The organism is Pseudomonas sp. G.S.17, assembly GCF_038096165.1.
Classification (GTDB): Bacteria; Pseudomonadota; Gammaproteobacteria; order Pseudomonadales; family Pseudomonadaceae; genus Aquipseudomonas.
Genome location: NZ_CP151076.1, coordinates 113,917 through 229,259, shown reverse-complemented (window position 1 = coordinate 229,259; position 115,343 = coordinate 113,917). Strand labels below are relative to the sequence as shown.

100 protein-coding genes and 1 pseudogene (2 of these 101 only partly in view) are annotated in these 115,343 nt (G+C 58.2%); 41 read left to right on the top strand and 60 right to left on the bottom strand.

The window, feature by feature from the left end; genetic code table 11:
- The 9 genes from AABC73_RS01035 to tssB form a co-directional block, all read right to left on the bottom strand.
- On the bottom strand, nucleotides 1-225 hold the beginning of the coding sequence (locus AABC73_RS01035) for a hypothetical protein (RefSeq protein ID WP_341522087.1). The gene continues 2,025 nt to the left of window position 1, outside the view; 225 of the gene's 2,250 nt are visible here — the first part of the coding sequence; its start codon is at nucleotides 223-225; its stop codon lies off the left edge, out of view.
- A gap of 17 nt (nucleotides 226-242) precedes the next feature.
- A complete protein-coding gene (gene vgrG / locus AABC73_RS01030; RefSeq protein WP_341522086.1) occupies nucleotides 243-2,774 on the bottom strand; it encodes a type VI secretion system tip protein VgrG in 2,532 nt (843 codons plus the stop codon).
- A gap of 2 nt (nucleotides 2,775-2,776) precedes the next feature.
- On the bottom strand, nucleotides 2,777-5,428 hold the full coding sequence (gene tssH / locus AABC73_RS01025; RefSeq protein ID WP_341522085.1) for a type VI secretion system ATPase TssH: 2,652 nt from the start codon (nucleotides 5,426-5,428) through the stop codon (nucleotides 2,777-2,779).
- 140 nt (nucleotides 5,429-5,568) lie between these two features.
- Nucleotides 5,569-6,060 carry an Hcp family type VI secretion system effector gene (locus AABC73_RS01020; RefSeq protein WP_341522084.1) on the bottom strand — a complete coding sequence of 164 codons (492 nt, stop codon included), beginning with the start codon at nucleotides 6,058-6,060 and terminating at the stop codon, nucleotides 5,569-5,571.
- A gap of 14 nt (nucleotides 6,061-6,074) precedes the next feature.
- Nucleotides 6,075-7,814, bottom strand: a complete 1,740-nt coding sequence (locus AABC73_RS01015; protein WP_341522083.1) for an OmpA family protein — start codon at nucleotides 7,812-7,814, stop codon at nucleotides 6,075-6,077.
- Between the two features lie 10 nt (nucleotides 7,815-7,824).
- Nucleotides 7,825-8,508, bottom strand: a complete 684-nt coding sequence (gene tssL / locus AABC73_RS01010) for a type VI secretion system protein TssL, short form (RefSeq protein ID WP_341522082.1) — start codon at nucleotides 8,506-8,508, stop codon at nucleotides 7,825-7,827.
- Nucleotides 8,505-9,860 (bottom strand): type VI secretion system baseplate subunit TssK, encoded by a 1,356-nt coding sequence (gene tssK, locus AABC73_RS01005; RefSeq protein ID WP_341522081.1) that lies wholly within the window; start codon nucleotides 9,858-9,860, stop codon nucleotides 8,505-8,507. Before tssK ends, tssL begins: the two co-directional genes overlap by 4 nt.
- Before the next feature lie 24 nt (nucleotides 9,861-9,884).
- Entirely contained in the window at nucleotides 9,885-11,423 is a 1,539-nt protein-coding gene (tssC, locus tag AABC73_RS01000) for a type VI secretion system contractile sheath large subunit (protein WP_341522080.1), read from the bottom strand.
- Between the two features lie 43 nt (nucleotides 11,424-11,466).
- A complete protein-coding gene (gene tssB, locus AABC73_RS00995) occupies nucleotides 11,467-11,970 on the bottom strand; it encodes a type VI secretion system contractile sheath small subunit (protein ID WP_341522079.1) in 504 nt (167 codons plus the stop codon).
- Between the two features lie 693 nt (nucleotides 11,971-12,663).
- Here tssB and AABC73_RS00990 point away from each other — a divergent pair.
- Complete coding sequence (locus AABC73_RS00990; RefSeq protein ID WP_341522078.1) at nucleotides 12,664-12,954, top strand: hypothetical protein; 291 nt, start codon at nucleotides 12,664-12,666, stop codon at nucleotides 12,952-12,954.
- Nucleotides 12,955-13,125: 171 nt separating this feature from the next.
- Entirely contained in the window at nucleotides 13,126-13,410 is a 285-nt protein-coding gene (locus AABC73_RS00985; protein ID WP_341522077.1) for a hypothetical protein, read from the top strand.
- A gap of 165 nt (nucleotides 13,411-13,575) precedes the next feature.
- On the opposite strand, the gene AABC73_RS00980 is transcribed toward AABC73_RS00985, so the two are convergent.
- From AABC73_RS00980 to AABC73_RS00970, 3 genes are all read right to left on the bottom strand, one after another.
- Nucleotides 13,576-13,851 carry an HU family DNA-binding protein gene (locus AABC73_RS00980; protein ID WP_003213368.1) on the bottom strand — a complete coding sequence of 92 codons (276 nt, stop codon included), beginning with the start codon at nucleotides 13,849-13,851 and terminating at the stop codon, nucleotides 13,576-13,578.
- Between the two features lie 188 nt (nucleotides 13,852-14,039).
- Nucleotides 14,040-15,188: an FAD-dependent oxidoreductase gene (locus AABC73_RS00975; protein WP_341522076.1), complete on the bottom strand. Its 1,149-nt coding sequence runs from the start codon at nucleotides 15,186-15,188 to the stop codon at nucleotides 14,040-14,042.
- A gap of 39 nt (nucleotides 15,189-15,227) precedes the next feature.
- Nucleotides 15,228-15,395, bottom strand: coding sequence for a rubredoxin (locus tag AABC73_RS00970; RefSeq protein WP_341522075.1), 168 nt, complete (start codon nucleotides 15,393-15,395; stop codon nucleotides 15,228-15,230).
- Between the two features lie 202 nt (nucleotides 15,396-15,597).
- Here AABC73_RS00970 and AABC73_RS00965 point away from each other — a divergent pair, with 202 nt between their 5' ends.
- Nucleotides 15,598-16,158: a chorismate lyase gene (locus AABC73_RS00965; protein WP_341522074.1), complete on the top strand. Its 561-nt coding sequence runs from the start codon at nucleotides 15,598-15,600 to the stop codon at nucleotides 16,156-16,158.
- Nucleotides 16,158-17,048: a 4-hydroxybenzoate octaprenyltransferase gene (gene ubiA, locus AABC73_RS00960; RefSeq protein WP_341522073.1), complete on the top strand. Its 891-nt coding sequence runs from the start codon at nucleotides 16,158-16,160 to the stop codon at nucleotides 17,046-17,048. Before AABC73_RS00965 ends, ubiA begins: the two co-directional genes overlap by 1 nt.
- Before the next feature lie 39 nt (nucleotides 17,049-17,087).
- Here ubiA and AABC73_RS00955 read toward each other — a convergent pair whose 3' ends face one another.
- Entirely contained in the window at nucleotides 17,088-17,468 is a 381-nt protein-coding gene (locus tag AABC73_RS00955; protein ID WP_341522072.1) for a hypothetical protein, read from the bottom strand.
- 160 nt (nucleotides 17,469-17,628) lie between these two features.
- On the opposite strand from AABC73_RS00955, the gene phoB reads away from it, so the two are divergent.
- The 3 genes from phoB (at nucleotide 17,629) to AABC73_RS00940 (ending at nucleotide 21,134) form a co-directional block, all read left to right on the top strand.
- Entirely contained in the window at nucleotides 17,629-18,318 is a 690-nt protein-coding gene (gene phoB / locus AABC73_RS00950) for a phosphate regulon transcriptional regulator PhoB (RefSeq protein ID WP_020291598.1), read from the top strand.
- Between the two features lie 51 nt (nucleotides 18,319-18,369).
- On the top strand, nucleotides 18,370-19,683 hold the full coding sequence (gene phoR / locus AABC73_RS00945; RefSeq protein ID WP_341522071.1) for a phosphate regulon sensor histidine kinase PhoR: 1,314 nt from the start codon (nucleotides 18,370-18,372) through the stop codon (nucleotides 19,681-19,683).
- Between the two features lie 110 nt (nucleotides 19,684-19,793).
- Entirely contained in the window at nucleotides 19,794-21,134 is a 1,341-nt protein-coding gene (locus tag AABC73_RS00940) for a hemolysin family protein (RefSeq protein WP_341522070.1), read from the top strand.
- A 125-nt stretch (nucleotides 21,135-21,259) separates the two neighbouring features.
- On the opposite strand, the gene AABC73_RS00935 is transcribed toward AABC73_RS00940, so the two are convergent.
- From AABC73_RS00935 to AABC73_RS00905, 7 genes are all read right to left on the bottom strand, one after another.
- Nucleotides 21,260-22,156 (bottom strand): M23 family metallopeptidase, encoded by an 897-nt coding sequence (locus AABC73_RS00935; RefSeq protein WP_341522069.1) that lies wholly within the window; start codon nucleotides 22,154-22,156, stop codon nucleotides 21,260-21,262.
- Nucleotides 22,157-22,395: 239 nt separating this feature from the next.
- Complete coding sequence (locus AABC73_RS00930; protein WP_341522068.1) at nucleotides 22,396-23,289, bottom strand: response regulator; 894 nt, start codon at nucleotides 23,287-23,289, stop codon at nucleotides 22,396-22,398.
- A gap of 206 nt (nucleotides 23,290-23,495) precedes the next feature.
- Nucleotides 23,496-24,257: a phosphate signaling complex protein PhoU gene (gene phoU, locus AABC73_RS00925; protein WP_065833963.1), complete on the bottom strand. Its 762-nt coding sequence runs from the start codon at nucleotides 24,255-24,257 to the stop codon at nucleotides 23,496-23,498.
- Nucleotides 24,258-24,331: 74 nt separating this feature from the next.
- Nucleotides 24,332-25,165 (bottom strand): phosphate ABC transporter ATP-binding protein PstB, encoded by an 834-nt coding sequence (gene pstB / locus AABC73_RS00920; protein WP_341522067.1) that lies wholly within the window; start codon nucleotides 25,163-25,165, stop codon nucleotides 24,332-24,334.
- A 73-nt stretch (nucleotides 25,166-25,238) separates the two neighbouring features.
- Entirely contained in the window at nucleotides 25,239-26,855 is a 1,617-nt protein-coding gene (gene pstA, locus AABC73_RS00915) for a phosphate ABC transporter permease PstA (protein ID WP_341524364.1), read from the bottom strand.
- A gap of 69 nt (nucleotides 26,856-26,924) precedes the next feature.
- Nucleotides 26,925-29,210, bottom strand: coding sequence for an ABC transporter permease subunit (locus tag AABC73_RS00910; RefSeq protein ID WP_341522066.1), 2,286 nt, complete (start codon nucleotides 29,208-29,210; stop codon nucleotides 26,925-26,927).
- Nucleotides 29,211-29,347: 137 nt separating this feature from the next.
- Nucleotides 29,348-30,343, bottom strand: a complete 996-nt coding sequence (locus tag AABC73_RS00905) for a phosphate ABC transporter substrate-binding protein PstS family protein (RefSeq protein ID WP_341522065.1) — start codon at nucleotides 30,341-30,343, stop codon at nucleotides 29,348-29,350.
- A gap of 279 nt (nucleotides 30,344-30,622) precedes the next feature.
- Here AABC73_RS00905 and AABC73_RS00900 point away from each other — a divergent pair, with 279 nt between their 5' ends.
- Nucleotides 30,623-31,987 carry a hypothetical protein gene (locus tag AABC73_RS00900; protein WP_341522064.1) on the top strand — a complete coding sequence of 455 codons (1,365 nt, stop codon included), beginning with the start codon at nucleotides 30,623-30,625 and terminating at the stop codon, nucleotides 31,985-31,987.
- A gap of 54 nt (nucleotides 31,988-32,041) precedes the next feature.
- On the opposite strand, the gene AABC73_RS00895 is transcribed toward AABC73_RS00900, so the two are convergent.
- On the bottom strand, nucleotides 32,042-33,343 hold the full coding sequence (locus tag AABC73_RS00895; protein ID WP_341522063.1) for an MFS transporter: 1,302 nt from the start codon (nucleotides 33,341-33,343) through the stop codon (nucleotides 32,042-32,044).
- A 419-nt stretch (nucleotides 33,344-33,762) separates the two neighbouring features.
- Here AABC73_RS00895 and AABC73_RS00890 point away from each other — a divergent pair, with 419 nt between their 5' ends.
- Together AABC73_RS00890 and AABC73_RS00885 are read left to right on the top strand one after the other, a co-directional pair.
- The gene (locus AABC73_RS00890; RefSeq protein WP_020291610.1) at nucleotides 33,763-34,164 is read left to right on the top strand and encodes an acyl-CoA thioesterase; all 402 of its coding nucleotides are present in this window, start codon (nucleotides 33,763-33,765) and stop codon (nucleotides 34,162-34,164) included.
- Nucleotides 34,165-34,261: 97 nt separating this feature from the next.
- Entirely contained in the window at nucleotides 34,262-35,161 is a 900-nt protein-coding gene (locus AABC73_RS00885) for a D-hexose-6-phosphate mutarotase (RefSeq protein WP_341522062.1), read from the top strand.
- A 162-nt stretch (nucleotides 35,162-35,323) separates the two neighbouring features.
- On the opposite strand, the gene AABC73_RS00880 is transcribed toward AABC73_RS00885, so the two are convergent.
- The 4 genes from AABC73_RS00880 to purE form a co-directional block, all read right to left on the bottom strand.
- Nucleotides 35,324-35,857, bottom strand: a complete 534-nt coding sequence (locus AABC73_RS00880) for a DUF3299 domain-containing protein (RefSeq protein ID WP_341522061.1) — start codon at nucleotides 35,855-35,857, stop codon at nucleotides 35,324-35,326.
- Nucleotides 35,858-35,943: 86 nt separating this feature from the next.
- A complete protein-coding gene (locus AABC73_RS00875) occupies nucleotides 35,944-36,189 on the bottom strand; it encodes a GlsB/YeaQ/YmgE family stress response membrane protein (RefSeq protein WP_310844204.1) in 246 nt (81 codons plus the stop codon).
- A gap of 205 nt (nucleotides 36,190-36,394) precedes the next feature.
- Nucleotides 36,395-37,477 carry a 5-(carboxyamino)imidazole ribonucleotide synthase gene (locus AABC73_RS00870; RefSeq protein WP_341522060.1) on the bottom strand — a complete coding sequence of 361 codons (1,083 nt, stop codon included), beginning with the start codon at nucleotides 37,475-37,477 and terminating at the stop codon, nucleotides 36,395-36,397.
- Between the two features lie 9 nt (nucleotides 37,478-37,486).
- Nucleotides 37,487-37,978 (bottom strand): 5-(carboxyamino)imidazole ribonucleotide mutase, encoded by a 492-nt coding sequence (purE, locus tag AABC73_RS00865; RefSeq protein WP_020291616.1) that lies wholly within the window; start codon nucleotides 37,976-37,978, stop codon nucleotides 37,487-37,489.
- Between the two features lie 361 nt (nucleotides 37,979-38,339).
- Between purE and AABC73_RS00860 the strand changes: the two genes are divergently transcribed.
- Entirely contained in the window at nucleotides 38,340-38,981 is a 642-nt protein-coding gene (locus tag AABC73_RS00860; protein ID WP_341522059.1) for a hypothetical protein, read from the top strand.
- A 45-nt stretch (nucleotides 38,982-39,026) separates the two neighbouring features.
- Here the strand turns inward: AABC73_RS00860 and AABC73_RS00855 are convergent, their stop codons facing one another.
- Nucleotides 39,027-39,938 carry a LysR substrate-binding domain-containing protein gene (locus AABC73_RS00855; RefSeq protein WP_331151395.1) on the bottom strand — a complete coding sequence of 304 codons (912 nt, stop codon included), beginning with the start codon at nucleotides 39,936-39,938 and terminating at the stop codon, nucleotides 39,027-39,029.
- Between the two features lie 230 nt (nucleotides 39,939-40,168).
- Between AABC73_RS00855 and aspA the strand changes: the two genes are divergently transcribed.
- The 3 genes from aspA to AABC73_RS00840 all read left to right on the top strand — a co-directional run bounded on the left by aspA (nucleotide 40,169) and on the right by AABC73_RS00840 (nucleotide 44,323).
- Nucleotides 40,169-41,593, top strand: a complete 1,425-nt coding sequence (aspA, locus tag AABC73_RS00850; protein ID WP_065833974.1) for an aspartate ammonia-lyase — start codon at nucleotides 40,169-40,171, stop codon at nucleotides 41,591-41,593.
- Nucleotides 41,594-41,822: 229 nt separating this feature from the next.
- A complete protein-coding gene (locus tag AABC73_RS00845) occupies nucleotides 41,823-43,274 on the top strand; it encodes an alanine/glycine:cation symporter family protein (RefSeq protein WP_341522058.1) in 1,452 nt (483 codons plus the stop codon).
- A gap of 56 nt (nucleotides 43,275-43,330) precedes the next feature.
- Nucleotides 43,331-44,323 (top strand): asparaginase, encoded by a 993-nt coding sequence (locus tag AABC73_RS00840; protein ID WP_341522057.1) that lies wholly within the window; start codon nucleotides 43,331-43,333, stop codon nucleotides 44,321-44,323.
- 72 nt (nucleotides 44,324-44,395) lie between these two features.
- On the opposite strand, the gene AABC73_RS00835 is transcribed toward AABC73_RS00840, so the two are convergent.
- The 5 genes from AABC73_RS00835 to AABC73_RS00815 are packed head-to-tail and all read right to left on the bottom strand — an operon-like array spanning nucleotide 44,396 to nucleotide 49,439.
- Nucleotides 44,396-45,355, bottom strand: coding sequence for an isoaspartyl peptidase/L-asparaginase (locus tag AABC73_RS00835; protein ID WP_341522056.1), 960 nt, complete (start codon nucleotides 45,353-45,355; stop codon nucleotides 44,396-44,398).
- Nucleotides 45,352-46,125, bottom strand: coding sequence for an amino acid ABC transporter ATP-binding protein (locus AABC73_RS00830; RefSeq protein WP_341522055.1), 774 nt, complete (start codon nucleotides 46,123-46,125; stop codon nucleotides 45,352-45,354). Before AABC73_RS00830 ends, AABC73_RS00835 begins: the two co-directional genes overlap by 4 nt.
- On the bottom strand, nucleotides 46,122-47,216 hold the full coding sequence (locus AABC73_RS00825) for an amino acid ABC transporter permease (RefSeq protein ID WP_341522054.1): 1,095 nt from the start codon (nucleotides 47,214-47,216) through the stop codon (nucleotides 46,122-46,124). Before AABC73_RS00825 ends, AABC73_RS00830 begins: the two co-directional genes overlap by 4 nt.
- A gap of 2 nt (nucleotides 47,217-47,218) precedes the next feature.
- Nucleotides 47,219-48,373, bottom strand: a complete 1,155-nt coding sequence (locus AABC73_RS00820; RefSeq protein WP_331151399.1) for an ABC transporter permease subunit — start codon at nucleotides 48,371-48,373, stop codon at nucleotides 47,219-47,221.
- Nucleotides 48,374-48,401: 28 nt separating this feature from the next.
- Complete coding sequence (locus AABC73_RS00815) at nucleotides 48,402-49,439, bottom strand: amino acid ABC transporter substrate-binding protein (RefSeq protein ID WP_341522053.1); 1,038 nt, start codon at nucleotides 49,437-49,439, stop codon at nucleotides 48,402-48,404.
- A gap of 156 nt (nucleotides 49,440-49,595) precedes the next feature.
- Between AABC73_RS00815 and AABC73_RS00810 the strand changes: the two genes are divergently transcribed.
- Entirely contained in the window at nucleotides 49,596-50,468 is an 873-nt protein-coding gene (locus AABC73_RS00810) for a LysR family transcriptional regulator (protein WP_341522052.1), read from the top strand.
- A 53-nt stretch (nucleotides 50,469-50,521) separates the two neighbouring features.
- Here the strand turns inward: AABC73_RS00810 and AABC73_RS00805 are convergent, their stop codons facing one another.
- Nucleotides 50,522-51,406, bottom strand: a complete 885-nt coding sequence (locus AABC73_RS00805; RefSeq protein ID WP_341522051.1) for a bestrophin family ion channel — start codon at nucleotides 51,404-51,406, stop codon at nucleotides 50,522-50,524.
- 240 nt (nucleotides 51,407-51,646) lie between these two features.
- On the opposite strand from AABC73_RS00805, the gene tkt reads away from it, so the two are divergent.
- A complete protein-coding gene (gene tkt / locus AABC73_RS00800) occupies nucleotides 51,647-53,731 on the top strand; it encodes a transketolase (RefSeq protein WP_341522050.1) in 2,085 nt (694 codons plus the stop codon).
- Between the two features lie 123 nt (nucleotides 53,732-53,854).
- Here tkt and AABC73_RS00795 read toward each other — a convergent pair whose 3' ends face one another.
- Together AABC73_RS00795 and AABC73_RS00790 are read right to left on the bottom strand one after the other, a co-directional pair.
- Nucleotides 53,855-55,066 carry a YeeE/YedE family protein gene (locus AABC73_RS00795; protein WP_341522049.1) on the bottom strand — a complete coding sequence of 404 codons (1,212 nt, stop codon included), beginning with the start codon at nucleotides 55,064-55,066 and terminating at the stop codon, nucleotides 53,855-53,857.
- A 334-nt stretch (nucleotides 55,067-55,400) separates the two neighbouring features.
- On the bottom strand, nucleotides 55,401-56,948 hold the full coding sequence (locus tag AABC73_RS00790) for a PLP-dependent aminotransferase family protein (RefSeq protein ID WP_341522048.1): 1,548 nt from the start codon (nucleotides 56,946-56,948) through the stop codon (nucleotides 55,401-55,403).
- Nucleotides 56,949-57,036: 88 nt separating this feature from the next.
- On the opposite strand from AABC73_RS00790, the gene AABC73_RS00785 reads away from it, so the two are divergent.
- From AABC73_RS00785 to AABC73_RS00775, 3 genes are read left to right on the top strand one after another with little or no spacing between them, the layout of a single operon-like run.
- The gene (locus AABC73_RS00785) at nucleotides 57,037-57,660 is read left to right on the top strand and encodes an FMN-binding negative transcriptional regulator (protein WP_341522047.1); all 624 of its coding nucleotides are present in this window, start codon (nucleotides 57,037-57,039) and stop codon (nucleotides 57,658-57,660) included.
- Nucleotides 57,661-57,671: 11 nt separating this feature from the next.
- Nucleotides 57,672-58,118 carry a GNAT family N-acetyltransferase gene (locus tag AABC73_RS00780; RefSeq protein WP_341522046.1) on the top strand — a complete coding sequence of 149 codons (447 nt, stop codon included), beginning with the start codon at nucleotides 57,672-57,674 and terminating at the stop codon, nucleotides 58,116-58,118.
- Between the two features lie 11 nt (nucleotides 58,119-58,129).
- Complete coding sequence (locus tag AABC73_RS00775; RefSeq protein WP_341522045.1) at nucleotides 58,130-58,801, top strand: GNAT family protein; 672 nt, start codon at nucleotides 58,130-58,132, stop codon at nucleotides 58,799-58,801.
- Between the two features lie 136 nt (nucleotides 58,802-58,937).
- Here AABC73_RS00775 and AABC73_RS00770 read toward each other — a convergent pair whose 3' ends face one another.
- The 4 genes from AABC73_RS00770 to AABC73_RS00755 all read right to left on the bottom strand — a co-directional run bounded on the left by AABC73_RS00770 (nucleotide 58,938) and on the right by AABC73_RS00755 (nucleotide 64,050).
- Nucleotides 58,938-59,216, bottom strand: coding sequence for a helix-turn-helix transcriptional regulator (locus AABC73_RS00770; RefSeq protein ID WP_341522044.1), 279 nt, complete (start codon nucleotides 59,214-59,216; stop codon nucleotides 58,938-58,940).
- A complete protein-coding gene (locus AABC73_RS00765; protein ID WP_341524363.1) occupies nucleotides 59,213-60,487 on the bottom strand; it encodes a HipA domain-containing protein in 1,275 nt (424 codons plus the stop codon). The genes AABC73_RS00770 and AABC73_RS00765 overlap by 4 nt, the downstream gene beginning before the upstream one ends.
- Before the next feature lie 328 nt (nucleotides 60,488-60,815).
- Entirely contained in the window at nucleotides 60,816-62,624 is a 1,809-nt protein-coding gene (oadA, locus tag AABC73_RS00760; RefSeq protein WP_341522043.1) for a sodium-extruding oxaloacetate decarboxylase subunit alpha, read from the bottom strand.
- Between the two features lie 10 nt (nucleotides 62,625-62,634).
- Nucleotides 62,635-64,050: an acetyl-CoA carboxylase biotin carboxylase subunit gene (locus tag AABC73_RS00755; RefSeq protein WP_065832691.1), complete on the bottom strand. Its 1,416-nt coding sequence runs from the start codon at nucleotides 64,048-64,050 to the stop codon at nucleotides 62,635-62,637.
- 219 nt (nucleotides 64,051-64,269) lie between these two features.
- Between AABC73_RS00755 and AABC73_RS00750 the strand changes: the two genes are divergently transcribed.
- On the top strand, nucleotides 64,270-65,214 hold the full coding sequence (locus AABC73_RS00750; protein ID WP_341522042.1) for a LysR family transcriptional regulator: 945 nt from the start codon (nucleotides 64,270-64,272) through the stop codon (nucleotides 65,212-65,214).
- On the opposite strand, the gene AABC73_RS00745 is transcribed toward AABC73_RS00750, so the two are convergent.
- The 3 genes from AABC73_RS00745 to AABC73_RS00735 all read right to left on the bottom strand — a co-directional run bounded on the left by AABC73_RS00745 (nucleotide 65,174) and on the right by AABC73_RS00735 (nucleotide 69,912).
- Nucleotides 65,174-65,392 (bottom strand): hypothetical protein, encoded by a 219-nt coding sequence (locus AABC73_RS00745; RefSeq protein ID WP_341522041.1) that lies wholly within the window; start codon nucleotides 65,390-65,392, stop codon nucleotides 65,174-65,176. The genes AABC73_RS00750 and AABC73_RS00745 overlap by 41 nt on opposite strands.
- Nucleotides 65,393-66,379: 987 nt before the next feature.
- The gene (hexR, locus tag AABC73_RS00740) at nucleotides 66,380-67,246 is read right to left on the bottom strand and encodes a transcriptional regulator HexR (RefSeq protein ID WP_065832694.1); all 867 of its coding nucleotides are present in this window, start codon (nucleotides 67,244-67,246) and stop codon (nucleotides 66,380-66,382) included.
- Nucleotides 67,247-67,398: 152 nt separating this feature from the next.
- Nucleotides 67,399-69,912, bottom strand: coding sequence for an EAL domain-containing protein (locus AABC73_RS00735; protein WP_341522040.1), 2,514 nt, complete (start codon nucleotides 69,910-69,912; stop codon nucleotides 67,399-67,401).
- 244 nt (nucleotides 69,913-70,156) lie between these two features.
- Here AABC73_RS00735 and uvrD point away from each other — a divergent pair, with 244 nt between their 5' ends.
- From uvrD to AABC73_RS00720, 3 genes are all read left to right on the top strand, one after another.
- On the top strand, nucleotides 70,157-72,340 hold the full coding sequence (gene uvrD, locus AABC73_RS00730) for a DNA helicase II (RefSeq protein WP_341522039.1): 2,184 nt from the start codon (nucleotides 70,157-70,159) through the stop codon (nucleotides 72,338-72,340).
- 308 nt (nucleotides 72,341-72,648) lie between these two features.
- Nucleotides 72,649-73,506: a TIM44-like domain-containing protein gene (locus tag AABC73_RS00725; RefSeq protein ID WP_341522038.1), complete on the top strand. Its 858-nt coding sequence runs from the start codon at nucleotides 72,649-72,651 to the stop codon at nucleotides 73,504-73,506.
- A 134-nt stretch (nucleotides 73,507-73,640) separates the two neighbouring features.
- On the top strand, nucleotides 73,641-74,048 hold the full coding sequence (locus tag AABC73_RS00720; RefSeq protein WP_020291645.1) for an SMI1/KNR4 family protein: 408 nt from the start codon (nucleotides 73,641-73,643) through the stop codon (nucleotides 74,046-74,048).
- A gap of 38 nt (nucleotides 74,049-74,086) precedes the next feature.
- On the opposite strand, the gene AABC73_RS00715 is transcribed toward AABC73_RS00720, so the two are convergent.
- Nucleotides 74,087-75,850 carry a cation:proton antiporter gene (locus tag AABC73_RS00715; protein ID WP_341522037.1) on the bottom strand — a complete coding sequence of 588 codons (1,764 nt, stop codon included), beginning with the start codon at nucleotides 75,848-75,850 and terminating at the stop codon, nucleotides 74,087-74,089.
- A gap of 298 nt (nucleotides 75,851-76,148) precedes the next feature.
- Between AABC73_RS00715 and AABC73_RS00710 the strand changes: the two genes are divergently transcribed.
- Nucleotides 76,149-76,634: an acyl-CoA thioesterase gene (locus tag AABC73_RS00710; protein WP_020291647.1), complete on the top strand. Its 486-nt coding sequence runs from the start codon at nucleotides 76,149-76,151 to the stop codon at nucleotides 76,632-76,634.
- A 149-nt stretch (nucleotides 76,635-76,783) separates the two neighbouring features.
- On the opposite strand, the gene pdxY is transcribed toward AABC73_RS00710, so the two are convergent.
- A complete protein-coding gene (gene pdxY / locus AABC73_RS00705) occupies nucleotides 76,784-77,650 on the bottom strand; it encodes a pyridoxal kinase PdxY (protein WP_341522036.1) in 867 nt (288 codons plus the stop codon).
- Between the two features lie 114 nt (nucleotides 77,651-77,764).
- Between pdxY and AABC73_RS00700 the strand changes: the two genes are divergently transcribed.
- Nucleotides 77,765-78,157 carry a DUF3301 domain-containing protein gene (locus AABC73_RS00700; RefSeq protein WP_341522035.1) on the top strand — a complete coding sequence of 131 codons (393 nt, stop codon included), beginning with the start codon at nucleotides 77,765-77,767 and terminating at the stop codon, nucleotides 78,155-78,157.
- A 28-nt stretch (nucleotides 78,158-78,185) separates the two neighbouring features.
- Here the strand turns inward: AABC73_RS00700 and AABC73_RS00695 are convergent, their stop codons facing one another.
- A complete protein-coding gene (locus AABC73_RS00695; protein ID WP_341522034.1) occupies nucleotides 78,186-79,157 on the bottom strand; it encodes a GTP-binding protein in 972 nt (323 codons plus the stop codon).
- A gap of 48 nt (nucleotides 79,158-79,205) precedes the next feature.
- Between AABC73_RS00695 and AABC73_RS00690 the strand changes: the two genes are divergently transcribed.
- The gene (locus AABC73_RS00690; RefSeq protein ID WP_341522033.1) at nucleotides 79,206-79,577 is read left to right on the top strand and encodes an NADH:ubiquinone oxidoreductase; all 372 of its coding nucleotides are present in this window, start codon (nucleotides 79,206-79,208) and stop codon (nucleotides 79,575-79,577) included.
- 124 nt (nucleotides 79,578-79,701) lie between these two features.
- Here AABC73_RS00690 and zigA read toward each other — a convergent pair whose 3' ends face one another.
- Nucleotides 79,702-80,910 carry a zinc metallochaperone GTPase ZigA gene (zigA, locus tag AABC73_RS00685; RefSeq protein ID WP_341522032.1) on the bottom strand — a complete coding sequence of 403 codons (1,209 nt, stop codon included), beginning with the start codon at nucleotides 80,908-80,910 and terminating at the stop codon, nucleotides 79,702-79,704.
- Between the two features lie 256 nt (nucleotides 80,911-81,166).
- Nucleotides 81,167-82,063, bottom strand: coding sequence for an N-acetylmuramoyl-L-alanine amidase (locus AABC73_RS00680; protein ID WP_341522031.1), 897 nt, complete (start codon nucleotides 82,061-82,063; stop codon nucleotides 81,167-81,169).
- A gap of 104 nt (nucleotides 82,064-82,167) precedes the next feature.
- Here AABC73_RS00680 and folE2 point away from each other — a divergent pair, with 104 nt between their 5' ends.
- Complete coding sequence (gene folE2 / locus AABC73_RS00675) at nucleotides 82,168-83,064, top strand: GTP cyclohydrolase FolE2 (RefSeq protein WP_341522030.1); 897 nt, start codon at nucleotides 82,168-82,170, stop codon at nucleotides 83,062-83,064.
- 2 nt (nucleotides 83,065-83,066) lie between these two features.
- On the opposite strand, the gene AABC73_RS00670 is transcribed toward folE2, so the two are convergent.
- Nucleotides 83,067-83,588: a DUF3617 domain-containing protein gene (locus AABC73_RS00670; RefSeq protein WP_341522029.1), complete on the bottom strand. Its 522-nt coding sequence runs from the start codon at nucleotides 83,586-83,588 to the stop codon at nucleotides 83,067-83,069.
- A gap of 169 nt (nucleotides 83,589-83,757) precedes the next feature.
- On the opposite strand from AABC73_RS00670, the gene cls reads away from it, so the two are divergent.
- Nucleotides 83,758-85,197 carry a cardiolipin synthase gene (gene cls / locus AABC73_RS00665; protein WP_341522028.1) on the top strand — a complete coding sequence of 480 codons (1,440 nt, stop codon included), beginning with the start codon at nucleotides 83,758-83,760 and terminating at the stop codon, nucleotides 85,195-85,197.
- 122 nt (nucleotides 85,198-85,319) lie between these two features.
- Here the strand turns inward: cls and cfaB are convergent, their stop codons facing one another.
- The 5 genes from cfaB to AABC73_RS00640 form a co-directional block, all read right to left on the bottom strand.
- Nucleotides 85,320-86,504 (bottom strand): C17 cyclopropane fatty acid synthase CfaB, encoded by a 1,185-nt coding sequence (cfaB, locus tag AABC73_RS00660; RefSeq protein ID WP_341522027.1) that lies wholly within the window; start codon nucleotides 86,502-86,504, stop codon nucleotides 85,320-85,322.
- Between the two features lie 276 nt (nucleotides 86,505-86,780).
- Nucleotides 86,781-88,724: a heavy metal translocating P-type ATPase gene (locus AABC73_RS00655; RefSeq protein WP_341522026.1), complete on the bottom strand. Its 1,944-nt coding sequence runs from the start codon at nucleotides 88,722-88,724 to the stop codon at nucleotides 86,781-86,783.
- Nucleotides 88,721-89,794 (bottom strand): protease modulator HflK, encoded by a 1,074-nt coding sequence (locus AABC73_RS00650; RefSeq protein WP_341522025.1) that lies wholly within the window; start codon nucleotides 89,792-89,794, stop codon nucleotides 88,721-88,723. Before AABC73_RS00650 ends, AABC73_RS00655 begins: the two co-directional genes overlap by 4 nt.
- Nucleotides 89,791-90,816, bottom strand: coding sequence for a protease modulator HflC (locus AABC73_RS00645; RefSeq protein ID WP_341522024.1), 1,026 nt, complete (start codon nucleotides 90,814-90,816; stop codon nucleotides 89,791-89,793). The genes AABC73_RS00650 and AABC73_RS00645 overlap by 4 nt, the downstream gene beginning before the upstream one ends.
- Nucleotides 90,817-90,827: 11 nt before the next feature.
- Nucleotides 90,828-92,774 (bottom strand): protease modulator HflK, encoded by a 1,947-nt coding sequence (locus tag AABC73_RS00640; RefSeq protein WP_341522023.1) that lies wholly within the window; start codon nucleotides 92,772-92,774, stop codon nucleotides 90,828-90,830.
- A 236-nt stretch (nucleotides 92,775-93,010) separates the two neighbouring features.
- Here AABC73_RS00640 and AABC73_RS00635 point away from each other — a divergent pair, with 236 nt between their 5' ends.
- From AABC73_RS00635 to AABC73_RS00625, 3 genes are read left to right on the top strand one after another with little or no spacing between them, the layout of a single operon-like run.
- Complete coding sequence (locus AABC73_RS00635) at nucleotides 93,011-95,056, top strand: type VI secretion system tip protein VgrG (RefSeq protein WP_341522022.1); 2,046 nt, start codon at nucleotides 93,011-93,013, stop codon at nucleotides 95,054-95,056.
- A complete protein-coding gene (locus AABC73_RS00630; RefSeq protein ID WP_341522021.1) occupies nucleotides 95,053-95,928 on the top strand; it encodes a DUF4123 domain-containing protein in 876 nt (291 codons plus the stop codon). Before AABC73_RS00635 ends, AABC73_RS00630 begins: the two co-directional genes overlap by 4 nt.
- Nucleotides 95,921-98,419: a toxin VasX gene (locus AABC73_RS00625; RefSeq protein WP_341522020.1), complete on the top strand. Its 2,499-nt coding sequence runs from the start codon at nucleotides 95,921-95,923 to the stop codon at nucleotides 98,417-98,419. Before AABC73_RS00630 ends, AABC73_RS00625 begins: the two co-directional genes overlap by 8 nt.
- Nucleotides 98,420-98,540: 121 nt before the next feature.
- Here the strand turns inward: AABC73_RS00625 and AABC73_RS00620 are convergent, their stop codons facing one another.
- Nucleotides 98,541-99,530, bottom strand: coding sequence for an IS5 family transposase (locus AABC73_RS00620; RefSeq protein WP_341521129.1), 990 nt, complete (start codon nucleotides 99,528-99,530; stop codon nucleotides 98,541-98,543).
- Between AABC73_RS00620 and AABC73_RS00615 the strand changes: the two genes are divergently transcribed.
- The 10 genes from AABC73_RS00615 (at nucleotide 99,484) to betT (ending at nucleotide 108,633) form a co-directional block, all read left to right on the top strand.
- Nucleotides 99,484-100,485 (top strand): hypothetical protein, encoded by a 1,002-nt coding sequence (locus AABC73_RS00615; protein WP_341522019.1) that lies wholly within the window; start codon nucleotides 99,484-99,486, stop codon nucleotides 100,483-100,485. The two genes, AABC73_RS00620 and AABC73_RS00615, sit on opposite strands and share 47 nt — an antisense overlap.
- Nucleotides 100,486-100,490: 5 nt before the next feature.
- Nucleotides 100,491-101,213, top strand: a complete 723-nt coding sequence (locus AABC73_RS00610) for a hypothetical protein (protein ID WP_341522018.1) — start codon at nucleotides 100,491-100,493, stop codon at nucleotides 101,211-101,213.
- Between the two features lie 558 nt (nucleotides 101,214-101,771).
- Nucleotides 101,772-102,785: an IS30 family transposase gene (locus tag AABC73_RS00605; RefSeq protein ID WP_341522017.1), complete on the top strand. Its 1,014-nt coding sequence runs from the start codon at nucleotides 101,772-101,774 to the stop codon at nucleotides 102,783-102,785.
- A 153-nt stretch (nucleotides 102,786-102,938) separates the two neighbouring features.
- Entirely contained in the window at nucleotides 102,939-103,229 is a 291-nt protein-coding gene (locus tag AABC73_RS00600; protein ID WP_341522016.1) for a hypothetical protein, read from the top strand.
- A gap of 39 nt (nucleotides 103,230-103,268) precedes the next feature.
- Entirely contained in the window at nucleotides 103,269-103,991 is a 723-nt protein-coding gene (locus tag AABC73_RS00595) for a hypothetical protein (protein ID WP_341522015.1), read from the top strand.
- Nucleotides 103,992-104,188: 197 nt separating this feature from the next.
- Nucleotides 104,189-104,908: a hypothetical protein gene (locus tag AABC73_RS00590; RefSeq protein ID WP_341522014.1), complete on the top strand. Its 720-nt coding sequence runs from the start codon at nucleotides 104,189-104,191 to the stop codon at nucleotides 104,906-104,908.
- 38 nt (nucleotides 104,909-104,946) lie between these two features.
- Nucleotides 104,947-105,210: a hypothetical protein gene (locus AABC73_RS00585; protein ID WP_341522013.1), complete on the top strand. Its 264-nt coding sequence runs from the start codon at nucleotides 104,947-104,949 to the stop codon at nucleotides 105,208-105,210.
- Entirely contained in the window at nucleotides 105,201-105,686 is a 486-nt protein-coding gene (locus AABC73_RS00580; RefSeq protein WP_341522012.1) for a hypothetical protein, read from the top strand. Before AABC73_RS00585 ends, AABC73_RS00580 begins: the two co-directional genes overlap by 10 nt.
- Nucleotides 105,679-106,404, top strand: a complete 726-nt coding sequence (locus tag AABC73_RS00575; protein WP_341522011.1) for a hypothetical protein — start codon at nucleotides 105,679-105,681, stop codon at nucleotides 106,402-106,404. The genes AABC73_RS00580 and AABC73_RS00575 overlap by 8 nt, the downstream gene beginning before the upstream one ends.
- Nucleotides 106,405-106,677: 273 nt before the next feature.
- A complete protein-coding gene (gene betT, locus AABC73_RS00570; protein WP_341524362.1) occupies nucleotides 106,678-108,633 on the top strand; it encodes a choline transporter BetT in 1,956 nt (651 codons plus the stop codon).
- A gap of 138 nt (nucleotides 108,634-108,771) precedes the next feature.
- On the opposite strand, the gene ntrC is transcribed toward betT, so the two are convergent.
- From ntrC to ltrA, 7 genes and pseudogenes are all read right to left on the bottom strand, one after another.
- Nucleotides 108,772-110,208 (bottom strand): nitrogen regulation protein NR(I), encoded by a 1,437-nt coding sequence (gene ntrC, locus AABC73_RS00565; protein WP_020291930.1) that lies wholly within the window; start codon nucleotides 110,206-110,208, stop codon nucleotides 108,772-108,774.
- Entirely contained in the window at nucleotides 110,205-111,290 is a 1,086-nt protein-coding gene (glnL, locus tag AABC73_RS00560) for a nitrogen regulation protein NR(II) (protein ID WP_065832851.1), read from the bottom strand. The genes ntrC and glnL overlap by 4 nt, the downstream gene beginning before the upstream one ends.
- Before the next feature lie 323 nt (nucleotides 111,291-111,613).
- On the bottom strand, nucleotides 111,614-112,231 hold the full coding sequence (locus AABC73_RS00555; RefSeq protein ID WP_341524361.1) for a DUF4124 domain-containing protein: 618 nt from the start codon (nucleotides 112,229-112,231) through the stop codon (nucleotides 111,614-111,616).
- Between the two features lie 10 nt (nucleotides 112,232-112,241).
- Entirely contained in the window at nucleotides 112,242-112,772 is a 531-nt protein-coding gene (locus AABC73_RS00550; protein WP_341522010.1) for a DUF4124 domain-containing protein, read from the bottom strand.
- A 29-nt stretch (nucleotides 112,773-112,801) separates the two neighbouring features.
- Nucleotides 112,802-113,209: a cupin domain-containing protein gene (locus AABC73_RS00545; RefSeq protein WP_341522009.1), complete on the bottom strand. Its 408-nt coding sequence runs from the start codon at nucleotides 113,207-113,209 to the stop codon at nucleotides 112,802-112,804.
- A gap of 249 nt (nucleotides 113,210-113,458) precedes the next feature.
- Nucleotides 113,459-114,037: a chorismate mutase gene (locus tag AABC73_RS00540; protein WP_331151124.1), complete on the bottom strand. Its 579-nt coding sequence runs from the start codon at nucleotides 114,035-114,037 to the stop codon at nucleotides 113,459-113,461.
- Between the two features lie 178 nt (nucleotides 114,038-114,215).
- A pseudogene (gene ltrA, locus AABC73_RS00535) lies at nucleotides 114,216-115,343 on the bottom strand (group II intron reverse transcriptase/maturase) (it continues 289 nt past the right edge of the window).

Sequence of the window (115,343 nt, the reverse complement as noted above, 5' to 3'; positions counted from 1 at the left end):
TTCCAATAGCTGGTTGTAATGGTCGCTCGCCTGATGAAACGCGTCCATGCTGGTATTCATACCGCGCCAGTGATTTTCGAAGGCAGTCGCTTCGCAAGGGCTAATGAAAACAAACTCTTCAGTTTCTGGTCGGAAGTAGCACTGCGTTCCTCGATCATCAACAACAGTCTTGGAGCCCTGCTTGCAGATCTGATTTTCGGCCACTGGCTTTTCGGCTTCGTTCATAGTTTCGGACTCCACGATTATTCAAAAAACAGCTGGGATTTTTTCGAGTCGAGCCCGTAATGAATCTGGGTGTCACCGTTTTCGTCGGTCACTCCACGCAGCACGCGGCCATCACTTGTTTCGATTCGATAGGGTCTGAACGCTCTTGGCTCGTTGACTGCCAGATCCTTAACCTGGAAGTTGCCCGACATCGGGAATTTATAAATCGGGTCTTCCAGAACCATTGGCATCAAGGCCTTGTCGAGAGACGCTGAGCCGCCCCAGGCGATGTTGTCGTTTTTGATAAGCAGCTCGCCCGGCGCGCCGATTTCGATGGAGCCATCCTTGAGCTTGATGTAAGCGCCTCGGCTCATAAGCGTGATGCCCTGAGCGGCGTTCAAGGTGATTTCGCCGTTGACACTGTTAAGCGTCAGCGCCTTGTCGGCTTGCAAGGTGATGGCATCGCTTTGCGCCTGGATATCCACAGGGCCGCGAGAAGCAACGAGCCTGATTCCCAGCTTCTGGGCAAACAGGCTGACGGCCTCACCTGCAGCCACGCTGAAGCGTTTGAATACGGTTACGTCGGCGCTGTCGCGCGCCGTGGCGGTAAGGTTCTGGCCAGCCGAAAGCTGAATGTTGGCCGGTGTCGTCAGCGCGATTCCCGCCGGTGCCGAGGCGATCAACCCTGCCTCTCGAAGGCCATCCAGCGCACTTTGCAAACCCTGCTGCGATTGTTCGTCAGCTGGCAGTGCACCCGATACGGAGGCACTGCGCGCCAGGCTCTTCACCAACTCCAAGGCGCTGCTCAACTGCGCCAATGCGGCATTCATATCCAACGTCTGGCCTTGAGCTTTGGGCTGCGCATCCGCACTGATAAACACCCCTTTACCACCCCGAATCGCCCCCCAGCCATCGGTCCTCAGCTCAAACCCTTCGCCGCGTTTTTTCTTCTCGGCGTCGACCAGGTGCCCAAGGTTGAGCTGGCTTTTGCCGCTGTGTTCGGTGCTGAGTTTGATGTGCTCGGAGCCGCGCAGGTCTTCCATGCGCAGTTTGTTGTTGGCCGGGGTGCGCAGGACGTTGCGGGTGTAGTCGCGTTTGCGCAGGGTGACGTGGTCCGGGCGGCGGTCATCGTGCAGGGCGTGGGCGATGTAAGGTCGGTCGGGGTCGCCTTGTTCGAAGGCGATGGCCACTTCGGTGCCGGCAATCAGCGGCAGATGCAGGCCGTGAGTGTCGCCGGCATACGGGCGCGCGAGGCGCAGCAGCATGCTTTCCTGACCGGGCTTCCAGCTGTCGCGGTCGAACAGGAAGTTGACCCGATAGTAGCCATCCCGGTCGATTTCGGAGTAAGGGGCATTTTTCTGCGGGCTGGTGACGCGCGCCGGTACGGTGCCGGCGATTTGCGGCTTCGCCACCAAGGGCGGGCGGAAGCAGACGGTTTCCGAATAGGGGATGGCCTCGAAGGTGACTTCGAAGCTGCGATCACGGGCGGCGCAAGTGTTCAGTTGGGTAATGACTGCGCCCGGCGCGAAGGCCTGCGGAGCGCCGGTGATTTTCAGGACCTGACCGAGGCCCAGCGTCGCGCTGCTGCTGGCACCGCTGAGTTGGGTCTGGCCGTTGAGGTAGCGCTCGTGACGCAGGCGCGCGTAGAAAAAACCGCTTTCGCTTAACAGGTCTTCATCCTGAGCAATCCGGTCGCCGAGTTCTTTGTAAGGTTCGGCGTAGTGGTACGCCTCGCCATAGGTGGTTTTTGCGCCTCGGGTCTGGTCGACTTCGCCGTTGAGCCAGGCATTGGCATCGCGATGGTGATAAGCGCGAAAGTTGATGTTCTTTTCCACCACTTGGTGGCTGGTTTGCAGTTGCCACACGCCATCCTGTCCGCTGCTGGTAAAACCAGACGGCGAACGCAAGGGCAGTTCGACGCCGAACTGGTAATGACGCTGGTCGTCATGAAACTCAACAACATCAATCTTCAGGCGTTGGTCGACGGTGAAGCGAAACCAGATACCCACTTCGGCGAGCAGCCGGGTAATAAACACCAAGTCGCTTTCGCCGTATTGCATGACCTGTTCGCGCCTGGGGTAGTCGCGCGCCAGCTTGAACAGAAAGTCCTGACCTTCGAAGTTATGCCGACTGCGCAGAATGCTCTCGACAATAGTCGGCACCGACTGATGCTGATAAATGCGGAACTGTTTACCCGTGCCGAGCAGCGCGAGACGCGGTTGCAGGGTCAGTGCGTAACGGGCTTCATCGTTGGAATCGGACAGGCGCTTGAAGCCGGTGACCACGCCATGCAACGTGCGCAGCGGCGGCTCGGGCACGACGGAAAGGAAATCCGGCGTCATCTTCGGGTACTTGGGCGGCAACCCGTGCAGACTGAACGTCGCGGCCCGACCGAGCATCTTTTCGACCGCAATGTCCTGCGCCGCAGAGGTGAACTCCACGTCGTATTTGAACGGCTGGCTCAGATGTTCTTCGCCCTTGAAAGTCAGGACGTCGAGGGATGCATTGACATCACTTACTTGCAGTTTGTGACGGCTGTGGTCGAAGAAAGCGCGCAGTGCAGTGGACATATTCAGGCCTCCGTGGCGGTGAGTGCGTCAGTGAAATGCAAAGTGATGCCTTCTTCGTCGCTGTAGCCCAGCGTCACGCCGCGGGTTTTCTGTTGGGCGGCTTGGCGTTGCAGCAATTGCTGGCTCAGTACGGGCAGGATTTGCTGGTTGAGCAGGCTATCGATGTTGCGCGCCCCGGCATCAGGTAACAGGCATGCGTCGACGAGGGCGTCGTGAAGACGCTCGTCGATCTGGCAATCCAGGCCGTAATGGCGATGCAGGCGTTTGGCAACTTTGGCGAGTTTCAGGGCAACGATGGTTTTCATCGCGTCGGCCAGCAGCGGGCGGAAGATCAAGGTTTGAAAGCGCGCCAACAGGGCTGGTTGGAAATGCTCGCGCAGGATTGGCCGCAGCAATTCATGCAGAGTGCTTTCCGATGCGTCAGGCTGCGCTTGCAGGCAGGCTTGCAGTTCATCGCTGCCGAGGTTGGAGGTCATGACAATGACGGTATTTCGGAAGTCGATTTCACGTCCTTCGCCATCACGCATGAAGCCGCGATCAAAGACCTGATAAAACAGATTGAGTACGTCGCGATGAGCTTTCTCGACTTCATCGAGAAGTACGACGCTATACGGCCGCTGGCGTACCGCCTCGGTCAGCACGCCGCCTTGGCCGTAACCGACATAACCGGGAGGCGAGCCTTTCAGTTGGCTGACGGTGTGGGCTTCCTGGTACTCAGAAAGATTGATGGTGATGAGCGATTTCTCACCACCGAACAGAGCATCGGCCAGCGCCAAGGCAGTTTCGGTCTTGCCTACTCCGCTGGTACCCACCAACAGGAAAACGCCCAGCGGGGCTTTTTCTTCGGTCAAGCCAGTCTTGGCCGCGCGTAGACGTTGGGCCAGCGCGCCGAGAGGATGATCCTGGCCAATTACGCGCTCGCAGAGCTGCTGTTCCAGCGCCAATAAGCTGGATTGTTCATCCTTGAGCAGGCTGCCAAGTGGCACACCGGTCCAATCGGCAATCACTTCGGCTACGCTGCGGCTGCCCACGTCGAGCGAGAGCAACGGCTGGTTGCCCTGAATTTCAGTCAGGCGTTGCTGAAGCTGCGCGCAGGCTTCCATCGCAAGCGGTTCAGCCTGTCGCGCGTCGAGCAATTGCTGTGTGAGGTCGAGTTCGTGGCGATATTGCAGTTCAAGTGTTGTTTGCTGCTCGTGCAGCTCGACATGCTGCGCAGCGATCATCGCCAAACACTCGTCGTCACTACTGCCGCTGAGTTGCGCGTCGTCTTCCAGCGCTTGACGCTCCAGTTCCAAAGCGGTTTGTCGGGCCTTGAGCCGGACCAATGCCTGCGGTTCGCAGTCCAGACTCATGCGCACGCGGGCGCTGGCAGTGTCGAGCAGATCGACGGCTTTATCCGGCAGTTGTCGACCGGTCAGATAACGTCGCGAAAGGCTGACCGCTGCCTGAACGGCTGCATCCTGAATATGTACGCCGTGATGGCTGGCGTAGCGGGCTTTGAGGCCGCGCAGCATGAGGCAAGCGTTGGCGTCGTCCGGCTCATCAACCTTGACCATCTGGAAACGCCGTTCCAGCGCAGCATCTCGCTCGAAATACTGTTTGTATTCGCTCCAGGTGGTGGCGGCGATGGTGCGCAGTTCGCCACGGGCCAAGGCGGGCTTGAGCAAGTTTGCCGCATCAGCCCCGCCTGCCTGATTACCCGCGCCGATCAACGTATGCGCTTCATCAATAAACAGCAGTATTGGATTGGCTGATTGCTGCACGGCATCAATAACGTTTTTCAGCCGTTGCTCGAATTCACCTTTGACGCCCGCGCCTGCTTGCAGCAAGCCCATGTCGAGGGTGCGTACGCTGACAGATTTGAGACTGTCCGGAACGTTGCCCTCGGTGATCCGCAAGGCCAGGCCTTCAACGAGCGCGGTCTTGCCTACCCCCGGCTCGCCGACCAGGATCGGGTTGTTCTTGCGTCGGCGACTGAGGATGTCGATGACCTGGCGGATTTCATCGTCTCGGCCGAATACCGGGTCGATCCCCCCAGCCTTGGCTTTGGCGGTTACGTCCTGAGTGAACTTGTCCAATACGGCCAATAAGGCATCGTTCTTTTCAGTGTTTGATGGAGAGTTATTGAGCAAGCTTGAAGGTACTTCTGTTGAGTCCAGCGCCGCTTTTTGCTGGACCTGCGGACGTTCTTCGGAGTGTTGATCAAGCAACGGAAACAGGTGTTGCAATTGCGTTTCGCTGAGGCTGAGCAAAGGCCAAGCAGCTTCGCAGGCAAGCAGGCTTGGGGTTTCCAGCAAGGCACCGAGCAGATGGCCTGAACGCAGGACATCGTTGTTGTCATCCAGTGATGCGCGGAGCCAGGCATTCTTGATCAGTTGCTGCAATTTTTCACACAGCTGAGGCTTGTGCTGAACGTTGCGCGGCAAGGTATCAAGGTGGTCGAGCAGCCCTCGCCAAAGCGCGTCCATGTCCCATTCGTAGCGACGCGCAATAAGCGTCAGATCGCCTTCGCCTTGCTCCAGCAACTTGAGCAACCAATGCTCGATGCTGATCTGGGCATGAGCACGGCTTTGGCATAGCGAAGCGGCCGCACTCAGCGCCTGGACGCAATAAGGATTAAGTCGACGAAGCAAACGGGTGGAATTCTGGGCCATGGAGGGCGTCCTTGTTCTGGAGTCTCGGTCTTGAGTCGGGGGCTTGAACTTCGATGTGCTTGGCTGAATGCCCGAGAACGGAAACTCAACCCTGCACACTGAAAGTCAGCAGACGGGCGCCCGTCTGCTGACTACATGCATCAGGCGCTAGGGCGCTCGTTCCAGGCGTCCGTATGCTCGATGTTGCCGTCTACGTAACCCCACTTGATTTTTTCGTAACGAAGTTCAACCTCTTCCATGTGGTTGTGTTTCTCCTTCGTCGGGTCCTTGATGTCGTGCATTATCGAAGTCACTGACACGACCTTGACGCCTTCCAGCGTGGTCATGAAGTAGGCTTCTTCGTGACCCGATTTGTTGATGCGATAACAAACGAATTCCGCCTTCGCAAGGCTTTCCCCAGTAGTCACCGCTTTGTAAAGGTAGGTACTGGAGACATCGACCTCCTTGGTGAACACATAAGGTCTGTGAATTCGTGTGCCCGTTAGCTTCCCTGTGTTGTTGTCAGTAGGGATGGACACCCGATGGCAATGGGCCAAGACCTCAATACTGTCCTGACGCCCGGCCACCTCCACCGAACCTTTGATCTCGTTACCGCCATCACCCTGCAGCCACAGGTAAACGGGAATTGCCATGTGAAACTCCTTTCTTAGCTATCGAATGTCGCGATTTGCGACAGGGGTTTTCTGTCCAGTCCCGCAGCGGGAAGCACGCAGGCCCCCACTTCCGGCACCAGACGGATATCAACGCGGCGGTTAGCCATGCGTCCGTTTTCGGTGTCATTGCTTTCGATGGGGTGGCTGGCACCAAAGCCCTGGACTGCGAAGCAGCTGTCCGGGATATCGCCCATGCGCTGAATCCAGTCGCGCACCGCAGCCGCTCGTGCGCGGGATAACAGGAGGTTGTGTTCGGGGTTGCCCGTGATGTCGGTATGCCCGGCAATGACAATCAACCAGCCGGGTTGGGCCTTGATGTCAACCAGTGCATTGATCAGCATCTTTGCCGACTCGGGTTTGAGCTGGGCGCTGCCGATACTGAACAACGACAGACTGTCGAGGCGTACCGGCTTGGGGATTTTGCCTGGCGTTGGCATCGCGGGCGGCTGACGATATTTGGCAATCGTCGCCAACAGTGGCGCCCTCAGCCGTTCTCCATGATAGAGGCCCAGACCCAACGACAGCGGTTCGCCTTGTCGGTAGTAACTGTCCAGCCGCTCGGCATCCTGGCGCAGCACGCTTATCGCTTCTTCACGCTGAGTAAATTCGGGTTGATCGCGACGGCTTGCTTCGGGAATCGACGTGTAACGACGAAGGTCATCACTGATCTGCCGCAGCAGCAGGTTGTTCTGCCAAGTAGAGCTGGCCATCGCGATAAGTCCGCCCAGCGCGAACAGCCATAACGCAGCCACGCTCGCGCGACGTAACGGGGTGTTTTGAATATGCGCCGGCAGCAAATGCAGCAAGGGGTCAGGGAATGGCAAGGTCGCGTCGGCTTCAACCAACGCGTGCTTGGTGACAGGCAGCGCAACTTTGTCGCGCAGCCATTGCTGCCACAGATTGCACGCCACACGTTGAGGCAATGCCGGAACCAAGGTGACCGCGCAGGAGAGAGCGAGACCCGCAGAACGGTGTGTGTCTTGACCTTTGAAGTGCGGCAGCGCTTCTTTACCAAGCCACTCCACGAAGCTGTTCAGCTGCACACAGGTTTGCATTCGCGCAGCCTGCGTCGCGCCGTCAGCGGATAGCCGTTGCCAATCATCCAGACTGAAGCACGCTCCGCCGTCACGAACGTTAGGACTGGTTTGACCCGCCTCCCAACTGAACCAGGGACCTGCGCCGCGCAGGGCTTGCAGATAACTCACCAGCAGCAACGGCATTGCTATGCCGCGCTTGCGAGTCAACGCCAGCTGGTAACAGAAAGTGCGCACCCGGCCCGCCAATTCCGGGCAGTCGGAATGTTCGGCAGGGTTGACGATGAACATCACACTGAGCTGGCCGCCCCAGTCCGGGCGCAAGGACAGCAGGCTTTCGGTCAAACCTGGCAGTTGCTCGAAATCAGGCACACGCAGGTAGCAACCTTGCTCGGTGATGCGCATCGCCAATTGCGCAGAGGGTGTTGCCCCGAACAGACCAACCAGACCATCGCCACAGACCAACACCACCGGCTGACGATAGGCAGCCGGTGGCAACGACGTACCGTCGGCCAAATTTAGCGACTGACTTTGAAGCGCTGCCGTACGCCCGGTCCTTCTCCATGCCAGGATCAGAAAACAGGCAACCGCGAAAACCGCCATTACGCGCAGCCCGGCGGGCAGCGGGACGATAGCCAGCAATGCGAGGGCAAGCGCGCCCGCCCACAGCAAAAGAGCGCGAGAAAGTGTGAGTGTCATCTGCGCACCCTCACTCCTGACCCGGCAACAACGAGGCGACCAAATTGACCAATAGATGGTCCAGTCCCAACCAGGCACCGACCAGCAATCCGCCAACCGCCAGTACATGAATCGAGGGCTGCTGAATCCAACGCCCCGAACCCATGCGGGAGCCCTGATTCAGTTGGGTTGGTAACGAATGACTCAACTTCAGCGGTGCGACATGCGCATTTAGCGCAGTCACAACCTGCGCACGCTCCGGGTTGTTTTCCTCGTGGTAACGCCCCTGAAAACCAAGCATGAGCACGCGGTGGAATACCGTCAGCACGCTCAGATCAGGTGCCGGCTCACGCAGCAGCTCGCGCATGTCCTCATACAAAAACTCGCCAGCCTGATGACGACTGAAGAACTTGGCCTGCAAGGGTTCGCGAGCCCATTTCTCATGAGCACCGCCTTTGGCAAACGTGAGCGCAGTCTCATCAAGCAGCGCGCATTGAGCGTGACTGATGTAGTCAATGTTGCGCTTGCTCAGACCAGCGCTCTCAAGCTGTTGGCGTACGTATTCGACCTGCTGGGCGCACAGCTTCGGCAGTTCGAGATTGTTCTGCACCTCGCCTCCTTGCCGAAGTTCTACAACCAGCAAATAGCTGTCTTGCAACAGCGAGTCGATGTTCACCGCAGTGGCGAATTGTTTTTTTGCTTTGATCAGGCTCATGTGCGCAACACCGCAAACAGTTCCAGTTTCACGTCGGTCAGCGTGCTCGGTACATAGAAGGCACATGCCCCTTCTGCCAGCATGGCTTGGCCTTTGGGATGGCTGATATCCAGCGCGAAGTATTGGTTTTCCAGACGCAGGGGAATTGCGGCCGGCACGAGACTAAGGGACTGCAAGGGAATGCCGTCGAGCGCGGCGTTGATCAAGCGACCGACCTCATCCGGCGTACCCGCTTTGCACAAACGCGGGAACTGACTTTGGAGCTGAGCAGCAGGCATGCGGCAACGCACGGACAAATAGAAGTCAGCTCCTTCAGGCTCACGCAGACGCGGATCGTTAAGGCTGACCTGCCAGCGGTTGGTCCCCGTTTCCTCCAGTTCCAGCGCAACAACACGTGAAGGCAGGCTGGCCTCCAGCAAGGTGGAAATGGTGCGCATCAACGGCGGGAATACAGATTCCAGATCTTCGTGGCGATACGCTGGGATCTTGTCCAGATCGTGTTCCAGCGAGAAGGTCAGCAAGCTGCCGGTCAGCTTGACCAGCTCCAGATAAACCTGCTCAGGATGTCGCGCGGGATGAGCGTTGAAATCAGCCAGCACGGGTTGATAGGTGTTCAAGGCATTGAGCAACCAGAACAAAGACACGTCCGCTACAGCGAAGTCAGCCATACGCTGGTTGCTTTCACGGCGCATGCCCATCAGCCGCTGCCGCTTGGCGGCCATTTGGGTCAACAGATTGTCGAATTGCGCCAATAGGCCAGGGTGAGCAGCGAAGCTGAGCAACGGTGGTACATAGCCAGGATCGAGACTCCAGGCACCTTGTCCGTCGCGCACAAGACGCGCAATCGGACAGGTCAGATAATCCGCATTGTCGTCGCTTTCCAGACGCAGACTTAGGGCCTGCTCCAGTACACCGATCGACTGTATTTCGTCCGCGTAGACGTCCTGCACTTTGCGCCAGTCCTGGCGATAGCGCATTGGACGATCCGCCCGCCCCCCATCAAACAGACAGTTGTTGCCATTGGCCTGCTCAAGCGGCATGGCAAGGAGCAATGTCGAGCTCTGAATTCCATCAGGTAGCGATCCGGCCAGCTCAAGCGCAGGCGGCAGCCGATCCACGTGATCGGTATCGATCAGCGTGCCATCAGGCATGCGCATGCATATTTGAGTTGCCTTGAGCTTGCCGAGCCGCAGGGCTTCCGGATCAAAGCCCACTGCCTGGACACCCCAAGGATGTATCAGAGACAGATGGGCCAGACATTCATTGGCCCAAGCTTCCCAACGTGCCTGTTGCTGGAATTGCTGCGGGGACAGAAGAGCCCCCGCAGCCCAAAGGGGGCGGTCGATTTTCATGGCGTTGTTTCCCTACGAAGTAACTCAGGCTTTCGCCTTGGGCATCTGCGAAACCAGCGACAAGTTGACGTCCATGCCTTCCACCTGGAAATGCGGTATGGCGAACAACTTCACGCGGAAGAAACCCGGGTTATCGTCGATGTCCTCTACAAACACCTTTGCATCGCGCAATGGGTGTGAAGCTTGAAGATCGTCGCCGGGATCAGTCATCTCGGTAACCAGCCCTCCGACCCACTTGTTCAGTTCCAGCTCAAGCACGCGGCGGTCCTTGGTGGTTCCGATGTTTTCGCGCTGGATAAGCTTCAGGTAATGGGCGATACGCGACAGCAGGAAGATGTACGGCAGGCGTGAGTTGATCCGGCTGTTGGCGGTCGCATCAGACGTGTCGTACAGCGCTGGTTTCTGGCTGGAGTTCGCCGAGAAGAAGCACGCGTAGTCCCGGTTCTTGTAGTAAGAAAGCGGAATGAAACCCAGATTGGCGAATTCAAATTCACGAGTTTCCGGGATCATGACTTCGGAAGGGATTTTTACCTGATTGCCAGTGCCTAGGTCGTAGAGGTGAATCGGCAGATCTGTAACGGCGCCACCTGACTGCGGCCCGCGAATCTGTACGCACCAGCCATTGGCGATGAAACTTTTGACCATGTTTGCAGCGAAGGCGAACGACGCATTGGTCCACAGATATTTGTTGTGGTCGGGGCCTTTGACGCTTTCGACGTAGTTGAAGCTGCGTACCGGAACGGTGTCCGGACCATAAGGCAAGCGACCCAACACACGGGGCATGGTCAGGCCGATGTAACGAGAGTCGTCACTGTCACGGAATGACTTCCACTTGATGTATTCGGCACGGTCGAAATAGTTGCCAATGTCCTTGATGGCGGCAACCTCCTCCATGGATTTTTTACCGAAGAAAGCCGGACCCACCGAGCCAATGAACGGCATGTGCGCCGCCGCTGCTACTTTCGAGATGTTGCGCAACAGCGCAATGTCCTGCGGGTTGCGGTCGAATTCGTAGTTTGAAATAGCCGCCGCAATAGGCTCGCCGCCTGGCGTGTCGTATTCCTGAATGTAGGTATGGGTATACAAACCGCTTTGGGCGATTTCGGGTGCATCTTCGAAATCTTGCACCAGATGGTCTTTGCTCAGATCCAGCAGCTCAATGCGCACGTTCTGGCGGAAGTCGGTTTGATCGATCAGCGATTTGACGCCGCGCCACGTCGACTCCACACGCTGGAAATCATCATGGTGCATCACTGCGTCGAGCTGACGGCTGATTTGCTCGTCGAGTGATGCAATGTGGTTGTCCAGCAGCGTTTTATCCAGCCGCGTTACTTTCTGCGAGGATTGCTTGAGCAGATTCAAGAACACACTGACTGCCGCAGTTACACGCTCATCGGCAGAAACTTCGGCCAGCGCTTCATTGGTCTGAAATGCTTCGATACCGCCGAGCGTTATAACCGGGCTTAGATTGATTTTGGCGAACAGGGCGCTGTATACGCTCTGGTTTTCTTCAGACAAGACTGTATCGCCGCTCAAAGGTGCGGAGGACTGTTTTGCGGACATATGGCAACTTCCCTTTCAAACAAATCGAGGTTGATGAACGATCTTATTGAGCTTCCTGAGGAGCCAGGGCAGCCAACTCGGCTCGTAGCTCATTGCTCAGCGCTTCATCCTTGAGGATGCATTCCAGCTCATGGCGGAAGGTCGCGTTATCCAGGAGATTGGATTTGAGGTCGCGCAGCAGGTTACGCATCGCCAGCAGCGCCCTGAGCTGTGGAATCTGACGAGCAACCTGCTCAGGTTCGAAGTCCTTCATGCTCTGGAAATTCAACTCGACAGACGTGTCGGAGTTATCACCCAACAGGGTGTTTTCCACCGCAAGTTTCAGGCTTGGCGAATAATCCGCCAGGACGCTATCGAAATTGTTTTTATTGATGTTGACCTTGCTTCTTTCAGACAGAGGGCGCTGTTCTTTCCCGTTGCTGTAGTCGCCCATCACCATAAGCTTCAGCGGCAGCTCGACCTTCTTCTGGGCACCGCCCGTATGCAGATCAAGCTTGATATTGACCCGCGCCTTTGGCACTTCATTTTGAAAACTGTTTGAAGCCATAACCCCTCCAATTCCGGCAATAGCAAATGCCACTACGAAACCAACCAAGATTGGAATTTACAACTTCTGCCGATTTGTTGATCCATCAGCCAGCGTAGATAAATTCCGTTTAAATACATGAAGCAATGACTTGCTCCACCATCGCGTTTTCACGAACGGCCGAGAATAGATCAAGGCAAGGGACAAACTCTACCCACAGAAGCCACTCTCGGAATGTTCCTGCGAACTTAAAGAAACTTCCTACAATTTCGTACTAGATACTGTAGGACTTACCTCGATATTCCCCGCAAGATCAGAAATAAACTCAGGCTACGGGTCGCGAGTAATCAGATATCGATCCGGCCTGACTCGGCCCTTGTGGGGCCTTCGCAGGAGAGTCCGGAGGCGATTACTCATTGCTGCCATCTTTTGTTGCACTTAGCGGGTTTAAACACGTTGAGTAATACGTATAAATACCGCACTTGCGCTCTGCTGGACCTTTAACCTTTGCGTTGTCGTTGTTAGTCAACGACCGGATTTGACGATCCGATAACGTAAGCTCCGCAGAATACCGCTATGGCGGCTGTGCGCGGGAGGCCTTAGGGCCTACCGGTTTGCCTGCGTTTCCGGTTCGTCAATCCGCGCACAGCTGCCACCCTAATTGCTTGACGACAATTGAGGTGGCCTCAATAAATAAACGTTGGAGCCTCATAAATGCCTTACAACCTCGAATCGCCCCGCTACATCCCCCTGACCCATCACGGCCTCGACGGTGCCGTCCTGCTGCTCGACAGCCAGGCACCGCTCAAAGACCTGCACGCTTGCGTCGAGTTACGGGTGCGGCTGGCCACGGAGTTTCTCGACGCTGTGTCGAGCAAGAAGCCCGGCGGCGCAGACGACTACGATCTGAGCGCCATGGCGGGTACGGCTCATTTATTGATGCAGGAAGCCTGCGATATGAATCGCGTGATTGAAAGACGGCTGTGGGAAGGTAACCCAGCCTAGGTGCGAACAAAAAACGGGCACCCAACCTCGTTGGTGTGCCTGCCTCCTTACCAATGCTGTCTTGGTTCACATCTCAGGAAATTCAACCTGATTGATGCCTTTATGGTGGCCTGACCCCTCGATAGGATATAGCCAGATAGGCCACAAGAAATGATTAACCGGGGGCCGCCAATGACTGCTAAACCGACAAAGCTCACAGATCGGGAAATTGATGCCCTGGAGCGGATGGTTCCTGTGCTGGCAAAGCTAGCAACCAAGGCTGCTTATTATCGTGCGTTATCGGCCAGTAACAGCGTCCTCATTATCGATTCTGGTGATCTGGTCCGGGTATCGCCTGATGGAAGCAAAACATTTGTAGCCAAGGGCAAGCCACGTAGAAAGGTAGCAGTCGGCGAGACGATCACAGTGCGTCGCCTGGAAGGTAAAAAAACAAAGGGGGATATCACACGGGACTAAGTCGTGAAATCTCCGGCTATCCGATTGCTGGCTTGGGCAGTCGTCAATCGACTACGTTTCAAAGGTTTTTCCTACCCCGCACATTCAACAAAAAACGGGCACCCAACCTCGTTGGTGTGCCCGTTCTTTCACTGCTCGCCTTGCGTCAAGGCGTACAGCTGGTGTCTATGGGTTCACGCTGTCCTTGAGTGACTTGCCGGGTTTGAAGGCTACCGTGTTGCTGGCCTTGATTTTCACAGGCTCGCCCGTTTGCGGGTTTTTGCCGGTGCGGGCGCCGCGATGGCGTTGCAGGAAGGTCCCGAAGCCGACGAGCGTGACGCTGTCCTTGCGGTGCAGGGCGCCGGTTATTTCTTCGAGGACGGCATTAAGAACGCGGTTGGCTTGTTCTTTGGTGAGATCCGCCTTTTCAGCAATGGCGGCTGCAAGTTCTGGTTTACGCATATGAAGCCTCTTTTACGGTTTTTTGTTTTTATGTCCCGTGCTGCCCATCCCGAGCAGCCCAAGGCGCCGCAACGGCTCTACGTTGCGGCAGTCAAGAATGAGGATGGCACGCCGTACAGGCCCGCGCCAGTGCGGGCTTGAGGTTTATGTGAACAAAATCGCGGCTTATCCGACAGAACGACCCGTATTCAGGCCAGCAAAGCCGGGAGTGTCTTGTTGAGGGCGAGCTTTTCCATCACGGCGGTACCGGTCAACGCGTAACCGAGCAGGTTGCCCTCCGCGTCGTGACACAGCGCCTTGATGTCGGCGCCCTGCCCTTCGACGCTCCACACGCCAATGGTCCCGCGTGGGGGCGGCGAGACCACCAAAGGGCAAACCGGGGTTTTCACCGTGATCGGCATCGGGCCATATTTAACGGCGGTCGGCGTGCCTGCCAGGGTTTGCGCCAGCGCGCGGGCGCAACTCATCAGCGGCATGACGTAAAGCAGGTTCAGGCCATCGACTTCCGCACAATCGCCCAGGGCGTAGATGTTGGCGTGGGAGGTTTTCAGTTCGCGGTCGACGAGGATGCCTCGGCTGGTCTGCAGGCCCGCCGCGGCGGCGAGATCGACGCGTGGGCGCAAGCCGATGGCTGACACCACCAAATCGCAGGCAATCACTTCGCCATCCGACAGATGCGCTTCGAGCCCGCTGTCCGTGCGCAGCAGGCGGGTCAGGACCGGCCCGAGGTGGAAGCGCGCGCCGAGGCTTTCGAGGCCTGCGCGCACCGCCGCCGCTGCGGCCGGGTGCAGCAAGGTGGGCATGACTTGCTCACACGGCGCGACCAGATCGACTTCGTAGCCGCCGAGGATCAAGTCATTGGCGAATTCACAGCCGATCAGGCCGGCACCGAGGATCAACACGCGCCGCTTGCCCGCCGCTGCGTCACGAAACAACGCGTAGTCTTCCAGATCGTTGATCGGGAAGACCGCATCGGCTGCATCGCCTTCGATGGGCACGCGAATGGTTTCCGCGCCCCAGGCCAGGATCAGGTCGCGGTAGTACACCGCTTCTTCGCCGATCCACAGGCGTTTGTGCCCCGCATCGATGCCGCTGATGCGGGTGTGGGTACGTATTTCGGCGTTGAGTTGCACGGCCATGGCGCCAGCTTCGGCCATGCTCAGGCCGTCGGCGTGTTTATTTTTGCCGAAGCCCGTGGAGAGCATCGGCTTGGAATACGAGCGACCGTCATCGGCGGTGATCAACAGCAGCGGCGTTTCGCCATCGAGCTTGCGAAATTCCCGGGCCAGGTTGTAGCCCGCCAGGCCAGTGCCAATTATCACGACAGGTGCGTTCATTCGGTTTTCCAGGAAGTTAAGGACAGGTTGAAGCCTGAATCAGTTGATTTCGATCATTTCGAAATCGATTTTGCCGACGCCGCAATCCGGGCACAGCCAGTCTTCAGGAACGTCTTGCCACAGCGTACCCGGCGCGATTCCGTCATCCGGCCAGCCATCAGCTTCGTTGTAGATCAGGCCACAGACAATGCATTGCCACTTTTTCATCAGAATTTCTCTCAGGTTTTCAGGGTGTCGCCGGCATGGCGGTCGATGGGTATCGCGCTTGCCACCGTGCTCAGGGCGTTTTGTACTGATCGGGGCGCCCAGATGCAAGCCCGATCATTGTCGCGGCGCGTTGCGGGTCATCGGTTGCGACGGTCAATCATGCTAAGCTCGCCGCCTTTATTAACGCCAATAACTGCTTATTGTGACCCAGCAAAAACCCGTATTTCCCACCCCGATCTGGCTGGAGCGCGAGTCTCTCATCGAGACACCTGCGCCCGTGGTCCTTAAGTGGCTGTTCCATGAGGATTCCCTGACTCGCCGTCTGACCGCGCTGTCGGGCAATCGTTTTAGTGTCACGCCGCTTTTCGAGGGCTGGCAACCGCTTCGCGACGACGAGTGTGCGGCGCTGGATCTGCCTGAGCGCAGCATCGGCTGGGTCCGCGAGGTGTATCTGCGCGGCCACGACGAAAAGTGGGTTTTCGCCCGCAGCGTCGCGGCGCGCAGTGCCTTGCAGGAAGGCGGCTTGAATATGGACGAGCTGGGCACGCGCTCATTGGGCGAATTGCTGTTCTGCGACGAAGCGTTCCTGCGCGGCCCGTTACAGATCTGTCATTACCCTGCGGCCTGGCTGCCAACGCCGGACGCCGCCGACAATTTATGGGGTCGCCGCTCGTGCTTCAGTCGCGGCCCTTTGAAGATATTGGTCGCCGAGGTGTTCTTGCCGACACTCTGGCAGGCAATTCACACCGGGGAACACCGCTGATGTACCTGACGCTGCTCAAATCCCTGAATCGCCTGAATCCACGCGCCTGGGATTTCATTCAGTTGATGCGCCTGGACAAGCCCATCGGCATTTACCTGCTGCTGTGGCCGACGCTGTGGGCATTGTGGATTGCCGGCAAAGGCGCGCCGTCGCTGGCCAACGTCATCATTTTCGTCGTTGGTGTGTTCCTGATGCGCGCCGCCGGTTGCGTGATCAATGATTTCGCCGACCGCAAAGTGGACGGCCACGTCAAACGCACCGAACAGCGACCGCTGGTCAGCGGCAAGATCAGCTCCAAAGAGGCCCTGGCGCTGTTTGCGCTGCTGGTGATCGTGAGTTTCCTGCTGGTCTTGCTGACTAATCCCACAACGATCTGGCTGTCGTGCGGTGGCCTGGCGCTGGCCGCCTGCTATCCGTTCATGAAGCGCTACACCTATTACCCGCAAGTGGTGCTGGGCGCGGCGTTTTCCTGGGGCATGCCGATGGCGTTCACCGCGCAAACCGGGGATTTGCCCGCTGCTGCGTGGTTGCTGTATATCGCCAATCTGCTGTGGACCGTGGGGTATGACACGTATTACGCGATGGTCGACCGGGAAGATGATCTGAAAATCGGCGTGAAATCCACGGCGGTGCTGTTCGGCGATGCTGATCGGGTGATCATTCTGACCCTGCAAGGTCTGGCATTGGGCTGCTTGCTGCTGGCGGGCGGACGCTTCGAGTTGGGGATTTGTTTCTATCTCGGCCTGTTGGTGGCAGCCGGGTGTTTCGCCTGGGAATTCTGGTCGACGCGCAGTCGTGATCGACAGGCGTGCTTCAAGGCGTTTTTGCATAATCACTGGGCGGGGCTGGCGATCTTCGTCGGCATCGTTGCCGATTACGCGCTGCGCTGACTGACAGGTTCGTGGCCGGCAGTCAGCGCCAGAGCAGATTTAAGGTTTGACGACGTGCCAGGCGCCGCCTTTGCCATCGCCAGTCGTGTCGCCGGCCTTCTTGTCATCTTTATAGAAGTACACCGGTTTGCCGTCGTAGGCCCATTGCATGTCGCCGTCATCACGCTTGATAGCGGTCCATTTACCCGAGGCCTTGTCAGCCGCCGCAGCTTTCAATGGCGGCCAGTTTTCAGCGCACTTGTCGTTGCAGGCCGATTTGCCGGCAGCATCTTTATCGAAGGTATAAAGCGTCTTGCCGCCGTGATCTGTCAGCATGCCGTTATCGCCCATCATTCCCGGCTCGGCAGCAAACGCCAGCCCCGAGGATGCCAGTGCAGCAGCGGTCAGCAGGCCCAGCAACGTTGATGAAAATTTAGCCATTGGATAATCCTCTGTTGTTGTAAAAATTATTGTAGGACAGACCCGTAAGCTTAGACCTGTAACAACGTGGCATGCTAGCCCCATCCCAAGCTGTCACACGACTGCAATAATTCCGTTATCTAATGCGCCCCAAGACAGTTAAATGACAAGAGGTTCGAGCATGGTTGGCAGGAGCATTCTGATCGTTGACGACGAAGCGCCTATTCGCGAAATGATCGCCGTTGCATTGGAAATGGCCGGCTATGACTGCATGGAAGCAGAGAACTCTCAGCAAGCCCATGCAATCATTGTCGACCGCAAGCCGGACCTCATCCTGCTCGACTGGATGCTGCCCGGCACCTCAGGCATCGAGTTGGCTCGCCGCCTCAAGCGTGACGAGTTGACCTGCGACATTCCAATTATCATGCTCACGGCCAAGGGCGAGGAAGACAACAAGATCCAGGGCCTGGAAGTCGGCGCCGATGACTACATCACCAAACCCTTTTCGCCACGCGAGCTGGTCGCGCGCCTGAAAGCCGTGCTGCGTCGCGCCGGTCCGACGGATGGCGAATCGCCGATTGAAGTGGGTGGTCTGTTGCTTGATCCGATCAGTCATCGGGTCACCATCGACGGCAAGCCTGCGGAAATGGGCCCGACCGAATACCGTTTGCTGCAATTCTTCATGACCCATCAGGAACGCGCCTATACGCGCGGCCAACTGCTGGACCAGGTCTGGGGTGGCAATGTCTATGTCGAAGAACGCACCGTTGATGTTCACATTCGTCGCCTGCGCAAAGCCCTCGGCGATGCCTACGAAAATCTGGTACAAACCGTGCGCGGCACGGGTTATCGGTTTTCCACCAAGAATTGATCGCCGTTTTGCAAGCAGACAGCGCAACCATGAAGTCCGCGCCAGCCAAGGATGTGCTTTCAATTGAATCAAAACTGGTATGGCACCCTGATCCGCCACATGCTGATGCTGGTTACGGCGGCCCTCGTGGTTGGCGCGATCAGCAACCAGTATGGCTGGAGCCTGGCAATCGGACTGGGCCTCTACCTGGCCTGGACCCTTAAGCAGTTATTGCGCCTGCACGATTGGTTGAGCAGCCACAAGGCCGATGAGCCGCCGCCGGATGGCTACGGTTTGTGGGGCGAAGTATTCGACAGCATCTATCATCTGCAGCGCCGCGACCAACGGGTGCGCGGGCGGCTGCAAGCGGTGATCGACCGCGTTCAGGAGTCCACTGCGGCCCTCAAGGACGCCGTGATCATGCTCGACAGTGAAGGCAATCTCGAATGGTGGAACCGCGCCGCCGAGACATTGCTCGGGCTCAAGACCCCGCAGGACAGCGGCCAGTCGGTGAGCAATCTGGTGCGCCATCCGCGCTTCAAGGAGTATTTCGAGCAGGGCAACTACGCCGAACCGCTGGAAATCCCCTCGCCCACCAACGACCGAATGCGCATTCAGCTGTTGATCACCCGCTACGGCAATAACGAACATTTGATGCTGGTCCGTGATGTCACGCGGATTCATCAGTTGGAGCAAATGCGCAAAGACTTCGTCGCCAACGTTTCCCACGAGCTGCGCACGCCGCTGACGGTGATTTTCGGCTATCTGGAAACCCTGCTCGATAACGTCGAAGAGGTGAATCCGCGCTGGGTCCGCGCCCTGCAACAGATGCATCAACAGGGCGGGCGCATGCAGACGCTGCTCAATGACTTGCTGTTGCTGGCCAAACTTGAAGCCACTGACTATCCGTCAGACAGTTATCCCATCGAGGTGGGCACGCTGCTCAAGACCATCAAGGGCGATGCGCAGGCGCTGTCGGCCAACAAGAATCAGCAGATCAGCCTGAACCTCGAAAGCGAAGTGCAGCTCAAGGGCAGCGAAACCGAGCTGCGCAGCGCGTTCTCCAATCTGATCTTCAACGCGGTGAAATACACCCCGGCCGACGGCAAGATCCACATCCGCTGGTGGGCCGACGAGCATGGCGCGCATTTGAGCGTGCAGGATTCGGGGATCGGCATCGAGACCAAGCATCTGCCCCGCCTCACGGAGCGCTTCTATCGCGTGGATTCCAGCCGTGCGTCGAATACCGGCGGCACCGGGCTGGGCCTGGCGATCGTCAAGCATGTGCTGCTGCGCCATCGCGGCACACTGGAAATCAACAGCGTGCCGGGCAAGGGCAGCGTTTTTATCTGCCATTTTCCGGCCATCCAGCTGATCAATCCCTGAAGCGCGACTAGGCAAGCTGGCTTCTAGCCGCTACATTGCCGTTCTTATGCCCTCGATCCCGATGCGGCAGCCTTCTTCTTCAGTCATAACGGAACCTGTAAACCTCCACCATGGACCCTTCCCCTAGTTTTAACTTCGCTTCGCTTTTCGCCGACTTCGGCATGATTCTCTTCGCAATGGTTCTGGTCCTGCTCAACGGCTTTTTCGTTGCGGCGGAATTCGCCATGGTCAAACTTCGTTCGACCCGGGTCGAAGCCATTGCTGAAAAAAACGGCTGGCGCGGACATATCCTGCGCACCGTCCACAGTCAGCTCGACGCTTATCTGTCGGCCTGCCAGCTCGGTATCACCCTCGCTTCCCTGGGCCTGGGCTGGGTCGGCGAACCTGCGTTCGCGCACCTGCTGGCGCCGCTGTTGAGCGCCGTGGGCGTGGACTCGCCGGAAGTGGTCAAAGGCGTGTCGTTCTTCTCCGCCTTCTTCATCATTTCCTACCTGCACATCGTGGTCGGCGAACTGGCCCCCAAATCCTGGGCCATTCGCAAGCCTGAGCTGCTTTCGCTGTGGACTGCCGTGCCGCTGTACCTGTTTTACTGGGCGATGTACCCGGCGATTTATCTGCTCAATGCCAGCGCTAACGGCATCTTGCGCATCGCCGGCCAGGGCGAACCCGGCCCGCATCACGAGCACAGCTATAGCCGCGAAGAATTGAAACTGATCCTGCACTCCAGCCGTGGCCAGGACCCGAGCGACCAGGGCATGCGTGTGTTGGCATCGGCGGTGGAAATGGGCGAGCTGGAAGTGGTCGACTGGGCCAACTCCCGCGAAGACCTGGTGACGCTGGATTTCAACGCACCACTCAAGGAAATCCTCGCGCTGTTTCGTCGGCACAAGTTCAGCCGTTATCCGGTCTACGATCCAGTGCGCGGCGAGTTTGTCGGCCTGCTGCACATCAAGGATCTGCTGCTGGAACTGGCTGCGCTGGATCACATTCCCGAGTCGTTCAATCTGGCCGAGTTGACCCGCCCGCTGGAGCGCGTCTCCAAGCACATGCCGCTCTCGCGTCTGCTGGAGCAGTTCCGTCAGGGTGGCGCGCACTTTGCGCTGGTGGAGGAAGCCGACGGCAAGATCATCGGTTACCTGACCATGGAAGACGTGCTGGAAGTGCTGGTCGGCGACATTCAGGACGAACACCGCAAGGTCGAGCGCGGCATTCTCGCGTATCAACCGGGCAAGCTGCTGGTGCGTGGCGACACGCCGCTGTTCAAGGTCGAGCGCCTGCTGGGCATCGATCTGGACCACGTGGAAGCCGAAACCCTGGCGGGGCTGATCTACGAATCCCTCAAGCGGGTGCCGGAAGTCGAGGAAGTCATGGAAGTCGAAGGGCTGCGCATCATCATCAAGAAGATGAAAGGCCCGAAAATCGTGCTGGCCAAGGTGGTCAAGCTCGATTGATGGCTTGATCGATTGAACCCGTAGGACTGGCTTCAGCCGGGAGAGCGTCGGTCGCTTAGATGCAACTCGGTGCCGCAAAGACTGCTCTCCCGGCTAAAGCCGGTCCTACGGGTCTAGCGCAACCATCAATTCCCGCCCACCGCAAAGTTGGGCAGGCTTTGTACCGGTTGGGCGAATTCGTAGGGGATGGATTCCAGCGCCAGGCCGACGTTGCGCTGGATCACGAAGTGCAAATGCGGGCCGGTGCTGTTGCCGGTGTTGCCGGAGCGCGCCAGTGCGCTGCCGACGCTGACACGCTGACCTTCCTTGACGCTCACCGAGCCCTTCATCAGGTGCAGATAAACGCCCATGGTGCCGTCGTCGTGCAGGATGCGCACAAAGTTGCCTGAAGGGTTCGATCCCTTGCCGGTCTGCTCATTCTCGGTCTTGATCACCGTGCCGCTGCGCGCCGCGACAATGGGCGTGCCTTCGGGCATGGCGATGTCCATGGCGTAACGGCCTTTGGCGCCGAAATGGCTGAATTTACCGTTTGGCCCCTGACTCAGACGAAACGGTCCGCCAATCCACGGCAGCGGATAGCGGTAAGCCAGGCTCGAACGCTGAGGATCACCGACGATGGAACGCAAGCTGGTCTTGTAACTCATGGCCCGACTGGCCACCTGCGGACTCAACACCACCAGCCGTTCATTGCTGCGCGGGGCAATGGTGCGCCGGATGGTTCGGTCCGACACGCCGAGCACATTCTTCACACCGGAAAGCTTGAGTTCGACTTCAACCGGCGCGTACAAATCGTTACGCACGTACAGGCTGTCCACGCCCTTTTCTTTCCTGGTCGTCAGACGCACCTGACGCTCGATGTGTTCGACCATGCGATCGCGAAAGACCATCACCGACGCGCCAGGTGTCGGCCGGTCGGTAAACGACACGACGCCATTGGCATCGGTGAATTTATAGATGGTGACGGCCCCGGCCGATTGTGCGGCCAGCAACAGAGCACACAGGATCAATAAGCGCTCAAGCATGGGATTCAGTCTGGGTTGTAAAGAAGTTGCGCCAGCCTACCAGTGATCCGTGCTGTTGAGGACTTAGCTGTTTCAATCGGTAATGCAAGGAACGTCAAGGAAATCGCGCCAGCGTAGGGTTGATGCTCCCGTAGGACCGGATTCATCCGGGAGGGCGGAAGGTCTGACGACGCAACCGCTGCGAATGTACCTGTCTGCGCCCGGCTAAAGCCGGTCCTACGGGGTTGTATCAACCGCGATCAACCACCCGGCACAAAGTGTTTCTGAGCTGTGCCGCGAGCGATCAGGCGGGACACGTAGTCCAGCTTTTGCGCATCCTGGTCGGTAAAGCGGAAGGTCAATTGCAGCCAGTCGCTGTCCGGCTTCTGCTCGAACGCCACGATTGCGTGCAGATAGCCATTGAGGCGTGCAACCTCGGCGTTTTCGCCCTGTTCCAGATCCAGCACCGCCTGTTCAAGGATCTGCGGCAGGCTGTCGGTGCGACGCACCACCAGCAAGGCTTCCTTGAGCGTCAACGCCTTGATCACGCATTGCTGAATGCCGCTGGACAGACGCAATTGGCCTTGTCCACGACCGGCAGGTGCTTGCGAGGGCGATACAGCGGCCACCGGAGGCGGCTTGGCGATGCCGCCCGAGTTCGTTCCTGCTGGCCTGACGACTTCAGCCCGGCCACCCGTGAGCGCGCTGAGCGACTCATTGATGGGCGATGCCATCCGGCTTGGGCCGCTGGTCATCACCGCATCGAGTTTGCCGACCCTGGCCAGCGCCTTCTTGACCTTGCTCAGCAGCTGTTCATTGGTGAACGGCTTGCCGACGAAATCGGTAACACCCGCCTGGATGGCCTGTACGACGTTTTCCTTGTCACCCCGGCTGGTCACCATGATGAACGGCACGGTCTTGAGGTAGCCGTCCTGCTGGCGACACCAGGTCAGCAGCTCAAGGCCTGACATTTCCGGCATTTCCCAGTCGCACAGAATCAGATCGAAGCTCTCGCGAGTCAGCATGGTCTGGGCCTTGCGGCCGTTGACGGCGTCTTCGGTGTGAATCCCGGGGAAATAGTTGCGTAGGCCTTTCTTTACCAGATCGCGAATGAAAGTCGCGTCATCCACAATCAATACACTGACTTTACTCATCGACGCTCCTGCGGGCATGTCCGCCATGACTGGCGAACCGCGGTGATGCTGACACGCCCTTTATTTCGGCAAGCATAGCGCTGGCTGATGGCCAGCGGCCAAACTGTTGACGACGCCAGGACATTTAATTCGCGGGCGGCTGAAAAATTCAAAGCCGTAGAATGCAAAACGCCCAGCATGCTGGGCGTTTTTTTTCGCAGGCAGTCTTATTTATCGTCAGCTTGGCCCGGAACATTAGGAGTTTCGGTGGATATACCCTGCACTTCTTCTTTCATGCGCTTGAGGCCCATGTGGCGCACGTCGGTGCCGCGCACAAGATAGATGACCAGCTCGGAAATGTTACGCGCATGGTCGCCGATGCGTTCCAGCGAGCGCAGCACCCAGATCACGTTGAGAACCCGGGAAATGGAGCGCGGGTCTTCCATCATGTAGGTCGCCAGCTCACGCAGCGCGGTCTTGTATTCGCGGTCGATGATCTTGTCGTATTGGGCAACCGACAAGGCCAGCTCGGCGTCGAAGCGCGCAAAGGAGTCCAGCGCATCGCGGACCATGTTGCGTACCTGGTCGCCGATGTGCCGCACTTCGACGTAACCGCGCGGCGATTCGCCTTCTTCGCACAGCTGGATGGCGCGACGGGCGATCTTGGTGGCTTCGTCACCGATGCGTTCCAGGTCGATCACCGACTTGGAGATGCTGATGATCAGGCGCAGGTCCGAGGCCGCTGGCTGCCGACGGGCAAGAATGCGCAGGCATTCCTCGTCGATATTGCGCTCCATCTGGTTGATGCGGTCGTCGACCTCACGAACCCGCTGGGCCAGCCCGGAATCGGCTTCGATCAAGGCGGTCACCGCATCATTGACCTGCTTCTCGACCAATCCGCCCATTTCGAGCAAATGGCTACGCACTTCTTCAAGCTCGGCGTTGAACTGTTGTGAGATGTGATGCGTGAGGCTGTCTTTATGAATCATGCTTGGTGTCCTTGGAACGTCCGATTAAGTGCGAAAACGCAGCGGTGGTTCAGGGCTGACGAAGCGCATTTCACCTAGCCATAACGACCGGTGATGTAGTCTTCCGTCTGTTTTTTCGCCGGATTGGTGAACAGTGTGTCTGTGTCACCGAACTCGACCAGTTTGCCCATGTACATGAATGCGGTGTAATCCGAGACCCGCGCCGCCTGCTGCATGTTGTGGGTAACGATCACAATGGTGTATTTGGATTTCAGTTCGTAGATCAGTTCTTCGACTTTTAGTGTCGAAATCGGATCAAGTGCCGAACAGGGTTCGTCCAGCAGCAACACTTCAGGCTCGACCGCGATGGTGCGGGCGATGACCAGACGTTGCTGCTGACCGCCGGACAAGCCCAAAGCGGACTCGTGCAGGCGATCCTTGACCTCGTCCCACAGCGCAGCACCCTTGAGCGCCCATTCCACGGCCTCATCGAGCACGCGTTTCTTGTTGATGCCCTGAATCCGCAAGCCGTAGACCACGTTTTCGTAGATGGTCTTGGGGAACGGATTGGGCTTCTGGAACACCATGCCGACGCGCCGGCGCAATTCGGCAACATCTTCGCCCTTGCGATAGATGTCATGGCCCCACAGGTTGATGGAACCGTCGACACGGCAGCCATCGACCAGATCATTCATGCGATTAAACGTGCGCAGCAGTGTCGACTTGCCACAACCGGACGGGCCGATGAACGCCGTCACCCGTTGCTTGGGGATATTCAGGCTGATATCGAACAGCGCCTGTTTGTCGTCATAAAACAGATTCAGCCCCGGCACTTCGATGGCCACGGTCTCGTCGGCCAGATGCAGGCCTTGTCGCTTGCGGCCCAGGGTCGTCATGTTGACGCCGTGGGTCGGGTTGTCTTGCTGCATGGATTGCTCCCGGTGCTAAGCATTCTGTTCATCGAACCGCCCGCCTTCATTGAGGGAGCGGTGCTGTTGCAAATCAGCTGTCCAGCGCTTTGTATTTCTCGCGCAGATGGTTACGAATCGCCACCGCCGACAGGTTGAGCAAGGCGATCACCAACACCAGCAGCAACGCCGTGGCATACACCAGCGGGCGTGCGGCCTCGACATTCGGGCTTTGGAAGCCGACGTCGTAAATATGGAAACCCAGGTGCATGATCTTTTGGTCCAGATGCAGATAAGGGTAGTTGCCATCCAACGGCAGCGACGGTGCCAGCTTGACCACACCCACCAGCATCAGCGGCGCCACTTCGCCAGCGGCGCGGGCCACGGCGAGAATCAGGCCGGTCATCATCGCCGGGCTGGCCATGGGCAAAACGATCTTCCACAGGGTTTCAGCCTTGGTTGCGCCCAACGCCAGCGAGCCTTCGCGCAAAGTGCGCGGGATGCGCGCCAAACCTTCTTCGGTGGCGACGATCACCACCGGCACGGCCAGCAGCGCCAGCGTCAATGACGCCCAGAGCAAGCCCGGCGTGCCGAAGGTTGGCGCGGGCAAGGCTTCGGGGAAGAACAGCCGATCCACCGAACCGCCCAGCACATAAACGAAGAAACCCAGGCCGAACACGCCGTAGACAATCGCCGGAACGCCGGCCAGATTGTTCACCGCGATTCTGATCAGGCGCGTCACTGGGCCTTGCCGGGCGTATTCGCGCAGATAAACCGCCGCCAACACGCCAAATGGGGTGACGATCACCGCCATGATCAAGGTCATCATCACCGTGCCGAAAATCGCCGGGAAGATGCCGCCTTCGGTGTTGGCTTCACGCGGGTCTTCGCTGAGGAATTCCCAGAGCTTCTTGAAATAGAAACCCAGCTTGGTGAAGGTGCCCATGGCGTTGGGCTGATAGGCATGCACGACTTTGCCGAGGCTGATTTCCACCTCTTTGCCGTTGGCATCCCGAGCGGTCAGGCTGTCGCGGTCGAAGGCGGTGTGCAGCGCGCCCAGTTTCGCTTCGATGTCTTTATAGCGACTGTCGAGCTCGGCGCGCTCGCTGGCCATGTCGGCCTGGGCTTGCGGGTCAAGCTTGCCTTCCAGCTCCAGTTTGCGAGCCTGCAGACGCAAACGTTCAATGCCGTGGTTGATGGCGCCGATGTCTTTCTTTTCCAGCCCGTACAGTTCGCGCGCCAGGCTATTGATGCGCTGGATGCGTTCCTGCAGGGTCGGCCAGGCCGCCTCGCCTTCAGCAACGATCTTGCCGTTTTCCTTCACGTTGACCAGATAACCGTAGAAGTTGCCCCACTCGCGGCGTTCCAGGGTCATCAGTTCCGGTGGTTTGCTCTGTTCGGCCAGCCATTCGCCCACCACCCAGGTGAAATCACTGGGATTGAGGTCGCGATTGCCGACCTTGACCAGCTCGCGGGTCATGAATTCCGGACCTGCATCGGGCACCGGCAAGCCTGAGCCTTTCAAGCGGGCGCGCGGCACTTGCTCCTGCTCAACCACTTCACCGATCAGAACGTGCTTTTCCTGATTGGGTACGTCGTACTGCGCGTAGGTCAGGTCCGCCGGCCAGAAATGCCCGAGGCCGCGCACGGCGATCACCGCCAGCAGGCCGATGGTCATGATCACGGCAATGGAGACGGCACCCGCACTCATCCAGACGCCGGGGGCGCCGCTTTTGAACCAGCTCTTGAGGGAGTTCTTTTTCACGAACTTCTACCTTCCTTAGAGAGACGAGTATTGCTTGCGCAGACGCTGACGAATCAGCTCCGCCAAGGTGTTCATCACGAACGTGAACGTCAGCAGCACCAGGGCTGCGAGGAACAACACTCGATAATGACTGCCTCCCACTTCCGACTCCGGCATCTCCACCGCGACGTTCGCCGCCAGCGTTCGCATGCCTTCAAACAGGTTCATGTCCATGATCGGCGTGTTGCCGGTGGCCATCAGCACGATCATGGTTTCGCCCACCGCGCGGCCCATGCCGATCATCAACGCCGAGAAAATCCCCGGGCTGGCGGTGAGGATGACCACGCGGGTCAGGGTTTGCCACGGCGTGGCGCCCAGCGCCAGCGAACCGAGGGTCAGGCCGCGCGGCACGCTGAATACGGCGTCCTCGGCAATCGAATAAATGTTGGGGATGACGGCGAAACCCATGGCGATGCCAACCACCAGCGCGTTGCGCTGATCGTAGGTAATGCCCAGATCATTGGAGATCCACATACGCATGTCGCCGCCGAAGAACCAGTTCTCCAGATGCGGGCTCATGCCCAGCGACGCCCAGCCGATCAGCAGCACTACCGGCAGCAGAATCGCGCTTTCCCAGCCATCGGGCACTCGCAAACGGATCGAATCAGGCAAGCGGCTCCAGACGAAACCGGCCACCAGAATGCCAATCGGCGTCAGCAGCAACAGGCTGAAAATCCCCGGTAAATGGCCTTCCAGATACGGCGCCAGAAACAGCCCGGCGAAGAAGCCGAGAATCACCGTCGGCATGGCTTCCATCAATTCGATCACCGGCTTGACCTTGCGGCGCATGGCCGGTGCCATGAAGTAAGCGGTATAGATTGCTGCGGCAATGGCCAGCGGTGCGGCGAGCAGCATGGCGTAGAACGCGGCTTTCAGCGTGCCGTAGGTCAGTGGCGCGAGGCTCAGCTTGGGTTCGAAGTCGCTGTTGGAAGCCGTGGACTGCCAGACGTATTTAGGCTCGTCATAGTTTTCGTACCAGACCTTGCCCCACAGTGAACTCCAGGACACTTCCGGGTGCGGATTTTTCAGGACCATCGGCAACAATGCGCCGCCCTGCTCGACCATGATCTGGTCGGCACGCGGCGACAGGGTAATCAGCCCTGCACCATCGGCGACTTGTTGAACCAGCAAAGTGCGATGCGCGGTGCTGTGGAACACGCCCAGCTTGCCGGAAGCGTCCATGGCGATGAAACCCTTGCGACGCTGCTCGGCACGGATCTGCACGATAGGCGCGGTGCTCATCTGGAAGTCGCGAATGTGCATCAGGCGCTGTTCGCCATCTACATCGCGGGCCATGAACCACTGGGCCATGCCGCCTTTGGAGTTGCCGATAATCAGCGAAATACCGCCCACCAATTGCGTGCTGGCAGTGATTTCGGCATTGCCGTCTTCGAGCAGCTTATAGCGACCATTGAGCGTGCGATCACGCAGGCTGAACACGTCGGCCTGGGCGCGGCCATTGATCACATACAGCCATTGCTGACGCGGATCGATATAGATGGCTTTGACCTTCTCCGATAACTGCGGCAGATCAATACGACTTTGCTCGTTGCTGACCTCGCCGGTCATCATGTTTTCTTTTTGCTCAAGGCCCAACACGTGCAGCTGCGGACCGGTCGACGCGGCGATCAGCAGGCTTTCGCCATTGGCATTGAGCGTGACGTGATCCAGCGCCCGGCCCTGATCATCAATGGTCAAAGGCGCTTCACCGTAGGGCCAGAGCAACGCGGGGGTGACGGTTTTCAGGTCATTGGGGTAGGTGATCTGGTAGCTGTGGCGAAACACCAAAACCTGACCATTGGATAAACCCAAGGCAATCAATGGCGTGCCGGGCTGATCCTTGCCGATGGACGCGACGGTCACGCCAGCAGGCAACGGCAAGCGGATGCGTTGCAGTTCCGCGCCGGTCTGGGCATTGAAGAACACCGCTTCACCCAGGTCGGAAATCCGCATGCCGACCTGATTCTGCTCCTCGATGGACAGCATCAGCGGCTTGCCGGCGTCGTTCAACCAGGCCGGTTTGACCGGGCTTTCCTGAGTCAGGGTTGCGCCTTGAAACAGCGGCGCCACGACGTAGGCCAGATAAAAGAAGATCAAGGTGATCGCCGCCAGCACGGCAAGGCCACCGATGGCCACGTACCAACGGGTCAAGCGGTCCTTGAAAGCACGCACGCGGCGCTTGCGCTGCATCTGCGGCGTATTGAAATCAATGCGCTTGGCGGGTGAATTCTGATTCATCGAAGGCTTGGCCAAATCATTCATGCGCACACCCTAGCGGTCCTGTATGACAAAAACATTACAGCGAGGTGACGCAAAAAAGCCCGCCACCCACGATCCTGGCAGCGGACTGTACAGTTAATAGCGCGGCCTGATTCAAGCAAGCCTCGCCGGGTTCACGATTATTTCGCCGCGACCGCACCTTCCTGCAAGCCCAGATCCGCCAAAGCCTTGGTCACGACCTTCGATGGCAGCGGGATATAGCCGTCTTTCATGACCACTTCCTGACCTTGCCGGGACAGAACCAGCTTGATGAATTCAGCTTCCAGCGGGGCGAGTGGCTTGTTGGGTGCCTTATTAACATAGACATAAAGGAAGCGCGCCAGCGGATACGTGCCGTTCAGCGCGTTGGCTTCGTTGTCTTCGACGAACTCGGCGCCTTCTTTCTTGGCCAGCGGCACGGTTCGCACGCTGGACGTTTTATAACCGATACCCGAATAACCGATGCCGTTCAGCGAACTGCTGATGGAGCTGACCACCGAAGCCGAGCCAGGCTGTTCATTGACGTTGGCCTTGAAGTCGCCTTTGCACAGCGCTTCTTCCTTGAAGTAGCCATACGTGCCGGAGACCGAGTTGCGGCCAAACAATTGGATCGGCTTGCCTGCCAGGTCACCGGTAACACCGACGTCGGCCCAGGTCTTGGCATCAGTCTTGGCACCGCACAGGCGAGTGGCGGAGAAAATCGCGTCCACTTGCGCCATGGTCAGGCCTTTGATCGGGTTGTCCTTGTGCACGAAAACCGCCAGCGCATCGACTGCAACCGGGATCGCCGTGGGTTTGTAGCCGTGCCGTTGCTCGAAAGCCGACAGCTCACCGTCCTTCATCTTGCGGCTCATCGGCCCAAGGTTGGCGGTGCCTTCAGTCAAGGCAGGTGGCGCAGTGGACGAGCCAGCGGCCTGAATCTGAATGTTTACGCTGGGATATTCTTTCTTGTAGGCCTCGGCCCACAACGTCATGAGGTTCGCGAGGGTATCGGAACCCACACTGGACAGATTGCCCGACACGCCGGAGGTCTTCACATAAGGCTTGATCGCAGGATCAACAGCGGCAAAGGAATGGGCAGTCGCCACGCCAGCGGCTACGAAGGTCAGTGCAGTCATCAAACGCTTGAGTTTCATACCTTGCTCCGAGCGAGGTGAGTCAAAAAATCCGTGACCGTCAGTATTGGCGGGCGGCGTGACGACTTTATGAAAAGATTGTGACAGTTGCGTGACTCTTTCACCAACATGGCTTTTGTCTGTTGATACGTGCGGTCTATCACGCTCTGGGCAACATAACCCCTCGCGATAAATTTTTATCGGCCAATTGCCAATAAATCTCGTTGCACTCCACCCTCTGCATATGCTTAACAGAACCTATTAACGTTTAATAAATATCAAGTTATGGAGACTCAACAAATGGAATTCACATTTAGTGGTAAACACTTGGCATTGGAAGAACAGGCATTCAAAGCGCCGACTCAAGGAAATAGTTCAGATCGCGCATCGCCTCTGAATCCCCTGCACTATGATGAAACTTTTGGTCGCGACGGGAAGTTACTGATCACTATGGGTGGACGTCGGACATTCTGGGTGTCCTCTCTTGTGCAGTTGCGCACCGGCTCGAAGTACCTGGCCTCTTACTATGAAGGTTTTACCCTAGACAACCCTGATCCCGATATAAATAACTCCGGCGTTGTATGCTTTGACGCCAGGGGCAATATTGATACGTCATTCGGTACTCGCGGTGACGGTACTGTTGATATCAGATTCGGAGCGACCGACTATTCATTCCCCCAGCAAATCATTGAGCTTAACAACGGCAAACTACTAGTCATCGGGGTACACCGGCGTTTTTTAGATACTCAGTTTCTCCATGTAATGATGACTCGACTGGAGCCTGACGGTAGCGCGGATACAAGCTTTGGCAACGAAGGCGTACTCAACATTACATCGCTTGCGAACAGACCTCTCAGGTTCGTCGGTACGGTGGTGTTAGCTGATGGAAAGATCATCATGGCAGCAACCATCGCAGAAGAAGGACCATTAGGCTCATTGTTGATCAAGCTGACTCCGGATGGTCGGCTGGACGAAAGTTTCGCTGGGCAAGGTATTCTGGAATTACAACGCTCGGCAGCAAAAGGCACCCAGCTTTACGGTTTGAAATTAGTAGAAGCGGGGACCCGACTTCTCACTTACGGCTATTATCCGGTTCCCGCAGGTTACACAGTGGGATTCATGACTCGACTCGACACGGATGGCAACTTTGACCCGAACTTTGGTCAAAATAGTTTTGTGGACCTGGAGCCTGCTGAGGAACATCAAGTTATGGATGTTTCGATCACCAGCGATGAAAGCCATCTATTGGTCACTGGATTACATTTCAATCGGGAGTTGAGAATTGAGGAAAGCCTGCTTGCAAGATGCCTACCCAATGGCAAGCCTGATGAACGCTTCAATAATGGCAAGCCGGTTTATCTGCGGCTTCATCCGACTTCCACGTATGACTTCTGGAACGATGCAAGAACATTAATAGACAAGGCGGGGAAGATCGTGGTTTTCGGCAACGGCGGCACACCAACCGATAGCTGGTCCGTAGCTGGCAGATTCCATTCAACGGGTGAACCCGATACAAGTTTTACTGAAGGCTCGAGTGTAGGCTCACCGCCAGGTGCATCGTTTTTCCCCAGGGGCAGCTACGTCGTAGAGGGTTCAAATCCGCGAACAATCCTTTGCGCTGGCGCAGCCGAAGGTTCCGGCGCGGTACTTGCCATCAAGGTATGAAGCCAGAGTGCAGGCCTGCCAAAGCGGGCCTGCGATTTTTACCCGTGCAATCGCCTAGCTGCGATGCACTTCGGTCTTCAGCAAATACACACCCAGCCCCATGCCCATGCAGCACAACGCAGCCACATACCACGCCGGGCCCATCGGGCTGGACTTGAGCATGAAGGTCACGACCATCGGCGTCAGGCCACCGAAGATGGCGTACGACAGGTTGTAGGAGAACGACAGACCCGAGAAGCGCACGGGTGCCGGGAATGCCTTGACCATCACATAGGGCACCGCGCCGATGGTGCCGACGAACAGGCCGGTTACCGCATACAGCGGGAACAACCAGTCCGGGTGCGCGCCGAGGCTGTGATACAGCGTCCACGAAGTGATCAGCAATCCAAGGCTACCGAGCAGGAACACCCAACCCGCGCCAAAACGGTCAGCCAGCGCACCGGCACCGATGCAGCCCAGGCTCAGGAACACAATCGCCAGGCTGTTAGCCTTCAAGGCCACGGCCGCCGGGAAGCCGAACGTCGCGCTTTGCAGAATGGTCGGGGTCATCAGGATAACCACGATAACGCCCGCCGACAGCAGCCAGGTCAGCAGCATCGAAATGGCGACGGCGCCGCGATGATCGCGCAATACCGCCTTGAGCGGCACTTCTTCGGCCAGGGCCTTGCGCAGTTGCAGCTCGGCGAACACCGGTGTTTCGTGCAGCCAGCGGCGCAGGTAAACCGACAACAGACCGAACACGCCGCCGAGCAGAAACGGGATACGCCAGGCGAAATCGGCCACTTCAATCGGGGTATAGATGCTGTTGATGAAGGTGGCGACCAGCGAACCCAGCAAAATCCCGGCGGTCAGGCCGCAGGTCAGCGTGCCGCAGGCGTAGCCGATATGTCGCGCTGGAACGTGCTCGGAGACGAACACCCAGGCGCCCGGCACTTCGCCGCCAATGGCTGCGCCCTGGATCACGCGCATCAGCAACAGCAGGATCGGTGCCCACATACCAATTTGTGCGTAAGTCGGTAACAAACCCATGATCAGGGTCGGGACCGCCATCATGAAAATGCTCAAGGTGAACATCTTCTTGCGCCCCAGCAGGTCGCCGAAGTGCGCCATGATGATGCCGCCCAGCGGTCGGGCCAGGTAACCGGCAGCGAAGATGCCGAAGGTCTGCATCATGCGCAGCCATTCCGGCATGTCCACGGGGAAGAACAGCTTGCCGACCACGGTCGCAAAAAACACGAAAATGATGAAATCGTAAAATTCCAGCGCGCCGCCCAATGCGGACAGCGACAACGTCTTGTAGTCGTTACGGGTCAGCGGGCGCGAGGGCTGCGCGGTACTTGAGGGCACTGTTGACATGGCAAGGCTTCTTCTCTTGTGAACATCTCTTTTATGGGAAAGCGATAGCAATGCTGACTGCGGCGGGATGGCGTGCAGAGGCGATTCTCTCAAGCAACAGGTACAGATAGGCACCAAAATTGCGTGATACAAGCAGTCATGCCGCCTGATCGGGTTCGGCACGATAGCAAATTGTTTCAAAAAGCACACAGATAGAAGCTGCAAGTGGTCTAAATCGCCAGTCAACGGGTCGTAGCCTGACGCGTCGCCCGATATACTCGCAGACCGCGATTTGCTACAACTTGTGTGAAAACGTATCGGGGTACTGTGCGAAATCAACTGTCCGACAGCCGCTTTCGCAGAGTTTCCCTTCAGACGCCTCCAGGCATCTGTCCACCGCGGCAAAGACTTAAGCGTCATGGGTCAGAGGCACCCTATGCATGATCGAGCTCGAACAAGAAGATCCAATTCCACAAGGCGACCTGGCCTTGCAAATCACGGCGTTGCCCCGTGAAACAAATGGTTTCGGCGATATTTTCGGCGGCTGGCTGGTGTCCCAGATGGACCTGGCCGGTACAGCGATGGCCAGCAAGGTCGCGGGCGGGCGCGTTGCAACCGTCGCTATCGACCGCATGGCGTTTCTGGTGCCGGTTGCCGTTGGCGCGCAGTTGTCCTTCTACACCCAGGCCCTGGAAATCGGCCGCAGCTCCATCCAGATGATGGTTGAAGTGTGGAGCGATGATCCGCTGTCCAGCGAATGGCGCAAGGTCACTGAAGCGGTGTTTGTGTTCGTCGCCATCGACGGCAGCGGCCGCACGCGTTCGGTGCCCGCGCGGCGGTAATTTGCCGCACCTGAGGCATGCAGTGGCCGCTTCACGGTAAACTCGACGACTTTTGCACGGTCTACTACTGTCACCGTCCTTGAGCGAGAACTTACCCATGCCAACGCCCCAGGTTGAAACCGTCACTATCGATGAGCTGAATTGCTGGCGCATCCGCCACGGCGACGCCGAACTGGTTGTTGCCCAGCAAGGCGCGCACATCGTCAGCTATCAGGTTGATGGCCAACCGCCGCTGATCTGGCCCAATGAGCAGGCTGCGTTCAAAAAAGGCAAAGCAATTCGCGGCGGCATGCCGGTTTGCTGGCCCTGGTTTGGCAATCTTGAGCGCAACCCGCAAAGCGTCCAGGCCATGCGCCAGAGCGATGAACCGGCCAAGGCCCACGGAGAAGTCCGGGCCATTGATTGGGAATTGCTGGGGGTTGGCGAAGATGGCGACGCGCTGCTCGTCGAGTTCATTCAGCCCCTGGCCGAAGGTCAATTGCCGGGTTGGCCGCATAACGTGGCACTCAAGCTGAGCATCCGCCTGGATGAAGCGCTGAACGTCAGCCTCGTCAGCTACAACAGCGGCACCGAAACCGTGAGTTTCAGCCAGGCATTGCACAGCTACTTCGCTGTCAGCGATGTACGCCAGATCAGCATCAAAGGCCTCGACGGCCTGCGCTATATCGAAACCCTGGAGAACTGGGCAGAGCGCGAGCAATCCGGCGAACTGCAGTTTGCTGGCGAGACCGACCGCATCTACCTCGACACCCCCGACATGCTGAGCATCGTCGACCCGCAATGGCAGCGCAAAATCCACATCTGCACCAGCGGCTCGAAGTCAGCCGTGGTGTGGAACCCGTGGACGGAAAAAACCAAAAGCTTCAGCGACATGGCCGCCGATGGCTGGCAAGGCATGGTCTGCGTCGAAACCGCCAACGTGCTGGACGACATCGTGACCCTGGCGCCGGATGAGATGCATGTGTTGGCGCTCAGCGTTTGGGCTGAGGCGATTTAAGCGGCAACGGCCACCGCAACCGTTTCCGTAGGACCGGCTCTGGAACGCATTCCGTAGGACCGGCTTTAGCCGGGAGGAGGTCGGTCCATCTACAGCAGATGCGTCGTCAGAACCTTCGCCCTCCCGGCTAAAGCCGGTCCTACGGGTTTTGCGTTTGTTTTGCTAAAGATCCGCCTCAACCACAACCCGCACCTTCGCCGCTTCCATTGCGTAAGCCGCGTCCGCCAGGTCATTGCTGACCTTCTCGACTTTCAGGGTGCCGACCACCCACAGCGGTGTGTAGATGTCGTCGATTTTCAAGCCTTTCGGGTAGCGCACCAGCACGAGCTGATTTGGCGGCGGCGGTGGCACGTGGATGCAGGCGCCTGGATACGGCACCAGGAAGAACAGCGTGCTGCGACCTTTCGCATCGGTTTCCAGCGGGACCGGATACCCACCCAGGCGAATCTCTTTGCCATTCATGGTCGGCACAGTCTTGGCCGAATACATCACCGCCGGCAGACCTTTGCTCTGCTTCAAGCCGCCCTTGCTGTCGAACGTTCCCTGCGCCTCGGGCGAGTTGTGGTCGATTTCGGGCATGGCCTCAAGGGCTTTTTGATCCGACTTGGGCATCAGTTCCAGCCAGTCGGTTTCAGGAATTTCAGCGTGGGCCAAGCCGCAGGTCAGCAGCACAGCAATAAAAACAAGACGTCGCATTGGCAAGCTCGGCTAGAGGTAGTTGAAACAAGCCCGACATTCTAGCCCTCTACGCGCCGAGTGCGCAGAGGGCCAGCTACTGACTGTCAGTTCTTTTTAATCAGACCGTACAGCACCAGCAGCACAACTGCGCCAACCAACGCGCCGAGGAAACCTGCGCCCTCGCCTGCCTGATAGATACCCAAAGCCTGGCCGCCGTAAGTTGCTGCCAGAGAGCCACCGATACCCAACAGAATGGTCATGATCCAACCCATGCTGTCATCACCTGGCTTAAGGAAGCGAGCCAGCAGGCCCACGATCAAGCCAATGAAGATGGTTCCTATAATACCCATGTCATTCCCTCTGTATGAATTGGACATACCAAAGTGTAGATAAGACGCTTGGTGTCCTGCCATCTGAGAACGTACAGCCCAGAATGGTTCCACACTATAGGCGTTGCATTGCAATTTGATGGGGCGTAAATGGGCGGCGGGAACAGCGTGCAAATCAATCAACCCGACCTCCCGTTGCGGGAGGCCAGGTATTGCGAACCAGCAATCAGCCTTTGATCAGCGCTTCGACGAGTTTCACCTGACGGTCCAGGGTGGCGCGGTCAACGCTGCGCACGGTCGCGTGGCCTACTTTGCGACCGACCTTGAAGGCCTTGCCGTAGTGATGCAGATGGCAGTCGTCGATGGCGATGACTTTTTCCACCGCAGGCACTTCACCGATGAAGTTGAGCATCGCGCTCTCGCCGATCTTGGCGGTTGAGCCCAGCGGCAAGCCCGCTACCGCCCGAAGGTGGTTTTCGAACTGGCTGCATTCGGCGCCTTCGGTGGTCCAGTGCCCGGAGTTGTGCACCCGAGGCGCGATTTCGTTGGCTTTAAGGCCGCCGTCGACTTCGAAGAACTCGAACGCCAGCACGCCAACGTAATCCAGCTGCTTCAGCACGCGACCGGCGTAATCTTCGGCCAGCGCCTGCAACGGGTGATCGGTGCTGGCGATGGAAATGCGCAAGATGCCATTGTCGTGGGTGTTGTGCACCAGCGGGTAGAAGCGCGTTTCGCCATCACGGGCGCGCACCGCGATCAACGAGACTTCCCCGGTGAACGGCACGAAGCCTTCCAGCAGACAGGCAACGCTGCCCAGCTCGGCGAAGGTTCCGGCGACATCGGCCGGGGTGCGCAGCACTTTCTGGCCCTTGCCGTCGTAACCCAGCGTGCGGGTTTTCAGCACCGCAGGCAGGCCAATGCTGGCAACTGCCGCGTCCAGATCCGCCTGGGACTGGATGTCGGCGAACTCAGGCGTTGGAATGCCCAGGTCCTTGAACATGCTCTTCTCGAACCAGCGATCACGCGCGATGCGCAAGGCTTCGGCGCTCGGGTAGACCGGCACGAACTGCGACAGGAACGCCACGGTTTCAGCAGGCACGCTTTCGAACTCGAAAGTGACCAGATCCACTTCATCGGCCAACTGGCGCAGGTGATCCTGATCGCCGTAATCGGCACGCAAATGTTCGCCCAGCGCAGCCGCGCAAGCGTCTGGCGCCGGGTCCAGGAATGCAAAGTTCATCCCCAGCGGGGTGCCTGCCAACGCCAACATGCGACCCAACTGGCCGCCACCGATTACACCGATCTTCATGGAAAAACCTCAGGCGTCGCGCGGGTCTGGATTGTCCAGGACGCTGTCTGTCTGCTCAGCACGAAATTTCTTCAGCACTGCGTGGAATTGGGGATGCTTGGCACCCAGGATGCTCGCCGACAACAATGCGGCGTTGATTGCGCCAGCCTTGCCGATGGCCAGGGTCGCAACCGGGATACCCGCAGGCATCTGCACGATGGACAGCAGGGAGTCGACACCGGACAGCATCGAAGACTGCACCGGAACGCCGAGTACCGGCAGGTGCGTCTTGGCCGCGCACATGCCCGGCAGATGCGCCGCGCCGCCCGCGCCAGCGATGATGACTTCAATGCCACGGCCTTCGGCCTGCTCGGCGTACTGGAACAGCAAGTCCGGCGTCCGGTGGGCCGAAACCACTTTGACTTCAAATGGAATGCCGAGCTTTTCCAGCATATCGGCGGTGTGGCTAAGGGTGGACCAATCGGACTTGGAGCCCATGATCACGCCAACCAGTGCGCTCATCGTCGTGCCTCTCATCGGGCGCCCGCAGGCGCGTCAAAAAACAAACAAGCCACGCGGGAGACCGGCGTGGCTTGCTGTACGAATAATGACCGATCGAACCGGCCAAAGGCCGCGCAGTATACCGTAAAGCTGACAGATGACAGCCCCCTTGACGACCATCTGCATTGCGGCGGTTTTCCGGCTCGTTCCAGTACAAGGCTGGCCGACACAGGTGTAACCAACGTCCTACGTATCCGATCCCGAGCTGATGACTTTAGCTGTCGAACCCGTGAACTGTATAACCGGGGCTGGTTGTATTTAACTTTGCTTATTCCGTTATGGACTGACGGTGTTTTTCTAACGTGTTAATGGACTAACTCAAATGAAAATGGATTTTCTCAAACCTGCCACGCTATTGCTGATAATGCTTGCCCTGCTTTGGCAACCCGCTTTTGCCGATCTGGCGGCGGAGAAGCGGCCGATCTTTCTGACCGTGTTCCTGCACGACGATATTCCACAGGCCGAACGCCAGAACATCCGACGCGACTACTTTGTCTGGCTGCTCAAAGACCTTGAAAGCGTCAGTGGACGCAGGGTCTATCTGGATTTTATCGAGCGGCAAGGCCCGCTTACTGCCATTGACTACCAAGGTCAAAATGAAGAAAACACGCTGCGCAACTGGACGCGGCTGGTCGATCAATACATTGCCGAGAACAATAGACCCCAGTCAATTACTCACAAATACCTGGTTTTGACTCGCAACAAAATCAATGAATACACCTTGGGACTGACCAAGCCCGGTCATCACGCAGCGATTGCCTCGATGGCCACTTACACCGCTCCCGCTCATGAGATCGGTCATATGTTGGGCGGCAGCCACGAAGCATCGGAAGTCATCTACAAGGACGGCTGGTGGTGCGAAACAAACATCACCCCAACGCGCATGGGCCTGAGAGCCAATTGCTACGTCTACAGTGATCAAAACAGAAAGCTCATGCTCAACTATCTAAGCAAAGTGCCGTGAAGTAACGCCGGTCCGCTCGACTGCGCTGCGTGTCGAGCGGCCGTGTCAGTTCTGCTCCTGAGCCGCGCCGCCTTCCAGCTTGCGCCAAAGCAGGCGCACGTTGGCTTTGCGCACCAGCGCGCAGCGGTACAGGCGAATTTCCAGCGGCACGTGCCACTGTGCGCCGCCGCAGACCACCAGTTCGCCCCGCGCCAGTTCGGCACGCACGCTTAACTGCGGCACCCACGCGATGCCCAGACCTTCGAGAGCCATGCTTTTCAGGCTGTCGGCCATGGCTGTTTCGTAGACCGTGGTGAAGCGCAGGCTGCGTTGGCGCAACAGCAGATTCACCGAACGGCCCAGAAAAGCGCCCGCGCTGTAGGCCAATAACGGCACGCTGCCTTCACCTTCCAGATCAAACAGCGGCTTACCCTCAGCGTCCGCCGCGCAGACCGGCAGCATCTGTGTATCCCCAAGGTGCAACCACGGGAAAATCTCGGCGTCCATTTGCAGCGCGGCGTCGGGATCGTAGAACGCCAGCATCAGATCGCAGCCGCCTTCACGCAGCGCATGCACCGCATCACCGACGTTGGTCGCCACCAGTCGCGTGGCGATATTCAAGCCTTCGTTGCGCAACTGGGCAATCCAGCGCGGGAAGAAACCCAGCGCCAGCGAGTGCGCGGCAGCGACTTGCATGACTTCACCCTGCCCGCCTTCCAGATGGTGCAAATGCCGCAGCACCTCGCCCAACTGTTCGACCACGGTGCGCGCCGTGACCAGAAACAGCTGGCCGGCGGCGGTCAGTTCAATGGGCGTGCGCGAGCGATTGACCAGCGTCAGGCCCAACGCGGATTCAAGGCTGCGAATGCGCCGACTGAACGCCGGCTGCGTAACGAACCGCCGCTCGGCAGCCTGGGAAAAGCTGCGAGTGGCGGCCAGGGCACTGAAGTCCTCTAGCCATTTGCTTTCCAGATTCATCGGTTCTCCGGGGCAATTACTTGGCGAAATTATTGAGAAACCGTGGGAGCGAGCTTGCTCGCGAAGGAGCATTCGCGAGCAAGCTCGCTCCCACATGGCACCACGTCACACGCACATTATGCCGTTTGTGCATGGGCCAGCGGTTAACAGCATTGGTCAAGTTTAGCCTGAAAGCCCAGTATTCGAAGCGTTCCGGCATGTCCCATGCCCTTTTTGAGATTATCTCTATCATGTCCTCGCCTGCATCATCGCGCATCGAAAAAGACCTGCTTGGTGTTCTCGAAGTACCCGCTGACGCGTATTACGGTATTCAGACCCTGCGAGCGGTGAACAACTTTCACCTCTCCGGCGTTCCGCTTTCCCACTACCCGAAGCTGGTTGTCGCGCTGGCGATGGTCAAGCAGGCAGCCGCCGATGCCAACCATCAGCTGGGCCACCTCAATGCGACCAAGCATGCAGCGATCAGCGAGGCGTGCGCGCGTTTGATCCGTGGCGATTTCCACGATCAGTTCGTGGTGGACATGATTCAAGGCGGCGCTGGCACTTCGACCAACATGAATGCCAACGAAGTGATCGCCAACATCGCCCTTGAAGCGATGGGCCTTGAGAAAGGCGATTACAACCAGCTGCACCCGAACAACGACGTGAACATGGCGCAGTCGACCAACGATGCTTACCCAACGGCCATCCGCCTGGGTCTGCTGTTGGGTCACGACGCCCTGCTCGCCAGCCTCGACAGCCTGATCCAGGCGTTCGCGGCCAAGGGCCAGGAATTCAACCACGTCCTGAAAATGGGTCGTACCCAATTGCAGGACGCGGTGCCGATGACCCTCGGCCAGGAGTTCCGCGCTTTCGCCACCACGCTCAACGAAGACCTGAACCGCCTGCGCAGCCTCGCACCGGAGCTGCTCACCGAAGTGAACCTGGGCGGCACCGCCATCGGCACCGGCATCAACGCCGATCCGGGCTATCAGCATCTTGCAGTTTCACGCCTGGCGACCATCAGCGGTCAACCGCTGGTTCCGGCGGCCGACTTGATCGAAGCCACGTCTGACATGGGCGCTTTCGTGCTGTTCTCCGGCATGCTCAAGCGTACTGCGGTCAAGCTGTCGAAAATCTGCAACGACTTGCGCCTGCTGTCCAGCGGCCCACGCACCGGCATCAACGAAATCAACCTGCCAGCGCGTCAGCCCGGCAGCTCGATCATGCCCGGCAAGGTCAACCCGGTTATTCCGGAAGCGGTCAATCAGGTGGCCTTCGAAATCATCGGCAACGACCTGGCGCTGACCATGGCGGCTGAAGGCGGCCAGTTGCAGCTCAACGTGATGGAGCCGCTGATCGCCTACAAGATTTTCGACTCGATCCGCCTGCTGCAACGCGCCATGGACATGCTGCGCGAGCACTGCATCGTCGGCATCACCGCCAACGAAGCACGCTGCCGCGAACTGGTGGAGCACTCCATCGGGCTGGTCACTGCGCTGAACCCTTACATCGGTTACGAAAACGCCACTCGTATCGCCCGAATCGCCCTCGAAAGCGGTCGGGGCGTTCTGGAACTGGTGCGCGAAGAAGGCTTGCTCGATGACGCCATGCTGGCCGACATCCTGCGTCCGGAAAACATGATCGCGCCACGCCTTGTGCCGCTGAAGGCATAACGCAAACCGTTTTACGCACCACGCTCACCAGGCTGAGGGCCTAGACACCCCTCTCCCTTTTGAGGGTCCGGAGGTCATTCTCCAGGACCCTTTTTTTTACCCGCAAAACCGAAAGTGACTACAAACCTCAAGGAAGTCAGTGCGTTACAAAAAGGAAAACGATTGCAGACGCAAGATCAGCGCACCGCTATAGTGCGCGCCCCCTAAAAACAACATCGAGGATTTACCTATGCTTGAAGTCATTAACGACTTCCTCTCGGGCAAAGTGCTGATCGTACTGATCGTAGGGCTAGGCAGCTATTTCACGATTCGTTCGCGTTTCGTGCAGTTCCGCCACTTTTTTCATATGTTTGCCGTTTTTCGGGACAGCCTGCGCAGCAGCTCGGGCCAGCTCAGTTCATTCCAGGCATTGATGCTCAGCCTTGCCGGCCGGGTCGGCGCGGGGAACATTGCCGGTGTCGGTATCGCCGTCACCATGGGCGGCCCGGGGGCCGTGTTCTGGATGTGGGTCACCGCACTGGTCGGCATGGCCAGCAGCTTCTTCGAATGCTCGCTGGGTCAGCTGTATAAACGTTGCGACTCCGAAGGCCAGTATCGCGGCGGTCCGTCGTATTACATCCAGCACGGTTTGGGGAAACGCTGGTTGGGCATGGTCATGGCGGTTTTGCTGCTGGTGACCTTCGGCTTCGCGTTCAACGGCCTGCAATCCCACGCCGTGACCGACTCGCTGAACGCTGCGTTCGGCATTGATCCACTCAAGACCGGTATTGCTCTGGCGGCGTTGCTGGGTCTGGTATTTATCGGCGGGATCAAACGTATCGCGGCCATCGCTGACTTGCTGGTGCCGGTCAAGACGCTGGTTTACATCGCCGTCACCCTTTACGTCATCGTGCTGCAGTTCGACCAGGTTCCGGCCATGCTGGAAACCATCGTCAAGAGCGCCTTCGGTCTGGACCCGGTATTCGGCGGCCTGATCGGCAGCGCCATCGTGATGGGCGTGAAGCGCGGCGTGTTCGCCAACGAAGCCGGTCTGGGCAGCGCGCCCAACGTGGCTGCCGTGGCACAAGTCGAGCACCCGGTTGCACAAGGCGTGGTTCAGGCGTTCAGCGTATTCCTCGATACCTTCGTGATCTGCACCTGCACTGCGTTGCTGATTCTGCTCTCGGGTTTCTACACGCCAGGCTTTGAAGGCAATGGCATCGCCCTGACCCAGAACTCTCTGGCAGCAGTGGTCGGTGACTGGGGCCGGATTTTCATCAGCGTGGCGCTGGCGTTGTTCGTGTTCACCTCGATCCTCTACAACTACTATCTGGGCGAAAACAGCCTGCGCTTCCTGATCGGCGAGAGCCGCAAGGCGCTGATCGGCTATCGTGCGCTGGTGTTGGTGCTGATCATGTGGGGCGCCGTGGAAAACCTCGGTACTGTGTTTGCGTTCGCCGACATCACCATGACCTTGCTGGCCTTCGTTAACCTGATTGCGTTGGCGATGCTGTTTAAAGTGGGGATGCGTATCCTGCGGGACTATGACGGCCAGCGTAAGGCAGGGATCAAGACACCGGTATTCGATTCGAGCAAGTTCCCGGATCTGGATCTGGACCTCAAGGCCTGGCCGAAAAACCCGACCGCCCAGGCTGAAGCCGAAGCAGTGGTTGTCGGCAAACCTGTCACTGACGCCCGTTAATCATCCGGCAGGCTTTGCCGGCCTGCCGTTTGTTTGATCACTCAGAGGAAAAGCGTATGCATTGCGAAGCTCGAAACGTCATGGTCCTCTACACCGGCGGCACCATTGGCATGCAAGCCACTGCCAACGGCCTGGCTCCGGCTTCGGGCTTTGACGCGCGAATGGCCGAGCAACTGGCCGCGCAGCCCGAGCTGATCGTCCCGCAGTGGCGCTTTCGCGAGATGTCGCCGCTGATCGACAGCGCCAACATGACGCCGTCCTACTGGCTGCGCCTGCGCGAAGCGGTGGTCGAAGCCGTTGATGTCGATGGCTGCGACGCGGTGCTGGTGCTGCATGGCACAGATACTTTGGCCTACAGTGCGGCGGCGCTGAGCTTCCAGTTGCTGGGTCTAGACGCTCCGGTGGTCTTCACCGGCTCCATGCTGCCAGCGGGCGCGCCCGGCAGCGATGCCTGGGAAAACGTCAACTGTGCCCTGCTCGCCCTGGGTAAAGGTCTCGCCCCGGGCGTGCATCTGTACTTCCACGGCGAACTGCTGGCGCCCACTCGCTGCGCGAAAATCCGCAGCTTCGGCCGTCATCCTTTCGCTGCGCTGAATCGTTCCCATGGCAGCGAGTCAGCCGAGCCGCGCCCTGCACAACTGCATTACCGTCAGCCAAAAACCCTGGCCAGCGTTGCGGTCCTGCCGCTGTTCCCCGGTATTGGCGCCGCCCAGGTGGACGCCATGATCGAAAGCGGCATTCAGGGACTGGTGCTGGAATGCTTCGGCAGCGGCACCGGGCCCAGTCATGATCAGCAGTTCCTTGCCAGCCTCGACCGGGCCTACCGTCGCGGGATCTGCGTGGTGGCGATCACTCAATGCCATGAAGGTGGTGTCGAGCTGGACGTCTACGAAGCAGGCAGCCTGTTGCGTGGGGTCGGCGTGCTTTCCGGCGGCGGCATGACCCGCGAAGCGGCGCTGGGCAAACTGCATGCATTGCTGGGCTCGGGGCTGGAAACCGAACAGGTGCGGCAGTGGGTTGAACGGGATTTGTGCGGGGAACTGCGTTAAACAGCAGGATTGTCGCCAGCCAGGGATATAGGGATTTTCCCTGGCTACGCGCATTCCTTTACCGCGTGCAAATCAAACGCGGTGACAGCGATCATCCTCGGCATAAATCGCCGTATGCAAATGACCCTCGGCATCACGCCATGCCCGATACATGCCCGGCGTATTGAAGCTCAGCACCGTCTCACCTGAAGGAGAGACTGCGATGACCCCGCCATTGCCGCCCATGGTTTTCAGTTCGCCAGCGACAACGGTATCGCAAGCAGTGTGAAGGTCTTCGCCAGCCAACAGCACGCGGGACGCGATGTTGTGCGCGACCACCGTGCGAATGAAAAACTCGCCGTGTCCGGTCGCCGAAATGGCTGCGCTGCGGTTATCGGCCCAGGTGCCGGAACCAATCAAAGGCGAGTCACCGATCCGTCCATAACGCTTGTTGGTGATGCCGCCCGTGGAGGTGGCCGCTGCGACGTGGCCATGGCGATCCAGGGCAACCGCGCCTACGGTTCCGAACTTTTTGTCGATACCGCCCGGCTCCAGGGAAACGCTATTCGGCTGCTGGCGTTGCATCTCCCACTGACGACGGCGCAGGTCGGTGTCGTACCAATCGTTGTCGACCCGCTCCAGGTTCTGCTCGGCAAGAAAACTGTCCGCGCCAACGCCCGCGAGCAGGACGTGCTCGCTGTGTTCGAGTACCGCTCGCGCCGCCAGAATCGGGTTGCGCACGTTATGAATACCCGCCACTGCGCCAGCTTCGCGATTGCCGCCAGTCATGATCGCCGCATCCAGCTCGTGGTCGCCCGCATGGGTGAAGACCGCACCTTTGCCCGCATTGAACCAGGGACATTCTTCCAGCTCGATGACTGCCGCCTGCACGGCGTCCAGACTGCTGCCATCCTGCTCCAGCACTACCAGACCGGCTTTCAACGCGCGCAGCAAGGCGTCGTGAATCGCGTTTTCATCGTCCACGGTCAACAGACCGGGGGTCAGCACGCCTGCGCCGCCATGCAGCGCGATAGCGATTGGATTGGCCATCATGCATGGACTCCGTGATCGAGAATCTGATTGAGAAAGCGTCGGGTGCGCTCTGATTCGGGTGCCGAGAAGAAGCGTTCCGGCGTGGCTTGCTCGACAATTTCCCCCTGATCCATGAACACCACGCGATCCGCCACTTTGCGGGCGAAGCCCATTTCGTGGGTCACGCAGATCATGGTCATGCCGTCCTGGGCAAGGCCGGTCATGACCTCCAGCACCTCGGCAATCATTTCCGGGTCCAGGGCAGAGGTCGGCTCGTCGAACAACATGACTTTGGGCTGCATGCACAACGCCCTGGCGATGGCGATGCGTTGCTGCTGGCCGCCGGACAGCTGGGAAGGAAACTTGTTGGCATGGGCGCGCATCTGGACTTTGTCCAGCAACGCTAGCGCACGCTCAATCGCTTCATCCTGCGGCACACCGAGGTTGGAGGTTTGCGGCAAGGTGCAGTTTTTCAGAACGGTCAGATGAGGGAACAGATTGAAATGCTGGAAGCACATGCCGACCTGGCGACGAATCCGCTCCAGCCGCTTCACGTTGTCGTCCAGTACTTCGCCCAGCACCTCGATAACGCCCTGCTGGTGGTGTTCCAGCTGATTGATGCAGCGGATCAAGGTCGACTTTCCCGAACCCGAAGGCCCGCAGATCACGACCTTTTCGCCTGGCTTGACCGAGAGGGAGATGTCCCGGAGCACATGCGCGTTGCCGTACCATTTGTTCAGGTTTTCGATACGCACGATGGGCGCTGCGTCAGTCTCGCGATGATCAGTCATGAGCGGTTCTGTTCCAGTTTCTTTTCAAGGTGCCGTGCATAGCGCGACAGTGCGAAGCAGACGACGAAGAAATAAATCGCCAGGAAAATGTAGATCTCATGGCCATAGCCCACCCATTCCGGTGCGGCCGCCGTACTCATGGCGATGCCGACGATATCCAGCACACCCACGATCATCACCAGCGTGGTTTCCTTGAACAGGCCGATGAACTGGGTCAGCAGCGGCGCAATCGACTGCTTCAAGACTTGCGGCAAAACAATCTGGCCCATGGTTTTCCAGTAGCCGAACCCCAACGCCAGCGCCGCTTCGTATTGACCCTTGGGCAGGTTCTGCAAACCGCCGCGTAGGGTTTCCGCCATGTAGGCTGCGGTGAACAGGATCAGCACCAACTGCACCCGCAGCAGGATGTCGAACATCGAACCCGGTGGCAGGAACAGCTGGATCATCAACGAAGCCATGAACAGCAACGAAATGACCGGCACCGAGCGCACCAGCTCGATATACATCACGCTCAAGATGCGAATCACCGGTTTCTTCGAGCGGCGCCCCAACGCCAGCAGGATGCCCAGCGGCAAGGCGAAGATCATGCCCACGGTGCCGAGAAACACCGTGACCATCATCCCGGCGAACTTGGTCGATGAAATTTCCGGCAAGCCAGCGCCACCCTTGAGCAGCCACCACATGACCAGCGGCAGCAAGGCCAGATAGCCAATCAGCACGCGACGATCCAGACGCCGGAAAAACAGCAGCACGAACGCGGCGACGGCCAGCACCAGCGCCAGCGTTACCCGCCAGCGCTCGGCTTGCGGGTAGAAGCCGTAGACGAACAGGTTCCAGCGTTGGGTAATGGGCAACCAGCACGCCCCGTGAGGATTGCATTCCGTGCGACTGGTGGCGACGAACGTGGCATCAAAAATCAGCCAGCTCAGCGCTTTTGGCACCAGCCAGAACAACAGGCCAAGCACCAGCGCCGTCAGCAAACCGTGGCCGATGCTGGGAAATAAATGTTTGCGGGTCCACACCTGGGCGCGTGTCAGCAAAGGCTGGCGCGGCGGCAAGCGTACAGCGGCGACTTGATTGATCGCGTTCATCCTCAATGACCCCGCAGGCTGATACGGTGGTTGTAGATATTCATCGCAATGGAAATCAGCAGGCTGATCACGCAATACGTGCCCATGACCAAGGCAATGCATTCAATGGCCTGTCCGGTCTGGTTCAAGGTGGTTCCGCCGGTTGACGACACCAATTCCATGAAACCCACCACAACACCCAGCGAGGAGTTCTTGACGATGTTCAGGTAGGTGTTGGTGATCTGCGGAATCATCGGATAAACCGCTTGCGGCACGATGAGCTGGCGCATGGTCGAGCCGTATTCGAAACCCAGCGCCCTGGCCGCTTCATACTGGCCGCGCTGCACCGATTGAATGGCGCCGCGCACGGTTTCAGCGATGTAACTGGCGCTGTAGAACGACAGGGCCAACCACAAAGCGAGCATCTCCGGCACCAACGCCACGCCGCCGTGGAAACCAAAGCCTTTGCGGGCTGGGACTTCCCAGGTCAACTGCGCATCGCTCAGCGCATAAACCAACAGCGGCAACAGCACTGCGCCAGCCAGCAGCCAGGGCCAGCGACGCCCGGCAAAACCATGCCAGGGCGCTTTGGCTTCCCGCACACGACAGCTGACATAAGCCAGCAATGCGCCGATCACCATCAACAGCACGCCCCAGCCGACCAGCGAACCTTGGGCCAGCCACGGCAACATCAAACCGCTGTTGCTCAAATAAGCCACATCGAACAACGAAATCGCCTGGCGCACGCCGGGCAATGCCAGCGCCAGCCCGTACCACCAGACCAGATGCACCACCAACGGCACGTTGCGCAGAAATTCGATACAGGCACCGGCGAGGCGGCTGATCAGCCAGTTCTCCGAAACCTTGCACAGGCCCAACGCCACACCGAGCACCGTTGCCATCACGATGCTCATCACCGACACCAGCAAGGTGTTGAGCAGCCCCACCAGATACGCACGGGCGTAAGTATCGTTGGGGGTGTAATCGATCAATTTGAAGCTGATGTCGTAACCGGCCCGCTCATCGAGAAAACCAAATCCGGAGGCGATATTCAGCGCTTTCAAATTGAGGCTGGCGTTGTGCGCCAGCAGGTAAAAGACAGCTGCAACAATGGCCAGCACAAGCCCTTGTTGCAGCACGCTCAGCACTCGAGCGCTCTGCAGGCGTTGGGTCCACATGACAGTAATTCCGTTCGGGGTGATTCGATCAGCGAATAGGCGGCGCGTAGAGCAGGCCTTGGTCTTTCCACGAGCGGTTCAGGCCACGGGGAAAGTTGAGGACGGTTTTTTCGCCCAGATTGCGCTCATAGATTTGCGCGTAGTTGCCCACTTGCTTGATTGCCCGATACGCCCAGTCGTTATCAAGGCCGAAGGATTTGCCGACAGTCCCTTCCTTGCCCAGTAAACGTGCAACGTCAGCCGAGCCACCTTTCTTGTCGCGCATCTCATCGACGTTTGCCGAGCTGATGCCGAACTCTTCGGCGGTCATCAATGCATAAGCAGTCCAGGTCACCACGTTGCGCCAGACGGTATCGCCCTGCGCCACGAATGCGCCCAACGGCTCCTTGGAAATGACCTCAGGCAGCAGCGCGTAGTCCTGCGGGTTGTTCATGATTGCGCGGCGCGAAGCCAGACCTGACAGGTCGTTGGAGATGGCATTGCAGCGTCCGCTTTGAAAGGCCGCAAACAACTCGGGGCTCTTTTCAATGATCACGGTTTTGTACGTCAGGCCGCGCTGACCGAAATAGTCTTCCAGGTTCTGCTCCGAGGTGGTGCCCGGCGACAGGCAGAACGTAGCGCCATCCAGATCGGTGAGTTTCGCGATACCGTCCTTGGCGTGGGTCATGAAACCCTGGCCGTCGTAGAACCAGACGGTGGTGAAGTCCACGCCGAGGCTGGCAACACGATCAGCCGTCCAGGAAGTGGCGCGCGACAGCACGTCGATTTCGCCGGAAGCCAGGGCTGTGAAACGATTCTTCGCGGTGGTCGCGATGTACTCGACTTTATTCGCGTCGCCCAACACCGCAGCGGCTACGGCGCGGCACAGATCCACGTCCATGCCCGTCCATTGGCCTTTGTCGTCGATCAACGAAAACCCTGGCTTGTCGCTGGCAACACCACAGCGCACCGCGCCATGGGCTTTCACTTTATCCAGCACAGCGGCCTGCGCGGCGGCAGCGCCCACGAGGCTGACCAGCAGCAGGGATGAAGTCAGAAAATTCTTTAGGCCATTCCGTTTTTGCATAACATGCCCCTTCTACAACGTTTTAATTCTTATTGGGATAAACCACGACGTATCGGCAGGTGGCGACTGCCAGCACAATAACGACAGAAAACAGGCATGCGTTAGTAACTGTTGATCCACTATGCTGAACAGGCTATCGAATTTTGGAATAACACGATGGACATCGATTGGTATCAGGATTTTCTTGCACTGGCCGACACCGGTAAATTCACGGCAGCGGCCAGCATGCGCGGCTCTTCACAATCGGCGCTCAGCCGGCGCATTCAACTGCTGGAGGCCTACCTGGGCGCGACCCTGATTGATCGGGGCAAGAACCCGATTCGCCTGACCGCCGCCGGTGAAGCGCTGCTGCCCAATGCGCTGGAGCTGGTGCGCCTGGCGCGCGATTGCGAACAAAGCGTGAAGATCCTTGATCGGCCGCTGACGTTTGCGTCGCTGCATACCCTGGCCTGTAATTTCTTCCCGGACTGGATCAGCCAGTTCTCGTCGCCGCAAAGCCCGATGTTCACCCGAATCGATACCGGCTACCGCAGCACCGACGATTACTACATGGCGCTGATGTCGGGGCGCTGCGACTTCATTCTGTTTTATGGCGATGCCCAGACAGAACCGTATTCGCGGCAGAGTGAATTTGAAGTGTTATCCCTGGGGCACGACGAACTTTACTGGGTGGCAACGCCCGAGCTGGCAGCACGCTGTGCAGCGTCGGACGAACCCATTCCGTGGCTGACGTACGCCCGCAGCGCCCAGCTGCACGATCTATCCCGCGTTCAAATCGAGCGCCATCCCGAACCGCATCGCTTGCGGCGAGTGTTCGAAGCAACCGTTTCCGAAGCGCTCAAGCCAATGGCCGCCAGCGGCCATGGCGTCGCCTGCATGCCACACACAATGGTCGCGCCCCTGATCGAACGCCAGGAATTGGTCCGCCTGTATCCAGACATGCAGTCCGATCACCTGGAAGTCATCCTCGTCCGCTGGCGCGGCAGCCGTAATCCCGAGGCAGATGCGTTCTGGCAGAGAATTTCCTGAGGTGGCCTGTAGGACAAGTCCCCTCCTACGTTAAGGGCGGGCGGCGTTTCGACTCAAACCGTACTCTCCACCCGCGCATCTCTGAGCATTGAATCCAGGTTGCGTTCGATGTTGTCGCACAGCGCGGTCATCTGGATTTCGTGTTCGCTGGCGCTGAACGGGCTTTGCAGGTCGGTGCCGATTTTTTCGATGGCCAGCAGCATGAAGCCGACCACGGTGGAGGCCAGCGGCGTGAACCAGCCCAGCGTATCCACCAGACCAATCGGCACGATCACGCAGAACAGGCTGATGAACAGGCGCGGAAACGCCACGTACGGGTAAGGCAACGGCGTATTGGCGATCCGTTCCATGCCGCCCTGGCAGTTGGAAATTTCCACCAGCGTCGTCTCGATGCGTGCCAGCCGAATGCTGTCCAGGCAACCGGCCTCGTATTCCTTGGCGAGCAGCGCAGCCGACGCATTGAGCACGTCGTTGGGGAAGTTGTTGGTGTCGTAGCGCCGCGAATATTCCTCGCGGGTGATCAGCGATTGCACCTCCTCGCCGCATGAACCGCCCTTCAAATGCGCGGACAGGCATTTCACGTAGGCCACATGCCGACGCAGCAGCACAGCCTTGGCCGGATTGATGTCGCCGTCATCCTCGATCAGCGTCAGCACTTGCCTGGCGAAGCTGCGGGAATTATTGACCAGTGCGCCCCACAACGTGCGCGCTTCCCACCAGCGGTTGTACGCGCTGGAGTTGCGAAAACTGGTCAGCACTACCAGTGCCGAACCCAGCAACGTCAGTGGCAGCGCGGGCAAGCTGATCTTGCGATCCAGAAACAGCATGAAGTCGACCGTGACGATCACATCCCAGATCAACAGCCAGAACAACGACCAGCCGACGTAGCCAATGGCTTTAATCAGAAATCGGTATTTCTCGATGATCGCTTGCTGCAATGGGGCTACCTCATGGCTACTGCGTAATACACGCCGATACCCTGCTTCGAATGTCTTTGCGGCATATGGTTCGCACGCGGGGGCAGAAACCACTGAATCGTTTAAGTTTCGCGCGAATCTGTGACACACGACCACTCGCCGCCCAGCTTCGGGAAACAAAAACTTCAAGGAACAAACCACCCCCGGATGTGCTCCACACTTATCTGGATGTTCAGCAGCACGTCACCGAGGGTAAATTCAATGGGCTCGTCTTCAACGTCAATCTCCATCGAACAAAGCACCGCACGCGACCAACTGTGTATCAACACCATCCGCACACTGGCCATGGATGCCGTGCAGAAGGCCAACTCCGGCCACCCTGGCACGCCCATGGCGCTGGCTCCCGTGGGCTACACGCTGTGGAACCGGTTTTTGCGTTATCACCCTGACCATCCCGACTGGCCAAATCGCGACCGCTTCGTGCTGTCAGTCGGCCACGCCTCGATGCTGCTGTATTCATTGCTGCATCTGGCAGGCGTTATCGAAATCGACGAACACGGCAACCCGTCCGGCAAACCGGCCGTGAGCCTGGAAGACATCGAGCAATTCCGTCAGCTCGACTCCAAGACGCCCGGTCATCCGGAATACCGCATGACCACGGGCGTGGAGACCACCACCGGCCCGCTCGGCCAGGGCTGCGCCAATAGCGTGGGCATGGCCATGGCTGAGCGCTGGCTGGCGGAGCGTTTCAACCGCCCGCAGAAGACTCTTTTCGACTACAGCGTCTACGTGCTTTGCGGCGACGGCGACATGATGGAAGGCGTGACCGCCGAGGCTGCGTCCATGGCCGGGCACTTGAAACTGTCCAACCTGTGCTGGATTTACGACAACAACACCATCAGCATCGAAGGCCACACCGAGCTGGCGTTCAGCGAAGACGTGCAGACCCGCTTCGAAGGCTATGGCTGGAATACCCTGCATGTCACCGATGCCAACAACGCCGCAGCGCTGGCCCGAGCCATCGAAGTCTTCAAGCAGACCGACGATGCGCCGACCCTGATCGTGGTCGACAGCGTGATCGGCTACGGCTCGCCGCACAAACACAACACCGCCGCCGCCCACGGCGAACCCCTCGGCGCTGACGAGATCAAGCTGACCAAAAAATTCTATGGCTGGGATGAGAACTCCAGTTTCCTCGTCCCCGAAGAAGCCCGTGATTGCCTGCGCGAGAGTCTGATCCGCCGCAACGCTGGCACTTTTGAGGCCTGGGAAGGCACGCTCAACGAACTGAAACGCAGCGATCCGCAGTTGGCTGATCAATTGCACCGCATGCGCGCTGGCGAGATGCCGGAGCAATGGCAGGATGAGCTGGAAACCTTCGAAACCGACGCCAAAGGCCTCGCGACCCGGGCTTCCGGTGGCAAGGTGCTCAATGCATTCGCGGCGAAAATCCCGTGGCTGCTGGGCGGCTCGGCGGATCTCTCGCCTTCGACCAAGACCAACCTGACATTTGAGGGTGCGGGCAGTTATTCGGCGAAGGACTACAGCGGACGCAACCTGCACTTCGGCATCCGCGAACACGCGATGGGCTCCATTGCCAATGGCATGGCGTTGTCTTACGTGCGGCCTTACACCTCGACGTTCCTGGTGTTCAGCGACTACATGAAGCCGCCGATCCGTCTGGCGTCGATCATGGAGTTGCCGGTGATTTTCGTGTTCACCCATGACTCCATCGGGGTCGGCGAAGATGGCCCGACGCACCAACCTATCGAGCAACTCACCCAATTGCGTGCCACGCCGGGCGTGCTGACCTTGCGTCCGGGTGATGCCAACGAAACCGTGCAGGCCTGGAAAATCGCTCTCGCCCAGACCAACCGACCTTCGTGCCTCATCCTGTCGCGGCAGCCGATGCCTACTTTGGATCGTAATCAGTACGCCTCGGCCGAAGGTGTTGCGCAAGGCGCGTACGTGCTGGCCGATGCCCAGGAAGGTGAACCGCAGGTGATTCTGATCGCCACCGGCAGTGAAGTCGGCATGACCGTGCAGGCTTACGAGCAGCTGAAGGCAGAAGGCATCGCCGCACGCGTGGTCTCGATGCCGAGCTGGGAATTGTTCGAGGATCAGGATCAGAACTACCGCGACAGCGTGTTCCCGCCCAGCGTTACTGCGCGGGTTGCCGTGGAACAGGCAGGACCGATGGGCTGGGATCGCTACGTGGGCAACACTGGCGCCAAAGTGGTCATGAATACTTTCGGTGCCTCAGCACCCATCGACAAACTGCAAGCCAGGTTTGGCTTCACTGTGGAGAACATCGTGAAGCTGGCGAAGGAGCAGATCAGCAAATAACGTGTGGGAGCGAGCTTGCTGGCGAACCGGCCGTAGGAGCGACTTTAGTCGCGAGGGCGTCAAAAATGCCCTCCCGGCTAAAGCCGGTCCTACAACAATCCTCGCTCCAACAGATTGTGTGGCTCAGCAACCCGTCAACCCAACCTGCGGCCGTTCGCCGACAAAAAAGAACGGGCGGAATTTCACGCCGACCACGTTTCCGACGTACGCCGCCACCAACCACAACCAGCCATGCAGGCTGCCGGAGGCGATGCCACTGAAGTACGCGCCGATGTTGCAGCCGTAGGCCAGACGCGAGCCGTAGCCCAGCAGCAAACCGCCGATCACTGCCGCCAACAACGAGCGAGCAGGAATCTTCAGGTTCGGCGCGAAGCGTCCCGCCAATCCAGCTGCCAGCAGCGCGCCGATCATGATGCCGATGTCCATCACGCTGGTAATGTCTTGCCACACCGGAGCAGCCAGCGCCTTGGCGTTTGCCGGCATCTGCCAGAACGCCCAGCTGCCGACATCAACACCCAGCCCGCCGGCAACCTTCGCGCCCCACAAGGCGAACGCCGAAGTGATCCCCCAAGGACGCCCGGCCAGTGCCAGGGTTGCGTAATTGAGCAACGCCAGACCTATCGCGCCCCACACCAGCGGCCATGGGCCGTGCAGGAAACGCCGCAGCCCGACGTGCTCGCTGGTCACCGCGGCTTCCAGTTGGCCGTGACGGCGCTTCTCCAGACGCAGGGTGATGAAGGCGATCAAGGCAAACACCGCCAGACTGAGCACCAATGCCGGAAGCACACCGAAGCTTTTCACGATGGAGGTCGCCGGGAACGACGGCAGCGAGAACCACCAGTCGACGTGATGCGTGGCGATCAACGAACCGATGATGAAGAACAGCAACGTCACCAGCATCCGCGCATTGCCGCCACCAGCGGTAAACAGCGTGCCCGACGCGCAGCCGCCGCCCATCTGCATGCCAATGCCGAAGATGAACGCGCCGAACACCACGGACACGCCAGCTGGCGCGACCAGACCGGTAACCGGTTGACCAAACAAAGTACCTGCGCCCAACGCCGGGAAGAACAGCACCACGGCGATGGCCAACATCACCATCTGCGCCCGCAGCCCCGCGCCACGACGCTCCCGGATGAACACCCGCCAAGCTGACGTGAAACCAAAGGCCGCGTGATACAGCGTCAAACCCAGCGCCGCGCCGACAATCAGCAACAGCACCTGGCGAACGCCGACACTGCTGAGCAGAAACATCGCCGCGAACAACAACAAAAACGCGGCAATCAACGCCGCACCCGGCTTGCGCGCGGGAGCCGCAGCAAGAGAAGTAGTCATGAGAAGTCTCGGTTGGAAGGTAATGGCGGCGATTATATCGCTAAACCCGACTACTACCCGTAGGACCGGCTTCAGCCGGGAGGGCGAAGGTTCTGGCGACGACGCTGCTGTGAATGAACTGGCCTCCTCCCGGCTAAAGCCGGTCCTACGCAATGCATTCCAGCCTCAATCCGCGCAAAGCCCGGACCAATCCGACGCGATTATCCATAGGCTCCGCCGCTACAACCCGTAGGACCGGCTTTAGCCGGGAGGGCGAAGGTTCTGACGGCGACGCTGCTGTGAATGAACTGGCCTCCTCCCGGCTAAAGCCGGTCCTACGCAATGCATTCCAGCCTCAATCCCCCCAAATCGCCCGCAACTTCTCCAGCGCCACGTCAATATCCGCCTCGGGCACCGCCGCGAACCCCAGCACCAATCCGGCGCGGTTATCCACAGGTTCGCTGGAGTCCGGCAGCCAATAATCGCTGAGCGGAGTGATTTCGACGCCGACGCGTTCGGCTTTCTCGATCAGCTCCTTTTCCCTGGCGAGGCTGTCCACCCGCACCGCAACGTGCAGCCCGGCGACGACTTTGGGCATCGGGCTGCAACCGCGCAGGTCTTCGGGCCAACCGGCCAGCAACGCGTCGCGTCGATTCAACGCGGCGCGGCGCATGCGGCGGATGTGGCGCTGGAAGTGGCCGGAGGCGATAAATTCAGCCATCACTGCCTGGGTGCTGACCTCCGAATGGCGCATGTCCACGGCACGCCGCTGGCTGAACGGCTCCACCAGGCCGACCGGTAAAACCAGATAGCCCAGCCGCAGTGCCGGGTAGGCGATCTTGCCGAACGTGCCGACATACAACACCCGACCAAAACGATCCAGCGCCGCCAATGGCGCCAAGGGCGCGCCGCTGTAACGGTACTCACCGTCGTAGTCGTCCTCGACGATCCAGCTCTGGTTTTTCTCCGCCCAGGCCAACAGATCCAGGCGTCGCGCCAGGCTCATTACCACGCCGGTTGGATACTGATGCGAGGGCGTCACGTACGCCAGTTTGCAGGCGCTGTGCTGAAGTTCCGCGCTGCACATACCCTCGCCGTCCACTGAAATGCCCTGCAGTTTTGCCCCGGCAATGGCAAACGCATGGCCGGCCGCGCGATAGCCCGGATTTTCGATAGCGACGCCATCGCCCGCCTCGATCAGCAGCTGTGCACAAAGGCTAATCGCCTGCTGCGCGCCGCTGGTGATTACTATTTGCTCAGCCGTGCACTGCAAACCTCTTGAAGTGCGCAAATACACGGCGATCAATTCCCGCAGTCGCCAATCCCCCGCAGCTTCGCCGTAACCCAGAGTCTGCAAGTCGGGTTTTCGCCAAAAAGCCGCGTGCAGCTTGCCCCAAACGGCAAACGGGAACAGATCGAAAGCGGGAATGCCCACCCGGAATGCCCGTGGCGCGCCCTTTGACGGCTTATGCAGATGGTGACGCTTGAGTAATTCCAGCGCCGCGCTGTGGATAACTTCTTCGGGCGCACTCTCACCCGTTTCGCGGCAATTTGTGGATAAGGTTGTGGGTAACCTTGTTGATAAGCCTGTGGATGGTTTTGTGGATAATTTTTTCAGCAGGATGGTCTTGTCGGGCAACAAGGCCACATAAGTGCCGTCGCCAATTCGCCCGTCGGTGAAACCCTCCGCGTAGAGCTGATCGTAGGCGCGCATCACGCTGTTTCGCGAAATGGACAACGACTCCGCCAGATCCCGGCTGGCAGGCAAACGCGTGCCGCTGCTCAGACGCCCATCGAGAATCCGCTGCCGTAACGCTTCATACAGCTGACGACTCAAACCGTGGCGGCGGTCCAGCTCGATGCCTGCCAGATTGAAGGGGAAAGACAGCGGACGCTCAGACATGAATTGGTCCTATCAAATTCGCCAGTAATGGCTCTTACATCGAACCAATAGGCTGCCTAGGATTACTCCATTCGCCAAGGAGAATTTCATGTACACGCCGGCTGCTTTCAAAGATGACGACCTCACCCGTCTGCACGGGCTGATGGAACACACTCGCCTGGCGATTCTGGTCACCAGCGACGACGCCGGAATCCAGGCCAGTCATCTGCCATTACTGTTACGCCCCGAGCAAGGCGCAAACGGCACGCTTTACGGGCATTTGGCCAAGGCCAATCCGCAATGTCAGGCGCTGGCCAAGGGCGCGCAGGTTATGGTGATTTTCCCCGGCGCAGACGCTTACGTCAGCCCGTCGTTTTATCCGGCCAAACCCGAGCACGGCAAAGTGGTGCCCACCTGGAATTACATCGCCATACACGCTTACGGAGTTGCCGAAGTGTTCACCGATGCTGCGCGCCTGCTGGAAGTGGTCAGCGGCTTGACCGACAAACATGAAGCCGGCCGCGCCAGTCCTTGGACAGTCGCCGACGCGCCCGCCGATTACATCGAAAAAATGCTCGGCGCCATTGTCGGTTTCACGCTGCCCATCGAACGCCTGGAAGGCAAACGCAAGCTTGGCCAGAACCGCTCAGCCGCTGACGTCGCGGGTGTTCGCGACGGTCTGGCTGCCAGCGCTGATCTCAAAGACCAGGAACTCGCTCACCTGATGAGCTGAAGGAGAATGTTGTGACCGATATTCAGATCCGCCCCGTCACCGCGCAAGATCACGCCGCCTGGCTGCCGCTCTGGCAGGCGTATTTGCAGTTCTACAAAACGCAACTGCCGGACAGCGTCAGCGAATCCACCTGGCAACGCCTGCTCGATTTGAACGAGCCGACCAACGCTGCGCTGGCCTGGAAAGATGGCCAGGCGGTCGGCATGGTGCATTTCATCTACCACCGCTCGAACTGGAGCATCGCCAACGCGTGTTACCTTCAAGACCTGATCGTCGCGCCGCAAGCACGCGGCACAGGCGTTGGGCGTTTGTTGATCGAGCACGTTTACGCGACGGCAAAAGCCGCCGGTTGCGACAAAGTCCATTGGCTGACCCACGAAACCAACGCCACCGCGATTCAACTGTACGAGCGTATCGCTGAGCGCCCCGGCTACATTCAATTTCGCAAAATGCTTTAGGAAGTCTGCCCATGTCGAACGATGAACTGCACTGGCAACCGGCCAATCTACCAAACAGCAAGACCCTTGAAGGGCGCTTCATTCGCCTGGAAAAACTCGACACCGCGCGCCACAGCGACGCATTGTGGACGGCGCTGGAAGGCCCGAACTCAGACCCCAAGCTCTGGGATTACCTGCCTTACGGTCCGTTTTATCAGCGTGAAGAATTCAACGCCTGGCTGGCGCGCCATGCTGCAGACACCGATCCGTGGTTCTACGCCATCGTCGATCAGGCGACTGGCGCGGTGGATGGCATCCTGAGCCTGATGTCCATTGTTCCGGCCCATGGCCGCATCGAGATCGGCCACGTCACCTTCGGCGCCGCCATGCAGCGCACGCCCAAAGGCACCGAGGCGATTTACCTGCTCGCCAAGGAATCCTTCGCACTGGGCAACCGTCGCCTGGAATGGAAATGCAACGGCGACAACGCCCGCTCCAAACGCGCCGCCGAGCGTTTCGGCTTCAGTTACGAAGGCACCTTCCGCCAGCACATGGTCGTCAAAGGCCAGAACCGCAACACCGCCTGGTATTCAATACTCGACAGCGAATGGCCTGAACTGCAAAACGCATTCGAGGGCTGGCTGGCCGAGGGTAATTTCGAGGCGGGGCAACAGGTGAAAGGTCTGGAGGCGTTTCGCCAGTAATCACTGCCGCTTCAGTCTTAGCCCGTTGGAGCGAGGCTTGCCCGCGAACTGGCCGTATCAGTCGATATTTCTATCGATTGACCCAACGCTTTCGCGGGCAAGCCTCGCTCCAACGGATCTCCTGCAACATGACACATCAACTAATCTGCCGATGCCGCCGCACCACACCCATCTGCAAGCCGAACGGTCGCAACACGGCATTCAACGATTTCAGGGTTGGGTTGCCCTCGCCTTGCTCGATCTGAATCAGCGTGCGGACCGAGATCTTGCACATTTTCGCGAACTGGCTCTGATGCAGGCTTGCCCCTTCGACGCGCAGGCGTCTGACCGCCGCGCCGATCTCCAGGCTGCCATCGGCAATTTCCTGTTGAACGCTGTCGATCAGCAGCGCGCGCGCATCCATGGACACTGTCATTGCAGCCCCCAGGCAAGTAGACGCTGGTCGAGGTTTTTCAAGGCGATTGCGGGATGGTTGAACGTCGCTTCGGGCAAGCCGCTGTCGCGCAGCAGGTCCGGCAATGCGCGCAGTTGCCGAGCGTCATGACGCAAGCGCTCGAATGCGTCATGGGGATTGAGAATGTCGGCCAGTGCCTCGCAGGCCGCGCGCCAGTCGACTTCACCTGCCCGCTCGATTGTCCTCGGCCACTTGGTGCTTCGGGTTATGCCTTCCATGTCCATGACCATCGGCGCCAGGTCAAAGATCGGTGCCAGACGATAACTGCCATGACCGCGAATGACGGCGATATTGCGGCCATGATTATCCGAGTTGCCCAGGATCTGATTGATCAGGTCACGGCGCAGGTATTCGGCCACCAGGTCCTGCACCTCGGCTTGCTGCCCGGCCTGCGACCAGAGTCCCGCCAACATCGTGATGACTTCCAGGTGCCCCATCGGACTACCCGGCAGCGTCACACCGGCCAGTGAATATACCGATTCGACCGCCAGCCGCTCGACACCTTGCGCTGTTACCCGACGATCAAAGCGTTGCATCCACAGGCTCGGTTTGCTGGCCTCTTCCAGGGCCAGATCCGCAGTCGCAACGGTGTCGATGCCGAGGGTTTGAAGTGCCTTGTAGTACAGATGCTCGCTACGAAGAATATCCTGATCGTTGGTCAGCGCCTGATTGCGCGCGAACTTGATAAACCAATGCTCGCGAGCCTGCGCGTCGGGAAGGATGGCGTCTGGGTAAAGAAGGCCGTCCGCTCCTTGGGTCATCAATAATTTCGGCGCTTCGCCACCCGCGCCAGTGGCACCGCCAATGGCTGCGCCTTGCTCGTAGGCGTATTCCAGAAAGCGCTGATCGCGACTGACCACGTCCTCGCGGCTGAATCCCAGCGGGTCGTCTTGCTCCAGAGCTTCGACCGACTCTTTGATTCGCAGGTTGCCGACCGGGGCTGGCGTGCTGCGGCCCAATAAATACAGGTCATCGCTCATGCCACCGGGCTTTTCCCGGCCCATATGCGCGATGAGGAAGCGTCTGGCTGCACCTGATGGCGCGATGTCATACAGGAACGCTGGCGCGGCAGGCAATGAAATGGAATCAAAATCCAACGGCAAACGAGCGCTCACGGCCAGGACATAGGGGCTCTGATAAGCGTCCAGATTGGCGTGGACGTAGGCCGACTTGTACGCAAATCGACAAGGCCCGAGAAACCCCTCGGCAGGTTCGGCAAAAGATAAGGTCATGGCGTCTTGCCAAACTCCGTAGCCGTAGACCTGTAGGGTGAGATTCAATTTTAGACACCTGCAATTTATTGCACTTTACGGGCGTTAGCGATCACTTAATCTGCACTATAGTGCATTTTTAACTCAAAAGCCTCGCCAGAAACGCAATTTAATGCAGTTGCCATCACATGGTTGGAGGCTTGTCCGCGAAGAACGATAACGCGGCGCACCTGACCTACAGCGGCTAATTCGCGAGCAAGCTCGCTCCCACCAAAATCAATACGCAAAAAAAAGGGAGCATTACGCTCCCCCAGAGGTTAATCGTTAAAGCTGTTTGTCGAGGCTGTGATCAGCCTTCGATCTCGATCAGGATCTCGCCCGGATTCACGCGATCGCCCTTGGCCACATGGATTGCCACGACCTTGCCGGCGATGGACGCCTGAACTTCGGTTTCCATTTTCATGGCTTCGGTGATGAGCAATGCCTGGCCGGCCTTGACCATGTCGCCTTCCTTGACCAGCACATCGACGATGTTGCCCGGCATGGTGGTGCTGACGTGACCCGGTGCGCTGGCCTGGGCACGTTTGCTTGCGCCGCCGCTGACGAATTCGTTGAGTGGTTCGAACACCACTTCTTCGGGCATGCCGTCGATAGACAGGTAGAAGTGGCGCTTGCCTTCGGCTTTGACGCCCACGCCGGTGATGTCGACGCGATAGCTTTCACCATGCACATCGATGACGAACTCGGTCGGTACGCCTTCGCCGCCGGCCTTGCTCACGCCGCCCGCTTCCGGAATCGGCAACAGCACTTCCGGCTTCAGGGTGCCCGCCGCGCGTTCTTCGAGAAACTTGCGGCCAATGTCCGGGAACATGGCGTAGGTCAACACGTCTTCTTCAGACTTGGCGACGTCGCCGATTTCCCCGCGCAGCCTGGTCATTTCCGGCTTGAGCAAATCTGCCGGGCGCACGTCGATCAGCTCTTCGTTGCCAATGGCCTGACGACGCAGCTGCTCATCCACCTGGCCCGGCGCTTTGCCATAGCCGCCTTGCAGATAGAGCTTCACTTCGTTGGTGATGGTTTTGTAACGCTCGCCAGCCAGCACGTTGAAGAACGCCTGGGTGCCGACGATCTGCGAGGTCGGCGTCACCAGCGGCGGATAACCGAGGTCTTTGCGAACCCGTGGAATCTCGGCCAGCACTTCGCTCATGCGATTGAGCGCGCCCTGCTCTTTCAGCTGGTTGGCGAGGTTGGAAATCATCCCGCCCGGTACCTGATTGATCTGCACGCGGGTATCGACGGCGGTGAATTCGCTTTCGAACTGGTGATATTTCTTACGCACGGCGTAGAAGTACAAACCGATCTCTTGCAGCAATTCCAGATTCAGCCCGGTATCGAACTCGCTGCCCTTGAGCGCGGCGACCATCGATTCGGTGCCCGGATGGCTGGTGCCCCAGGCGAAGCTGGAGATGGCGGTGTCGATGTGATCGGCGCCGTTCTCGATAGCCTTGAGCTGACACATGGCGGCCAGGCCAGCGGTGTCGTGGGAATGGATAAACACCGGCAGTGATTGCTCGGCCTTCAGCGCCTTGACCAGTTCGCCTGTCGCGTATGGCGTCAGCAAGCCAGCCATGTCCTTGATGGCGATGGAGTCGCAACCCATGGCTTCCATCTGTTTGGCCTGAACCACGAAGGCGTCGATGGTATGCACCGGACTCGTGGTGTAAGCGATGGTGCCCTGGGCGTGTTTGCCCGAATCTTTCACCGCTTCGATGGCCACGCGCAGGTTACGCACGTCATTCATGGCGTCGAAAATGCGAAACACGTCGATGCCATTTTCGGCAGCCTTGGCGACGAAGGCCTTGACCACGTCGTCGCTGTAATGGCGATAGCCCAGCAGGTTTTGGCCGCGAAGGAGCATTTGCAGACGCGTGTTGGGCAGTGCCGCGCGCAGTTGACGCAAGCGCTCCCACGGGTCTTCTTTCAGAAAGCGCACACAGGCATCGAAGGTCGCGCCGCCCCAGCATTCCAGGGACCAGTAGCCAACCTTGTCGAGCTTGTCGCAGATTGGCAGCATGTCTTCGGTACGCATGCGGGTCGCCAGCAGCGACTGATGAGCGTCACGCAGGATGGTGTCGGTTACGAAAATTTGCTTGCTCATGTTCTATTCCTCACAGGCCCGCATGGGCGGCAATGGCGGCGGCGATGGCCAGGGCCAGCTCTTCGGGTTTGCGCTTGATCGAGTAGTTGGTCAGTTCCGGGTGAGCTTCGACGAAGCTGGTGTTGAACTGACCGCTACGGAATTCCGGGTTACGCAGGATTTCCTGGTAGTACGCGGCGGTGGTCTTCACGCCTTGCAGACGCATGTCGTCCAGAGCGCGCAAGCCACGATCCATCGCCTCTTCCCAGGTCAGCGCCCAGACAATCAGCTTCAGGCACATGGAGTCGTAGTACGGCGGAATCGTGTAGCCGGTATAGATCGCCGTGTCGGTCCGCACGCCGGGGCCGCCGGGCGCGTAATAACGGGTGATCTTGCCGAAGCTGGGCAGGAAGTTGTTTTTCGGATCTTCGGCGTTAATCCGGAATTGCAGGGCAAAACCGCGATGGATGATGTCTTCCTGCTTGACCGACAATGGCAGGCCGGAGGCGATGCGGATCTGCTCGCGAACGATGTCGATGCCGGTGATTTCTTCGGTGATGGTGTGTTCCACCTGCACCCGGGTGTTCATCTCCATGAAGTACACCTCGCCCTCGGCGAGCAGGAACTCCACGGTGCCGGCGTTCTCGTAACCCACGGCTTTGGCCGCGCGCACCGACAAGTCACCGATGTAGGCGCGTTGTTCCGGCGTGAGCTGCGGGCTTGGCGCGATTTCGATGAGCTTCTGATTGCGGCGCTGAATCGAGCAGTCGCGCTCGAACAGATGCACCACGTTGCCAAAGCTGTCGCCGAGAATCTGCGCTTCGATGTGCTTGGGATTGACGATGCATTTTTCGAGGAAGACTTCGGCCGAGCCAAACGCCTTGGTCGCCTCGGAAATCACTCGCGGAAAGGCCTGTTCCAGTTCTTCACGGCTGTTGCAGCGACGAATGCCACGCCCGCCGCCGCCGGAAGTGGCCTTGAGCATCACCGGATAACCGATGCGGTCGCCTTCCACCAACGCTTCGGCGATGTCCGCGACATTGCCTTCGGTGCCAGGCGTGACCGGCACGCCCGCCTTGATCATGCTGCGCCGGGCTTCGGTCTTGTCACCCATGCGGCGGATGACTTCTGCCGAAGGTCCGATGAATTTGATGCCACGTTCGGCGCAGATATCGGCAAGTTCGGCGTTTTCCGAGAGGAAGCCATAACCGGGGTGCAGCGCATCACAACCGGTTTCCACGGCCAGGTTGACCAGCTTGCGCGGATTCAAATAACCGGCCAGCGGTTCGGCACCAATACTGTGGGCCTCGTCAGCGCGTTTGACGTGCAGCGCATGACGGTCGGCGTCGGAAAAGATCGCTACGGAGCGGATGCCCATTTCGGCGCAGGCGCGCACGATACGGACAGCGATCTCACCGCGGTTGGCGATCAGGATTTTTGTTATCACAAGTATTTCCTCGACCATTGAACAGACGAAGCGACAAAGCCGCTCGGCGCAGGACCGGATATCGCTTCGGTCGCCGCTTTTTTGTAACTGCACATGTGGTTTCTTGTCGCACGACCACCCTATGCCGGATCAGCGATTAACAAAAATGAGTAAATATTGGGATGACTATAAGTAAAAGCTTATAGTTGGAACTTCAGCTATTCGAAGGAAACGTTAAAGATGCGTAAGTCATTGATGCGTATGACATTGCGTCAATTACGGATTTTCAATGAGGTCTGTGATCTGCGTTCCTACAGCCGCGCGGCGGATGAAATGGCCCTCACGCAACCGGCTGTCAGCTTGCAGATACGGCAGCTGGAAGAGCTGATCGGCCAACCGCTGTTCGAATATATCGGCAAAAAACTCTACCTGACCGAAGCCGCCGAAGCGCTACAACTGGCCAGCCGCGACATTTTCGGGCGGCTGGAGAGCCTGGATATGCAGCTCACCGATTTGCAGGGTTCTCTGCAAGGCCAACTCAAGCTGGCGGTCGAATCGAGCTGCAAATATTTCGTCCCGCATCTTTTCGCGGCCTTCAAGCGCAACTATCCGGAAGTCATGCTTAACCTGACGGTGGTCAATCGTGCCCAAGTCATCAGACGGCTTTCCGACAATCGCGACGATTTGGTGGTGATGTCCATGGTGCCTCAGGACATGGGCCTGGAATTTCTACCCTTCCTCAACAATCCGATTGTCGCGGTCGCGCCGCCGGACCATCCGCTGTGCAACGGGCAAGCCCTGACGCTGAAGGATCTGGAACCGTATCCACTGTTGATTCGGGAAAGCGGCTCGGGAACGCGCAAGGCATGCGAGGAATACTTCAAGGACAAGCGCGTGCATTTCACACAGACGCTGGAGGTTGCGTCCCACGAGGCGCAGCGCGAATGCGTCGTGGCCGGGCTGGGCATCGCGTTGCTGACTCGCCACGCGGTCAGCCTCGAACTCGCCACCGGCATGCTCGTCGAGCTGCCCGTGGCGGAACTGCCGCTGTATCGCAGCTGGTGCGTGGTGCAAGCCAGGGACAGACGTCTATCGCCGGTGGCTCATGCCTTCCTTGGTTTCATCCGCACCGAACGCGCGCAGATCAGCCAGCTTGTCGAGCGTTTCGACGGACGCCTTCGCTAGCGCTGGGCGCCTGCCAGAAACGACCGGAAATACTGTCGTCGAAATCCGAGAGGGCTTGATTCAGTTTGCGCTCTTCCGAATAGCTTTCGATTGCACGACGAAACTCCATCCGACGCTGGTCTTCCTGCTGACGGCGGGTTTTGACGGTGCTGTTCGAGTCATCATGATGCCGAGCCATATCCTGTCTCCCAATGCGTGTGTGGGAATACAGAATGGCGGGCAATGGTGACAAAACGATGAAAGCACTTCCCAGTGGGAGAGGACTTGTCCTCGAAGAGGCCCAAACGACTACAGATTCCGTGTGACCCGAGCTCCTTCCCGGACAAGTCCGGTCCTACCGAATCTGTGCAAAACCGGTAGGAGGGGATTTGTCCCCGAATCGCCAGTCCGGCCCTGCTCAATCTGCCTGTTCCGGCGCATTGCCAGAGCCACGGCTATCGAGGACTTGTCCTCGAAGATGCCAAACGACTACAGATTCCGTGTGACCCGAGCTCCTTCCCGGACAAGTCCGGTCCTACCGAATCTGTGCAAAACCGGTAGGAGGGGATTTGTCCCCGAATCGCCAGTCCGGCCCTGCTCAATCTGCCTGTTCCGGCGCATTGCCAGAGCCACGGCTATCGAGGACTTGTCCTCGAAGAGGCCCAAACGACTACAGATTCCGTGTGACCCGAGCACCTTCCCGGACAAGTCCGGTCCTACCGAATCTGTGTAAAACCGGTAGGAGGGGACTTGTCCCCGAATCGCCAGTCCGGCCCTGCTCAATCTGCCTGTTCCGGCGCATTGCTAGAGCCACGGCTATCGAGGACTTGTCCTCGAAGAGGCCCAAACGACTACAGATTCCGTGTGACCCGAGCACCTTCCCGGACAAGTCCGGTCCTACCGAATCTGTGCAAAACCGGTAGGAGGGGATTTGTCCCCGAATCGCCAGTCCGGCCCTGCTCAATCTGCCTGTTCCGGCGCATTGCCAGAGCCACGGCTATCGAGGACTTGTCCTCGAAGAGGCCCAAACGACTACAGATTCCGTGTGACCCGAGCTCCTTCCCGGACAAGTCCGGTCCTACCGAATCTGTGCAAAACCGGTAGGAGGGGACTTGTCCGCGAATCGCCAGTCCGGCCCACAAAAAAACCTCCCGTCACATTAATTCGGCAGGGTTTCTACAGCTCATCAATCCTCGTGGGATTTGACTGATTTTGGTGACAGACGAAGGCTGCGCAGGCTGCGTTTGACACTTTTCAGGTGGTTGACCAGGCTCGGGCCGCGCGCCATGGCAACGCCCATTGCCAATACGTCGATCACCACCAAGTGAGCGATACGCGAGGTCAGCGGGGTGTAGATTTCCGTGTCTTCATGCACGTCGATGGCCAGGTTGACCGACGACAGCTCGGCCAATGGCGTCTGGCTCGGACACAGGGTAATCAAGGTTGCGCCGCTTTCGCGAACCAGATTCGCGGTAATCAGCAGATCCTTGGAACGGCCGGATTGCGAGATGCACACCGCAACGTCCGTAGGCTTCAAGGTCACGGCCGACATGGCCTGCATGTGCGGATCGGAATAAGCCGCTGCGCTGAGCAACAGGCGGAAAAACTTGTGCTGGGCATCTGCCGCCACTGCGCCGGACGCGCCAAAGCCGTAGAACTCAACCCGTTTGGCCGCCGCCATGGCGCTGACGGCCAGTTGCAAGGCGTGCGGATCGAGGTTCTCGCGCACTTCCATCAAGGTGTGCAGCGTGGTGTCGAAAATCTTCAGGCTGTAGTCGGCAACCGAATCGTCTTCATGAATCGCGAACTGACCAAAACTCGCCCCCGCCGCCAGACTCTGCGCCAGCTTGAGCTTCAGATCCTGAAAGCCGGTGCAACCGATGGCGCGGCAAAAACGCACGATGGTCGGTTCACTGATGCCAACGCTGTGCGCCAGATCGGCCATGGAACTGTGCATCACAGCCGCAGGGTCAAGCAGCACGTGATCGGCGACCTTGAGTTCCGATTTACGTAGCAGGTGGCGTGACTGGGCAATGTGTTGCAGCAGATTCAAGGGGGCAGACTCGATAAAGGTGCGTTGGCCGGGATGTAGCTTTCTTGTAGTTATACTACATGACCTGCGGGACGCCCAGTTAAACGAGCTTGCCCGGTCTTACACCAGTGATTGAATGACCTATCCAGCAATCATGTAGGCCTCTTCCTACCTCAGCTGTCGTCTCTCGCGGCGTATTCATCCAACACCCCCGCCAACGCCCCCGCTTCAATCGGCCGACTGATCAAATAACCCTGCACTTCGTCGCACTCGTTGGCCTTGAGGAAATCCAGCTGCGCCTGGTTTTCGACACCTTCGGCCACGACTTTCAGCCCGAGGCTGTGGGCCATGGCGATGATCGCGCGGGTGATCGCCGCGTCTTCGGTACCTTCGCCGAGGCCGCGAATGAAAGCCTGGTCGATTTTTACGTAGTCCACCGGGAAACGCTTGAGATAGCTCAGGGAAGAATAGCCGGTGCCGAAATCGTCGATGGCGAGTTTTACGCCCAGCTCGCGCAACTGATGAAAGGTCGCAATGATGTGTTCGACGCTATCCAGCAACTGGCTTTCGGTCAGCTCAAGCTCCAGCCATTGCGGCGCCAGACCGGTTTCTTCGAGAACCTGGCGCACCAGACTGACCAGCTTGCCCTGACGCAGCTGATGAACCGACAGGTTGACCGACACACGAATCGGGTCGAGGCCCTGACGCTGCCATTCGCAGGCCTGCCGACAGGATTGGCGCAGCACGAATTCACCGATGGCGCCGATCAAGCCAGTCTCTTCGGCCAGCCCGATAAAATCCCCCGGTGGCACCATGCCCATGAGCGGATGCCGCCAGCGCACCAATGCCTCGACAGCATCAAGCCGACCGCTGGCCAGGCACAGCTTGGGCTGATAGAAAACTTCCAGCTGTTTCTCTTCAATGGCCTTGCGCAGCTGAATTTCCAGCTGCAAACGCTCCAGCGTGCTGGCTTGCAGGCTTTCGGTATAGAACTGGAAATTGTTGCCGCCCAGGTGTTTGGCGTGTTGCATCGCCATGTTGGCCTGACTGACCAACGCCGGGATTTCCCGAGCCGAATCAGGCAGCAGGCTGATACCCACCGATGCGCTGACCACCAGTTCATGGCCGCCCACAGAAATCGGCGTGCGCAGCTTGGCCAGCAGTCGGCTGGTCACCCGCGCAAGGCTGGACAGGTTGGCATAGGCATCGAATAACACGGCAAATTCGTCGCCAGACAATCGGGCGATGGTGTCGGCTTCCGGCAGCGCGCTGGTCAAACGTCGCGCAACCTGCTTGAGCAACTGGTCGGCGACTTCATGCCCGAGGCTGTCATTGAGCAGCTTGAAACGGTCCAGATTGATGTGCAGCAAGGCCAGGCTTCTGCCGCCCTGACGCACGCGTTTGTTGGCTTCACGCAGGCGCTCGGTGAACAGCGAGCGATTGGCCAGCCCGGTCAGCTCATCGAAGTGGGTGAGATAGCGCATGCGCTCTTCGGACTCGCGGCGCGCGGAAAGATCGGCGAAAAAGCCAACAATATGGCTCATTTTGCCTGCACCATCGCGCACTACGCTCAGTTGCAGCCACTGCGGATACAGCTCGCCGTTCTTGCGGGTTTCGACCAGTTCGCCTTGCCAGCCACCGGTTAGCTCGAGAGACTGATGAATGGCCGCAAAATGCCGCCGCGCATCGCGACTGCTGGCAACTTCGGTCACTTTACGTCCGACCAGATCTTCCGGCTGATAGCCGCTGACCCGACTGAACGCCTGGTTGACCGTAAGAATGTTGTAGTCCGGGTCGAAGATCACAATGCCTTCGCTGGCGGCTTCAAATACAGTCGCGGCCAGGCGTGGTGGGCTTTGGCTGAGCGTCTGGTTGGCCTCTTCCAGCTCAAGCGTGCGTTGCGCGACACGCTCTTCGAGACCCGCCTGCGCATCACGCAAATCGCGCTCGGCGTTGCGGCGCTGCTCGATTTCCCGGGCCAGCTCCTGATTGAGCTGGTCGCTTCTGGCTTGCGCTTGCTGCAGGTTGTCGATCAGGGCCTGATTCTGGAAGCGTCGGATCAGCCCGCGCTGGATCAGCCGATTGACCTGCCAGGCCACCACGCTCAGGGCGAACAACAGGATCAGGCCGAGCCAGCCCCAGCCGCGCAACGGCACGTCACCCCCCCAGAACAGGTAAATGATCGGCGGCAGCAGGCACGGCAAGGTGAAAGTCAGGAATGCGGTGATGCTCGCGGCGTAGGCGATGCTGGCAGATAACGTCGCCGCGCCGATCAGGCCAAACACCCAGGCTTGCTGCTGGAAGTTTTCCGCAGGCGCCAACACCAGCGCGGCGCTGGCCAGGGTCAGCCCGCTGGCCCCGGCACCGAGCAAGAACATTCGCCCCCAGATCGGCTGCGCTTGACGCTCGGCAGAAGCACTGCGAAAAGCGGTTGCCTGAATAACCCGCAAGCAAATCAACGCCGCAAGCCAGCCGAGCCAGATGCCCACCAGCAAATAACGTTGCGGGCTCCACAGCAGCCAGGCGCAGACCAGGCCATTGATAAACATGAACAGGGTTGGCAGCAGCGAACCTTGGTACAGCAGGCGTGTGCGCTCGACCGCCAACTGAGTGGCGAACTGCCTGGGGATGCTGCGCCGGTCGGCAGGTATCGCGTCCTCGGCGCTGCGGCGGGGGCTGAAAGTCATGGCGGATTCTTATAATGATAGGGCCTTGAGCGTGCACGGAGCATACACAAGGGTTGTCACAGACCAAACTGTCCGGGCTCATATAAATAGCTGTTAGCCAGTTACTTTGGTCGTAGATGCTTGATCTTTTCGGTGCCGATGCACGCTTGTAGCTCCTGACTTGCCAGTCGTCCGGAACCCTGCGTTTATCGCCTGGTGCAAAGCATGGTTTGCCCGGCTTCGCTCGGCACCCTAGAATGCGCCGATGCGCGATGACCTCTCCCTTCTGCTTAATTCCCTCAACGATGCCCAACGCCAGGCCGTAGCTGCCTCCGTGGGTCGTCAGTTGGTCCTGGCCGGCGCTGGTTCCGGCAAAACCCGTGTGCTGGTGCATCGCATCGCCTGGTTGATCCAGGTCGAGCAAGCCTCGCCACACTCCATCCTGTCGGTGACGTTCACCAACAAGGCGGCTGCGGAGATGCGCCATCGCATCGAGCAGCTGATGGGGATCAACCCGGCGGGCATGTGGGTCGGCACCTTCCACGGCCTGGCGCACCGCCTGCTGCGGGCGCACTGGCAGGAAGCCGGTCTGGCGCAGACGTTCCAGATTCTGGACAGCGACGATCAGACCCGACTGGTCAAGCGGGTGATCCGCGAGCTGGGCCTGGACGAGCAGCGCTGGCCGGTCAAACAGGCCCAGTGGTTCATCAATGGCCAGAAAGACGAAGGCCTGCGCCCGAAACACATTCAGGCCAGCGGCGATCTGTTCCTGGCAACAATGAAGTCGATCTACGAAGCCTACGAAGTCGCCTGCCAGCGCGCCGGGGTCATCGACTTTTCAGAGTTGCTGCTGCGCGCCCTTGACCTGTGGCGTGACAATCCCGGCCTGCTCGCCCACTACCAGCGGCGCTTCCGACACGTGCTGGTGGACGAATTCCAGGACACCAACGCCGTGCAGTACGCCTGGTTGCGCCTGCTCGCCCAGGGTGGCGACAGCCTGATGGTGGTTGGCGATGACGACCAGTCGATCTACGGCTGGCGCGGCGCGAAAATCGAGAACATTCACCAGTATTCCGATGATTTCCCTGACACCGAAGTCATCCGCCTGGAACAGAACTATCGCTCCACCGCCAGCATCCTCAAGGCGGCCAACGGCCTGATCATCAATAACAGCGGCCGTATGGGCAAAGAGCTGTGGACTGATGTCGGCGATGGCGAGCTGATCAATCTGTATGCCGCCTTCAACGAGCACGATGAAGCCCGCTACGTAGTGGAAACCATCGAAAGCGCGCTCAAGACCGGTCTGGCGCGCAGCGACATCGCCATTCTTTACCGCTCCAACGCCCAGTCGCGGGTGCTTGAAGAAGCGTTGCTGCGCGAGCGGATTCCGTATCGCATCTACGGCGGCCAGCGCTTCTTCGAACGCGCCGAAATCAAGAACGCCATGGCTTACCTGCGCTTGCTGGAAGGCCGGGGCAACGATGCAGCCCTTGAGCGCGTGATCAACGTGCCAGCACGAGGGATCGGCGAAAAAACCGTCGAAGCCATTCGTCAGCATGCACGCCACGCCGATGTGTCCATGTGGGAAGCCACGCGTCAGCTGATCGCCAATAAAGGCCTCACCGGTCGCGCTGCCGGCGCCTTGGGCCTGTTTGTCGAGCTGATCGAAAATCTCGCGGCCAAGGTCATGGAAATGCCGCTGCACCTGATGACGCAAACCGTCATCGAGCAGTCCGGCCTGATCAACTATCACAAGGAAGAGAAAGGCGAAAAAGGCCAGGCTCGGGTGGAAAACCTTGAGGAACTGGTCAGCGCCGCGCGCAACTTCGAGAACGCTGAAGAGGACGCAGAGTTGACGCCACTGGCGGCGTTCCTCGGTCATGCGTCGCTGGAATCGGGCGACACTCAGGCTGAAGAGCACGAAGACAGCATTCAGCTGATGACTTTGCACAGCGCCAAGGGCCTGGAATTCCCTTATGTGTTCCTGGTGGGCATGGAAGAAGGCCTGTTCCCGCACAAGATGAGCCTTGAAGAACCGGGCCGTCTTGAGGAAGAACGTCGTCTGGCTTATGTCGGCATCACTCGCGCCATGCAACAGCTGGTGATGACCTACGCCGAAACCCGACGTCTGTATGGTAGTGAAACCTACAACAAGGTCTCGCGCTTCGTACGCGAGATTCCGCCATTGCTTATTCAGGAAGTGCGCCTGTCCAATAGCGTCAGCCGACCTTTTGGTGGCACGCAAAAAGTCAGCACCAGCAGCCTGTTCAACGGCACCGGAATCCCGGAAACCGCGTTCAGCCTGGGCCAGCGCGTGCAGCACGCAGTGTTTGGCGAAGGCATGATCCTCAACTTCGAAGGCGCAGGCGCCCAGGCGCGGGTGCAGGTCAACTTCGAAGAAGGCAGCAAGTGGCTGATGATGGGGTATGCGAAGCTGGAAGCGATTTGACTCAAGCGGGTTCTTGGAGTGTGTTCGCCCGTAGGACCGGCTTTAGCCGGGAGCACGCCCTCCCGGCTAAAGCCGGTCCTACGAGTGATAGCAACGCCGCCTCAGCTTGAATCTCCCACCAGTCAGCTCCATATAGATGACTACGCCCAACGGCGGTGTCCTACAGAACTTTTACCGAAGCCCTACGGACCAACTTTTATAGGGTCTTCGGGCTCTTACGCAAAAGCCGGAAACATTTGGCCACTAGCTATACACCTATGCCCTATGCAATATGGCGCGCGTGCAATCCATAAAACGGGAATACCCTTATGCAACGTTTTCTAAGCATCGCTCTGGCGCTGTGCATCGGGCTCACCATGAGCCTCGACGCCAACGCCGCGCGTTTCGGTGGCGGCAAGAGCATGGGCTCGGCGCCGACTCACCAGGCGCGCCAAACTGCTCCTGCCACCCCTGCCGCTGCGCCTAACGCCGCCGGTCGTCCTGCACCTGCGGCAAGCGGTGCTTCGCGCTGGCTCGGCCCGTTGGCCGGTATCGCTGCCGGCGGCCTACTCGCCTCCATGTTCATGGGCGACGGTTTCCAGGGGATGCAAATCTTCGACATCCTGATCATGGCGGTCATTGCCTTCCTGATCTTCCGCTTCATCGCGGCCCGTCGTCGCAAGCAACAAGGCCCGCAAATGGCCACTGCTGCCGGTCCAGCTGCGTTTCAACGTGAAAGCGTTGAACAGCCTGCGCAGAACTCGATCTTCGGTGGCGGTTCTTCAGCTGCAGCCGCAGCGCCAGTAATCAACGCGCCAGCATGGTTCAACGAATCCCGCTTCCTCGAAGCCGCTCGTAGCCACTTCCAGTCGCTGCAACAGCACTGGGATGCCAACGAGATGGACAAGATCTCCGAGTTCGTGACCCCGCAAATGCTGGAGTTCCTGAAAAAGGAACGTGCTGATCTGGGCGAAGGTTTCCAGTCGACGTTCATCGACAACCTGACCGTGCAACTCGACGGCCTGGATGATCGTGCCGACAAGACCATCGCGACCCTGACCTTCAGCGGCGTCTCCAAGACCTCGCGCTTTGACCAGGGTGAAGTATTCAGCGAAAGCTGGAACATGGAACGTCCTCAAGGCGACAACCAGCCTTGGCTGGTAGCCGGTATCCGCCAGAACGGCTGATCCGCTGCGTCATGAAAGCTGCATCCAAAACCCCGGACTCGTCCGGGGTTTTGTCTTATCCGTTCGAATAGTTATTTTGAGAAAGGCTTTAGGCTACTGTATAACCCGCGCCATCAGTTTAGAGGAGCCAGGCCGTGGAAGAAGTCATTGAACAATTACGTGAAGCGAATGAACCAGTCCCGGTTCCGCTTGAATTGCCCGACGAAGACCAGCTGGTAGAAGTCGAGGAACAGCTGTTCATCAACATCCCGTTCGTCTTCAAGGAGTTTTTGCTGACGGTCAGTGATGTGGTGTACGGCAGCCTTGAGCCGGTGACGATCACCGATCCGCAATCGCACACGTACTTGCCTGAAGTTGCCGCGAACGCGTGGGACATCGGCGTGCCGCGCGAGCTGATCCCGATCTGTCAGGATGGCGAAGACTACTACTGCGTCGAAGAAGACGGCACCGTAGTGCTGTGGTCCGGCGAAGAAGAGCTGGTCACCGAAGAAAGCTGGGAATCGGTCTGGCACTGGGCGCGGGACGTCTGGCTGGAAAGCTGAGTCCGCGTGAGTCGGGAGCCGACCGAGCAAGGGCAATCCTAATGCTCGGACGGTTCCTGATGATTGCCCAGGGTTTCCAGCAGCGCGATCTGCATGCGCGTATGCACCCGGATGAACCAGCGCCAGGCAACGGCGGCAACAATCGCCGCGATGACTGCAATCAACATCAGCAGTTCGCTGGTCGGCAGAATGCTCGCCGACAACGCCGCCAGCAGCAGGAAAATCACCAGCAACGACAACAACGGAATCACCTCGGCGATCACCTTGCGCACCCGCGCAGTGTGGCGGCCGGCCATTTCCGGCTTGACGCCCATCTCCGCCAGCAACATCGACAGCGCCTTGAGCTTGCGATACGCAGCGATCAAAAACGGCAGCGAAAGTAACAGCGCTGCGCCGCAAATCCAGGCTTTCTGCAGGCTCTCATCGGCGATCCATTCGCTCATGTACCCGCCGATGCGCTTGGCGAAGTAACCACCGCTGAAGAAAATTGCCATCACCAATGCCAGATTGATCCCGACTTGCAGCAGGATCTTGCGAATCATCGACGCCAGCAACGCGCCTTCACCTTGTGGCTGAATGCTGCGCAGCCATTCGCCATACATGCCGAACACCCGGGCCATGCGCTGCGGCACGATACCGGCCAGCTTGTGCGACAGCGGATCTGCGCCGCGAATCAGATACGGCGTCAGCAGCGTGGTAATCGCAGAAACCGCCACCGCGACCGGATAGAGGAAGTCGCTGGTGACCTGCAACGTCATGCCCAAGGCCGCGATGATGAAGGAGAATTCGCCAATCTGCGAAAGCCCCATCCCGACGCGTAGTGAGGTTTTGCCGTCATTGCCGGCGATAAACGCACCTAGGCCGCAGGAAATCATCTTGCCCAGCACCACGGCAACGGTGATCACGGCGATGGGCCAGGCGTAATCCAGCAGGATCAGCGGATCGATCATCAAGCCAATGGCGACGAAGAAAATCGCACTGAACATGTCGCGAATAGGTTCGATCAGGCGCTCGATTTTCAACAACTGGCGGGATTCAGCCATGATCGCCCCGATCAGGAACGCGCCGAGGACCATGCTGTATTCCAGCTTGACCACCACCAGGCAGAAGCCGAAACACAGGCCCAGAACGGTGATCAACAACATCTCGTTGCTTTCGAATTTGGCGACGTAGGCCAGTAATCGCGGCACCAGCAGAATGCCGATAACCAACGCGACGATCATGAACAGCGACAGTTTGCCGACCGTGGAAAAAACCTCGCCGGAGCTGACCGTGCCACTCACCGCAATCCCCGACAGCAAGGCGATGATGCCGATACCCAGGATGTCTTCGACGATGAGCACGCCGAAAATCAACTGGGCGAAGTGCTGGTTTTTCATCTTCAGGTCGTTGAGCGCCTTGACGATGATGGTGGTCGAGGAAATCGCCAGGATCGCGCCGAGGAACAGCGAATCCATGGAATTCCAGCCGAAGAACTGGCCGATTTCGTAGCCGATCCAGATCATCAGGGTGATTTCGAGAAACGCAGCGATAAACGCCGTGGCGCCGACCTTGAACAGCTTGCGCAGGCTGAATTCGAGGCCCAGGCAAAACATCAGGAAAATCACCCCCAGCTCGGCGAGGGTCTTGATGGTCTGCTCGTCATGGATGAGCCCGACCGGCGGCGTGTGCGGGCCGATGATGAACCCGGCGACGATATAACCGAGGACCACCGGTTGTTTCAGGCGATGAAAGACGATTGTCACGACACCGGCCACCAGCATGATCACTGCCAAATCCTGAATAAAGCTGATGGCATGCATGGTTCCGGCTCCTTGAGAAATCGACAGCGCGAGCCCGATATTGCCAGGCCGTTACGGCGAAAATCCTGATGAATATGTAGGAATTAACCCGCTCCACGGGCTTTTGCAGGTTAACACCGCACATTCATTGCGAAAGCCGGTGCAATATATGGAAACAGATCGGCTTTAGCGCGTGACGGCCCTGAGCCAGCAAGCGTCCGGATAACTGTTCTTTGTTGATTAGCTCTTTGTTGATTGATAGCCCGCAAGCACCGCCATAAGGTGCAAACCTCTGAACCGCCTTGATCGTGAGTACGCTATGGAACCCGGAAACGCCCAGCTGTCGATGACTGTATTGATGACCCCGGACATGGCCAATTTCTCTGGCAACGTGCACGGCGGTACCCTTCTGAAATACCTCGATGAAGTCGCCTACGCCTGCGCCAGCCGCTATGCGGGCCGCTACGTCGTGACCTTGTCGGTGGATCAGGTGATTTTCCGCGAGCCGATTCATGTGGGCGAGCTGGTGACGTTTCTGGCGTCAGTCAACTACACCGGCAATACGTCGATGGAAGTCGGCATCAAAGTGGTGACGGAGAACATCCGCGAGCGCTCGGTGCGCCACACCAACAGCTGCTTCTTCACCATGGTCGCGGTCGATGACCAGCGCAAACCGGCCAGCGTCCCGCCGCTGGAGCCGGAAAGCCTTGATGGCAAACGCCGCTACATCCAGGCCCAGCAGCGCCGACAGATTCGTCAGGAGCTGGAAAAGCGCTACCAGGAAATCAAGGACGAAACGCTGTGATACGGGCGCGGGTTTGAGTGGGAGCGAGCTTGGGTGGGAGCGAGCTTGCTCGCGAAGCGGCCAGAACATTCAACATCTTCGTTGCCTGTGTCACCGCCTTCGCAAGCAAGCTCCCACACAAACTGTATGAAAACGTCGGGCCGCCGGTCTTACAACCGCACCGCCTCGAACTTCACCCGCGGATGCGCGATTCGGTCCTGGGCGCGCACCAGTTCCAGTTCGTAACTGCCACAGGCCTGGGTTTCCAGCAGCACTTCATGAACCGCCGCTGCGGCGAATTCGAAAGCAGCCACCGGCGCGTCACCCAACAGGATGCGCGCCAGGAACAGCCCGGAGGTCAGATCGCCAACCCCCACTGGCTGGCGCGGAAAGGCCAGTAGCGGGCGGCGCAGGTGCCAACTGGCATCGGCAGTCACCAGCAACATCTCAAAGCCGTCAGCGGCCTTGCCGGGGTAATCCAGGTGTTTGACCACAATGGCTTTCGGCCCACGCGCCAATAAAGCCCGGGCCATGCTCAGGCAATCGAGCAGCGATTCGGGCTTGCGGCCAGAGAAGCTGTCCAGCTCCAACTGGTTGGGGCACATGAAATCCGCTACCGCTGCCGCTTCTTCCAAGAGAAAGTCACTGACTTCGGCTGGCACGATGCAACCCTTCTCCGGATGGCCCATCACCGGGTCGCACAGGTACAACGCCTTGGGGTTGGCCGCCTTGATCCGCGCCACGCCAGTCAGAATCGCTCGCCCCTGCGCCGCGCTGCCCAGATAACCCGAAAGCACCGCATCGCAATTGCCCAGCTCGCCGATGGCCGCGATGCCGTCGATCAACGCGGGAATCTGCTGCGGCGCCAGCACTTCGCCGGTCCATTGCCCGTATTGCGTGTGATTGGAGAACTGCACCGTGTTGAGCGGCCAGACATTGACCCCGGCACGCTGCATCGGAAACACAGCAGCGCCGTTGCCAGCATGGCCGAATACAACATGGGACTGAATGGCGAGCAAATGGGGTGTACGTTTCATGACAAGATCCTGAACACGATGCAAATGCAGTAATAAGAAATTTAAGTCGCGCAGTATGGCTGGAAATCATTAGAGACGGTTAAGCTGGAGACTCTTCGTTGGAGCGCCCTTTTCATGCTGACCTTGGGAAACATGTTCGTCTTGATGCTGCTTGCAACCGGCGCTGCCTGGTTGTGGCATTCCCATGGCTTGCGCGAACGTGCGCTGGAGCGGGTCAAGCAACATTGCGCGCGGCTGGATCTGGAGCTGCTGGATGGCAACGTCGCATTGCGTCGTCTTACCTTTGCCCGCGATGCCCAAGGCCGCAAGCGTCTGGCGCGTGTGTATAACTTCGAATTCACGGTAACGGGCGAGCAGCGTCATCCCGGAACCATCACCATGTTTGGTGCCCACAGTGCGCAGATCGAGCTAGCGCCCTACCCGTTCGAAATCAAAACTCCGCCGCCGTCAGCGCAAATCATTCAATTGAGTGAGTGGCGTCAGGAACACAACAAGTGGAAGCAGTAGAGCACGAGCGCCCTGTGGATAAATTGCTCTAGAGCAAGCATGCCGCCAACTGCGCCTGTAATCGAGCCTCATCCTGGGGCTCGCTGAAGATCAATTCCAGGCGTGAATCCTTGCGCCATTCGCTGATGTTCCACTCTACCGCAGCGCCTTGAAGGCTATTGGCTGAAAACCAGCCAGCCGGGCTGTGGATAACCAGCTTCGCCCGTCGCCACGCCAGGTCTTCCAGCCACTGTTGAATGCGCGTCAGGTCGAAGCACTGGCTGGGATGCCAACGCCAGCCGATGCTCCATCCTTCTGTCTGGCTTTGGCTAAGGCAGATTGGCTGACGTGGATCGGTCCAGATCGCGGGCATCTGCGCCAGGCTTTTAGGCAGCACCAGTTTTTCCACAGCAGAGTTATCCACAGCCGCTTGCTGATCGACGCCGGGCAGCTCCGAAAGCGGCAGCGCGCCCTGTTCAGTCCAGAATATCGGGCGATTTGGCAATCCCCCGACAATGCGCTGTCGGTCGGCCTCACTCAATTGCGCGGACTTATTCAGCACCAGCAAACCCGCGTCCGCCAGAGCCTCCCGCTGGCTGGCCGGCAGCGTCTGGCCCTTCGCCAACGACGCCGAATCAAGCACCATCACGCTCGGCTGCACAGCCAGCACGCCTTGCCACGGTGATTCGCGCAACTGCTTGAGCAATTGCGCCGGGTGACCGAGACCGGAAGGCTCGATCAACAACCGATCCGGCCTGGATTTGCGCAGCAAACGACCCAGCCCAATCTGGAATGGCGCGCCGTTCACGCAACAAAGGCAGCCACCAGCCACTTCGCCAAGTGAGATACCATCTGCGGCCGTGGCGAGCAGCGCGGCATCCAGGCCGATCTGACCGAACTCATTGATCAGGATCGCCCAGCGTTCATGCACCGGCTTTTGCGCCAGAAGATGCTTGATCAGGCTGGTCTTGCCGGCGCCCAGAGGGCCGCCGATGACGTGGGTCGGGATGTTTTGCAGCATGTGGGTCGCTTCTGACGATGGCGAAATAACGAATTCGGGAAGGCAATAATGCGCGTGATCAAACGGCCGTTGTGGCTGGCATTGATGCTGTTGGCAATGACGTCGAATCAGGTCCTGGCCCAGGCGTGTCTGGTGCATAGCCAGGCCGAGCGGCTCGATGTGAAAGTCTGCCAGGAAAACCGCAACATTCCGGAAAAACTCTTCAAGGATGGCTTCTGCCAGCCGCAACTGGCCGGTCAGAAAATCGACGTCACCTACTCGGAGCAATGCCCGGCGGGGGCTTTCGGCGTGTGCAGCAACGCGCAAGTCGCCAATATGCCTTATCGCGAGAACATTCACTATTACGGCGTCGCCAGCGATGCGCACTACCTCAAGCCGTTTTGCGAAGGGCAAAGTCAAGGGCAGTGGTTGGTGCCGTAATGAAGACAAGCATCTGTTGGCGAGGCTTGCCCGCGAACGGGTCGGTAGATCCGCCAGGTTTTCCGCGTTAGAAACATAGCCTTCAAGGGCAAGCCTCGCTCCAAAGGACCTTACGAGCTCCAGCTCAAGCACTCTGCTCTTCATGCCACGAACCAAACGGGTCCGGCAGCTCACCCCAGCAGTCGATTCCGAGTGCCATTTCCGCGTCGGTCAGCAAACAATTGTCCAGCTCGGCCGTGAGCTGAGCGAAGTCAATGTTCTGGCCAATAAAAACCAATTCCTGACGACAGTCGCCGGTTTGCGAACTCCAGGTCTGCATGATCGCGGCGTTGCTTTCTTCGTCCTCCGGCCATTGCACAGCAGGCACAAAACGCCACCAGCGACCGGCGAACCCGTGACGCATCAACCCGCCAGCCTGAGACCAACTGCCCGCGTCCTTGGGCTTGCTGGCCAGCCAGAAAAAACCCTTGGAGCGCAGCAGCTTGCCGTTGGTCCATTCGCGATCAATGAAGCTGAAAAACCGCTCGGGGTGGAACGGCCGACGTGCGCGATAAGCCGTGGACGCGATGCCGTATTCTTCGGTTTCCGGCACATGCTCGCCGCGCAGCTCTTTCAGCCAGCCCGGCGCCAGGGAAGCGCGTTCAAAATCGAAACGACCGGTGTTGAGGATTTTTGCCAGTGGAACCTCGCCCATGACCATGGCAATGATTTCCGCCTGGGCATTGAGGCGCTGCAAAATTGCCATCAACTCCTGACGTTCGCTGGAGCTGATCAAGTCGATCTTGCTGATCAGGATCACGTCGGCGAATTCGATCTGCTCGATCAGCAGGTCGGTGATCGAGCGTTCGTCATCCTCGCCCAGGGTTTGTCCGCGACTCGCCAGACTTTCAGCGGCCTGGTAATCGAGCAGGAAATTGACCCCGTCGACCACCGTAACCATGGTGTCCAGGCGCGCCATATTCGCCAGGCTCTTGCCCGCCTCGTCGCGGAAGGTGAAGGTTTCCGCCACGGGCAGCGGTTCGGAAATCCCCGTGGATTCGATCAGCAGGTAATCGAAACGCCCGTCCTGAGCCAGGCGGCTGACTTCTTCCAGCAAGTCTTCGCGCAAGGTGCAGCAAATGCAGCCGTTGCTCATCTCGATCAGTTTTTCTTCGGCACGGTTCAGGCTGACATCACGCTGAACTTCGCTGCCATCGATGTTGATCTCGCTCATATCGTTGACGATCACCGCCACCCGCAGGTTATCGCGATTGCGCAGCACGTAATTGAGCAAGGTACTTTTGCCCGCGCCAAGAAAGCCGGACAGCACAGTAACGGGAAGACGATTTGGCATGAGGGTTCTCATCGGCGGCTTGGGAGAGGTTGCAAGAATCATATGTTATAGTATAACGATACGAACACACCAATCCTTCACTGACAAGCCCCCGTCATCCAGCAAACATTCGACCCGTAGGACCGGCTTCAGCCGGGAGGCCAATAGTCCTGGAAACGTAACTGCTGCGAATGGACTGGCCTCCTCCCGGCTAAAGCCAGTCCTACGAAATGCTTTCCAATTCAAATGGTTGCGTGATGCTGAAAAAGAAGATTTGCTACACCTGCCCCGCTTTCTGCGCCTGCTGCCACGCCACATACGAATCAGCCGGCGGATTGCGTTGGAAATAGCGCTGCAGCCCGGCGAACAACCCGTCAGCCACCGCTTGTTGATGACGCGCGGTGACCAGCCGCTGGCTGTCGCGAACGTTGGAGATAAACCCGGTTTCCACCAGGATCGACGGCACATCCGGCGACTTGAGTACGGCGAACCCGGCCTGTTCGACGCGTTTCTGGTGCAGCGTGGTGATGTCCGCCAGGCTGCCGAGAATGGTATTGCCCAGTTGCAGGCTGGCGGCGATGGTGGCGTTCATCGACATATCGAGAATCACCCCGGCGAGCATCGGGTCCTTGTCCTTGAGACTCAGCAGGCTGGTAGCGCCCAGCAAGTCCGCGCCGTTTTCCCGCTGCGCCATGAAGCGGGCCGTGGCCGACGTCGCGCCGCCTTCCGACAAGGCATACACCGAAGCGCCGGATGCGGTGAGCCGGGGCGCGGCATCGGCGTGGATCGAGATAAAGATATCGGCGTTGTATTTGTGCGCAACTTCCACGCGTTTGCGTAGCGGCACGAAGAAATCATCGTTGCGCACCAGACGCACGTCGAAGCCTTTTTCACGCTTGATGCGCTTGGCCAGCAGCTGGGCAATGGACAGCACCACGTCTTTTTCACGCTCGCCTTTGGCGCCCACCGCGCCCGGATCCTTACCGCCGTGACCGGGATCAATCACCACCATGACGTCGCGTTTGGAATGGGCCTTGTCGAGCAACGGCGACGGCTGCGGCGGGGGTCGAGGCGCGCCCGTTGCGGATCGAATCTGCGCGGCATAAGTCCCCAAGGGTAAAGCCAGCGCAGCGCTGGCCAGTAAGAGATTGAGCAAAACTTGGCGTCGATGCATGGCATGGCTCACTAAAGTTGCAGAGCATCCCAGCCCAAAAAAGTAATCGTCGATCTAACTGTAATAATATAACATGATGTTTTAGCCCTCAGGCGGCCCCTTTCATGAATGTTGCGACACTTCCGGATATCGCCGCCCAGGCCTCAAGAAAAGCCCTGCCACTGGATTGGGTCGGCATGTGCGGCATCGCTCTGCCTATCCTGATGGACGGCAAACGCCTGAGTGCCAAAGCCGACGTGGGCGTCAGTCTGGATGATGGTGCTGCTCGTGGGATTCATATGTCCCGGCTGTATCTGGCGCTTGAAAAGCTGGAGAACGAAAACCTGACGCCCGCGTCCGTGCGCCGGCTGCTTGAGCGTTTTCTGCAGAGCCATGAAGGGCTTTCAAACAATGCCTATCTGAACATTCACCTGGAACCGCTGCTCAAACGACCAGCGCTGGTCAGTGCGCTGACAGGCTGGAAAGCCTATCCAATCAGTATCTTTGCCAGCCTGAAAAGCGGAATGTTCCACGTGGAACTAAAAATTGACGTGAGTTATTCATCGACCTGCCCTTGCTCGGCAGCGCTGGCGCGTCAGCTGATTCAGCAGCAGTTCATCGAGGATTTTCCGGGTAAGCAGCTTGAATCAGCCACAGTGCTGGAATGGTTAGGCAGTACCGAAGGGATAGTTGCGACGCCGCATAGCCAGCGCAGCACTGCGCAGATTCAGGTGCAACTCAATGAATTTGTTGATGAATTTCCGACGCTTCAGTTGATTGACCAAGCGGAAGCAGCGTTGGGAACAGCGGTGCAGACGGCAGTAAAGCGTGCTGATGAGCAAGCGTTTGCCTTGGCGAATGGGCAGAATTTGATGTTCTGCGAGGATGCAGCGCGACGGCTGCATCGAACGTTCAAGCGCAACCCGGCGCTCAAAGGCTTCACTTTGAAGGTCATCCACGCCGAGAGCTTGCATGCTCACGACGCGGTGGCCCAGAGTTCGTGGAACTGGTTCAGCGCCTGAAGTCAGGTACGCGGCTTGACCGCGCCACACTGCTGACCGAGCCAGACTGCGCGCGTATCCATGCTGCCGTTCTGCTGCTGGCCGGTGGCATTGAACGTGCCAATCACCTTGGTGGTGAACTCGCGATCACTGAGGAACTGCGCCTGCCCGGTGCCTTGCGCTTTTGGACAGCTGAACTTGAAGTTCCAGTTCTTGCCATTACGCGCTGTCACTTGCTGGTTGCAGCCAGATTTTGGATCAGTCAGCGGGACGTCGTCGGACTTGACCTGGGCCTCAGTCAAACAAAAGCGCACGCCTTTGCCGCCCAGTGTTACGCCTTGTTTTTCCATCATGCGTTCCATCATGGCGCGCTGCTCAGGCGGCAGATTTTGCAGTTGACCAAGCATCAATTGCAGGTCCGGCAGTGGCTGCCCGTCGACCAACATATTGCTGGAAGTCAGCTCCCAGAGTCCCGGCTGCAGCATTTGGGCTTGCGCCAGCGGCGCCGCCAGACAACAGATCAACGCCAACATGGGTTTGTTCATTTGTGAATCCTTGTTTCAAACAATTGATAGAGAAGACGGCCCAACACAGACTGCGAACAATGAGGCTTAGACGACAGATCCGCCAGCCAGTTGCACGGCGAATAAAATAGCGACATTCACCACAGCCTGTGGTCTGTTAATGAGCAAATGGTCTGGAGCAAGATTACGCATGGATTATCACAGCCCGTATTTCTTCGGCTATGTCCTTGGATTCATCCATCTGGTTGGAGTTGGTGCAGCCATTCATGCACTGCTGACGGTCCGCACCGCACAGGGCGCCATCGCCTGGGCCATGCCACTGCTGTTCATCCCCTACGTCGCGTTGATTCCCTATCTGGTGTTTGGCCGCAGCTCGTTCGACGCCTACATCAAGGCGCGACGCCAGGCCAACGATGAGATGCGGACTGCAATCGGTGATCTGAACTGGCGGCCGTGGATTGAAGAGGCTGTGGCCGCGCGCCGTTCAGAAGCGTATGCATCCCTGCGCGCCATGCCCAAGTTGGGACGCATGCCCGCGCTGGCCAACAACGAAGTGAAGCTGCTGATCAATGGCGACGCAACCTTCGACGCGATCTTCGCTGCCATCGGTCAGGCCAAAGACACCGTGCTGATTCAGTTCTTCATCATTCATGACGACGAACTGGGCCGCAGGTTGCAGAATCTGTTGCTGGAAAAAGCCGCCGAAGGCGTGGCGATCTATGTGCTCTACGACCGCATCGGCAGTCATGCCTTGCCCGGCAGCTATAGCGATAAATTGCGCACTGGTGGCGTACAGATCAAAGCTTTCGCGACGCGCAGCGGTTGGCTGAACCGTTTCCAGATCAACTTCCGCAACCATCGCAAGATAGTCGTGGTCGATGGCACCCGAGGTTTTGTCGGCGGTCATAACGTCGGCGACGAGTACGTCGGTCTCAAGCCACCGCTCGCACCGTGGCGCGACACGCATGTGCAAGTGCTCGGTCCGGTCGTGGCCTGTTTGCAGGAATCGTTTGCCGAAGACTGGTTCTGGGCCACGCGAGAATTGCCGCCCCTGAGCCTTCCCGAGTCGTACCCGGAAGACGGCGTGCTCTGTCAGTTACTCGCCAGCGGGCCGGCTGACGCCCAGGAAACCTGCTCGCTGTTCTTTGTCGAAGCCATTCATGCGGCGACAGAACGGGTGTGGATCACCAGCCCATATTTCATTCCGGATGAAGCGGTGTCGGCGGCATTGCGCCTGGCGGTGCTGCGCGGTGTGGACGTGCGGTTGTTGCTGCCTTCGCGCCCCGATCACTACATCGTGTACCTCGCCTCAAGCCTGTTTGCATTTGAAGCGGTGCGCGCTGGGGTTCGGGTGTTTCGTTACTTGCCGGGATTCCTGCATCAGAAAGTGGTGCTGGTGGACAACGAGATCAGCGCCATCGGCAGCGCCAATCTGGACAACCGTTCTTTCCGGCTGAATTTCGAATTGATGCTGCTGACGGTGGACAGCGAGTTCGCCAGCGAAGTGGAGCACATGCTCAACGACGACTTCGCCCAGGCTCATGAAATATCCATTAAGGAAAGTCGTGAAACGCACCATCTGCAGCAACTGGGCATGCGCATCGCACGCTTGATTTCGCCGATTCTGTAAAGGGTGCCACCTGCACCTTGTGGGAGCGAGGCTTGCCCGCGAAGAGGCCGGAATATTCAACAACATCGCCAGCGCCATACAATGCCTTCGCGGGCAAGCCTCGCTCCAACGGGATCACATCCCTACCGATAAAGATCCTCCCGCGTCCACGGCAGTTCATGTCGGCCATCGGTATACGGTTTTACCGCGAGGATCTGATGCAGGTTAATCCAGCCGCGGGCAAACGCGTAGGAGCAACCCGCCAGGTACAGCCGCCAGATCCGCAGGGTTTGCTCGGACACCATCGCGGTGGCTCGGTCGAGGTTGGCTTCCAGGCGCGAACTCCAGTGTTCCAGCGTCTTGGCGTAGTGCAGGCGCAGGCTTTCCACGTCCACCACTTCCAGGCCCGCCTGACTGATGTGGGCGCTGATTTGCGACACGTGCGGTAACTCGCCATTAGGAAACACATAGCGACCGATGAACTCACCAGCGCCCCGCCCAACCGGACGGCCGTCGGTGTGCTTGGCGGTGATCCCGTGATTCATCACCAGCCCGCCTTCGCGCACCGCACCAAACAGCCGTTGCGTGTACAGCTCAAGGTTGGCGTGGCCGACGTGCTCGAACATGCCGACGCTGACGACTTTATCGAAGCGACCGTCCTGGGGCAGGTCGCGATAATCGAGCAATTGCAGATCCACCTTGTCCTGCAAGCCTTCGGCTTTTACGCGTTCGCGGCCCAGCGCCAGTTGCTCGCGGCTCAAGGTAATGCCGAACACTTTCACGCCGTACTCGCGCGCGGCGAAACGCGCCAGCCCGCCCCAGCCGCAACCGACATCCAGCAGGTACTCGCCGGGCTTGAGCCGCAGCTTGCGGCACAGGTGATGAAACTTGTCTTGCTGCGCCTGCTCCAGCGATTCTTCGCCGGTCTTGAAGTAGGCGCAGGAATAGACCATCTCTTTGTCCAGCCACAGCTGGTAGAACTCATTGGAGAGGTCGTAATGATAAGAAATCGACGCGGCATCGGTGGCTTTGTCGTGTTGAGTCGACGAGTGGAACTCGCCGTCTTCATCGTCAAGCAGCGCCTGGCTGAGTTCGTCGCAGACCCTCACCACTTCGCTGATCGAGCCTTCCATCTCCAGCCGCCCTTCGACGAACGCACTGCCGAGCAGGTCGAGGCTTGGATGGGTGAATTCGGAAACCAGCCGGGGATCCTTGACGACGATGGTGACGCTGGGCGCGGGTCCCAGATCCAGCTCATGGCCGTCCCAGAGCTTGAGGCGCAGCGGTAGATGAAGATTCTGTAAGGCCGGTGGAAGTTGCGCGAGCATTTGAGTTAACCCCCTGATCCAGAAACTCGAAAAGGGTAGTCCAATTTCAGCCCGAATTAACGGGCTGAAAGGCTATAGGCTTTATAGCAAAACTATAAAAATCGACTTCCGGGAACGGCCTTGTGCCCTCTGATACGAGCCCACATTGCAGCCTTGTATTGAACACCCTTACCTTGAATGACCCCTAATTTGTAACAGAGTTCTTCAAAGCTCAAGCGAATTTTTATACTTAACCCGCTGCTCTAGCTCAAGCCTTTGCGCCAAACCGAGGTTTTTTCAGGCCTGTGGCGTCGTATCCAACTTTAGTAGCGGCTCCTGAAAACGCAACAATCTGCCCGCGTTGCCCAGCACCAGAAGCGTACTCAGATTGTGCAGAATGGCGGCGACCATCGCTCCTGCCGCGCCCAACAGACCAAAGGCGGCAAACGCAACGATGGCCAGCGTCCAGCCCAGGCCGATGATCACGTTGACTTGCAGGGTTCGCCGACACTGACGGCTCAAGCGCACGCAAGTGCCCAGGCGGCGCAGGTCGCTGCCGATCAGCACGATGTCAGCCGATGCCAGCGCGATATCGGCACCGCCCGCGCCCATCGCCACGCCGACCACTCCGGCTTTCAGGGCCAGCGAATCATTGATCCCGTCGCCCACCACCATGGGCCGGAAACCACTGGCGATTTCGCCGCGTACCCGGGTGAGTTTGTCTTCCGGCAGCGCCTGGGATTCCACATCGGCGATGCCGACCTCCAGGGCCAGACTGTCGGCCACGGTTTTGCGATCCCCGGTCAGCAGCAGTTGCCGGCCCATACCCAGCTCCCGCAGCTCAGCCAAGGCAAAACGCGCTTCGGGCTTGAGGCTGTCGGCGAGCAATAGCCAGGCAAGGAACACCCCGTCCATTGCCAGGCCAGCGATAGGTCCGTCGTGATTGGGCACGGCTGAAGTGGCGATATTGAGCTGTTCGAACAGCTCGGGACGGCCCAGCGCAGCTTCGCCGTGTTCCGTGAACGCGATCACGCCCAAGCCTTGCCGCTCACGAATATCGCTCAGTGCCAGCAGTTGATCCTTGCCCACCAAACCAGCCAGCGCGCGGCTGACCGGATGGCTGCTGGCCGAGCCAAGACTCGCCGCAAGGGGCAACAAGTCCGCACGCTCGGCACCGACCGCCTGCACGGATTCAAGGCGCAACGTGCCGAACGTCAGCGTGCCGGTTTTATCCACCACCAACGAAGTCAGATCGGCCAACTCTTCGAGAAATGCCGAGCTGCGAATCAGAATCCCGTGACGCGCGGCAACGGCAATGCCTGCAATGGCCGTCGCCGGGGCCGACAACACCAGGGCGCACGGACAAGCCGCCACCAATACCGCCAACATTGCCTGGGCATTGTTGGTGATGAACCAGGTCACGGCGGCAATCAGCAACACCAAAACCATGTAACTACCGGCGTAGCGTTCCAGCAGCCGGGTAATCGGCGGCTTGGAGCGCTCCGCGCTTTGCATCAGCGCGATCACTTTGCCCAGCGTCGATTCATTGCCGATGCGTGTCACCTCGATGCGCAGCAAGCCGTCGAGATTGATCGCGCCGCCGAACACTTCGATGCCCGCCCTCGCCTCCAGCGGCACGGACTCGCCGGTGATCGGCGCGGTGTCGAGACTGGCCTGTCCGGAAATCACCAGACCGTCAGCGGGCACACGATCCCCAGCGCGAACTTCCACTTGATCCCCGGCCACCAGCGTCGAGTTGTCCACTTCGCGAATGCTGCCGTCGACGTCGATCAGCCGCGCGTGGCTGCGGGTCAAACGCCCCAGCGCCTGAATCGCTTCCTGGGAGCCGATCACGCTGCGTTCTTCCAGCACGTGGCCGAAGATCATGATGATCGGCAACAAGGCAGCGGTCATCAAATCACCGGTTGCCCAGGCACCCAGCATCGCCAGCGCGATCAGTTGATCGGTGATGCCGTGCAGGCTCGGATGACGCAGGCTGTGCCATCCGGCGCTGACCACGGGAATCGCCACCAGCAAGGAGGCCGCACCCAGCAGCAATTGACTGACGCCGGTTTGTTCCGGTGCCACAAATCGCCAGACCAACCCGAGCCCAAGCAAACCCAGGGCGAGCATCGCCAACGTCAGTTGCCGGGCCGCGCTGCGTTGTTCCGCACCGCTGAGCATGCTCCCCGCCGGTTGCGGCGCGGCATGGCTGTGATCGTGAACGGCTTCGCCAGTCATTTTTCTGCTCCCTGAATAATCAGGCGGGAATCGTCTTTGGGATCGACCGTGGTTACCGAACCGGCCTGACCGAGAATCTTCGGCACCCGTTCGCGATAGATGCGTTGCAGCAAACCGGGGTCACTCTGGTTTTGAATCGACTGCGCGAGGCTGGTCACCGTGGCGGTGTCGGTCTGAGCTTTGGCCAGACGTTCCGAAGCCTGTGCATGGGCGACTTGCAATGTGCGGTCAGCTTGTTGATTGGCGGACTGATTGAGCTTTTCCGCATCGTTGCGCGCGTTGGCGACGGCTTGATCCGCGAGCTGGCTGGCAGTCAGCACAGCGTTGAAGGCATTGATCGCCGCCGTGGGCAGGCTCGATTGCACATCGACCCGCGCCACTTCGATGCCAATGCCCACGCCGGTAGCGTTGAGTTCAGCCAGGCGCTGATTGATGCCGCGCACCAGATCGCCACGCAGACGCTCCCGACGCTCGGCAGCCTTGCTGTCAGCGGTGACCAGCTCGGGGCGGGCAACCAGAATAGTGTCCAGATCTCTGGCCGCAGTCAGCGCCACGGCGCTGCGATTGACCAAGCGATCCAGCGCCGGCAAGACATGATCGCCTTGCAGCACGAACGCATAAGGGTCGGTCACCTTGTAGTACACCGTGACGTCCAGCTGTACGACACCGGCGTCACCGGTCAGCAGAAAACCGGAACCGGCCAGCGCATCGCTCATCGGCGCCGCAAAACTCGCGACCCGATCGGCCTGCACCGCCTGGAAAGAACGCAGCAGGGTTTCCACTCGACGCTCGATGACTCGATCCGCCGAAGGCAGCAACACGACTTGCTCGAAAGGCTGCGGCCACGCGGTCAGCAAACCGGCGTTCTGGATGCGTTCCAGCGCACCGAGACGCAACACCACCGCGCGATTCTGCGGATCGATCTGCCGCACATTGGACAACGCCCAGCCCAGCGCGGCCAGCAAGGTCACGCCATACAACGCAATGAACGCCAGGCGACTGGCTTGCAGCCACGGGCTGTTCACTGGCGGCCGCTCAACCTGTTCGTTGATGGCTCCTTGCTCGCTCATGGCTGCGATCCGCTCTTGTTATCCAGCGTCGGCGGGCCGTCGATCAGCACCCGGAACGGAGCCGCATCAGTGCGCAGAATCAATTTGGTGCCCGGCGTGACGATGGTGCCCAGCGTGTCCAGCGAACGCAGCAGGTTGTACAGCTGCGGCGAACCCGCGTAGGCGCGGCCGTAGATCTGCGCGGCCTCGACCCGGGATTGCGCTTCGATATCCGCCGCCTTGACCGTCGCATCCGCCTCGACAATGCGCGCGTCGCGCTCAGCGGCCGAGCGAATCTGCGCGGCTTCGCGCTTGCCCACGGCGGTGCGTTCAGTGGCGATGGTTTCGCGTTCGGCGCGCATCCGGTCAACCGTGGCGTTGAGAGTCACCGAAGGCAATGTCAGACGCTCGACACCGACTTGCAGGACGCGCACGCCATACGTTGTAAGCAGTTGCTGATCGATCTGCTGCCGCAGCTGGTTTTCGAAATCGGCAATCCGCACCTGGCTGGCATCGGTATTGACCAGACTCGACAAATCGAAGCTGCTGGCCGTGGTTTCCAGCGCCGAGCCGACGAAGGTGCGGATCTGGCGGGCGGCTTCGTCCGGCTGGTTCTGCACGGCGCGCATGAAGCGCTGCACATTGTCCGGATCACCTTGAACCTGCCAGGCCACATAAGCCTGAACGATGATGCGCAGGCCGTCGCGAGTACCGACGTCCTGCAAACCGCTGGACGTGGTGCGCAGGCGCAAATCCACGGGAATCGTTGCCTCGAACGGCGCCGGCCAGCGCCAGCTCAGACCTGGCTCCAGCAGCACGCGGGAGGGATTGCCGAAACGCGTGATGACCGTGGCTTCGCCCGAGCGGACTTGCACCAGGCTGGCCGCCGCGACTGCGAAGGCAATCAACACCGCCGCCAATGCCGCGCGCCGCCAGGGGAACGCCGCGGGGCCAGCGCTTTCGCCATGGTGATGCCCGTGATGATGGCCGCTGTGATCGTGTCCGGCGTGATCGTGATGATCGTGGTTATGAAACAGACTCAAGGGTCGACTCCTTATTGAACGGCTTTACTCGGCGCCGTTGGGTCTGCCGGTAGAGTGAAAGTACGCAGGTCGATGGTCGGCGCATTGTTCGCGCCGCCCAGACGGTGATCGAGCACCAACAATTTGGCGTGGGCCAGGCCCTGGCTCAGCTGGGTCAGGTATTGCTCCAGCAGAAAGGCTTGCCCGGCCTTGGCGAAGCCCTGGCGCTCGGCACTGAAGCGCAAGTCCGCGCCTTGCGCCGTGGCCATGACTTCCCGGGCGTTCGCCGTGGCCTGGTCCCGCGCAATGCTGGCGTTGAGTTGCGCTACGTTGGCCTTGTCACTGGCCGCGCCGCGCTCCCGGGAAATCAGCGCCTGGGCACTGATCTGCGCGGCTTGCACCGCGTGATAAGCATTGGCCGCGCCCGCTGGCGGATGGATGGCTTCCACCACCGTGGCGAGGATTTCCACGCCGCTGTCCAATTGCTTGAGATCGGCCTGCACCGCCTTGCCAATGTCGTCAGCCAGACCGGCGCGTTGTTCGCCGAGCAGTTCGTCGAGGGTTCGCGAGGCAAAGTCATGCACCAACACCCGGCTGGCGGTGCTGCGGATCAAGGTCGGTACATCGGCGGCGTTATAGGTCGCAGCCATGGCGGCTTGATCGGTCAGGCCGATGCGGTAGACGAAACGCACGTCCATGTTGACGATCTGGAAGCCCTGTTTATCCCCGGCGCTGCTGGCGATCACCTGGGATTTCTCGTTGATGTGGCTGGCGTCCCACAAGCGATTGGCGGTCAGCGGCGGCGGGCCTTCGGCGGGGTCTTGCACCTGTTCGAGGGCACTGGAATCCGAGACGCTGGTCGCCAGTTCATGCACCACGCCGTTTTCCACCGCGATCACCCGCCCGAAGGGCCAAGGCAATCCGCCATGCAGGCCGGGGCCGAAAACCTCCACAGGCTTGCCAAACCGTTCGTAGATGCCTCGGCCTTGCATGGGGATTTCATGCACACCGCTCAGCACCCAACCCAGCGCCACCACCACTGCCAGCACCGGGAGAAAGGCGCGACGCATGTAGGTAAACGCCCAGATCTGCCGCAGATCGATGCCGAAACGGTTGTGCAGTTCGTGTTGCAGCGCCAGCAGCGGTTGCGGTGGCCAGCGCAGCAGACCGGCGACAAAACTGCTGGCCGTCAGACGCGGCTCGATGCGTACGTTGCGCGGGCTGAATAATGATAGTGCGGCGCGCAGCAGGAATTCGACCGCCACCAATCCAGGCAACAGACCGATCAACACCGCCAATCGCGCCGGCCAGACGCGGTCGGCACTGGAGAAAAACAGACACAGCGCGCCGACCAGCAACACCGCAATCGCCACGCGGGTCAGCTGCGCCAGTTGCCCGGCTTCAGGCCATTCGGCGGCAAGCTCGGCGCTGAACTGTCGCTCAAGCACCAACAAGCCAAACGCCAGCAGCAGAATCGCGCCGCCCGCAAGGTTACCCAGTTGCGAGAGATTACTGCCCGGCAGCGTCAGGTTCCAGATCAACTGGATGCTGATCAACGCCAGCAATGCCCAGCCGCCCAGCCACAACGTCGGCTTGCCAATCTGCGCGACCAGCGATGTTCCGCTGCCGCTGATACGCGCTAATAGGCGCTCATACCAGCCGGACTCTTCTGCCAGGTTTTGCTTGATGATTAGCGGCGCGATGCTGCCCAAGGCTCGCGCGCGCCACAAAGCGACGCCCTGCGTCGATTGCAACCCGGCAGCCAGCAGCAACAATGCAGCGGCGCCAGTGGTCAGCACTGCCGTCCACAAGGAATTGGGCGAGAACAGATCAACGAACAACGACAACACCAACCCGGCGCCACCCAAACCAGCGGCCAGCCACGTCAGCCGCAAAAGCCGCGCCGCCTGCACCGCCGCCCTCTGAAACCGCGGCAAGCCATCCAGCCTGTCGTGCTCAACATCCAGATCAACCCGCATCACTACCCCAAAACTTACTGAATGTTTCTGTATGGATTCACTGCACGAAAACCGGCTGTGCAGGAGCGTTACGATATAACAGAAATGGTGAAATTTTTGTGCGGCTTTGCATTCATCACCAAGAGCAGTCGCGATAACTACCAGAATGTTCCTACAAAATATTCGGCCTGATACCTACTTACACGCCAGGCGTCTACACGCAAAGTTCTGCCTTTCCCCAGGCCAAGGACTTGCCCATGCTCACCCCCGCCAACCAAGCCACGTTCACGCTGGATATCGCGGGGGTTGAGCATCAGCTTCGCGTCCTGAGTTTCACCGCTAAAGAGGCCGTCAGCCGGCCCTTCAGTGTGCGTATCGAGCTGGTCAGCGAACGGGCCAACCTCGCGCTTGAAGACCTGCTGCATCGGCAGGCGTTTCTGGCCTTTGACGCTGTGGGCAACGGGCTGCACGGGCAGATCGGCGAGATTGCCCAAGGCGATTCCGGCAAGCGTTTCACCCACTATTTCATCCGGTTGGTGCCGAACCTGCTGCGCCTCGAGCATCGGCATAATCACCGGATTTTCCAGAATAAGAGCGTGCCGGAAATCATTGCCCTGGTGCTCAAGGACCACGGTATTCTCGCCGACGAGTTCGCGTTCCGCCTGAGCAGCAAAAGCTGCCCGCCGCGCGACTACTGCACCCAGTACCACGAAACCGACCTGCACTTCGTTCGCCGCCTGTGTGAAGAGGAGGGTTTGTCCTTCCACTTTGAGCACAGCCGCGACCGGCACCTGCTGATCTTCGCCGACGATCCTGTCGCACTGCCCAACCTGAAAAATCCTACGGCCTACCTGCAAGGCAACGGGCTGGTGGCCCAAGCGCCGGTGATCAACGCCTTCAACGTGCGCCTCGCCACCCGCACCGGCAAAGTCAGTCGCCAGACCTACGATTTCGAACAACCCGGGATCGACATGCGCGCCAGTGCGAAGCTGGCGGACGGGCGCCTGGACCTTGAGGATTACCGGTATCCGGCGCCGTTCAATGACCGGCAGATCGGCGCGCGTCAGGCGCAAACCGTGCTGGAACGGCATCGCAGCGACTATCAACTGGCCAGCGGCAAAAGCGATCAGCCGGCCCTGCTCAGCGGCCATCTGCTGACCCTCGCCGAGCATCCCCGTGAGGACTGGAATGCCCAGTGGCTGCTGGTTTCCGTGGTTCATGAAGGCAAACAGCCGCAGGTGCTGGAAGAATACAGCGACCGCGCCGCGCAGCCCGGCGAGTTCAGTCAGGGCTACCAAAACCGCTTCGAAGCGATCCCCGGCCTGACGCCGTTTCGCCCGCCACTGAAACATCCCAAACCGCGCATTCTTGGCAGCCAACACGCCATCGTCAGCGGCCCGCCGGGCGAAGAGATTCATTGCGATGCGTACGGTCGGGTCAAGGTCAAGTTCTACTGGGACCGCGAAGGTGTGCAAGACGAACACGCCAGTTGCTGGCTGCGGGTCGCCACCGGCTGGGCCCACGACCAATACGGCACGGCGATGATTCCTCGGGTCGGCATGGAAGTGGTGATCGGTTATTTCGAGGCCGATCCCGACCAGCCTTACGTGCAGGCCTGCCTGCCCAACGCCAGCACGCGCATCCCGCTGGACCTGCCCGCGCAGAAAACCCAGACTTTGCTCAAGACCCACAGTAGCCCCGGCGGCGGTGGTTATAACGAACTGAAAATCGAGGACCGCCAGGGCCAGGAAGAAATCGCCATCCGCGCGCAACGCGACTGGAAAGAACATGTGCTCAACGACCAGTCGATCCAGGTCGACAACCAGCGCAGCGTCCTGGTCACGGGGCTGTCCAGCCATGAACTGCAAGGCGAAGAACATCACCTGACCCTCGGACCGCGCAAGACACAGGTCTTGGCAGACGATTCCCTGACCGTAGTGGGCAATCAGCACATCAGCGCGGCGAATCATCTGGTCAGTGCGGCGCTGGAAGTCCACCTGGCTGCCGGGCAGCACATGATCGTCGACGCGACCCTCAGCACCACAATCAAGGCCGGCGGGCACTGGATTTCGATTACACCTGCAGGAATTTTCAGCAGCGTGCCGATTCTGCTGGGCGGTCTGCCGATGCCGGGGATGCCAGCGGTGCCGCTTCCACCTATACCGCTCGAAAAACGAGTCGCGGCTCCCGGTGCTCCGTCCATGCCGGTGCCCGAAGTGGCTGTCGAAGCCCTTCGTAATGAATTCAAACTACTACCGTCTCGCTGCGAAGCGTGCGAAGCGCTGGCGGAGTCTGGTCAATGAATCATCCTGCCCAAGCCAACTATCTGCTGATTGACGGTGCATTGAGGCCAGACGCACTTGTGGGGCTTTATCAGCGCCACGAGCTGTTCGAAATTGACGCGCTATATCTGGGAACCCGCTGGAAGGATCTTCACGATCTGGGACCGATTCTGATCAGGCCTGACTCACGTAGCTCGTTGCTGTCGGATTGGCTTGAGCATGAATCGCTGCGCAAGGACTCAACCCTTATCTACAGCCGCGCCGACATCGACCAAGTCGCCGCGCATCTGCGCCATTTCATTTCTCCACCGGATTGTCTGGGCGGCGGCGGCCTGCTGCGCTTCGCCGACCCGCTGGTGACACATTTCTGGTTGTCGAGTTATCCCCATGGCGCAAGCCAGCACCTCGGGCCGATTGAGCAGTGGTGGGTTGGCGCGCCACGACAGAGCTGGGAAGCACCACACCAAGTGCAGTGGCAGACATTCAGCGGTCCCGGCGCCGAATTCGTGTGGGACGAGCGCCATGCCGTGCTGGGCGAAGATCAGCTTGACGCGCTGGATCTGGCTCAGCGCTGGCGATTTACCGGCCGTATCTACAACTGGCTTGGCGAGCGCTCACCGGATTTATTTTCTGGTTTAACCGGTTCGCAGATCAGCGACTGGCTGAACTCCAGTCTGCAGGCGGGTCTGGAATGGGGCCTTGTCACTGAACGTGCGCTCGCCATGTGGATGGAGGCTTGTGCCGACTACGGCGAGGATTTCGCCACCCGAGCGCAAGGCCCTTATCCGCAGTGGTTAAGCCAGAACGCGACGAACGCCGGACTGGCACCAGAGCTGCGCATCCGTGCTTTCGAACTCCATAGCCGCACGCACAAGGAAGTCGTTCATGACTGAAAAAGACGGCCAATTGCCTCAACGCCGCGATTCCCAATTTTCCGACACCACCCTTTCCGGGACGGGCACTTGCCCGTTCAAAGGTCCTGACATCGCAATCGTGCCCATGCGCTACGCCCTGGACCGCTCACGCTACGACGTCAATCCCGGCAACCTCACGCCTTTGACCACCAGCGGAAAATGGGCGCGCTATCCCAGGTTGCAAACCCGCAGCCTGACCTTGCGCCAACTGCGCGATGGATTTGTGTACGTCTATAACGAAACGGACGAGGTGCTGCATGAATATGCCTTCGTTGCCCAGGACGCGAGTTTGACGCGGATTGTCTGGAGCGACGCCGAGCCCGGGCTGCATATCCGGGCAAAAAAAGGCAAGAGCCGCACGCATCTGCTGTATCCGCGAACCAGCACATTGCGCATCGCATTCTCGCCCTGGCAATGGACTTGGCGCATGTGTGAACACATGCGTTCCAGCCCGGTAAATCGCACGTCATGGATGCATCCACTGGACCTGCGCGATTACTGCCGCGATATGTCGGTCACCCATGCACTGCCATTGGCCCGCTTGAGCGAAAAAGTTGTGGCCGACGTCGATCCTTACTCTGTCGATCACGACGGGCGCTTCGCCGATTCAGCCCATCCGCCGGTGGTACCTGAAGGTGCCGCATACAAGCCAGTGCCGCTGGCCGCAGATGTCGTCTGGACCGGCAGCGTCGAAGACAAGTCCAGCGCCGTTCTGTTAGCTCTCGACGATTCATTGGGCATGCTGGAAGACCTGGGCATGCAACTCATCGCCGATCAGGCCGCGCTCTTCGCGTTTCAGGCCGAGCATGAGCATGCGATGAATATCGCGGGCATCGTCGAGCGCCTTTGCGGTGTCGGCGGCGACCCGGCATTGCTGCCAGCCTCGGTTAAAGGCGATGAGGCGAAAACCCGACAATACATTCGCGACATCGAAGCGTATTTCGAGGAGCTGGACGTTGAGGATCGAGCCGCTGCGGGAACCGAAGGGCTCATTCTGGGGGTGGTCGAATTGCCTTCGACCACATTGGGCTACGAGCTAAAAAGCCGCTATGGCCGCCTGCCCGACCCGGCATTGCGCAGCAGCTGGCAGGATCGCCGCAAATGGCGTCGCGAAGTCGACCTCGATGCCGCTCGGGATTTCACCGAAGCCCGGCAGCCACAACTCAACAGCCTGAAGCAGCACATCACGCAAACCCAGGACGATATCAAGGCCATCGGCGAGCATATCGGCACTGATCCGATGCGTCTGTTCATCGACACCACTAACGTCACCTCGCTGCACTGCCTTCTGGACCTCACGGCCGAACTGTTGTGCAGCCTCAGCCAGGACGTGAGCTTTTCCCGATGGCTGCAAAAAGAGGAAGAGCGAAGCAGAACCCTGTTCGGCCTGACCCGCTTTGGCTTCTCGGCCCCCATCAAAGAGGCGATGACCAACGAGGCCAATCGCCTGATGTCCGGCATCACCGACTTCACCGCCCTGGCGGGCCGGGCGGGAGAGATTAATGGTTTCCTCAATCACGATGCGATAGCGGCACATCCCTGGATAAGGGTCTTGAGCGAGCCCGTGCAGCTGACGCTCCAGGCGTTGACGGAATTAGCCAAGGGCGCCGGCAAAACGACCTTGGAACAGATTCAGCTGGCGTTCATCGCGGTGGACAGTCGCATGAGCGATCAGGCCATTGCCCTGCGCAATCTCACCATCGGTCATTTGCTGTTCAGCCATCAGGACCGACTGAAGATTGACCAGGAATTCAACGAGCGCATCGCCGCCTGGAGCAAGGAAGCAGAACGACTGCGTAACGAAAAACTGGTCGTTGAGCACCACTGGTCAAACCCGGGCGGTCGTTATGACCGCAAGCGAGTGGCAGAAGTACTGGTCGAACTGAACGAGCACATCGAGCAGCACAATCTGCAACGACCGCATTTACTGGACTACGCCCAAAACCGTTACCTGCGCCGACTGCAAATGGAAATCGCCCACTTCCACAAAAACAGCGCTCAGCTGGCCGGCAACTGGCAAAGCCACGCCCGAGCCTTTACCGAACAACATGGGCTCAATGCAGGCGCAATTACCTGGGGCCTGGTGGTCGTCAACTTCTTCAATACGATGGCTACATATCAGCTCGCCAGTAAAGACGGCGATCTGAATGCCAAGGACTGGGCAAAGATCGGCTCCGCAGCGGCTTACACCGGGAACGCGCTGATGGCGGTTTTTGTGGAGACGGCTTGGGTGGGGATGAAGGGGTTGGAGACGGAAATCCGAGATAAAAAAATAGTTAAAATTACTGGCAAGTCAGCAAGCTATTGGGCCGGAACCGAGGGTAGGACTCAGTCTTGGGGGAAATTGATTCCTGGATTCGGTGCGCGATTAGTTGGACTCGGCGGATTTGCAGTCGTAGCCGCTTCATTGGAATTATGGGATATCCAAGACGACCTAAGTCAGTCTAACGTCGCTCTAGGGAAGGTCTGAAATAGGCAGACGTTTTCAACGGCCCCGTTGCTTGAGGCTCAAAAAATGTCGACTCAATCGAAAATCAGACCTTTTCCTCTATTAATTCCCCTTTTTTCTGCGTATGAGCGCTTTTCAGCGCTCATTGTCCGCAATACAGACGCACCTCTCCTGCATTCAGCAATCGTTTTCGCATCATCCACAGGTTCGACAGCGCAAACAGCGTGGTCTGCTGTGCGGTGTTTTTAACAAGGCCCCGGAAGCGCACTTTCGTATAACCAAACTGACGCTTGATCACTCGAAACGGATGCTCAACCTTGGCACGCAGCTGAGCTTTCGCGTATTCGATTTTGCGACGCATGCGCCCGATCAGGCTCTTCTTTGCATGCTTTTTATAGCTGCTGGGCCGCGCCGCAATCGACCAGATCATTTGGCGATCTTGATGCTCGGGACGCTTTTCGACGCCGGTGTAACCGGCATCGCCAGAGACGTAAGTTTCTTCTCCGTGCAGTAACTGATCGACCTGGGTTACGTCCGCCACATTCGCCGCAGTGCCCACTACGCTATGCACCAAACCGGATTCGGCATCGACACCGATGTGCGATTTCATCCCGAAGAAATATTGATTTCCTTTCTTCGTCTGGTGCATCTCAGGGTCACGTTTTCCGTCCTTGTTCTTGGTCGAACTCGGCGCATGAATGATCGTCGCATCGACCACGGTGCCTTGGCGCAGCAACAAACCACGGTCGCCCAAATAGCCATTGATCACCTGCAAAATCCCGCCGGCCAACTCATGTTTTTCCAGCAGTCGGCGGAAATTGAGGATCGTGGTTTCGTCCGGAATCCGATCCAGATGCAGCCCGGCAAACTGGCGCAAAATTGTGGTTTCGTAGAGCGATTCTTCCATGGCCGGGTCGCTATAACCGAACCAGTTTTGCATCAAATGAACCCGCAACATCGCCATCAACGGATAGGCCGGACGACCACCTTCGCCCTTCGGATAGTGCGGTTCGATCAGTTTGATCAAGCCATTCCAGGGCACGACCTGATCCATCTCGTTCAGGAAGCGCTCACGGCGGGTTTGTTTGCGTTTGCCAGCATATTCGGCGTCAGCGAAGGAGATTTGCTTCATCGGGGCTCAACCGTTCAGTGTTTGGGACTGGCGTATTTCACCAGATTTGGAAGTCTTTTTCAGAGTTTCCCTAGATAAAACGGTTATTTCGATCAAGTGGTATGCAGTTTTAGGTATGCTCGCTGCAGGGGGATTCCAAACAGTCGCCGGTGTCTTTGCGCTCGCAGGGCATGGCTTTCTTATTCCTTGGGTAATGAATCCTTGGTTTCTCGCCGCGACTGCGATAGTTGGTCTGGTATATTTATTCGCATCCTACGCCCTTAATTACTTGAAGCGCGATATAGTTGGGAAGTGGCTGCACAAATGCCGATGGTCTCGATTCCCTGGGGAGCGATTCCAAGACGAAGCAGAAGAAAATCAGCTATTTATGAGAATTCAACTAAGTCCCGCGGTGTTCGTAAAATCGACTATGGAAACTAAGTTCATCAGCACCGGCCCCACTGGCTATTCACCGCGAGAAGTACCGAACGGCGCCTGGATTCAATTAAGAGTTCCTGAAGTTTTACGCAGCAAAGTAATCCTGATAAACCTGACGGCCAGTCGTCGTCCCGGCTTGATGATGCCGGTCGAAGCCTCAGGTAACAGCCTGAAAGAGTATTTCATCGGCTACGGAACCACCGAGTCTATTGCTGACTGGGGAAAAACCTCAGACACCAAAACGCAGATGCGCTACAACGACCCGCCCTACAGACCTGTCCCGCCGGAAGGCGAGGATGTCATATGGCAGACCTGGGTTCCTGTTGCCGACAATGCTCAATATCTGGAAATACAAATCTGGTATCCAGCTTCAATCCTACCGGTAAAAGCCGCCGACAAGGGATATCTGTATCAGGTAGAACTTGATGCCGACCGACTTTCAGAGGGCAATTCCAGTCTTGACGGCAATGACAGCGTATTGTCAATCGAAAGTCTTGGCGGTCGCAAAGAAGCTGCAAGCATTCCGATAATAGGTTGAGGCGTATGGATAGAATAGATAGTGACAACACTCGGCAATCTGAATTTACGAATTCAACCTCCGAACTTATTAGCAATCCTCTGGAAAGTTCAGCAGTTATGAGCTGGACAATCAAGGCTCATCCGCATCCAATGAGACTGGTCGACCAAGTCTTTGGGGCGTTTTGTCTTGTTCCTATTGGCTTTTATGCCTATATAAATGCTTATGGGGAGGAAAGTAGCAGGGGGCTTTATCAGGGCTCATCTATTTTTGTTCTAATCTTGCTGCTTTTTTTCTGGCTAGTAATCGCCAGAAAAAAAACGATATACAGCTACATCCTTACCGAAGACGGCGCGCATGTTGAAGATTGGCAAGACTACGCTAGTTTTACACCATACCTTTTCAAAGGTATCGCAATCACCTTTTTTGTCGCGGTTCTGACAATGATCGCCATGGAGCCAAGCTTCATATGGATGCTAGCCGGCCCGGGTGCGATGGCATTCGCGGCTTCTTCACAATTAATGAAGTTTGAAAACCCAGTCAGTCGTTACGGCACCAAATGGTCACACTATGACCTTGTCTTTATCGACCGAAAAAGAAAAATAATTGTCCCGAGCTACCAGGACGACACCATGGCCGGCTTTGAAATGTATGTCGAAGAACGCAAAATCGACGAAGTCGTCGCCCTTTTGAAAACTCTCATGCCCGACGCCGAGTTTCGCGAGGAGGAATGGGAGTGGTTTTACTAAATTGTTCATCCAACACCTTGTCAGCAGGGACCGACACTCTAAACCCGGCGCCATAAAATCCTTTGAGCCAGCCTTGAGCGCCCCGCGATTATCTGTCGCGGGAATTCCTATTTTGATAATCCGGTCGAACAACGCGCCAAAGATGGTCGCGCTATGACCTTGCCTTTACCAACCAAAAACGAAAGAGAGGCGCTGCTGTGAGTGACAGTGAGAACGCTAATGAAGTTAGTCTCGACTCAACTGATAGCATGTCGCGAGTGCTGACTCGCAAAGCTTTTAAAGGCGCGGAAATTGCGAGCTGGATGGTCAAGGCTCACCCACACCCAATGCGCGCAATTGATTTGGCACTTGGAGCGATGACATCTATACCAGTTGGCTTTTTCCTTGCCGGACTACTATTTTATGAAGATGAGGCAGAAGGCAATTTCATCGCTAGCCAAAGTGCTTTTCCCATGTTGCTGCTACTTTTTCTCTGGTTAGTCGTTGCGAGAAAAAAAACGATATATAGGGCGGCCGCAAAAACTGAGTGCAACACCTCACCTCAGGTAAGGTGCCGCCATGTCTTATACCGAACTCAGTATTGAAGAACGCGCCACGATTCAGGTCGGGCAGTACCAGAATCTCAGTCAGCGCGAAATCGCCCGGATGCTGGGCCGTAGCCCCTCCACGATTAGCCGGGAGCTTCGTCGTAATCGATGTTCCAGCACGGGCTATGCCGCGCTTGCTGCACAAACTCACACCCGTGAGAGGCGCAAAGTCTGTCGCCCTTCCAGAAAGCTGGTGGTGGGCAACGATCGCTTCGAGTTGGTTATCCACTTGCTCCGAGAGCGCTTTTCTCCTGAGCAAATCGCGGGCAAGCTGCGGCTTATGAAAATGAACTTTGAAGAAGCCTACGTTTGCCGTGAAACCATCTACAACGCCATCTATGCGCTGCCTGTAGGGCAATTGCGCAAGGAGTTGATTCAGTGCCTTCGCCAAGGGAAAAGTACGCGAAGACCTCGCTCCGGCGGTGTTGACCGGCGTGGGCAGCTCCCCGAAATGGTCAGCATCCACGTGCGTCCACCGGAAATCGAAGACCGGCAGATGCCCGGCCACTGGGAAGGCGATTTGATCAAAGGCAAGGACAATGGGTCGGCCGTTGGCACCCTCGTCGAACGGACCAGCGGGTATTTGATCCTGGTAAAAATGCGCGATGCCACCGCCACTTCGGCGGTGGAGGGGTTTAGCGCGGCGCTGAACAGCATGCCGTTGGCGGTGCGTAAAAGCATGACCTATGACCAAGGCCGGGAAATGGCTAAACACGCTGAGATCACGCAAAAAACCGGTGTGGCAATTTACTTTTGTGACCCGCATAGCCCTTGGCAGCGCGGCAGTAATGAGAACATCAACGGCCTGATTCGCCAGTACCTGCCCAAGGGTACGGATCTGTCGAGACACACTCAGGAAGAGTTGGATGCCATTTCTTATCAAATGAATATTCGCCCTCGTAAGCGATTCGGTTTTAAATGCCCGATTGAAGTGATTACCGAGGTCATGGGTATGCATCATCCAGCCCCGTCTTCAATTCAATAACTGTGTTGCACTCAGCTCCTGCAACCGCCTAGCTACATCCTTACCCAAGACGGCGCGCATGTTGAAGACTGGCAAGACTACGCAAGTTTTACACCATACATTTTCAAAGGTATCGCAATCACCTTTTTTGTCGCGGTTCTGACGATGGTTGCCATGGAGCCCAGCTTTATTTGGATGCTGGTCGGCCTTGGTGCGATGGCATTTGCGGCTTCTTCAAAACTGATGACGTTCGAAAACCCGGTCAGGCAACGCACCAAAAAATGGGCACGCTACGACCTTGTTTTTATTGACCGGAAAAGAAAAATGATCGTCACCAGCTACCAGCACAACACTATGGCTAGCTTCGAAATCCACGTCGAAAAACGCACAATCGACGAAGTCGTCGCCCTTTTGAGAACCCTCTTGCCTAACGCCGAGTTTCGCGAGGAGGAGTGGAAGTGGTGATTGAGGCTGAGTATTATTTCGTCATGGAGAAACTAACCAATGGTCACTAATGATGATGAGGCAGGCTATCAAGTTGAGCCTAAAGTAGACGAGCACCAGTTACTTGGAAATGAGTCACTCCTGGAGCCAGACATGATGAGCTGGAAGATTAAAGCGCACCCTTATCCAATATACCCGGTCGATATCATGTTCGGATTTATGGGCTCAATGAATACTATTTTTTATTTTTTTGGAGCTCTTAATGAAGACGAAAGTATAAAAGAAATTATAACGGTGATGAGCATTTTCGGGTATTTGACTTTGCTCTATTTTTTTAAAGATTTCAGAAGAAAAACAGTGTTCAACTATATTATTTCTGAAAGCGGTGGAAAAGTTGAACGCTGGCTTGACTACTCAAAATACACTGGGCACATCTTTAAAGGCATCGCGATTATTTTCTCTGTCGCGGTCCTGACAATGATCTTGATTGACCCCAGTTTCATATGGATGTTGGCCGGTCCCGGTGCAATAGGGCTAGCGGCGTGCTCAAAACTAATGACGTTCGAAAACCAGATCGAACATCACTCTACGACATGGTCGCGCTACGACCTGGTTTTCATCGATCGAAAAAGGAAAATAGTCGTCCCAAGCTACCAAAACGACACCATGGCCGGCTTTGAAATGCATGTCGAAAAACGCAAAATCGACGAAGTCGTCGCCCTTTTGAAAACTCTCATGCCCGACGCCGAGTTTCGCGAGGAGGAATGGGAGTGGTTTTACTAAATTGTGCATCCAACACCTTGTCAGCAGGGACCGACCCTCTAAACCCGGCGCCATAAAATCCTTTGAGCTAGCCTTGAGCGCCCCGCGATTATCTGTCGCAGGAATTCCTACTTTGATAATCCGGTCGAACAACGTGCCCAAAATGGTCGCGCTATGGCCTTGCCTTTACCAACCAAAAACGAAAGAGGGGCGTTGCTATGAGTGACAGCGAGAACGCTGATGAGGTTAGTCTCAACGCAAATGAGAGCAAATCAGAACTGATAACTCGCGAAAACCTTAACGGTGCGAAAATCACTGAATGGACAATCAAGGCTCATCCGTATCCAATGAGACTGGTCGACCAAGTCTTTGGGGCATTTTGTCTTGTTCCTATTGGCTTTTATGCCTATATAAATGCTTATGGGGAGGAAAGTAGCAGGGGGCTTTATCAGGGCTCATGTATTTTTGTTCTAATCTTGCTGCTTTTTTTCTGGCTAGTAATCGCCAGAAAAAAAACGATATATAGCTACATCCTGACCGAAGACGGCGCGCATGTTGAAGATTGGCAAGACTACGCAAGTTTTACACCATACATTTTCAAAGGTATCGCAATCACCTTTTTTGTCGCGGTCCTGACAATGATCGCCATGGAGCCAAGCTTCATATGGATGCTCGCCGGCCCTGGTGCGATGGCGTTTGCGGCTTCTTCAAAACTGATGACGTTCGAAAATCCGGTCAGGCAACGCACCAAAAAATGGTCACGCTACGACCTTGTTTTTATTGACCGAAAAAGAAAAATGATCGTCACCAGCTACCAGAACAACGCAATGGCCGGCTTCGAAATCCACGTCGAAAAACGCAAAATCGACGAAGTCGTCGCCCTTCTGAAAACCCTCATACCCAACGCCGAGTTTCGCGAGGAGCAGTGGAAGTGGTGATTGACGCTCAGTTTGATCTCGTCATAAGGAAATAAACTATGGCGAGCGATGATAGTGGCGCAGTTCTTCAACCAGAGCCATCAGAAAATGACCCTCAGTTGGCCGATGTTGAGCTCTTTCAAGGAGCAGAGGTTATGGCGTGGAGAATCAAAGCTCACCCCCATCTCGTATTTCCCGTTGATGCTATGTTCGGTACATTCGGAGTTATGGTAGGTATGCTTTATCTATATGGACAGTTTCATGAAAGCGAAATTTTCCGAGAGAACACAACTGGATCCTGTGTTTTATTTCTTTGCTTTTAGTATATTCTTATATAGGCGCAAGAAAAAAAACAGTTTTCAATTATCGCATTACCAAAAACGGTGGCGATGTTGAGTATTGGTTAGATCACTCAAAATATACAGGTCATGCTTTCAAGGGTATTGCCGTCTTGTCTTTTGTTGTCGTCCTGACATTGATCGCTCTGGACCCCTTTTTCATTTGGGCCCTCGCCGGGCCCGCAGGAATTGCCGTCGCTGCAGCAAGGGAGTGGCTGAATTGGGAAAATGAAATCAGCCACAGCAGTTTTAAGTGGGATAGACCTCACCTCATACTCGTCGATAGAAAGAGAGGACTTATTGTTCTTCAGCGGCGCTATGATCCCGATATTCCCTTTGAAGAAAACTATCTTTATTTTCAAACTTTTCTTCCAAAAGACCGGCTTGACGAATTTCTTGCGCTCGCGAAATTTTACGCACCGTCGGATGTGGATTATGAAGAGGGGCGTTGTTATGAGTGACAGTGAGAATGTTGATGAAGTTAGGCTCGCAACTGATAGCACGTCGAAAGTGCTGACTCGCGAAGCTCTTGAAGGTGCGGAAATTACGGGTTGGATGGTCAAGGCGCATCCGCATCCAATGCGAATGATTGATATAGCTCTAGGAATGATGACATCTATACCAGTTGGCTTTTTCCTTGCAGGACTACTATTTTATGAAGATGAGGCAGAAGGCAATTTCATCGCTAGCCAAAGTGCATTTCCCATGTTGCTGCTACTTTTTCTCTGGTTAGTAGTTGCCAGAAAAAAAACGATATATAGCTACATCCTGACCGAAGACGGCGCGCATGTTGAAGATTGGCAGGACTACGCAAGCTTTACGCCATACATTTTCAAAGGCATCGCAATCACCTTCTTTGTCGCGGTTCTTACGATGATTGCCATGGAACCTAGCTTTATCTGGATGCTCGCCGGCCCTGGTGCGATGGCGTTTGCGGCTTCTTCAAAACTGATGACGTTCGAAAATCCGGTCAGGCAACGCACCAAAAAATGGTCACGCTACGACCTTGTCTTTATCGACCGAAAAAGAAAGATGATCGTCCCCAGCTACCTGAACAACACCATGGCCGGCTTCGAAATCCACGTCGAAAAACGCAAAATCGACGAAGTTGCAGCACTTTTAAAAATCCTGATGCCCAACGCCGAATTTCGCGAGGAGGAATGGAAGTGGTTCTACTGAATCGATTCATCAACCGATTTTTTGGCAGGGAACGAACCCCCTAAACCCGGCGTCATAACCTCCCTTGAGCTGGTCTCCATCGGCCTGCGATTAGTCCCTGCGGGTGCTTTCGTGTTTTAATTGAACGCTCGTTCAATATAAATCGGTGGTTCGCTGCCCGCTTACAACAGGAGGCTTACCCTTGCTGAACCCGTTTTTTGCTGCTGTTTTCCTTCATTTGAAGGTGCAGTTTTCATGAGCACTTCTGCTACGCAATCCAGCGGTTCGGTCCGTATGAATCCGCCGGTATTTTATTTCGCGGCGTCTTTTATTCTGATTTTCGGCGTGGTTGTTATCGCGTTTCCTGAGGCTGCCGGCCAATGGTTACAGGCGGCACAGAACTGGGCGGCCAATACGGTCGGCTGGTACTACATGCTGGCGATGACTTTGTATCTGGTCTTCGTGGTGGTCACCGCCTTGTCTGGCTACGGCAAGATCAAGCTCGGTGCCGACCACGACGAGCCCGAGTTCAGTTATCTGTCCTGGGCCGGGATGTTGTTCGCCGCCGGGATCAGCATCACGCTGTTCTTCTTCTGTGTTTCCGAACCGCTGACGCACATGCTGCAACCGCCGCAAGGCGAAGGCGGGACGACTGAGTCGGCGCGGCAGGCGATGCAGTTGCTGTTTCTGCACTGGGGTCTGCATGGCTGGGGTGTGTTCGCCTTCGTCGGCATGGCGCTGGCGTATTTCGCATATCGGCATAATTTGCCGCTGGCCCTGCGTTCGGCGCTGTATCCGCTGATCGGCAAGCGCATCAATGGACCCATCGGCTATGCGGTGGATGGCTTCGGCATCATTGCAACCATCTTCGGCCTCGGTGCCGATATGGGCTTTGGCGTGTTGCACCTGAACTCTGGCCTGGATTATCTGTTCGACGTGCCGCATACCCAATGGATTCAGGTCGGGTTGATCACGCTGATGATGGGCGCGGCGATTCTGGTGGCGATTGCCGGTGTCGATAAGGGCGTGCGCGTCATGTCCGACATCAACATGTTGCTGGCCTGCGCGCTGCTGCTGTTTGTGCTGTTTGCCGGGCCAACGCAGCATTTGCTGAATACCCTGGTGCAGAACATCGGGGATTATCTGGGCGCGCTGCCGACCAAGAGTTTCGATGTCTACGCCTATAACAAGCCGAGTGACTGGCTGGGCGGCTGGACAGTGTTCTACTGGGCCTGGTGGATTGCCTGGTCGCCGTTTGTGGGCTTGTTCATCGCGCGTATTTCCCGTGGCCGGACCATTCGTGAATTCGTCTTCGGCGTACTGCTGATTCCGCTGGGCTTCACCTTGGCGTGGATGTCGATTTTCGGCAACAGCGCTATCGATCAGGTGATCAATCACGGCATGGTTGCCTTGGGGCAATCGGCGATCGATGACCCGTCGATGACCCTGTATCTGCTGCTGGAAACCTACCCGTGGAGCAAAACTGTCATCGCGGTGACGGTGTTCATCAGTTTCGTGTTCTTCGTGACCTCGGCAGATTCGGGCACGGTGGTGCTCTCAACCTTGTCGGCCAAAGGCGGCAATCCTGATGAAGACGGTCCGAAATGGCTGCGGGTTTTCTGGGGCGTCGCGACGGCGCTGATTACCAGCGGCCTGTTGTTCTCAGGCAGTATCGATGCGCTGAAATCTGCGGTGGTGCTGACTTCGCTGCCGTTCTCGCTGATTCTGTTGCTGATGATGTGGGGGCTGCACAAAGCGTTCTTCATGGAGTCCCAGCGACAGATTGCCCAGCTGTATTCGCTGGCTCCGGCATCCGGTGCGCGACGCGGCGGCTGGCGTCAGCGCCTGAGTCAGGCGGTGCATTACCCGTCACGGGACGAGGTGTATCGCTTTCTTGAGCAGACGGTGCGTCCGGCCATCGAGGACGTGACCAACGTGTTCGCCGAGAAGGGCCTGAATGTGGTTGCTCAGCCTGATCCGGCCAACGACAGCGTGAGTCTGGAAATCGGCCACGGCGAAGAACGACCGTTCATTTATCAGGTGATGATGAAGGGCTTCTTCACCCCGTCGTTCGCGCGCGGTGGCATGGGTTCCAAGCAGCTGAATAATCGTCGCTACTATCGCGCCGAGGTTCACTTGAGTGAAGGCAGCCAGGATTACGATCTGGTGGGTTACACCAAGGAGCAGGTCATCAACGACATTCTTGACCAGTACGAACGTCATATGCAGTTTTTGCATTTGGTGCGATAAGCAGCGAATCCGCCGTAGGAGCGACTTTAGCGAGAGCGTCAATTGCCCTCCCGGCTAAAGCCGGTCCTACAGTCGCGAGAGCATCAATTGCCCTCCCGGCTAAAGCCGGTCCTACAGCAGGCCTTCATCGGCTTTTGATCAGCCCTCATCACCCTCGTCGTCATCCCCGCCATCGATCTTCATGCCCAGTTCCTTGATCTTGCGAGTCAAGGTGTTGCGGCCCCAGCCCAGCAGCACGGCGGCGTCGCGACGGCGACCGGCGGTGTGCTTGAGGGCGGTTTCGATCATGATGCGTTCGAAGGTCGGCACGGCGCTGTCGAGCAGGCTGGACTGGCCGCGAGCCAGTGCCTGGTCGGCCCATTGACGCAGCGCTTGTTCCCAGTTGGTGACGGGCGCGGCGTCTTGCGGCAGGCTCAGCAGTTCAGGCGGCAAGTCGCTGATGTGCACTTCACGGCCGGATGCCATGACGGTAATCCAGCGGCAGGTGTTTTCCAGCTGACGAACGTTACCCGGCCATGGCAGATGCTTGAGGTATTCCTCGGTTTCCGGCTTTAGCAGTTTCGGCTCGACTGCCAGTTCCTGGGCGGCACGACTCAGGAAGTGCTTGGCCAGCGTGGGAATGTCTTCGCGACGGTCGGACATGCGCGGGATGTGAATGCGGATCACGTTCAGACGGTGGAACAAGTCTTCACGGAATTTGCCCGCTTGCACCAGGGTTTCCAGATTCTGGTGAGTCGCGGCGATGATTCGTACGTCGACCTTGACTGGCGTATGACCGCCAACACGATAGAACTCGCCATCCGCCAGAACCCGCAGCAAGCGCGTTTGGGTGTCGGCTGGCATGTCGCCGATCTCATCGAGGAACAGCGTGCCGCCATCGGCTTGCTCGAAACGGCCGCGACGCAGGTTGGCCGCGCCGGTAAATGCGCCTTTCTCGTGGCCAAACAGTTCGGATTCCATCAAGTCTTTAGGAATCGCCGCCATGTTCAAGGCAATGAACGGCGAAGCCGAACGCGGGCTGTGGCGGTGCAAGGCGTGGGCAACCAGCTCTTTGCCGGTACCCGATTCGCCATTGATCAACACGGTGATGTTCGAGTGGCTCAAGCGGCCAATGGCGCGAAACACTTCCTGCATCGCTGGCGCTTCGCCAATGATTTCCGGAGTGCGCGTCAGGGTCGGTGCAACGTTTATGCCTTGCTGTTCCTGGGCATGCTGGTTGGCGCGCTTGACCAGAGACACCGCTTCATCGACGTCAAATGGCTTGGGTAAGTACTCGAACGCACCACCTTGATAGGACGCCACGGCGCTATCGAGGTCGGAGTGGGCGGTCATGATGATGACAGGCAAGCGCGGGTGCTGTTCGCGAATCCGCGCCAGCAGATCCAGACCACTGGCGCCGGGCATGCGGATATCGGAAATGATGACGTCCGGTTGCTGACGGGCCAGGCGGCTCATCACGCCGTCGGCGCTGTCGAAGCTTTGCGTGGTCATGCCTTCCTGTTGCAAGGCCTTTTCCAATACCCAACGGATGGAACGATCGTCGTCGACGATCCAGACAGTTTCACTACGGCTCATGTCGAAGCTGCTCCTTGTTCCAGCGGCAGGAAGATCGAAAACGTGGTGTGGCCAGGATGGCTGTCACACTCGATCAGTCCTTGGTGCTGACTAATTATGTTCTGGGTAATGGCAAGTCCGAGCCCGGTGCCGTCGGGACGGCCGCTGACCATCGGGTAGAAAATGGTTTCCTGAAGCTCGGCCGGAATACCGGGGCCGTTGTCGATGATTTCAATCTTGGCCACCAGCCGATGACGAACATGACCGATGGTGAATTGACGCATGGCGCGGGTGCGCAGACTGATGCGGCCCAGGCGCAGCTCGTTCTGCCCGCTGATGGCCTGCATCGCGTTGCGCACGATATTGAGCACGGCCTGAATCATCTGTTCACGGTCGATCAATACGTCGGGAATACTTGGATCATAGTCGCGCACCAAAGTGATGCAACCCTGGCTTTCCGCGTCGACCAGACTGCAGACGCGCTCCAGCACTTCATGCACGTTGGTCATCGCCAGCGAAGGCAGTTTGTTCGAGCCCAGCATGCGATCCACCAGATTACGCAGGCGGTCGGCTTCTTCGATAATGACGTTGGTGTAATCCTTGAGGCTTTCTTCGGGCAGCTCGCGGGCCAGTAACTGGGCCGCGCCACGAATCCCGCCCAATGGATTCTTGATTTCATGGGCCAGGCCACGCACCAGCATCTTGGTGGTTTCCTGCTTGGACAGCTGAGCCTCTTCCTTGGTGATGCGCAGCAGGCGGTCACGAGGATGGACTTCCAGCAGCAGCATGGTTTCGCCCTGGCTGAGGATCGGCGTGACCGCGTAATCAACCGTCAATGTCTGACCCGTGAGTGCAGTCAGCATCGCCTCGCGCTTGGTGAACGGGTGCGCTTGCTCCACGGCCTGACGCAGCGAGCTCAAGGCTTCTGCCGATTCGGTGAACAATTCACTGATGAATTGCCCATGGCTGCGTTGACCGCTGATGGCCAGCAGCATTTCCGCTGCGGGGTTCATGTACTCAAGGCGCAAGTCGGCATTGAGCAGAATGGTGGCAGTGGTCAGGTTATCCAGTAACAAACGGTGCAGCGCGTCGCTGATAGTCATGAAAGTCTTTGACCTCTTTTGGCACATTGCAACCCAGGCAAGCCCGGTATCGCAGGCACTGGTTGGTCTTCTCCAGCGTTGGCAAAACCACTGATACGCTCGCGCACAGTGCAGATAAGGATGCTGTTACGGGGAAGTTGCAAAAACCAAACCAAGGCTCCGAAAAGAAGCGTTTAATCTGCAAATCCGGGCTTTTTTTGGACAGAGGTCTGCTTTTGGTCACAGGTGCGGGCTTTTTTCGACCCAAAATGGGCTCAAGCCACCGCAGGCTGACAATTTATTGCACCAAAACGGAGCCTAGCCGCTAAAGCGTCCCGTTGGACTCAGAAAAAAGGCAGGAAACTGCTTTGTTCTTCAGGCTTGGTGCTTAGAGGGCATTCAGGACGCACGCCGTAGTCGTCAGCCTTGCAGGGCTGCGCCAGACGCTTCTGGGCCAAGGAGATGCGCTGCATGTGGAAAGGTTGGTTAGGCGTTCGCTCCAGAACCCGGCCCGTTTCGTCGACAATTTCCACCGAAAGTTGATGCGTACCTCGGTCGAGATTGCTCAGGGGAAAGACCGGGCTGCGTCCGGAATCGGCGTACGGTTTGCCATCCACCAGCAATCGATAACCGTGACCCGGCTGCAGCGCCGGGTCGCTGGTGACGCTGACGATCAATTCGCCTTGAGCGCTGCGCACCGTGGCGTCGGGTTCAGGCACCAGGATCCGCAGCAGTTCGTAACGAAACATCGCCTTTGCCTTGGGTTTGGCAGGACTGGCTTGTACCGCACGCCTGGGTGGTGCGCCGGTGGTGCTGTTGCTAGGCAGGATCTCCACCCGCTTGGCATTTTTGCGAGGCTGGTCGGTGAAGACGCGATTCCCCTCAGCGTCGATATAGGTGTAGACGTCCGCCATTGCCGGCAAGCCGATCAACAGCAACAGCCAGAACACTGCGCAGCGCATCACGCGCGACTCAAGGCTTGCCGACATGGACTCGCTGCACGGTGAGGGTCACGGTCGGACTTTGCTGAACGATGCCTTGTTGATCGCGCACGATGACCGCGAAGCTGTGTTCGCCGCGGTCGAGATTGACCACCTGCAGCCGCGGAACATTGCCCGGTTGGCCATACGGATTGCCATCCACCAGCAATTGCAGTTGATGGCCCGGCGCCAAACGTGGCTGGATCATTACGCCAACAGTGAAAGTGCCATTGTTGGCGCGCAACGCTTCGCCAGCGGGTAGATCGGTCAGCTCAAGCACCTGATAGGCCGCCTCAGGCTGAGAAGAGGTAGCGCGCGACTCGCTTGGTTGATTCTGCACCGGGCTCGACGGCTTCGGCGTTTCCACGCTGTTCAGCGGCGGCAACTCGACGACCTCGGCCTTGATGCCATCCGGAGGCTGATTGGTAAACGCGGTGTTGCCGTTGGCATCGGTGTATTTGTAGATCTGCGCCACCGCAGGCAAGGCGATCAACAGCAGCAGACAGATAAGACTTCGACGCATGAACACTCCGATGACAATGGCTTGCGCGGTTACTCCGACAGCGCGACGCCCGGAGTGCCAGCATAGAACACAATGAGTTCCACCGGACTATCGCCGGTCTTGCCGCGATGCATGGTATCCACCAATTCTGCCAGGGTGTCACCCTGTTTCAGGCGGATTGATTTGCTGCCGTCCTGTGTTTCGACTTCCAGCTCGCCCGAGGCCACATAAGCGGCATTGGGAATCAGGTGTTTGTGCCAGTTCAGGGTGGTTTTCGCAGGTATGTTGATTTTCAGCAGGGTCAATTCCGGCTGGCCGGCGGGGTAGGCCTTATAGGCCGTGCCGTCCCAGGAAGTGGTCGATTTGAGCAGTACCGTTGATTCAAGCTCGCCTGGCTGTGCGTTACAGGCGGTGGTGGTTAACAGTATGCCAAGAACAACGAGCGCTTTTTTGAACATATCCGGAGCATTCCTTTGTTTGTTGGAGCCTGCCCGAAGGCGGCTCATTGCATCCCTCGGTATCGAGCAGGTGCGCGAAGCGCGAAGGATGTCAAAAAGGCCGGAGGTGAGTGCGGTAACCGGATACCACATTGGGATACTGATTTTCAGCGAGCATTAAAAAGGCCTCGTGAAGAAGGCCTCTTTACTACGGCAACATTGCTGAGGCTTCGACGCTGTTCAGCGCAGGCTGATTAATGAATGCGATGCTCATTGGCTCTTGATGCACAGTTCCCCGGTTGCCCGCACCAGGGCCAGATCATGAATCGAGTCCCTGGCCTGCCGTGCGCGTTGCTGGCCCAACCAGTTCGGGCAGTCAGGATCGCGTCGGTAAGGGGCAAACGCCGCGTAATTTTGCAGCAGCTGGATTTGCAACTGATCAAGTTTCGGGCGGATCTGTTTGGTCAGGTCCGGCCTTGGACTGTCGGGAGCCTTGCCGGCCGCGTGCCAGTTGGCAAGCAGCGCGTATTGCACCAGCTTGTTCGCTTCGATCTGGGCCGCCAGGAATTGGCTGACTTCATCGCCATCGAGCTTGTAGCTCGGTGCAAGCTTGGCTGCGGCGGCAATGACTTGCTGCTCGCGCGGGCTGTCCTGAATCGGTTTGCCGCTGTCCCATTTGGTCAGCGCAACCTGATCGGCGATGGTCAGCCGCTCGCCGATGCTGCCAAGCAAGGGCGCCAGTGCTGCGGGAGGCGGCGGCGAAGTCGGAAGATTTGAGGTGCACGCGCCGATACTGACGATGCATACGGGAAGAAGAAGGCGTCGGACCATTTTGCTGGCGTTGGGCATCGGTTGATCTCTACGTTGTTTTTGTGGATCCAAGCGTTGCGCTGCTAGCGCGCACTCGAGCGGTTTGCGCACAGGGCCGGGTAGTCAACCAGAAAACCGGCTATCGAGTAGGAGGCGGCCTCACAGCCGCCGTCCTCTCACACCACCGTACGTACGGTTCCGTATACGGCGGTTCAGGTTATGCGGATAAACCGTTGATCGTATCCAGTATCGAGACCAGCCCAAGCCGATCCCACAGCTTCTTCGGCAGCGCCTGATTCATATGTGACGCTCCCGAGTTCCACCATGGGCCACGGCCATTGAACGCTGATTTGCAAGCCCGCTCTTCTTTGAGTCCCAGGCGTATCAGGCTGCGCGCCCTCGTTGAGGGCCACTTCCATTGACGCCATAGGACGCATCGAAGTCTGCGTCGGACCCAGCCGTCCAGTTCCTCAAGTGGTTTCCTGCTCTGGCTGAACTTGAAATAGCCTGCCCAACCGCGCAACACCGGGTTGATTCGCTCGATGATCGTAGCCATCTTGCAACCCTGTGCGCCTTGCAGCAGCTCTTTGAGCCGGTCGCGCAAGCGATTTAGGCTCATCGACGCCACTTTCAGCCTCGGCTGTTTATGCCAGCTCATCCCATAACCCAAGTAATCACAGACCCAGGGCCGCGCCACACGGCTCTTCTTCCGATTCAGCGCTAGTTTCAGCCGCTGATTCAGGAAGCGCTCAACCCCGGCCAACACCCGTTCGCCAGCACGACGGCTACGCACATAAATGTTCGCATCATCGGCATACCGCACGAAGCGATGACCCCGTCGCTCCAGCTCACGGTCAAGTTCGTTGAGCAGGATGTTCGACAGCAACGGCGAGAGCGGGCCGCCTTGCGGCGTCCCCTCCTGCCGTCGGCTGACGATCCCGCCCGACATGACTCCAGCCTCGAGGTAGCGGCGGATCAGCCTGAGCACTTGCTTGTCTTCGACTTGACGCTCGACGTAGGCCATCAATACATCGTGATTGACCCGATCAAAGAACTTCTCCAGATCGAGCTCCACGCACCAGCGGTGACCCGCCGCCACATGGGCACGGGCTGTTTCGATGGCTTGATGAGCGCTTCTACCCGGACGAAAACCGTAGCTGTAATCCGAGAACAGAGGATCGAAAATCGGCGTGAGCTGCTGTAGCAAAGCCTGTTGGATCAGACGGTCCACGACACAGGGGATGCCTAGCTGCCGTGTTCCACCTTTGGGTTTAGGGATTTCGACGGCGCGCACACCTTGCGGGTGATACTCGCCGGCCAGCAACCGAGCCTTGAGGATCGGCCA

Excerpts from the sequence above, each read along its gene's own strand:
- vgrG (WP_341522086.1), bottom strand. The coding sequence starts at position 2,774 with ATGTCCACTGCACTGCGCGCTTTCTTCGACCACAGCCGTCACAAACTG.
- tssH (WP_341522085.1), bottom strand. The coding sequence starts at position 5,428 with ATGGCCCAGAATTCCACCCGTTTGCTTCGTCGACTTAATCCTTATTGC.
- AABC73_RS01020 (WP_341522084.1), bottom strand. The coding sequence starts at position 6,060 with ATGGCAATTCCCGTTTACCTGTGGCTGCAGGGTGATGGCGGTAACGAG.
- AABC73_RS01015 (WP_341522083.1), bottom strand. The coding sequence starts at position 7,814 with ATGACACTCACACTTTCTCGCGCTCTTTTGCTGTGGGCGGGCGCGCTT.
- tssL (WP_341522082.1), bottom strand. The coding sequence starts at position 8,508 with ATGAGCCTGATCAAAGCAAAAAAACAATTCGCCACTGCGGTGAACATC.
- tssK (WP_341522081.1), bottom strand. The coding sequence starts at position 9,860 with ATGAAAATCGACCGCCCCCTTTGGGCTGCGGGGGCTCTTCTGTCCCCG.
- tssC (WP_341522080.1), bottom strand. The coding sequence starts at position 11,423 with ATGTCCGCAAAACAGTCCTCCGCACCTTTGAGCGGCGATACAGTCTTG.
- tssB (WP_341522079.1), bottom strand. The coding sequence starts at position 11,970 with ATGGCTTCAAACAGTTTTCAAAATGAAGTGCCAAAGGCGCGGGTCAAT.
- AABC73_RS00990 (WP_341522078.1), top strand. The coding sequence starts at position 12,664 with ATGCCTTACAACCTCGAATCGCCCCGCTACATCCCCCTGACCCATCAC.
- AABC73_RS00985 (WP_341522077.1), top strand. The coding sequence starts at position 13,126 with ATGACTGCTAAACCGACAAAGCTCACAGATCGGGAAATTGATGCCCTG.
- AABC73_RS00980 (WP_003213368.1), bottom strand. The coding sequence starts at position 13,851 with ATGCGTAAACCAGAACTTGCAGCCGCCATTGCTGAAAAGGCGGATCTC.
- AABC73_RS00975 (WP_341522076.1), bottom strand. The coding sequence starts at position 15,188 with ATGAACGCACCTGTCGTGATAATTGGCACTGGCCTGGCGGGCTACAAC.
- AABC73_RS00970 (WP_341522075.1), bottom strand. The coding sequence starts at position 15,395 with ATGAAAAAGTGGCAATGCATTGTCTGTGGCCTGATCTACAACGAAGCT.
- ubiA (WP_341522073.1), top strand. The coding sequence starts at position 16,158 with ATGTACCTGACGCTGCTCAAATCCCTGAATCGCCTGAATCCACGCGCC.
- AABC73_RS00955 (WP_341522072.1), bottom strand. The coding sequence starts at position 17,468 with ATGGCTAAATTTTCATCAACGTTGCTGGGCCTGCTGACCGCTGCTGCA.
- phoB (WP_020291598.1), top strand. The coding sequence starts at position 17,629 with ATGGTTGGCAGGAGCATTCTGATCGTTGACGACGAAGCGCCTATTCGC.
- phoR (WP_341522071.1), top strand. The coding sequence starts at position 18,370 with ATGTGCTTTCAATTGAATCAAAACTGGTATGGCACCCTGATCCGCCAC.
- AABC73_RS00940 (WP_341522070.1), top strand. The coding sequence starts at position 19,794 with ATGGACCCTTCCCCTAGTTTTAACTTCGCTTCGCTTTTCGCCGACTTC.
- AABC73_RS00935 (WP_341522069.1), bottom strand. The coding sequence starts at position 22,156 with ATGCTTGAGCGCTTATTGATCCTGTGTGCTCTGTTGCTGGCCGCACAA.
- AABC73_RS00930 (WP_341522068.1), bottom strand. The coding sequence starts at position 23,289 with ATGAGTAAAGTCAGTGTATTGATTGTGGATGACGCGACTTTCATTCGC.
- phoU (WP_065833963.1), bottom strand. The coding sequence starts at position 24,257 with ATGATTCATAAAGACAGCCTCACGCATCACATCTCACAACAGTTCAAC.
- pstB (WP_341522067.1), bottom strand. The coding sequence starts at position 25,165 with ATGCAGCAAGACAACCCGACCCACGGCGTCAACATGACGACCCTGGGC.
- pstA (WP_341524364.1), bottom strand. The coding sequence starts at position 26,855 with ATGAGTGCGGGTGCCGTCTCCATTGCCGTGATCATGACCATCGGCCTG.
- AABC73_RS00910 (WP_341522066.1), bottom strand. The coding sequence starts at position 29,210 with ATGAATGATTTGGCCAAGCCTTCGATGAATCAGAATTCACCCGCCAAG.
- AABC73_RS00905 (WP_341522065.1), bottom strand. The coding sequence starts at position 30,343 with ATGAAACTCAAGCGTTTGATGACTGCACTGACCTTCGTAGCCGCTGGC.
- AABC73_RS00900 (WP_341522064.1), top strand. The coding sequence starts at position 30,623 with ATGGAATTCACATTTAGTGGTAAACACTTGGCATTGGAAGAACAGGCA.
- AABC73_RS00895 (WP_341522063.1), bottom strand. The coding sequence starts at position 33,343 with ATGTCAACAGTGCCCTCAAGTACCGCGCAGCCCTCGCGCCCGCTGACC.
- AABC73_RS00890 (WP_020291610.1), top strand. The coding sequence starts at position 33,763 with ATGATCGAGCTCGAACAAGAAGATCCAATTCCACAAGGCGACCTGGCC.
- AABC73_RS00885 (WP_341522062.1), top strand. The coding sequence starts at position 34,262 with ATGCCAACGCCCCAGGTTGAAACCGTCACTATCGATGAGCTGAATTGC.
- AABC73_RS00880 (WP_341522061.1), bottom strand. The coding sequence starts at position 35,857 with ATGCGACGTCTTGTTTTTATTGCTGTGCTGCTGACCTGCGGCTTGGCC.
- AABC73_RS00875 (WP_310844204.1), bottom strand. The coding sequence starts at position 36,189 with ATGGGTATTATAGGAACCATCTTCATTGGCTTGATCGTGGGCCTGCTG.
- AABC73_RS00870 (WP_341522060.1), bottom strand. The coding sequence starts at position 37,477 with ATGAAGATCGGTGTAATCGGTGGCGGCCAGTTGGGTCGCATGTTGGCG.
- purE (WP_020291616.1), bottom strand. The coding sequence starts at position 37,978 with ATGAGCGCACTGGTTGGCGTGATCATGGGCTCCAAGTCCGATTGGTCC.
- AABC73_RS00860 (WP_341522059.1), top strand. The coding sequence starts at position 38,340 with ATGAAAATGGATTTTCTCAAACCTGCCACGCTATTGCTGATAATGCTT.
- AABC73_RS00855 (WP_331151395.1), bottom strand. The coding sequence starts at position 39,938 with ATGAATCTGGAAAGCAAATGGCTAGAGGACTTCAGTGCCCTGGCCGCC.
- aspA (WP_065833974.1), top strand. The coding sequence starts at position 40,169 with ATGTCCTCGCCTGCATCATCGCGCATCGAAAAAGACCTGCTTGGTGTT.
- AABC73_RS00845 (WP_341522058.1), top strand. The coding sequence starts at position 41,823 with ATGCTTGAAGTCATTAACGACTTCCTCTCGGGCAAAGTGCTGATCGTA.
- AABC73_RS00840 (WP_341522057.1), top strand. The coding sequence starts at position 43,331 with ATGCATTGCGAAGCTCGAAACGTCATGGTCCTCTACACCGGCGGCACC.
- AABC73_RS00835 (WP_341522056.1), bottom strand. The coding sequence starts at position 45,355 with ATGATGGCCAATCCAATCGCTATCGCGCTGCATGGCGGCGCAGGCGTG.
- AABC73_RS00830 (WP_341522055.1), bottom strand. The coding sequence starts at position 46,125 with ATGACTGATCATCGCGAGACTGACGCAGCGCCCATCGTGCGTATCGAA.
- AABC73_RS00825 (WP_341522054.1), bottom strand. The coding sequence starts at position 47,216 with ATGAACGCGATCAATCAAGTCGCCGCTGTACGCTTGCCGCCGCGCCAG.
- AABC73_RS00820 (WP_331151399.1), bottom strand. The coding sequence starts at position 48,373 with ATGTGGACCCAACGCCTGCAGAGCGCTCGAGTGCTGAGCGTGCTGCAA.
- AABC73_RS00815 (WP_341522053.1), bottom strand. The coding sequence starts at position 49,439 with ATGCAAAAACGGAATGGCCTAAAGAATTTTCTGACTTCATCCCTGCTG.
- AABC73_RS00810 (WP_341522052.1), top strand. The coding sequence starts at position 49,596 with ATGGACATCGATTGGTATCAGGATTTTCTTGCACTGGCCGACACCGGT.
- tkt (WP_341522050.1), top strand. The coding sequence starts at position 51,647 with ATGGGCTCGTCTTCAACGTCAATCTCCATCGAACAAAGCACCGCACGC.
- AABC73_RS00795 (WP_341522049.1), bottom strand. The coding sequence starts at position 55,066 with ATGACTACTTCTCTTGCTGCGGCTCCCGCGCGCAAGCCGGGTGCGGCG.
- AABC73_RS00790 (WP_341522048.1), bottom strand. The coding sequence starts at position 56,948 with ATGTCTGAGCGTCCGCTGTCTTTCCCCTTCAATCTGGCAGGCATCGAG.
- AABC73_RS00785 (WP_341522047.1), top strand. The coding sequence starts at position 57,037 with ATGTACACGCCGGCTGCTTTCAAAGATGACGACCTCACCCGTCTGCAC.
- AABC73_RS00775 (WP_341522045.1), top strand. The coding sequence starts at position 58,130 with ATGTCGAACGATGAACTGCACTGGCAACCGGCCAATCTACCAAACAGC.
- AABC73_RS00770 (WP_341522044.1), bottom strand. The coding sequence starts at position 59,216 with ATGACAGTGTCCATGGATGCGCGCGCGCTGCTGATCGACAGCGTTCAA.
- AABC73_RS00765 (WP_341524363.1), bottom strand. The coding sequence starts at position 60,487 with ATGACCTTATCTTTTGCCGAACCTGCCGAGGGGTTTCTCGGGCCTTGT.
- oadA (WP_341522043.1), bottom strand. The coding sequence starts at position 62,624 with ATGAGCAAGCAAATTTTCGTAACCGACACCATCCTGCGTGACGCTCAT.
- AABC73_RS00750 (WP_341522042.1), top strand. The coding sequence starts at position 64,270 with ATGCGTAAGTCATTGATGCGTATGACATTGCGTCAATTACGGATTTTC.
- AABC73_RS00745 (WP_341522041.1), bottom strand. The coding sequence starts at position 65,392 with ATGGCTCGGCATCATGATGACTCGAACAGCACCGTCAAAACCCGCCGT.
- AABC73_RS00735 (WP_341522040.1), bottom strand. The coding sequence starts at position 69,912 with ATGACTTTCAGCCCCCGCCGCAGCGCCGAGGACGCGATACCTGCCGAC.
- uvrD (WP_341522039.1), top strand. The coding sequence starts at position 70,157 with ATGCGCGATGACCTCTCCCTTCTGCTTAATTCCCTCAACGATGCCCAA.
- AABC73_RS00725 (WP_341522038.1), top strand. The coding sequence starts at position 72,649 with ATGCAACGTTTTCTAAGCATCGCTCTGGCGCTGTGCATCGGGCTCACC.
- AABC73_RS00715 (WP_341522037.1), bottom strand. The coding sequence starts at position 75,850 with ATGCATGCCATCAGCTTTATTCAGGATTTGGCAGTGATCATGCTGGTG.
- AABC73_RS00710 (WP_020291647.1), top strand. The coding sequence starts at position 76,149 with ATGGAACCCGGAAACGCCCAGCTGTCGATGACTGTATTGATGACCCCG.
- pdxY (WP_341522036.1), bottom strand. The coding sequence starts at position 77,650 with ATGAAACGTACACCCCATTTGCTCGCCATTCAGTCCCATGTTGTATTC.
- AABC73_RS00700 (WP_341522035.1), top strand. The coding sequence starts at position 77,765 with ATGCTGACCTTGGGAAACATGTTCGTCTTGATGCTGCTTGCAACCGGC.
- AABC73_RS00695 (WP_341522034.1), bottom strand. The coding sequence starts at position 79,157 with ATGCTGCAAAACATCCCGACCCACGTCATCGGCGGCCCTCTGGGCGCC.
- AABC73_RS00690 (WP_341522033.1), top strand. The coding sequence starts at position 79,206 with ATGCGCGTGATCAAACGGCCGTTGTGGCTGGCATTGATGCTGTTGGCA.
- zigA (WP_341522032.1), bottom strand. The coding sequence starts at position 80,910 with ATGCCAAATCGTCTTCCCGTTACTGTGCTGTCCGGCTTTCTTGGCGCG.
- AABC73_RS00680 (WP_341522031.1), bottom strand. The coding sequence starts at position 82,063 with ATGCATCGACGCCAAGTTTTGCTCAATCTCTTACTGGCCAGCGCTGCG.
- folE2 (WP_341522030.1), top strand. The coding sequence starts at position 82,168 with ATGAATGTTGCGACACTTCCGGATATCGCCGCCCAGGCCTCAAGAAAA.
- AABC73_RS00670 (WP_341522029.1), bottom strand. The coding sequence starts at position 83,588 with ATGAACAAACCCATGTTGGCGTTGATCTGTTGTCTGGCGGCGCCGCTG.
- cls (WP_341522028.1), top strand. The coding sequence starts at position 83,758 with ATGGATTATCACAGCCCGTATTTCTTCGGCTATGTCCTTGGATTCATC.
- cfaB (WP_341522027.1), bottom strand. The coding sequence starts at position 86,504 with ATGCTCGCGCAACTTCCACCGGCCTTACAGAATCTTCATCTACCGCTG.
- AABC73_RS00655 (WP_341522026.1), bottom strand. The coding sequence starts at position 88,724 with ATGACTGGCGAAGCCGTTCACGATCACAGCCATGCCGCGCCGCAACCG.
- AABC73_RS00650 (WP_341522025.1), bottom strand. The coding sequence starts at position 89,794 with ATGAGCGAGCAAGGAGCCATCAACGAACAGGTTGAGCGGCCGCCAGTG.
- AABC73_RS00640 (WP_341522023.1), bottom strand. The coding sequence starts at position 92,774 with ATGCGGGTTGATCTGGATGTTGAGCACGACAGGCTGGATGGCTTGCCG.
- AABC73_RS00635 (WP_341522022.1), top strand. The coding sequence starts at position 93,011 with ATGCTCACCCCCGCCAACCAAGCCACGTTCACGCTGGATATCGCGGGG.
- AABC73_RS00630 (WP_341522021.1), top strand. The coding sequence starts at position 95,053 with ATGAATCATCCTGCCCAAGCCAACTATCTGCTGATTGACGGTGCATTG.
- AABC73_RS00625 (WP_341522020.1), top strand. The coding sequence starts at position 95,921 with ATGACTGAAAAAGACGGCCAATTGCCTCAACGCCGCGATTCCCAATTT.
- AABC73_RS00620 (WP_341521129.1), bottom strand. The coding sequence starts at position 99,530 with ATGAAGCAAATCTCCTTCGCTGACGCCGAATATGCTGGCAAACGCAAA.
- AABC73_RS00610 (WP_341522018.1), top strand. The coding sequence starts at position 100,491 with ATGGATAGAATAGATAGTGACAACACTCGGCAATCTGAATTTACGAAT.
- AABC73_RS00605 (WP_341522017.1), top strand. The coding sequence starts at position 101,772 with ATGTCTTATACCGAACTCAGTATTGAAGAACGCGCCACGATTCAGGTC.
- AABC73_RS00600 (WP_341522016.1), top strand. The coding sequence starts at position 102,939 with ATGGAGCCCAGCTTTATTTGGATGCTGGTCGGCCTTGGTGCGATGGCA.
- AABC73_RS00595 (WP_341522015.1), top strand. The coding sequence starts at position 103,269 with ATGGTCACTAATGATGATGAGGCAGGCTATCAAGTTGAGCCTAAAGTA.
- AABC73_RS00590 (WP_341522014.1), top strand. The coding sequence starts at position 104,189 with ATGAGTGACAGCGAGAACGCTGATGAGGTTAGTCTCAACGCAAATGAG.
- AABC73_RS00585 (WP_341522013.1), top strand. The coding sequence starts at position 104,947 with ATGGCGAGCGATGATAGTGGCGCAGTTCTTCAACCAGAGCCATCAGAA.
- AABC73_RS00575 (WP_341522011.1), top strand. The coding sequence starts at position 105,679 with ATGAGTGACAGTGAGAATGTTGATGAAGTTAGGCTCGCAACTGATAGC.
- betT (WP_341524362.1), top strand. The coding sequence starts at position 106,678 with ATGAATCCGCCGGTATTTTATTTCGCGGCGTCTTTTATTCTGATTTTC.
- ntrC (WP_020291930.1), bottom strand. The coding sequence starts at position 110,208 with ATGAGCCGTAGTGAAACTGTCTGGATCGTCGACGACGATCGTTCCATC.
- glnL (WP_065832851.1), bottom strand. The coding sequence starts at position 111,290 with ATGACTATCAGCGACGCGCTGCACCGTTTGTTACTGGATAACCTGACC.
- AABC73_RS00555 (WP_341524361.1), bottom strand. The coding sequence starts at position 112,231 with ATGCGCTGCGCAGTGTTCTGGCTGTTGCTGTTGATCGGCTTGCCGGCA.
- AABC73_RS00550 (WP_341522010.1), bottom strand. The coding sequence starts at position 112,772 with ATGCGTCGAAGTCTTATCTGTCTGCTGCTGTTGATCGCCTTGCCTGCG.
- AABC73_RS00545 (WP_341522009.1), bottom strand. The coding sequence starts at position 113,209 with ATGTTCAAAAAAGCGCTCGTTGTTCTTGGCATACTGTTAACCACCACC.
- AABC73_RS00540 (WP_331151124.1), bottom strand. The coding sequence starts at position 114,037 with ATGCCCAACGCCAGCAAAATGGTCCGACGCCTTCTTCTTCCCGTATGC.